The organism is Brevibacillus panacihumi W25 (assembly GCF_000503775.1).
Lineage (GTDB): Bacteria > Bacillota > Bacilli > Brevibacillales > Brevibacillaceae > Brevibacillus > Brevibacillus panacihumi_A.
Genome location: NZ_KI629787.1, coordinates 290,001 through 405,343, shown reverse-complemented (window position 1 = coordinate 405,343; position 115,343 = coordinate 290,001). Strand labels below are relative to the sequence as shown.

Below are 115,343 nucleotides of genomic sequence, written 5' to 3'. Positions count from 1 at the left end.
ACCGAGACAAAATTGTTTTTTCGTTACACGATCTGCTGGGCGATCAAGTCGAGTTTTTCGCACCAGATGGCGGGATACATCTCTGGTGCAAGGTGAAAAGCGAAATTGACGAGCAGCAATTATTGAACGAGTCTATTCGCCGAGGGGTTGTTTATGTACCCGGGAGTATTTTTGGGACAAAGAAGGGGTATGCACGTTTTACCTTCGGACGAGCTAGCGAGGATCATATCTATGATGCCATGACCCGTTTTTCAGAAGCCTTGCGCCATCACGTGTAGGAATCCTTCCGACCAAAAAACCACCCGAATCAAGGTGGTATTGTTGGAGACGGAGATCTCCGGCGTACCCAGCTAAAGCTATGCGCTAATCACGCCACATGGTCGATGGAATGGAGCGCGCCTCACTGGTTATTTGGATTTTCTTTGCAGGCTTCTGCAAGAAACTTCCAATCGGAAACAAAATGCATCCACAGGTTGGGGCGTCTGCGGACCGCCAATGGATGGTAAGAAACGGCTGTTTGTACCCCCCTTGGGGAATGCCACTCTTGCCGTAGGTTTTTCACCTCAACTTCATGATCTGCGAAAAAGACTTGCGCAGCTACATTGCCTAAACAAAAGACAAACCGGGGCGATTTGCTTTGCAGCTGATCGAACAGATGCTGCATGCACGCCTCTCTCGCTTTTGGCTTGTCGTATGCCCGAACAGGCCTCCGCTTCAACACATAAGTGGCGTATAAGTCCTGATCACGAAAGCCTGCCTCATAGGCTGCTTTTTGCATCGTCTCCCTCGTCCCGCACAGAAACGACGCCCCCTCCCGATTTTCCCTTGCCCCTGGATTATCGAGCAGAATCAGGATCGGCGCATTCGGGTTGCCCTCTCCCCAGATCATCCGAGAATGCTGGAAAAGTCCGCAATCCGTACAGTCCTCGGTACCTTCCGGAGGCATCTCCTCGGGCCAGATGGAAGGGCATATTTTGTCCATACAAGCTCACTCCCTTCCACTTTCATTTGTCCTCTTTGTATAGGATGACGTTAGTAGAAGATTTCAAACGGTTTTTGCTATATGAAGTCAACTCACCACATCTGTTGATCTCATACGATAAATAACCCCTGCACTAATCACCACAATGTAGAGCAGATTCATCACGTAAAAGAGAAAACTCGCCCCCAGCCCAAGCCCCTCTTGACTCAACACTCCCATTCCGGCGGTTAATAGCGAATGCGGAAAAAACAGGCCCATACCCATCACATACATTCCCAGACCCAAAAACGTCATGCTTAAACCGATGCCAACGGGAGCCGCAAAACTGCGGATACGAACGGACAGGGCCAGTTGCAAAACGCCGATGGCAACAGCTGCGATCCAGCCTCGAAACAACCACCCGGGCAATTCCGGAGGAAGATCAGCCTGTAACCCGATCAGCTTTCCCCCGCCAACATATAGAATGAAAAAGAAACCTTGCACGAAAAACAGCAGCACACTGATGACAACCACTTTCGCAATAAAAAGACTGCCTATGGACACCGGGGCGGTCATCATCATATTCCAGTTCCTATTCGCATGCTCCAGCCTGCACAAATACGCAGAGCAAATCGCGATCAGAATCGGAAAGAAAAACTCTCCATAGAACAAGCTCACCTGCGACCATAAGCTATACCACTCTTTTTTCAGTACACCTTGATTCATGGCAAAGTTCGCACAACCAATGCAAACACTCACGAGCGGCAAGCTCATCATCACGATCCATAGATACGAACGTCGCAGCTTTATCCATTCCGCTGAAATACACTGTTGCAGCATGATAGATCCTCCTATACTTCCTGTCTGGATGTAAAAAATCTTCCAGCAAGAAAAATAACCATTGCAACGACCATTAATCCTCCGATCTCAGGCAGTGACGCGCTAAGATACCGTACATAGAACTGCAATTCATTCCCTGTATAATTTTGTGCAATTGGACTTAACCCCGAATAGTAGGACCATACAAGAAGTTTCCTGACTGCAGCTGGAAACAAATCACCCACCAAACCGGCAAAACCGCCAAGCATGCCAAGACAGAGCGCAAAGGCCTGATTTTTCACGACGATGGACAACCATTGCTGCAAAGCAAGTATGGCCATACTGGTGACCATGGTACCTAGCATAAATCTGACAAGCAGAAAGCCAGGCACAGATTGTGTAATCCCCTGAACGGTTCCAAACGCAGCAATGGCCAGCCCTTGCATGACACAAACGCATAGCATGATGGCACATGCACTGATGTATTTCGCAGCATACAGTCTTTCTCTCTTCATCGAACAGGTCAGCAGCAGCTTCCACGTATTCCCTTTGTGTTCCATATCACAAATACGAGATACCACGATCGCGGAGAGAATCGGCAAAAACAGCCCGTTCAACGAAGCGAACATCGCGATGATCGGTTCCCATCCGACTCGATCGGGATTCCGGGCAAACGACATGCTCGCCGCCATAAACGCCCAACTGAGCTCAACACTTACAAACAGAACTGTCATCCCATATAGGAATCTTCGACGCAGTTTGTAAAATTCTAGCCGGATTGCGTGTATCACAAGCTGTTCCCCCCTCCGGTAAGGTCTAGGAAGATGCTCTCCAAATTTCTTGTTTGCTCTTCGATGCGAAGCACATCAATATTGGCAGCAACCAAGTCTCTATTTACCTGAGCTACTCGTGAGTCCGTGATATTCTCCAATACCAGAGAATCCTCTTGTACCTTCGCGAAAAATCCCCAGCTAGCGAGGAGTTCCCGTGCCATAGCATGATCCTGCACCTTTATCCGAATGCTTGGTCTGCTTCGGGCTTGCAGCTTCTCCATGCTTCCTTGAAACAGCATGGTTCCACCGTGGATAATCCCCACCGAAGTAGCCATCTGCTCGATTTCCGAAAGAAGATGACTGGAAAGGAGGATCGTCATGCCGTAACGCTGCGGCAACGATTTGATCAGTTCCCGCATCTCTCCGATCCCCGCTGGGTCCAGGCCATTTGTCGGTTCGTCCAGAATCAACAGCTTCGGAAAAGAGAGCATCGCCATCGCAATTCCCAATCGCTGCTTCATCCCCAAAGAATATTGCGCTACCTTTTTATCCTTTTGCTTTTCCAATCGAACCATTCTCAGCGCTTCTGTTACGTTTTTATCCGGTACCCCCCGCAGCCTCTGTACGACACGCATGTTCTCCAGCCCGGTAAGATGCTCATAATTCGACGGAGATTCAATCAGTGAACCAATGTTTTGCAAAATGTGGCGGCGGTTTGCCCCCAGTTCCTTTCCGAAGATATTCACCTTTCCATCCGTGGGCCGGACCAGTCCCAAGAGCATTTTCAAAGTAGTCGTTTTCCCTGCACCGTTTGGGCCCAAAAAGCCATAAATATCCCCTTCGCATACGGACAGGTTTATCTCCTTCACAGAGAAGACATTCCCGTAACGTTTGGAAAGGCTGTGGGTAGATACGATTTGATTCATCTTTCATGGCTCCCATCCATTGACATTGTGTTTCTTGTGTCAAGTATGGCAGCCCCATCTTGCTGCTACCTGAAAACGACCTTACGTCAACCTTAAATCATGGAAATGAGCGAGTATAAAGCTGAAATATTGTTATAGTGGTAATGGGTGATCGATGATGGATGAACTGCAATATAAAAAACTGCTCATCGTCGAGGATGAGCGGGAGATTCGAGATATGGTAGACAGATTTCTTCGCAAAGAAGGATTTACCCGCATCTATCAAGCGTCCAACTGTGCGGAGGCCATAGATCTGTGCCGTTCCGTGACTCCTGACATTGCTATCCTGGATGTGATGCTCCCGGATGGAGATGGCTTTTCCCTGCTGACTTCTTTGCGTCAAATTTCCAAAATGCCTGTGCTCTTTTTAACTGCCCGCGGGGAGGATGAAGACCGATTGCTCGGATTGGGACTCGGTGCGGATGATTACATCGTAAAACCGTTCTTGCCGCGAGAACTGGTGCTCCGACTGAAGGCAATCCTTCGCAGGGTCTATTCTCCCTATGTTCAGGAAAAGCGGCCGGTCTTTCCATTAGGTTCACGCGTCATCGATTTGGAAAGCGGCATTGTGAAGAGCCAAAACAGCGAGTCCTCTCTCACAGCCAAGGAGCTTATCCTGCTTTCCAAGTTATATGAAAATCAAAATCGCATCGTAACCAGCGACGCTCTTTGTCAGGCAGCATGGGGCGATGACTATGAAGGATATGAGAATACACTCATGGTACACATCCGCCGCATCCGCGAAAAGATAGAACCAGCCCCCTCCGATCCTCATTATCTTGTAACGGTACGAGGACTGGGCTATAAGCTTGTCGTGAAGGGGGAGTAAAGATGGAAAGCACTGTTCGCATCTTAAAGCGATTCATCCATGCTACTGTCCTTATCTCCCTGTTCCTCCTGCTCCTTAATTTCATGGTGCTGCTACTCTGGATTGGGAACGGAATTAGCGCGGATGAGTCCCCTTCCTTTGTTGTGCAAAAGGTCGCCAAGGGATTGGATGGCGGCCCCAACCATTACATCCTGGACCCTCTCTCGCAAAAACTGCTGGAGGAGCAGCAGATTTGGGCCATGCTCATTGCCAATACGGGGAAAGTTGCCTGGGAATTCAAGCTGCCAGACGAGATCGAACGAACGTATTCCCTGACAGATGTAGCCAAATTTTCCCGCAGCTACTTGATGGATTATCCGGTCTTTGTCTATGAGCATCAGGACGGACTGGTAGTGGTTGGCTATCCGAAAGGGAGCCTCGCCAAATACCAGCATATTCTTCAGGTCGGCTGGGTGGAAAGCTTGCCGCTGAGAGCTGTCCTTTTGCTGATCGGCAATATCGTACTTGCTTTGCTGTTATCGCTCTTGATCGGATCCAAGCTGATTCACTCGATCCGCCCGCTTACGCATGGCATACACGCACTCGCTGACGACAAAGAGGTAAAGATTGAGCCAAAAGGAATATTGGCTGACTTGGCGACGAGCATCAATCATGCCTCCTCGCTGTTGCAAAAGAAAACCCAGTCTTTGAACAGCAGAGATGAGGCTCGCTCCAATTGGATTGCAGGCATTTCACACGACATTCGCACCCCGCTTTCCATGGTGCTGGGCTACGCAAGCGAAATTGCAGAAAGCGACGATGCTCCTTCCGAGCACAGGCGGCTGGCAAGGATTATCCGAAAGCAAGCAGAGCATCTGCGCTCACTGGTCCATGATTTGAATCTTGTCTCTATGCTTGAATATGAGATGCAGCCCATAGGGATGAAACCGATTCGGCTTTCCGCATTGGCAAGACAAGTCGCGTCTGACTTCCTGAATAACGGTGTAGATGAACGCTATACACTCGAAGTGGATATTGCGGATGAAGGCTCCAAGATCAACGGGGATGAACGACTGCTGCTGCGGGCTATTACCAACCTGCTGCAAAACAGCATTCGTCACAACCCGGATGGCTGTCAGATACGCTTGCAAACCTCGTATGATCCGGGTAAACAGATTTGCCGGATTGTTGTCTCGGATAATGGGAAAGGAATTGCCCAAGAGGAACTGACTGATTTGCTAGAGTTGCCCTATTCGGTTAGGAGAAATCGTCCCCGACAGAACGGGCATGGGCTGGGGTTGCCGATGGCGGCACGAATCGCGAAAGCGCATGGTGGATGGTTGAGTTTGATTAGTGGTGTTGGGGAAGGGTTTTGTGCGGTTGTTGAGGTGCCAGCGGTACAATCGAATGGATAAAAGTAAAAAACCACCTTCTGTCAGGTGGTTTTACGTGATGAAGGCTGAGCGTGAATCAGCACCACATCGGGGCCTTCTCCTTCCAGTTCATAACGTAGGTCGATTCCCTGATTGGTCAACTCTGTTTTCCTCCCCAAGTTGCTTTTTATGGACAGCTTTGCAAAAAATGAAGCATTTTCTCATGTACTTCCAGAGCTTTTTCAATGTGGGGCGAATGACCAGCTTGCTCTACCACATATTCTTCATAACTTCCCCCGTTTCTTTTATAGCTTTCCAATACATATCTGGTTTGTTTCACCATTGGTTGAGGGGGATAAACATCTTCACCAGGCCATCCGGGTACGTATCCTTGTTGCCCCAAAAAGCCAAGATCAAAGAACGAGCGATCGGATACAATCGCATCCTCTGCTCCCCGAATCCATAAAATCGGCGGTTTCGGTTCAATTTCAGTAATACTGGACAGATGAAAATACTTCGGCGCGATGGCATTGTTACATCCTTTTGTTCCCGGGGCTACTCCAGGCCACTCTTCACAAGGTTCAAACGTACCGGGATAAAGAGCTTCGCCTACTTTTGTTAAAAGCATGGACGTGACAAACTTTTCTTCTCTTTCTGCCTCCACAGTAAAAGGGGCTTTGAAATAGTATTGATTCAACACATGTAGCGGGCTGTTTGGTTTTTCCGCAGAACGATCTCCCCTTTTTAGAAGATCAATAAACTCCGGATTGGCTGTACCTCCGCCCGACCCTGCGAAATTGGAGTAACAAGGCGTCCCCTCTTCTCCTTTCGTCCCTCCAAAGCCAAACGGAGAAACAGGATTAATCAGAGTTAACGAAGCAACTGACTCAGGATAGTCGATTGTGTATTGCATTGCTACTCCTCCACCGAGCGACCAACCAACCAGATGTATCGGGCTTTTTATTCGTAATGCTGTGAGAAGTGCACGCAGGTCGTCCGTCCAATCTCTCACCCCTCGCGTCGCATCTACTTCCTTCGCTTCTGATTCGCCATAACCCCGCAGATCTGGAGCCACCACCCAATAGGATGACGATAATTTTCCTGCCGTCTCTTCCCAGAATAGATTGGAAGAAACATTGCCATGGACGAGAAGGACAGGGGGATTTACAGAGTTTCCCGCTTCAAGATAAGAAGTCCGCAACCGACTTGTTACAACCGTTTTTTTCACGATTTCATGCACCGTCGCCTTCACTCCTCTTTTCAAAACCTCATTTCATTATTGATATATTCACAATAAAGGGATTATTTACCTTCCGTCACCGCTAATCGCAACTGGTTCATTTTCTTTTCCCCCCAAACTATTAGTGATCAATCAATTACTGATCATCTAAAAAAAGAGACGTTTGTGTTTTGCAACGCGTGAATCGTATCCGCGATTCCTTTTTCGAAGGCCGTTGCCCGCACAGGTCCAATCAACCGCTCGTATTTTTCCCCGCTCAAAACTAGCGGTTCTTCGGTCAAATAGAGCATTTCTACGACCTCCTTCATAACCGGCACACCCATTCCGAGCAATGACAATCCTACTCTGCCAAGCGGAATGACCGGTTTAGCCCTTCCACTTGCCTTCTGGGCGATTCTCACAATCTCCTTACCCGAAATCAGGCCTGCGCCTGGTATATGCCAGTTCTCTCCGTAGGCGTCGTCCCTGCCCGCAAGCTCCGCAATCATAAATGCTGCGTCCGGCAAATAAACGAACTCTCGAGGAACACGTTTGTTGCCGATAAAAAATGCCAGCTTGCCAGCTGCGATTGCCTCTAGTGTCGATCCCAGATAGGAAGCCTCGTTTGCCGTCGGACCGTAATAATCCGGCAAGCGGACAATCATGACCTCGGCCCGGCTCCACCGAGGGTCGAACAGCATGTTCTCGTAAGCAAGCCTTGTCTTTCCTTTTCTTGTATGCGGCTGCTTTGGATGATCCTCGGTCACCCGGTCCATCCGTCTTCTTCCATAAGGATAAATGCCGTCGATGACGACGACCTTCAAGCCCAGCTGGTCGGCCGCCGTCATCACTGATTCGCCTAGAGGAATCAACTTGTGCTCCATCTCATGATATGGCACGTTGGGGCAATGGAACAGGACGTCCGCATCTTCCGCCGCCTTGACGATGTCATTCGGACGGAACGCATCACCCGTTACAATCGTTACATTCTCAGGGTTTCCCAGCTTTTCCTTAAGCTGTTCCAACTTCTGAAAAGATCTCCCAAAGGCCATCGCGGGAATTCCTCGCTTGACGAGTTCTTCCATAATTGCAGCGCCTGTACCGCCAGTTGCTCCTACAACAATCGCTTTTTTCAATGAAATCACCTCAATTTCTGTGATTGATCAATCACTAACTTTTAAGAAAAGGGAATGTAATTGATCAATCACTAACATTAATAGCAATTTATCACGCTGTAATTGATTAGTCAATCACATTTTAAAAAAACATCCTTCCCTTTAAAACTCCTTCAATTCAGGCATGTTCAATGCAGTCGAAATGTTGCACAGCATCCCCCGCGCCAGAAAAAGCATCGTCCGTTCTTCAGGATTGGAAATGCCGGCTCCGTGAAAGGCGTCCAAAACCATGCGGCGAACTTCACTGAATCCATTGCGCATCGCTTCCCGAATCGAGTCTTCCTGAATCGTCTGCGCCTGCATTTGAAGCAGGATTTCATTCTGGTAGGAATTCAAAATATCCTCATAGGCCTGAATCAAATCGGTCTCCAACTGTCCAGGCTCCGCAGATTCCACCACTTTACGGAAGGAATCGATCACACGCGTCCATGATACCTCCAGCGCCGCAAGCAATAAGGCTTCTTTTGTTGAGAAAAACCGAAAAATATATGGCTGTGAGATTTCGGCTCGTGCCGCCACTTGTGCCGTAGTTGCCCTGTAGTAGCCGATCTCTGCAAATACTTCAATGGCCGCAGATATGATCTCCGTTTTGCGATTAACAGAGGTTGCTTCGGATTTTGCCATTGGATTGCCTCCCTCTTTCAAGTTAGTGATTCATCAATTATATATCAAGATTCACCACGAAACAATTCGGGTTACGTTATTTCAAAACAAAATGGGTGGAGGCGGGGGGATTTGCCCCCCCCTACTCCGTCGGCAGCATGATTTCGACAGTCGTTCCTCTATTCTTTTGGCTATTGATCTTCATGCTTCCCCGATGAGCCTGGACAATTTTATAACTGATCATCAGGCCCAATCCCGTGCCCTTTTCTTTCGTTGTATAAAATGGCTCACCCAATTTTTGTATGCGATCTTCATCAATCCCCTCTCCTTGGTCAATGAAGCGAATCGAGACTGCGTTTTGCTGCTGCTGGAGTTGAATTTTTATTTCCCCTCCGTTCGGCATTGCTTCAATCGCATTTTTCAGTATATTGATGAATACTTGTTTTAATTGATTTTCTTCACAGTTCACCATGAGGAATGTACGTTCAAACTCAACCTCAATTTGGACGTCATTCATGATGGCTTCTGTTTTTAGCAATTCGACGACCTGATTCAATAGAGAAGTGAGTTCTCGAGGTTGAAAGTTGATCGCCTGTGGTTTTGCCAGTACCAAAAATTCGTTTACAACCGATTGGATTCTGTCCAACTCCGATAAAATCATGTGAAAATACTCTTCTTTGTAGTTGCCTTCCTTGATAAACTGAATGAACCCTCTTATGGCGGTAAAAGGATTTCTGATCTCATGAGCAACGCCTGCTGCCAATTGCCCCACCACCGATAGCTTTTCGGATTTGCGCAACAGTTCTTCCGTCCTCTTCAGCTCTGTGATATCACGACTGATGACCACAATTCCTTTTCTCCGTCCATCCGAATCAAACAAGGGGACTTTACTGACATCAAATATTTTGCACTCTCCATTCGGCTGTGGGATGATTTCTTCCAAGCGGACAGTACTGCCCTTTTCCCAGACTTTATTATCGGACTCTTCACAAAGCAACAATGCCGTGGAGAAAAATGGGTCAATTGCTGCCAGTTCACTATCCCGTTTTCCTTGAAAAGGGATATTTTCCAGCTGAAAAGTGCGTAAACAGCAGTCATTTGCTTCTACCCATCGTCCTTCGCCATCCTTCAAGCAAACCGAATCAGGCATCGCATTAATCAAGGTACGCAATTGCTTTTCTTTTTCTTTTAGCGCTTTTTCCATCCGCTTGCGTTCTGAAATGTCTCGCAGGATCGCAACAAAAGCAATCACATTCCCTTCCGTATCCGAGAGCGGTGACACGAACGTACTGACATCCAGCAGACTTCCATCTCTGCGCTGTCTTACAGTCTCATACGAGGTGACGTGCCGGCTAATGACGATTTCCTGTTGAAGTCTGCTGAACTCATCGTGCAGAAAGTCAGGAATCGTGGGCAGCACCCCACCGATTACCTCCTGTTCCGTCCAGCCAAACATTCTCTCGAAGGCTTGATTCACTTTTATGACCTTGAAATGCATATCCAACACAACAATCGAATCAACAGTGTTTTTGAGGTACAATTCCAATTGCTCTTTTGTTGATTTCAGATCCTCCTCGATTTGTTTATGCTTGGTAATGTCTTTCGCAATTCCGTAAATCCCGATGATTTCGTGGTGATCAAACATCGGAAAATAATGAATTCTAACATCGATTGCATGCCCATTTTTGTGCCTGACCGCGATATCAATTTCCTGCGGTTTGCCCATTCTCACTTTTGCGAAGTGGTCTACTCTTTTATCTACATACTCCGGCAAAATAAGTGACTCAATGTTGATATTCCGTAGTTCTTCAATTGTATAGCCAACCAATCTCTCGACGGCCGGGTTAACCTCCAAAATATTTCCATTCAGGTCATAACAGATGATGGCGGAAGGATTATGTTCAAAAAGGGACTTGTAAAAGGCATCGCTCTTCATGCAAGGTTTGACAGCGGAGCACTCCATATCAATATCACCCACTGCTGATTCGACTTCTTTTTCAATAGGTGGGGATACCCGTGTTTTTTCGTTCAAAACGGGCTGCAGGACGTTCGGAGGAAAAACGTAAACGATCGCCCCTATTGCGTTCCCACCGTATATATAGGGACTTAGTTCAAATCGCCACAATCCTCTGCGGTGTTCAACTTCCCATTGCATTCTCGACGTCAAGGGGAAGGGGGTAGGAGGAGCGCCAACTAAAAAATCATTTGCATCTATCCAACCTTCGATATATAGCATAGGGGATGCATGGATTACCCTACACCCGCGATCCAAGATCAGGAAAGGAGTTTTCGCAAACGAAACAAGAAGGTTAGAATAGTATTCCGTAAGTCTGAACCGCTCTTGCTCCAATTGTTTGTACAGCTCTTGCTCTACCATCTGGGCCGCTGAAAGAACCGCCGATAAAGAATGCGGATGATATACTCTCCATAAGCCCGTCATATTGATGACCCCCAGTATGCTTTGGGTCGCCGGGTCTCGGATGGGAGCTGCAGAGCATGTCCATTTTTGTACTTCCTGACAAAAATGCTCTCCGGCAAATACTTGCATAGGTGAACCGGTAACGAGTGAAGTACCGATGGCATTGGTCCCGGCCTTATTTTCTGCCCAGGAAGAGCCGATGACAAAGTTCATGTCCTCAGCTTTTAACATGAGCGACACATCGCCATCCAAATCCACGATATCTCCGGAAGAATTGCTAAACGTTATCAAATGACCAGTATCGATTGACTGATTCTTCAATTGCAAAAGCAACGGCTTCAGAATGGGATAGTGCAGCTCGGTGTGCATATATTCCTCGATCTGATCCTTGGAGAGATTAATCTCAGACTTGTTGTGCAGCGGATCAATGTTTTGTTTCTGGCAACGCTGCCAGGACTCGTACATCAGCGAACGGATTAGCGGTTTTGAACTGACACCCGTGATAAAATGTTCCCACTCTTTTTCAAGCTTTATTCTTTCTAAAGAAAGACTAGCACAGCTATCCAGAGCTATCAGTCGATTCATGGTCTCATTCCTCCAGATAAGAAAGTGGATCGCTTTTTAATTGTGGTAATATTTCGACAACTAATTTTCAATTCCTTTTGGGGTAAGGCCATTATGATTGGCGACGAGCATCAATCACGCGGGGTACGGATTGCGAGGGTGAATGGCGGACAAAAAAACCACCTTCATCAGGTGGTTAGATTGTAAGTATATGGCTGGCCGTCTCATGGCTCACCTTTGCAGCCCCTACTGCGAGACTATCAAATAGCTCACCCTAGTATATTCCCCGCGTTTTTTTACTTTTTTCATTTTGACCTCGCCTACTTCATCGAGGGATTGTATGTGGGTACCACCACAGGGCATTTCAAATACCCCGGGAACACACATATATCGCAATATAGCGCCATCTTTCTCTTCCCATTTTATTTCAACTTTACTACCTCCGCGAATCATCTCATTCACGATACTCTCGATCATCGCTGCCGCATGTTCTATCTCGTCATCCAGCAGATGACCCTGAAAATCAATATAAGCGGAAGTGGGGTCATGATTCCCTTTTTGCGCATGGAGTTTTGGATAGAGCTTGTTTCCCGCATATGCGATTAAGTGACCCGCTGTGTGATAACGAGCATTGGAGACTCTTGACAACGCATGTATCCCCAAAGCAACCTCGTGTCCCATTCGCAGATTTCCGATCGTGCTGTTTCCGTAGTGAAAAACACGACCATCTCTTAGTACGACTGCGTTCACTTCAAATTCTGATGTCTTACTTTTTATTGTCCCTATATCAGAGGGCTGTCCTCCGCCTTTTGGATGAAAGATTGTTTTATCTACTACAATATATTTCCCCCGCTCATCCTCGCCCATATCAACAATGGATGCTTTACAAGTAAACCGATACGTATTATTGAGGTAACATAGCTCCGTCTTCATCTGTTTGGACCTCCAATATTCTACTAAATTGGCGCAGAGGAATTTCCCTATTTATTCCAGATATATTCGTACGATGGAGGTGCGTCAATGGATACATTCAATTCCTTTGCCGCCCTTTTTGGCCAGTAAGGATCTCGCAGCAATTCTTGTCCAATGAAAATCAAATCAGCGTGCCCTTCTACCAATATCTTTTCGGCCTGCAATCCACTTGTGATCAAACCAACCGCCCCTGTAGGAATCTGTACTTCTTTTTTCATCTGTGATGCAAAGGGAACTTGATACCCTGGACCAGGTCTTTCCGAGAAGTTGGGCGGAACAATCCAACCCGAACTGCAGTCAATGAAGTGAACCCCCTGTTCTTTCATCATGCTTCCATAAACGATATAGTCATCAATGGAACATCCTTCAGGGTGGTAATCGGTCGCAGAAATTCTTACAAATAGAGCCCCGTCCCATACTTTATGTATTTCATGAATCACTTCTTTTAAAAATTGATACCTGTTCTCAAGATTTCCACCATATTTATCTCCCCGTTTGTTCGATAAAGGAGATAAAAATTGATTGATTAAATACCCGTGTGCAGCATGGAGCTCCAAGACATCGAATCCAGCCTGTTTTGCTCGTCTAGCAGATTCTTTAAAAGCTGCAATCACTTCATACATTTCCTCTTCCGTCATCGCTTCAGGCACGATGCTGTTCTCATCGTAAGGGATTGCAGATGGAGCCATGATCTTTCCTGGTATTTTTGATTTTCTGCCTCCATGACAAAGCTGAATCCCTATTTTGGCTCCTTGTTCATGCACCATGTCTACAAGCTCTTTTAGGCCAGATATTTGTCCATCTTCCCAGATCCCTAGATCATCGGGATCGGTTCGCCCGTCAAGAGATACTGCTGTCGCCTCCACCATGATGAGCCCTACCTGTCCAACAGCCCTGCTTGGGTAATGGATTTTATGCCAATTCGTAACTTTTCCATCTTCTGCTTTGCAAGCATTCATGCCCATCGGTGACATGACAATGCGGTTTTTTAGAGATACACCGCCAATCGTTATTGGTGAAAAAAGGATACTCATTTTCGCCACCTCAATTTTGAACATAATTTTCCAGCATTAGCTTGACATCATCAAATACCCCTGTTCGAATTCCAAATTTATCTTGGTTTGAAAAAGGAACATGATGGATCGTGATTAAACCCGCTGTTCGCAACAAAGACAGATGATAATGCAAATTGCTTTTTGACAATTGCATTGCCTCAACCAAATCAGAAAAGCTCCTGTTTCCTGATGAAAGGATTTTCATAATACGAAGTCTTTTTTCGTCCGATAACGCCTTCACCATTCTCCTCAGGCTATTTGGAGGCATACCATCGTTTCCTGCAAGACCCTCAACTGGATATAGAATGATCATAAACCCTTTGTAATCATCAAATATGACGTTCGCTGGTTTTGTATGATAGACAGGAACCAAGACCACTTCTTTCAGTTCTTCGTGTCCTTCTATGATTAACCCATTGCATAGCATTTCTATCGTTTTTTGGGGCCCGTAATGACTCAAGTAGTTATCGAATCGCTTCCGTTCCTGTAAAAGAAGTTCCTGGATCCCCAGCTCCTGATCTTTGTAGTACTGTGTATACCATTGTGTAAAAACAGAGATGACATCGTTTTTCATTGCCCCAATTTCATTGGGAACGTTCTCAAGGCAAAATGGCGAAACCTGTTCAAATACCTCACCGGCTGTTAAGGTTTTGAGCCAATTTATAATCGCATCCACCTTTGAATTGTCTGGACATCTCCAGATGAATAAAGCAATCAGTGGAAATGGAAGTGACAGGCTGTCCAATTCCGCTACAAAATCTTGATCCAATTCCGTCTTCACTTTCTTTACCCATTGATCGTCCAAATCGAATGTTTTCGAACATTTATAATAGGCCATTAAGCTTGACAGAAGATCATAAACGGGGCTGATATGCAGTTTTACTTGATACGGCATCGCTTCTACTTCCACCTCATTTGTCTTGCTCAAACGAATGGTCTCCAAAATACGTAAGGAAGATTTCAGGATCACGTTTCTTTACGGTTCGCATTGTGCGATTGAATGCACTTTTTACGATTTTTCTCTGATCATTTGATAAAATCCTTAGTATATTTACAGAATCACCGATATATTTGATTCCCTCGGCAGACGAAAAGATGTTTATCATATTCGATCTGACATGTTCATTATCTGAAGCAATCCAACGATGTAATCTGTTCATAAGATGTTTCGGATAGTATTTTAATAAACCATCCCCGATTGCAAACGCTCCTACGTTCTTTTTGACATATTTGTCTTCATCCCATAACAAGGGCTCAATCAAATCGATAAGAAGCTCTGCATAGGCTTCATCCAATTTTTTGGCCGTATATTTTACGGCTACTGCTACAGCCCTTCTCACATTAGGTGAAGGATTTCTCGTCCAATTCATCAGCGTAGGGTAAAAGCTTTGAAAGTGATTTGTTAAAACAACGGAACAAGCACTTGCCACCCACTCTCTTACTTCCCAGTGAGGGCTATCAGCAAGTCTTGCTAAAACCACGTTTACTTCTGAAGGATTAACCTCATAGTGAGTGGCTGTTAGTATGGCCCCTAACTCTTGGCCTGTCGGACTTTCCGAATGTGCAAGCTGAATACCGACATGGTAGATTGTCGCGGGTTGTTGTAGCCCTCGGTAAATGATTTGCAAGGCCTTATCTTTTACCGATTGTTTGGGCGTTATTGCATGCGTTGTGGCTTGCCTATGCAAAATATCTAGCATTGCCGAAATATCTCTTCTTGCTACAGCCTCTTGAAACCGTTCTTGCCACAAATGAAATCACCCGCATGTTATTAGATGATGTCCGATTCCCATGGAATAATGATTACATCCTTCCACGTTCGGCTCCACCTCATTACCTTTTTATCAAAAATATCCTTCGTGATCTGAACCTTGTTTGCCCGGACGATCATTCCGAACAGATCATGTAAACCAAATGGGGCGTAGATCTTACAGGCATTCTTTTCCCATCTCATACCGATTGCTGTTGCTGTCGTAGGCCAGGTATCGATAGCATGTTCCACAGATGTATAGGGCTGAATCGGATAGCCAAAGCGCTCTTCGTACCAAATATGTACACGTGCCTGGTTCTTGATATCAGGCTTCAAGGAAAGATCAGCAAACAGTTCTTTTCCTTTTTGGATGACGAGAGCTTCCTCCTCGAAGCTTATCTTCTCCTGATCAAAATAAACCAGATCCATGTCATTGATTCCATAATCCAGCGGCAGTCCACATAAGTAGTTCCATACCGTTTGAGTCAGACAACCGCCGCCGATATAATAATTCGATACTCCCAAAAGGGGGGCTCTTCTCATAGCCTCGTATAGTTGCTCATGACGGGTAATAATTTCTTCTAAAAGCCGGGCTTGCGACATCAAATCGATATACCCCCGAAACCTCATTATTCTTCGTCTCTATGGAGAGCCCAAAGGATTTACAACCCTTGAACCATTTCGGAACTCACTTTATCTAGTGCCTCCCAAATTATTTCTACATCTTGTGCGCTTGTTCTCCAATTACTGAATGCTGCCCTGATTCCAGGCCTGCCTTGATACATGGTTGGCGTCATAAATACGCGACCATCATCCTTCAGGGTGTCTAAAAATCTATTAATTTCTTCATATGAAAGACTCTTATCCTTCAAAGACAGGGTAAAACATACTACATTCAGTCTGGTCGGAGCCAACAACTCAAACCTGTCACTAAGCTGAATTTTTCGCGTTAAAAGTTGTGCCAGTTCTATATTCGTATCAACGATCTTTTGGTATCCTGAACGTCCATATGCTTTCAAAGTAAACCACGCTGGCAGAGCTCGGAAACGCCTTGAATTTTCTGGCGTGAGATGAACAAATTCGGGCTGATTCATTGAATTCCCTAAATAGGCGGCATTGTTTTGAAAGACTTCGACCTGCAAAGATTTATGTCTAGTGAATTGCATAGCGGAATCATAAGGCACATTGAGCCATTTATGAGCGTCAATGGTAATGGAATCTGCTTTATCCATTCCATTGACGAAATGAGAATAATTCGTGGAACACGCTGCAAAGCCACCAAAAGCAGCGTCCACATGGAGCCAAAAGGAAAACTCTTTCTTCAACTCACCCAATGCTTGCAGGTCATCATAATCAACGGTGTTCACTGTACCTGCGTTTGCCACAACAATACATGGCACACCTTCTTGCTCCTCCAAAAATCCTCGCAATTTATTAATATCTATTGCCTCTCTGTTTTCGATACATGGAATGAGGGTAACGTTCTGTCTACCCATCCCCAATATCGCCAAAGATTTATAGATACTAGAATGCGGTGACCCACTCGCAATTTTTATTTTCGGCAAGCGATACAACCCTTCTTGGGAAATATCAACGCCTTGTTGATGAGCGATCCATTGCCTGGCCTGCGCTAGCCCAACGAGATTCGCCATCGTTGCTCCACTAACGAATGTTCCACTAAACTCCTTCGGCAGTGCGAAGAGTTCCCGGAGCATTCCAATCGTCTCCAATTCAAGCTGGCCCGCTACAGACTCCTCGATACTCGTCACGTTTTGATCATAAATACTAACAAGCCAATCTCCTGCAACCGAGGCAGGTGTTGCTCCCCCAGTTACAAATCCTAAAAATCGAGGTCCTACACTACCGCTTAGGCTTTTCGAGTATGCAGATAGAAAATGCTCCAATACTTGCATAGTCCCTAACCCTTCGATGGGTAGACTTTCTTGGAAGAGGGGTTGGGGATTTACAGCAGCCGGATGAGAATCTAGATTGTCATAGAATTGCATGGCCATATTCACTACAGAATCGAGAATTTCTTTTATTTCTTGCCGATCAACTTCGAACTTATCAGACATCAAATAATCATCTCCTTTATTGGATCAAAACAGTAAGCTTCATCCATGACACAGGAGTTCAAAAAAATTTGAACCATGTACTGCAGCAAATCGATCTCGATCTTTCCATAAAGGTTTCCTCGTTTGATTATCTGAACGAAGTTAAAAATGTGTATGACGATGCATTACGTTATTCTTGAATCGATTATTAGTTCAATTTATTTTGAACTCACTTATTGATACCATTTTTTTGATGCATTTTCAATATTATTTTGTAAATTTTCCCTTGAGCAATCCCATCATCACTGCCATATAAAAAATGCCCCGCTTTGTTCAAAGCGTGGGCATAATCTTCCTATTCAGTACCGAACCTCTTCCTTCTGCAAAGCCTCTTCCGTCCACTTTTCCAGCTCCGCAATACAAACCTTGGCCTTACGGATACTCTGCTCTACTTGCTTGCTGCCTGTTCCCCCCAGTACATCGCGCGCATCCACAACCGTACGGATGTCGATCGTCTGGTAGAGATCCTCCTCAAAGCTAGCACTGTGCTGCTTGTACTCCTCTAGCGTAAGATCAGCCAGGTATTTGCCATTGGAAATGCAATACAGCACCAGCTTTCCGATCACTTCATGCGCCTGACGGAACGGCATGCCTTTGCGCACCAGATAATCGGCCAGATCGGTGGCGTTGGAGAAATCCTCTTTCAGTGCCTGAGCTACACGTTCCTTGCGCACTTCCATCGTCCGGATCATTCCAGCAAACAGCTGCAAGGAGCCTTTTAGCGTATCCACCGTGTCAAACATGCCTTCCTTGTCTTCCTGCAGGTCTTTGTTGTAGGCGAGCGGCAATCCTTTCAATACGGTCAACAGACCAATCAGGTTGCCATAGACGCGTCCTGTTTTCCCACGCAGCAGTTCCGCCACATCCGGATTCTTTTTCTGCGGCATGATCGAGGAGCCTGTACAGTACGCATCATCCAGCTCCACAAAACCAAATTCTGTGGAGGACCAAAGCACCATCTCTTCACAAAAACGAGATAGATGCATCATCACAAGCGATGCGGCGCTCAGGAATTCCACAATAAAGTCCCGATCGCTGACGGCGTCCATCGAATTCTCATAAATTCGCGCAAACCCGAGTTCTGCTGCCACCAATTCGCGATCGATGGGGAACGTCGTACCAGCCAGGGCTCCGGCACCGAGCGGCAGTGAATCAATCCGCTTCAACCCATCCTGCAAACGCTCCACATCACGGGAGAACATCCCGAAGTATGCGAGCAGATGATGCGCCAGCAGCACTGGCTGAGCCCGCTGCAAATGGGTATAGCCCGGAATCATCACGTCGAAATTCTTCTCTGCAGTCTCAACCAGCGCATCCAGCAGGTCGACCAAGTGAGCAATAATTTGTTTTGTTTCCCGGCGCAAATAGAGATGCAGGTCGGTTGCCACCTGATCATTGCGAGATCGTCCCGTATGCAGCTTTCCGCCAACCGGTCCGATTTTCTCGATCAGAACTTTCTCGACGTTCATGTGAACATCTTCATTCTCTACTGAGAATTGAAAGCTGCCCGCTTTTACTTCCTGCAAAATGTTTCGCAAGCCTTCGCTGATCTTGTCCGCATCCTCCTGCGGGATAATGCCGCATGCACCCAGCATCTTCACGTGAGCCAGCGAGCCGCGGATATCGTCACTTGCCAGCTTTTGATCAAAACCAATAGAGGCCGTGAACTCTTCCACGAGCTTGTCCGTTTGTTTGGTAAAACGTCCGCCCCACAATTTCATCTATGTTCACTCCTGATTTTTCGTCTAGTGATTCAGCACCTTGCCCAAGAAATCCTGTGCCCGATCCGTCTTTGGATTGCTGAAAAACTCCGAGGGCGGTGCTACCTCGACAATCCTTCCCTCCGCCATAAAGACGATTTGATTGCAGATTTCCTTGGCAAAACCCATCTCGTGCGTGACAACTGCCATGGTCATCCCCGTACCTGCCAGCTTGCGGATCGCGTCCAATACTTCCTTTACCATTTCCGGGTCAAGGGCCGAGGTAGGCTCGTCAAAAAGCATGACCTTTGGATCCATCGCCAAAGCACGGGCAATCGCGACCCGTTGCTGCTGGCCACCCGATAGCTGGCCGGGATAGGAGGCGAATTTCTCCCCCAAACCAAGGCTGGAAAGAAGCTCTTTTCCTTTTTCCTCTGCTTCCTTTTTGCCAATCCCTTTTACATTGATAGGAGCTACGGTTACGTTTTCCAGTGCGGTCAGATGAGGGTACAGGTTAAACGACTGAAACACGAAGCCGATATCGGCTCTCAGCTTGTTGATATCTGTTTTTTTCTCGTGTACGGAGGTCCCATCTACGAGAATCTCGCCCGCCTGAATGTCCTCCAGCGCATTGATCGTCCGGATCAGCGTGCTTTTTCCCGCACCGCTCGGGCCGATCAAGGCAAACACCTGCGATTGCGGAATTTCCAGATTGATATCATGAAGTACTTTTAACGTTCCATAGCTTTTCGTCACATTCTTAATCGAAATCATGTCGGTATGATTCCTCCTTTCGTCACGATAAACTGCTATTCATGCACGCGGTATTTCCGTTCCAAATAACGTACGATTTGAGAGAGAGAAAAGGTGATGCAGAAATAGACAGCTGCGATGAAGGTCCAGATTTCAAGCACGCGGAAGGTGGTCGCCACCAGATTGTTCCCCACCAGACTCAAGTCCACGACGGAAATGACCGAGGCGAGCGAAGAATCCTTGATCAGGATGATAAACTGGGATGCGAGCGGAGGCAGCACCTTGCGGAAAGCCTGCGGAAGAATCACCAGGCGCATAGCTTGCACGTAGCTCATCCCCGACGAACGGGCTGCTTCCATTTGTCCACGCGGAACGGATTGAATACCGGCCCGAATAATTTCAGCCACAAATGCGCCCGAGAAGATAGCCAAGCCTAGTACAGCCGCCCAGAACGAATCGATGCGCAAGAATCTCCCCAGTACAAAGAAAATCCACAGCAGCAACACGAGAAGAGGAATCCCGCGAATCAATTCCACATATGCAGTGGCGATAAAGGAAAGAATCCGATTCCGGGAAATGCGGCACAAGCCTGCCACAATTCCGATTGGAAGACTAAAGATGAGCGCCATCGCTGAGATTTTCAGCGTTATCAGCAGCCCTTCCCAGAAAAGAGGAAGATTGTCCGCAATCACGCCCCATTCCATTTGGTAACCCATGAATGTACCCCCATTTCCTTGGTATTTTCCAAAACATACAATAAGAGAGGAAGAGCCATAATGGACCCTTCCCGCCCTGTAAGAGATGCTAGTTCATTTTTCCGCTACTCTTTCTTTTCTACTTCGCTTCTCCAATCACTGGAGTGGAACCATTTTTCAATGGAAGCTTGATCTTCCAGACTGCCTTTGTAGGAAGCGAGGAAGGAATTAATCCAGAGGACCGTTTCCACGTCGTTGAGCGGAACCGCAATTCCCAGATTGTCAGTAGAAATCAAGTCGTAAATCCCTCTTGTCTGGAAAGAAGGGTTTTGCTCATATTCACGAACAACCACTTCCTCTGTGACAACACCATCTGCTTGTCCCTGATTCATTGCCATTGCAGCCGCAGGGACGCCTTCGAAATCCAGTACTTTGGCTTGCTTGAAAATTTGCTTCGCTAACAGCGCACCTGTAGTCCCTTGGGAAACGGCGATCTTTTTATCAGGCTTGTCCAGATCTTGCCAGGACTGGGTAGTCGTGTCCGTTTTCGGCACCATGAATACCTGTCCTGTCGAATAGTACGGGTTGGAGAAGCTGACAGAAAGCGCGCGATCGCCGCGAATGGTCATCGCCGAAACCGCCATGTCGATATCGCCAGTTTGCAGGGCTGGAATCAACCCGCTGAATTTCATTTGCTTAAATTCCACTTCAACGCCAAGCGCTTTGCCCAATGCCGTCATCATGTCGATGTCATACCCGATAAAGTTGCCCTGCTTGTCCTTCATCTCAAACGGCATATAGGCTGAACCTGTACCCACCACAAGCTTCTTCTTGTCTTTTACCTTCTGAATGGTCGATGGCGCCTTTTGTTCCGGTCCGGCACCGGCTTGTTGCGAACAACCTGTTACGGCCATTAGAAGAAAGGATAACATCACGATTATTGCCTTTTTCATCAAACGCTTCCCCCTTAGTAATCTTGTGTATGTCCAACTTCTACACGCCAAAAATTGGCACTACGAAAGCTGTCACCGCTGTTGAACCCGAGATGTCCTATTTTCGGGTTAGTTAAGGGTAAATACCCTGTAAATGATTGTACTCGCATCACTCTGACATATCAACGGATTTTTTCAAAGAATCTAAAAAAAAATAATCATTCATTGAAACGAATGATTATACCAAGCGATATATTTTACTAGGACGGCCCCGTGTTGAGTTCGATTCCTCGCCGATGCATTCCGCCAGCTCCACTTCGCACAGCATAGCGACAATCCTGCGCGCATTCCGTTCGTCCAGATAGAGGTGGGTGGCTAGGTCTTTTATGGTGAAATCACTCCAGGCCATCCGGCGGATCAGTGCTTCGATCTTGTTATAGGTTTTCACGCTGATGTTTCCTTTTTTCAGCTTCTCCAATAAATCCTTATCATCCATGCGGAAGGAGTACGTAATCTCTTCCTTCCCGACCGATTCGCTGATCGTACCATTTTCTTGCACGATAATCATGCCTCGTTCTGCCTTTTCCTTCGAGTACTGGATCGCCTGTCGAGCATTGACCTCCGCCGTAAAAACCGTCTCTCCAAACCCGATGCCCACCGCTGCAGTCGTTTCCGATTCCAGTGATAGCTGGAAAACCGTGTTTTGCACCATTGTCAGCTCTCTCTCAATCGCCCCGCGGGAACTGAAGATCACATAGCGGCCATATCCTTTTTCCAGCAGCGAGCCATCCAGCTTTTCGCAGAGCCGCAGCAGGGCCTCTTTCCAGCGCAGCTCCTGATACTGGAGATGGTAGGGGCTTTTCGCCTTTTGGGCAATCTTGTCGAACTGCTCGATTTCCATGATCACCACGCCGATTTGCGTATCCTTGAAATAGATGGTCCTGACCTTTTCCGCAAGAATCCGAAGCGTCTTGCGAATCTCCATACGGGTCGGCGAAATCCAATAAGTTGGCACTCCCGCTTCACGCAACGACTGGTAGACAAATTGAAAGCAGGTAATCGCTCCGTCCGTCTTTCCAGCATTCCAGAGATCCAGATGGAATTGCAGCAATTCCTTCAGATCTGTCTCTTCGTCATATAGTTTCATATAAATCTGGCTCGGTACGTTCTCCAATTGCGAGATGGCTTCCTCCGGGTCCGAGGTGTCAATCTCATCGATGCTTACCCGATCCATATAGGTCCCCAGCTCACAGGCCATGTTGAGAAAGCATTTATACAGACTGGCCTCCGAGTGTTGAATATGCATCATGTTTTCATCCGATCCCAGCGTCTTTCGGGCAATTCTGTACGGAATCTGTGCCGAAAAGAGCCACACGTCCACATGATGGTCATGCTCCAGAACAATCTCGGGCGTATTTTTAAACGATTCGTACGGATAGGGAATAAACTCCATCATCTGCTCAAATTCTTTCGCCACATCCAGAATCCGACCCACCGAGAGATGCGGCCCGACAACACCGATTCTATACATTCCGTTTTCCTACTTTCCCCAAGATTCTTAATACATTGTATACATGTTGGAAGTAGGAAAGCTAGTGTGTCATCCTTTTTTTCCGGGATCTGTATATTGCGGGTTGTTCTATTTTTTTCAAGCTCTTTGTGATGGAAGACATATTGATAGAAAGTTTTCGGCACCTTTTAGGGAATTTACATGAAGTCTTTATCCGATCCATGGAGGTGGCAGTATTGGAGACTAGGGAAGGAATCAAAGTGATCAAGCTGGAGATGAAAGTCGATGACGGTTTGTTCGTGGTTCACACGGCGGTGCTGTGGGATGAGGAAGGAGCCATCCTGGTAGACACGGGCATCCCGGGACAGCTGGAGCTGATCAAGGCTGTTCTCGCAGAAGAAGGCATTCCCTTTTCACAACTGAAGAAAATCATTATTACCCATCAAGACCGGGATCATATCGGCAGTCTCCCGGAAATCGTCGATGCCTTTGAGGGGAACATCCAGGTGCTGGCACACGAAGCAGCCGTTCCTTACCTTGCTGGACAGATTCCATTGATCAAAAGCGGCAGTTTCGCTACACCTGTCAATGTCGACCATGCCCTGACCGATGGAGATCTGTTGCCCGACTGCGGCGGAATCCGTGTCGTCTATACCCCAGGCCACTCCCCGGATCATGTGTCCTTGTATCATCTTCCCAGCAAGACGTTGATCGCAGGTGATGCGCTCACGGCACAAGACGGACTGCTCATGACATTCAATCCCGCTTTTACCCCGGACAAAGCGTCTGCGCTGCAGTCGATCGCCAAGCTTGCGGATTTGGATATCGAGACGGTCGTCGCGTATCATGGGGGAGTTTGTACGGGGAATATAAAGGAGCGGCTCGCAGAGCTTGTAGCGAATACAGCTTTGTAAACGTGATGAAACCAGGCGGGCACATGATTTATGTGTATCGACTGGTTTTTTTATAGCGTTCCTACCTCCGTATAAAAACTGCTGTAGTAACCGATTGAGATGACGATAGCTGGTAGCAAATTCTCTCTATTTATCAAGGTCGCTTTGTTCAGTGGCTCTTTCAGTTCGGCATCCGTATCGTAAGTGGACACCGACACAAATAGCTCGCCAGCCGCACCTCGACAGGGTAAAAACCTTTTTTGTGACTAACTCTTTAAGGGATTCTTTTTCCAGTTTATCAACCTGTCACTTTAATTGCTTCAGTACTTCTAGGTTAGACTCGAGTCTTTATTCAGCTTGTAGAACTTATTTGCATTGAAAGCTATGCTCGAATATAAATAAATAAAAAACTTTAAAGCATATGTTCGCCTAAAGTTTTTTAAAGCATAACCTTGCCACTGTGGCAAAAATATGGTTAAAGTCATATGTTGTTAAGGTATAAAGTGACCATGAAATGGCACAGCATTTCTTTCTTCAAACTCGCTGAAAAAGATGACGGGACAAGGTCAAGCGTACTCCTGGACGCTAGACTTGTCCCGTCCTAGACTCCCCAAGAATTGAAGAAGGAGGCAAGTTGGATCGGCTACACTGAATTGGACAATTCTCTTAAGGTCTAGTAGATTGAAATCAAATCGACAAGGAACGGAGAGAATGTCATGCAGAAACGTGAGCGTCGGTCATTTACAGACGAGTTCAAGCAGCAGATGGTTCAACTTTACGAGAATGGGAAACCGCGTGCAGATATTTTGAGAGAATATGATCTGAGTGCATCTGCGTTTGACCGTTGGGTCAAACAGAGTAGAACAACAGGTTCTTTCAAAGAAAAAGACAACCGAACCGAGGAAGAAAAGGAACTCAGAGCGCTGCGTAAGGAAATCCAACGGTTGAAGATGGAAAACGATATTTTAAAGCAAGCAGCGCTGATCTTCGGACGAAATTAACGGTAATCCAGCAAAACGCTCATAAGTATCCCATATCGGCCATGTGCAAGATCCTTCAGGTCAATAGGAGTACCTACTACTACGAGAGTAATGAGCAATCATCTGTCAATGATGAAGTAGAACAAGCAATTATCCGTATTTTTGAAGAGAATCAGCGCGTGTATGGAGCAAGGAAAATCAAAGCAAAACTTCAAGAAGAGGGAATGACGGTTTCCAGACGGCGCATTGGACGTCTGATGAAGAAAAACGGCCTGGTCTCGGTCTACACAGTGGCGCAGTATAAACCGCATATGTCGTCATGTAACGAATCGCCGATCCAGAACGAACTGAATCGCGAGATTGCGAAAGAAGCACCACTGGAAGCCGTTGTGAGTGACTTGACATACGTTCGGGTCGCAAATAAATGGCACTATATTTGTTTGCTCGTGGACTTATTTAATCGGGAGATCATCGGTTACAGCTGCGGAAAATTTAAAGATGCCGCACTAGTCTATCAAGCATTTGCAAGCGTAAAAGGAGATCTACGCCAAATCCAGCTTTTTCACACAGATCGTGGCAGTGAGTTTAGAAATCTCACGATTGATGAAGTGATCAACACGTTCAAGATCAAGCGTTCATTGAGTATGAAAGGCTGTCCCTATGACAATGCAGTTGCGGAGGCAACCTTTAAGCTGATCAAAGCCGAGTTCGTGAGAAATCGCAAATTTGAATCGCTATCTCAGTTAAAGCAAGAGCTAGGAACATACGTCAAATGGTTTAACGAAGCAAGGATTCATTCCACACTAGGATATCTAAGCCCATTAGCGTACAAAGAGAAGGCACTTAAGAAATCTGTCTAGTCAGGTGTTGACAATCCAAGTATACAAAGCAGCGAGATTAAGGGAGAATAACTCAAATTTTGAGGGGTTAAACCGCTCATAGTTACAAGATTGAACAGAGATACGCGAATGTGCATCATGTTGTTGTCAGAGAAGAGTTTGAACAATTGAGCATGAAGGACAAGTTTTTCCCCATACAGGCTATGTTCAAAAAGTATTCCAGTATTCGCTATTAGCTATTTAAGAATTACGATCAAGAATGGGATTCCGCTACCTTGATTGTCATTGCTGGGGCAACCAGACGAATAAAATAAAACTCTCCGAACTTATCGGAGAGCTATATGGCAACAAAGATCAACTGGTGTCTGTAAGGTATTTCTACAAACTTAAAATATTTTGATTAGGGAATTAAAAGGCTACAGATTAATGGAGCATTAATAGTCTTTTCCTATCGTAAATTTGTTTCTCCAAGGATATACCCAGTTCGCGCCTTTAATTGTAATAGATATCGGCCCATAGCCTATACTAAAACCATCAACATATTTAGGTGCACTTGAGTGTACATATCTAGATACAAACGTCCCTGTTTCTCCTTTGTGAGATTTAGGTATACGCACCTTATCTTTCAGATAGCCATCATGTATTCCTTCATGATAGTCAATATCAATTTCTGCAAGTGAACCGTAGACATCCTGCTCAGTATCTGGATCATAATCAATACTTCCAAGTTTTCTACCGCTACTACTAAAATAAGTCACATCATAATCAGCGCTTGTTCTTATCGATGTTGTATGGTATTGCCAAGCATGCGCTACTCGATCAGTAAAATAAAGTGTAGGACGTGAACTCCATTCAAATTTAGTGTAGTAAGAATATTCATATTCACTATCCTCTATACCATGATAGATAATATAACCCCAGCCTCTAAAATCTCCATCCTCATAATCACCAATTTCAGTTCCAGCAATCGTTACATCTCCCGTAACATCTTCGTTTACCAATCCCATTTCTTGTAGTTTTTCAAAATCTTTCTTTGCAATTTTTTTAATTTTTTCTTTGTTTTTTTTCATTGACGACGTGTTGAACTCCATCTAGATCAGTATAGATAGTTGGTTCATACTCAACTTCCGAGTCCACTTTAACGCCACCTTCAGCTAACAATTCCTCTTGCATTTCCTCTGGTAAAGTATCAATCTCTTTTTCAGAAAAACCCATTATCTTAAGTATTTTTTTCGTTCGTTTTTTGAAATCCTTTGGGATTTCGATTTTCCGAGACCTTTCACCCTTCCGTCTTCATAAACTGTTACATCGAGATCGCCGACCTTAACCATGTCAAAACTAACCTCTTCTTCAATCTCTTTAAAGTCTTTGCTGGCCGCACTTACAGTAAATGGGATCAAGCTAGTCAGTGTAACAGTTGCAACTAGAATAGCTATGAATTTTTTCTTCAGAAAAGGAATCATTTTGAAAACCCACTAATATATGGTATATTGGAATCATAACCATGTCATAAAAAATTGTCAATACTTGGATAATAAAGGGGATTTGTAAATGAAAAAGAAAAAACTTATTGTTTTTTTGGGTACATTGTTTCTTGTAATGATGGTGCTTTTACTAATATGGAGTATTTATTTTAAGGAAAAGACAGTAGCAGTCGTAAAAGTAATAGAGGTTAGCAATGACTTCATGGTAATTAAGGATCAGCTCAACGTGAAAACAACTATTAATGTCCCGAGGGTTATTACGAAATTAATTAATGTGAACGAAGAATATTTTGTAGAGTATGAGTCTAGCTTTATAGGATCGCCGAAGCTTGTTTCTATAGAACCTCTAAATTAAAGGTGGACTATTCCAAAGTAACGCTAACAAGATGTTGCTTCCTATTATGCTCTGCCATTAATAAGGATGGAAATTGTATACAATTGGTACTAAGGAGTACATTGAATCTATCCTCAAAAAGATAGCCCCTGCACATGGGTAACGTGTGTTCTGGCTCTTAAGCCCCAAAATTGGATTTGAGTATACACCCCTTATCTTCTTAAGCTGATATCAGAAGAACAGAGGGGGATTTTTTATGCAACGAAAACGCCATCCAATCGAGTTTAAACAATAGCTGGTTCAAGGCTGACAAGTGGATACAGCTGGGGTATACAGCCAAATTGGTGCTACGTATTGTCGGCATCCTTGAAGCAACCTACTATCGGAAATATAAGGCCTTTCAAAAGCCACGGGTTTACCATGGGGGCGGCCGATCTGGTTTTTCAAGTAGAAAATGCTCAGTTTTGCAGTCAAAATTGCCTAAGCACTTGCCAGCCGTTTGAAACTATAGAGGAATTCTATCCATTGCCTGCTTGAAGTGGAAACTCTCACCCGTAAATGAGAGGATATGAGCGTGGTGCACCAGGCGATCAACTAACGCCGATAAACAATAACTCAGACCCGATTTGGCTAAACGGCACGTAGCCAACTTCATCAAGAATGAGTAAATCTATCTTTTTCAATTTCTAGCGAAATCGGCTGAGTGTTCCTGCCGCAAATTTTTCCTGAAGCACGGAAACTAAATCGGAAGCCCGGTAGAACTGTACCACACTCATTCGGTTCTGTTCAGTCTTTTACTCTCCCCGAACCAGTATTATTACTGTTTCAGTGAAATACGACGTACTGACATTGAGAGGTCTACTGGATAGCGAAACATCTAACCCGAAGAACATTTTGTCAACTGGTTGAGAAATACGTCAGCAGAGTTTTCATCCAGCTAGAATCCAAGATGATACACATGGTTATGCTGTTCAAATCAGTCGATGCTATATGTATGAAAAGACTTGAATACACTAACCGACTCGATTATTACATGGGGTTCCTCGCGATAACATTGACTGATCAATCGCGGTTACAACAGTGATGATGAAACCGCCAAATATAACGAGATTACCAAAAGCACAAAAAAGCCCCCCTCATCAGGAGAGCCCTGCAAAAGTCCACCTACTATCTGTAAACTGAATCCCCAGTGCTTTTAGGTACTGGGGATTCATGTGTCGTGAATGTAGCTGTAGTGGGGAGAAGCATGTTTCCGATCTGCGCTACGGTCTACGTCCCGCAAGGGAGTTAAACTGTCCGCTCCACAGCGATCCCGGGGGAAGCGCAAAACGGCGCGCAGCTCCGGAGTTTATTCATAGGTTGCGCTTTCGTTTCCCCGGGCTTCGCTGTTCCGCTAGGCTGGACTCCGCCAATCGCTCCGCCTGGAAACATGCTTCTCCTCCCCAACCGTAGAGTTTTCAACCAGTACCCCCTTTGGCACTGGGTTTTGTTGTACAATGAAAAGAAAACGAAAGAGTTGGAACCATTGCTACAGCCCTCTAAACAAATGACGGCATCTTTCCATGCCGAATTATACAAACTGATTCCCGAGGATCACCCATTACGAAAAATCAATGAAATCGTAGATTTCACGTTTATTCATGACTTAGTTCGTTCCTCTTATTGTGAGCATTACGGAAGACCTGCTAACGAACCAGAACTCCTGTTTCGTTTGCTGTTTTTACAAGTTCTCTACAATCTTTCGGATGAACGCATCATTCAGGAAACGCAGGTAAACCTCGCTTACAAGTGGTTTTTAGGTGTAAATCCGGAGGATAACCTTCCTGACCCCTCCCAACTGTCTCGCTTTCGTAATCATCGATTAGGAGCAGGAGCCGTGGATGAGGTGCTCATATCAGTTGTGCGTCAGTGCATTGAAAAAGGTCTTGTGAAGTCAAAGACGATCATCATGGACTCCACCCATACACTGGCAGCTTCGCAAAAACAAAAGCCACTTGAAGTACTTCGAGATGCGGCGAAGCGCCTGTTCCGTGTTGTGGTGAAAAAGCATCCCAAGCTTGAGAAGAAACTCCCGAAGTTACCGGGGTTGAGGAAAGAAGATCAAGAGGATGCCGAGAAGATCATGCTTCAGTACCTGGCTAATCTTGGGGAAACTGTTGAGTTGTTGTTGCCGGATCATGAAGGTTCCATCTCGGAGAAAGTTCGAATCGCCAAGGCCATCGTGGAAGACGAGCGTCTCCTTGCCAATAAAGGCATTATGTCGGCCATTGATCCGGATGCACGCTTTGGATGGAAGAGCAATACAAAATCCTTTTTTGGCTACAAAGAACATATCGCCATGACAGAAGAAGAGATCATTACGGCTGTGGAAGTTACTGAAGGAAGTTCGGATGACGGCAAACAATTCAAAGAACTTTTGAATCAAACCTTGGACGCAGGTATAGAAGTACATGAAGTGATTGCTGACACTGCATATTCGGGTAAAGATAATTTGGAAGAGATGAAAAGTAAGCAGATTCAACCCGTCGTACCACTTAACCCGATCGTACATAACGGAGGGCTTAGACAAGAAGGTTTTGAATACAACAAGGATGCAGACTTTGTTATTTGTCCGGCAGGACAACACAGTATTCGAAAAGCTGTCCAAGGAAGCAAGCAAAGTGGCAATAGTCGTTCTCTTGTTTTCTATTTCGATACCGAGAAATGCAAGGCGTGCCCGCTTAAGGAAGGATGCTTCAAGCCAGGAGCGAAGAGCAAAACCTATTCCATTCGGATTGTGGCGGAACATTACCAAGAGCAAATCGAGTTTGAGAAAAGCGATACGTTCAAGGAACGTATTTGTCGCAGACCGATTATTGAACATAAAAATGCGGAACTAAAAAGGTATCATGGGATGACCAAGGCTAAGTACCGTGGTCTCTTTCGCATGCGAATACAGGCAATACTTACGACTTTCGTCGTAAATGTAAAACGGATGATAAAATTAACAGAGAAAATGCAGTCCGCCTCCTGAGGGAGATTGAACTGCATTTTTTCGTTATTGCCCTCTTTTTTACACAATTCAATGGGGTTACTCGAGTTGCAAGCTCCAACAAGGGGATTTTGCAGGGCTCTCTCATCAGGCGGCTTCATTTGTTATGTATTTGGTGGAGGCGGGGGGATTCGAACCCCCGTCCGAAAACAGCGACACATGAGCATCTCCGAGCGCAGTCACTCATTTGAATTTCGGTGATGGATTCGCGGAGTGACGCGCTGACCCAGCACCTAGCCTGATTCATCTTCTTCCTTTGGCCCCAGGCGGAGACCTCCGGCGTATCCCACTAAAGTTGAGCGCTAGTCACGCCACATGGGCGATGGAGTGGTAGCGCCTCACTGGTTATTCTTCAACAAAGGAGAGGCTGAGTTCCTCTCCTAACTTGTTGAGATAAAAGTTCTCAAGAATCGCGCTTTTAACCCTTCAATAGTCATATTCTCTTGAACTTCATTATGTGGGATAAGAAGGTACGACCATTCCTTACCACCGTGCTGTCTTTCATGCTCAGAAGCATGCTTACACCAATTTACTACCGCTTTAGCTTTATCCTGAACAACCTTATCTTCCATTTCTGCTTCACTTTTGATTTCACAAATGTATTTATGAGAGGTTGTTTCTACAACAAAGTCCGGATTATACGTAGAACTATGACCATAATAAATCTTTAATTGACCGAGAGAAGGCTTAAACCACTTTAAAACATTTGCATCATTCTCACATATAACAGCAAAGCGACGCTCACTGTCTGAATCAAATTTCTGGGTAGGATAAAGGCACTTTAAGAAACCACCGAATACCAAGCTTTTGATTTTAGACTTGTCTTCGACTTGCTGGCGGAAATGACGAACACCTTCCTCTAGAATAGTGGTATAATGCACTTCTTTTGGCCGTTCAAATCCCTTACTAACCTTAACCTCATAATCAGTAGCTTGTTGATAAAAATGATCCTTCATTTGCGAATGTACAAGATCAGCTAAACGCAAGCGATTGTACATCAACACATTCTCTACAGCACGATCATCTGCCAAATAGCTTCTGAGGTGCTCAATTAATTGACTAGCTAACTTATAAAGTAGGTCAGCATGATCATCGTAAGATACATCAGGGAAGTCCATTAATGCAGACACAAGATAATCTTCTAATTTCTCTTCTTTATAAGATAAATCCTTACGCTTTATCGTATCCCGCTCATGTGTACGTAAATGTTGTATTAGAATATCGTCCTCAACTGGTGTAAGTTGGACGCCACTTGTATCAAGATCGAAGTCATGATACCCCCATGCAAGTTCACCTACTGGTTGAACAACAATACGAGGTATATCTATTGTGTGTTTGATTAACTGTTCTACATATACTTCCACCGTCTGCTTAACTAAATTGTCCTTTTCTTCTGGAAATAGGTCGAGTTCTTCAGATAGATAAGCCTCTTTTACCTCTTTTATTATTCTTTGCTTTACTTCCTCTTTACTCAACTCTTTAGAAGTTGGTAAGTGTTCTAATGATTCAACCCTTTTCTGAACTAATTCAACTACTTGACGTATTGTTGCTGTTGGTGTCTGATAAGTTGTTTCATTCTTCTTCTCAGTTAATAGCTCCTGAATTTGCTCCTCAATTTTCTGGGTTACTCTTTCTTCAAGAAATGGTACCACTGTTAACGCCTTTTTCTGTTCTTTTGCTACATCTCTACCAATCACAACCCCTTGACGGATAATTGAGTTTGGATTATTTGCTTCATCAATAATCTCTTGGAACTTATCGTGTGCTATTATGGTTAAGCGATCAACCGACTGCACTCCGGTTCTTTTGCCATAGGGCAATCGTAATCCTCTCCCAATGGATTGCTCCACCAAGGTTTTAGAGTTTGCCGCTCTTAAAGGAATAATTGTATAAAGGTTAGTAACGTCCCAACCCTCTTTAAGCATATTTACGTGTATAACGATCTCAGTTTCCGTAGAAGGATCTTCTACAGCCATTAACTGTTGAATTGTTTCATCCTTTTCCTCACCGCGTTGATTAGAATGCACTGTTATAACCTTATCTTTATAACGTCCATCAAAAAAATCTTCAGATTGTATGATCTTCACTAACTCGGTAGCATGAGCTGTATCCTGGGCTACAATTAGAACAAAAGGTTTTACAATGGGTTGCTTAAATTGTCTAGAATAAACCTCTAATTCAACCTTTGTTTCCTCATGAATGGTAATCCCATCTTCAAGCTTTATTCTTTCCAGCTGTTCTTCAGAGTAATGAGACGGATTAAAGTTTTCACGAGTAGCAACAGCGGGTTCTTTTACAAAGCCGTCTTCCATAGCTTTATGTAGTGGATAGCTATAGATAACATTTTTGAAGGGAACAGCCCTTGTTCCAGATTCAACTTGTGGTGTTGCTGTTAATTCTAGCCCTAGTACTGGTTTTAACTCGTTTAATACCCTGACCCCCGCAGATGCACGATAGCGATGTGACTCATCCATTAGAAGAACTAAATCAGGCAATGTAGACAAATACTCAAAGTAACTTTGTCCAATATATTCACTCAGTCTTTTAATACGAGGTAAATTGCCTCCTCGTACCTCTGAGTTTATTTTAGAGATGTTAAAAATATTAATATGAACTTCTTCACTCGTGTCTAGAAGGTTGTAACGTATACTTTTTGCTTCTTCATAATTTTCACCTGTAATAATAACAGGTGGGTTTGTTGCAAACTCGGATATTCCTTTAAAAACGTACTTTGGTGTATTTGGAGTAAAGTCCTTAATAAGCTTGTTATAGATCGTTAAGTTAGGAGCAAGGACAAAAAAGTTCCTCAACCCTTTAGCTAAAAATAGATAGGTAATAAATGCACCCATTAAGCGTGTTTTACCAACTCCTGTCGCCAAAGCAAAGCATAGAGAAGGAAACTCACGTTCAAAGTCTGAAACACTCGGGTAGAGAGCTCTCACCATATTCACTTCTTCTAATAATGAATTCGATGATTGTTTACCAATATTTATTACTTCTAGAATATCTGCAAGAATTTCCAGAGACTCACGTTGAGGTGGACGTAGGCTTAGTCTTGCTGAAATAGTTTTGACGTAGCGATTCATGCTTCATCTTCCTCTCCAAAGAAATCCAATTCAAATTGTTTTTCCTTGTATGGTATTTCTGCAATTTCTAAGCTGTAGTCATCACGTCCAAATTCACAACGGTTAAGAATTGAACCTGGAATTTTTTCAAAAGTGATATTAGGATAATCTCTTGGTTGAACATTAAATGCTTTACAACATATCAATAACGACTCATTCTCATTCAACTGTTCTTGGATTTGATCAGCAATCTCTCTTGTAATTAACTGAGTAGTAGTAAAGATAAAATCATTCTCGGTTGACTTCCCTTGCTTCCAGAAAACAGCTTCATCAGGACTGTACTGAAACCCTTTTATCTTACACATTGCTTCCGCTAACATCTCTGGGTTGTACTCTTTACTTATGATCCAGTTTCCGAATTTATCTTTCTGTAACAAACTAGCTCTTAAGCCCCAAAATTGGATTTGAGTCTACCCCCCTTATCTTGTTAAGCTGGTATCAGAAGAACAGAGGGGGATTTTTTATGCAACGAAAACGCTATCCAATCGAGTTTAAACAACAGCTGGTTCAAGAAGCCCAAGATGCAGGAAATGCAAGCCAAGTTGCCAGACGGCATGGGATCGATGCGAAAATGTTGTATCGTTGGATACGTGATTCGAAACATGCGGATTGGAAAAACACTCCTGCCGAAGCCAAAGCGGTAACGAGTTATACTCCGAGCCCGGGAGAATTTCGTGAATTGGAAACCGAGAATGATCAACTGAAGAAACTACTTGGAGAAAAGGATTTGGAAATCGCGATCCTCCGTGATCTTGTAAAAAAGGTGAACCCAGCTTATCGGACAAAGTGGAAATAGCCGACAAGTGGATACAGCTGGGGTATACAGCCAAATTGGTGCTACGTATTGTCGGCATCCTTGAAGCAACCTACTACTATCGGAAAAATAAGGCCTCTCAAAAGCCACGGGTTTACCATGGAGGGCGGCCGATCCCTGGTTATTCATTGTCAACGGACGGACAACCTGTCAGTGACGAGCAAATTAAAGAATGGATATCGGAACTGATTGCGGATGAAGAATCTGCTTATGGCTATCGAAAGCTTACGGTCTGCCTGCGGCGAGATCACCAGTTGATCATCAACAAGAAAAAAGTGTACCGCCTGCTGAAAGAAGAAGGACTTTTACAACCACAACGAAAAAAGAATAGTCATCATCCCCGGAGGCTTGCCAATAACCGAGAGATCACCGCTCCGAATCAATTGTGGGAGATGGACGTAAAATACGGATTTATCGCCGGGGAACATCGTTTCTTTTTCCTGATGAGTCTCATTGACGTCTATGATCGAGCGATCGTAGACTATCATTTTGGTTTGTCATGCGAAGGAAAACATGCATCTCAGATTCTTCAAAGAGCTTTGTGGAAACGGCAACAATTCGACAACGAGAATCCCCCTGTTATCCGTACGGATAACGGTCCGCAGTTTATTAGTCATGTATTCGAGGAGGCCTGTCAAAGCTTCCGAACCGTTCACGAACGAATTCCTCCAAAGACGCCAAACAAAAACGCTCACATTGAGTCCTTTCACAGCGTTTTGGAGAAAGAATGTTTGCAGCGGAATGAATTTCAGAGCTATCAAGAAGCCTATGAAACCGTGACAAACTATCTGCTCTTTTACAATCAGCGCCGGATTCACGGAAGCTTGTACGATTTATCACCTGTAGAATTTGGTAAAGCTTTTACCCTGCAACGCATTACACCATTTGTTGTGAAAGTGTAGTGTGGCAAAGGATTGCAGAACGATCCCTACTTCAACCTAGCTGACAAGCAGAAAGGAAACCGTCTGGGGTCAAGTGATCTCCTTGACGCTAGACGGTTTCCTTTCTAGACTCCGACTCCAAGGTGGTTGAAGTAGGGAAGAAGGAAGAATCATATGAAAATGCGAGAATAAGGGAGAAAGACTCTAATTTTGAGGGGTTAAACCGCTAGGTGCGACTCGGTAATAGCGGAAGCCTCCACCACCTTGCCAATTATATTCCTTACTAACACCTGTTTGATCGGTTCCATCTATGACCTTTTTCATCCGAGGGATAATATGGGTATGACAATGTTCACCAAGTTCAATCATTATCCATCTTCGACCCATTTTATGAGCAACAGCACCAGTTGTTCCTGAACCTGCGAATGAATCTAAAACTAAATCGCCTTTCTTACTAAAGTGTTTTAGTACTAGTTCAAGAAGAGCCTCAGGTTTTTTGCCACTCTTAAATTCTACTCCGCCCTCATGTCTACAATTTCCGAACTGGGCCGCTAAGTCATAGAAATTTGAAATGGGTAAAAAGGTTACATTATCTTCACTATCATCTTGTCTGTCTACAGGAACTCCTTGATAGTATTTTCCTCTTGTAGCACTTTCTTTTTTGGGCCCACTAAAATACCTGTACCCTTTTCCATCATCACCAATGTCAAAGACTTTGTATAAACAGCCTAATCCATCTATTTCTTTACGCTCTGCTAAATAGTCTCTAAAAAACCTTCCTGATGAATTCCCATCTAATATTGATCCTGATGCCCATATTTCCTTTAGTCCTTCAACAGAACCTTCCTTCTTTTTAATCTTATATTCATCAGAATTATAAATAGTTACTTTTTTACCGCCTAGTTTTACTTCTTTCCCTTGTCCTAACTCTTCAATATAGTAACAAAACTTGCCATAGTCATAATCCTTTTGCATTCGATTTGCTTGTGCTAGTGGAGACTTTCTATATACTAAGATGTGTTCAATTTGCTTATGAAAAATCATATCTTCTTTTAAAGTTTTATCAGGATAACGAACTTGTACATAAATTGAGCTAAGGTAATTATTTCGACCGAACAATTCATCCATTAGAACCTTTAAATATGCACCTTCAGATTCATCAATATGGACACAAATGAAACCATCGTCGGACAACAGTTTTCTTAATATCACAAGCCGATCTTTCATCATATTAAGCCATAGACTATGCTCCAACCCATCATCATAATGTTCAAAAGCGTTTCCTGTATTGTACGGAGGGTCGATATATATACAATTAACTTTACCTGTAAACTCCTGCTCCAATGCTTTCAAAGCTAGTAAGTTATCACCAAATATTAATCGATTATCAAATATGTCTTCATCACTTACTCGCTTATCTGCATGATAGGATTGAGACATATCTTCTAACAAGATACGTGGTTCCAACTTGGGTTCATCATATTTTCCGACCCACGTTAATTCTAATTTTGTTTTTCCGCTCATAATTACACCTCTGCCTTATACAATTCTCCATCTAATTGTAAAAATATGTCTTTGCTCAATGTCCTGCTTTATTTTCTTCTCTACTTCAACAAATAATTGCTCTTTCTGCCGATCAATCTCATCTTGCTCATCGTACAGACTACGTCTCATTTCATTTCTTTTCTTTTCTAGTTCCCGAACTTCTTTATTCATCTCAAGCTTCTGCGCTAATACTCTTGTTAACCTTGATTCTTTTTGCAACTGTGTAATTCTTTGATCAAGCTCTTTCAACTCAACTTCAAGCTTATTCTTTAAGTCCTGTGACCACTTATCCAGCTTCTCTAACTCACTTTCAAGGAACTCATTTGCACGCTCATTAATCTCATTCAAAATTGCCGATTTTTGATGTTCAAATAAGTCAACTAAGGTTTTGGTCGTTCCATTCGGACAAACTATTTCATTACCCTCATCGCCAGGCAGAATAAACATCTTTTCACAGATATCCTCCTCCAATTGATTACCCTCTTGATCGATGCATGAGAAAACAAGATACTCTTCTTTCTCTATAGAGTCAACTTGTAGTAGATCAAGCGAAAGCCAACCTTCTTTTCCTATTAAAGATGATAAGATGCTCACCCTGCCTTCGTAGTCAGAGTATCGGAAAATAACTTCCTTAGTGGTTAATGAACGAGATTTTGCCCGCTCAATCCACTTCTCAGCTAAAGGATGTCCTAAACGGTAATGATGTGCTCCATCTTCTTGGCTCTTCTTTTTGATCTGGGATATCATCTGATATCTTTCGTTGTTCCGGACAAGATTAAAACTTAGTGTCTCTGGGTCAAAGAGCGCTTCTCTTTGCCCTTCGAATATAGAAAGTCCCCAGAGATACCTTTCTAGCTTGTTCATTTGTAAGCTTGTCTGCTCATAATGAACCCTTAACTTCTCTCTGACTTCATCGTCAAAGTTCTCAAGGAGACTCTTTCTTGTTTCTTGCATTTTACATTGTATCTGTTCTTCTAACTCTGATTGTAATTGGTTGAAGGCATCTTGAATTTCATCTGAAGACCTACAAGTTTGATAGATTTGTTGAATCCTCTTCTCAAAATCTACGCCTGATTCAAGGGAACCCAAAACCTCATCTGAAGATCCAAAAACACCTTCAAACAAGCAAAATTTCTGTGATAACAACTCAAATACACGTTGGTCAGCTTGATTTTTACGATTCAGAAAGTTGATTACTACTACATCATGCTTTTGACCATACCTGTGGCATCTTCCAATTCTTTGCTCGATGCGTTGTGGGTTCCAAGGGAGATCATAGTTAACAACAAGGCTACAGAATTGAAGGTTTATCCCTTCAGCCGCTGATTCAGTGGCTATCATTATAGAAGCATTCTCACGAAAATGCTCCACGAGTGCCGCTCTTGTATCTGCTGTTTTTGACCCCGTAATTTGATCACCATCTTTATGTTTTTCAAGCCAATTATGATAAATCTCTGTTACTTCCGGGCTATTATTCATCCCATTAAACATAACAATTTGTCCAGCGTAACCGTTTTGTTCAAGCATTTCTTTAAGGTATTGTTGTGTTCTGCGAGACTCTGTAAAAATAACTGCCTTTTTATTAGCTCCAAGCTCGCTTAGCTTCTCAAAGCCCTTAGATAACGCAATCAACAGAGCTTTCCCTTTTTCATTTTCAGTTATTGATTGTGCCAGTCGGTAGTATGAGAATAGCTCTTCCTTCTCTTGAAGTAATTTTTGTAAATTTACTCCTTTAATTAGATCACTATTATTATCGGAATTTGTACTTTCATCTTCTTCCCACTCTTCCATAGTCTCATCAAACTCATCTACATCTCCACTAATGTCTAAAGTAACATCCTCTTCTGTAAAACCATCGTCTATCAGTTTCTCAAGGCGTTTGATCAGGGATAGTAATGTATCAGAGACTGCAAACGAGGACGATGCAAGTATCTTGCGCACCACTAGAGTCATCAATGACCGCTGACTCTTAGGTAAAGCCATGATATCATCTCGCTGAAGATAAGTTGATACTTTCTCATATAACTCCCATTCGAGGGCACTAGAGAAAAACTCCTGTACGATTGGGATGCGTTTGGTATATGGTACGTACTCTGTCACCTGTCGTCTTAATGTTCGATGACAGACTGGTTTGATTCTATGTTTCAAATCAAGAAAGTCGTATTTAGACAATTCTTTCGTACCATGCCCAAATTGCTTCCGAAACGTAGTTTCATCACCAAAAAGATGTGGATCAATAAAGCTAATCAAACCATATAACTCCATCAAGGAGTTTTGAAGAGGCGTAGCTGTAAGTAAAATCTTAGGCGCACCTTTAGTCGCTTCTCTTAAAATCCTTGCTATTTTATTTGATTTTTTATAAACATTCCTCATTCTATGAGCTTCATCGATAATAATTACATCCCATGGAGTTCCTTGGATGTCCCTTGCTTTGTTCCTAGCGAATTGATATGAACAGATTACAACATGATCTCTTTGAAAAAACGGATTTACATTTCCGTTGTTTACATATTCATTGTAGTTTTTATTTTCTAGAATGATGGAAGGGATATAGAACTTCTCAATCAACTCACGATTCCATTGTTTTCTTAACGGCGGTGGAACAATGATTAAGATATTTCTCTTTCTTTCTGCCCATAACTGACTGATAACTAGACCAGCCTCAATAGTTTTCCCAAGTCCTACCTCATCCGCAAGTATAGCTCCTCGTTCTAATGGAGAACGGAACGCAAAAAGAGCGGCCTCCACCTGATGTGGGTTAAGGTCTACTGTAGCATTAATTAACGATTGGCTTAAACGCCCAACGGAATTAGAAGAACTCTGTTTTGTAAGTTCATAAGCAAAATATTGACTGTGAAAGGAGGTACTCATCTTCATTACCACCCATTTATTAGTTTGCTTTTGATTCCAATATTCGACAAAAAAGCCGGTATTCCTATGCTCGTATAAGAAAGAAGCATACTTATTCCAGTATACAACTAACAGCTCATCTAAAGGTTACCTTTAACATAATTTGGAGAGGTAATTTACACCTCTCCTTTAACCAGGAGAAGGAAAGCACATCTTCCCCATAAATTTATAGCGAAAATATAATCAGCTAATCATATTAGCTCCATTAAACATATTGTTCTACGTTACTCCAACGGCTTAATATTCTACATTGGAACATAGACCTTTCTAAGTGGTAATAGAGCCTTTCTTTCAACTGCCATGTTCTCATACCACTCACTAACTAACTCAACCAGTTCAGTTAGATCTAGCATTTTCACTCCATTCTGCTGAGCCACGGATTTTGCCGACGGTGTAAAGCCCCCAGTAGAAACAAAAAGACTGCTTGCTCCAATTGGGTTAGCTCCTAATAGTTGTTGAATTTCAGGGCTACCTGCGGCAGATTTACGATGCTTTACTTGTACTTTAATAATAGGCTTTTCGAATCCGAAAGCATCACGATGAGCAATAATATCGACACTACCATCGGGGCCTTTAGGGCTAATCCGCACCTGGTAACCCATTGCCTCTAATAGTCCACCGACCAAGTCTTGCATCTGCCAGGCATCAAGTTTGTCAATTGCGTCTTCAAGCATAGTCATCGCTTGTTGGATAAACACTTCATTATCTGCACTGTCATCATTATCATCTTGCGTAGTAGTTGTCGTTGTAAATCCTTGCCCCTGCATTAAACTTTCAAACTCTTGTGCCCAACTATCAACACGGAATACTGTCGAAATTCCTCCAAGTGTGTTTTTAGCTCCTTGTGAAAGATCATCGCGTGAAATACGCTTTTGATTCCATTGAACTCCGATTACGTTTGGATAGTAATCACTAATAATAGAAGGGTTATGAGAAAATGATTTGGTTACTGTACCAACTATATATTCACGTGATTCCTTAGAGTATGTAATGATTTTATCTTCCTTCTGTATTTCCCGGCTAAACTTCCAAACCTGACTTGCCCATTGAATACGGGTTCCGGGCTTTTCATTTGTGAATACTGCATGAGCCTTCTCAACCAGTCTCTCTCTGGTTTGAAAAGATAGGGGGTTTCCTAATTTGCTCCACCCGATAGATACGACTTCTTTATCTAACCATTCTGGTATTAATTCGTTACTATCGCCAGCTCGTACCATCCACCACTTAACCATCAGTGAATCCCTCCCAGTATTAAAGCTATTATTATGATCACACTTCCGACAGAGCCTGCCACGAATTAAAATATTGAAAGCGAGTTCCTTCTTTTGCATGAACAACCGCGCTTAACTTTCCCTTGAAGTCATCCAATGGGACAGCCGCAAAACAATCCTCCTCGTGATTGTATCCTACGATTACATCCACTTCCATGCGGGTGTACCCTTTCTTCTGACCATTCACTGGGTTCAAAGAGTACGCTTCAAGAACATATACAGGATACGGTAATGGTGAGTTTTTGTATGTAGAATCACGTTTCAAACTCTTAACTTGAATTTTTATGAAACGCCCGTCCTTTTCTGCGATAAGATCGTACCGGCATGCTCCCGAAAGTGGACGACTTACAGTGTATCCTTGTAGGAGCAATTTCCCCGCAATGACCACTTCTCTAGCATCGGCCAAATATTGTTGTGAAATATCATTCACCGACCTCACCTCATTACATTCTTTCATTAGTCACCTAATACCCTTGACGTTTCAGAATCGCTTTACTCCCTTTTTCCATTGGAGCCTTGCATACCGGACAATTCTTAGACTTTAACTCCGCTTCCTCATATGACAATATTCGTTGCCACACATTACAGCTACCATTGGTACACAGCCAAGCATAAACGGTTTCTTGCTTCGCATACATAGGAGAAATGGTTCCTTCACTCTTAGTGATTCTATTATCAGCTTTTCTCTTATTCGCTTCATACCGTGGATAGGCAGACATAAAAAACCTTGATACTTCTACTTTCTTCCCCCGATAGTACATGGGGGAGCTTATGAACAGTTCTTCCTGAGCACGAGTAACTGCGACATAGGCTAAACGGCGTTCTTCCTCTAAAGCGCTGGATTCTTTCAAAATCTCTTTAAAATCGACATACAAGTCCTCCATCCGCTCTACATCAATCACTGAACTGTGAGGCATATTGCCTTCCGAAGCGCTGATTAGGAATACGACCGGAAACTCAAGTCCTTTTGACTTATGAATTGTCATTAATTGAACAGCATTCTTCCGCTTATCCTTTTGTTGCTGTTTCATTTCCTGCCTCTTCTCCATCACGATAGTAATAAAGGAGAGAAACTCTTCAATAGTGTTAAAGCGCTTAGCTGACGACTCCAGTTCATCAAGTGTCTCCCTGATTATCTCCTTATGATGGGTAAGCTTATGCCTCTTGTTTGTTTCAAGAAACTGATCATAGAACTCCCGACGAATGTGTTGGATCGCATCAATCGGTATCATTGATTCGAACGTTTTAATACACTTCAGCCGCTCCATGATCTTCTCTTTCTGAAAGTCCTTAATTTCCTGAAGAGACAGCATATGAATCAGAGGCCATTTTTTCTTCTGAACCGAATCCTGTTCGAGTATGTATTGCAATCCCTGCTCCCGATTGATGTATAGCGTTGGCAAAACACCTTCTATCGCTTCAAAGTCCCTACGATTTATCGCTAATCGCAGATGATCCAGTACAGGCTTGACTATCCAGTGATCATAAAAAGATTCGTCGCCGCCATATTCAATAAAAGGGATTTCGTTCCGGATCAATTGCTCCAAGATAGCCCGATTGTTGTTCGAACTGCGATAAAGTATTCCGATATCACTAAACCGTCGTTTTCCACTCTCCACTTCTCGTAGGATGTGACTAACAATTTTCTCTGCTTCATCATCCGAGTTTTTCGGACTCATATATCGCGGAGTTATTCCGTTCTTCCTGGTAGCCTTCAGTGTCTTCTTTTTACGCTTAATGTTATGTTTGATGATCTCGTTTCCAAGCCCAACTATGCTTGAAGTTGATCGATAGTTTATGTCGAGTGTAATAGTTTTGGCATTGGGAAACACCTTGGCAAAGTTCAAAATGAAATCGTTACGTGCACCATTAAACGAATAAATTGTTTGATCGTCGTCTCCTACTATCATGAGGTTTTGAAGGGGATTGACGATCATTTTTATTAGCTCATACTGCACCATATTCGTGTCCTGAAACTCATCTACTGACACATACAAAAATCGTTTTTGTAATGAATGTAGTAGAGATTGTTTTTGCTGAAGTAATTGATATGCACGTAATAGAACATCGTCGAAGTCAATTTTATTGTTCTTGTTCTTCCACTCCTCATACCGACTGATAATCTGTTTCAGTTCTATTTCTTCTTCTGTTTTTTCCGGTAATTGATCCACACCCACCATTTGCATTTTGTACGCTGACAGCAAAGAAAAAAGAGTTTCCGGCTGGTAAGTGTCCTGTAATCCCATCTCACGTAAAATCTTCTTCATTACTATGTGTTGATACCGAGTCTCCCCTATGATGTCTTGTAGAACACCGTGTTTACGGAGAATCGCAAGGAAAAAGGAATGAAATGTACGTGCCTGTATATTCTCGGTGATACTCTTGTCAATTCCGGGTAATTGTGCAATCCGTTCCTTCATTTCATCTGCCGCTTTTTTGGAGAACGTGACCAACAAAATGTTTCTCGGGTCAACTTTACGTACGGAAATCAGATACCCTGTCCGGCAAACGAGGACAGACGTTTTACCGGAACCTGCACCCGCAAGTGTGAGCAACGGCCCTTGAAAATGGCGGATGGCCTGAATTTGCGGTTCATTTAATAAGATGCCTAGTTTCTCCAATGAACGAAAGTAATAAGCATCCCGTTCTCGATTGGAAACTAGCTCTTTACTTGTTTTAGGTATGGTAATAACGGCATTCGGCACCTTTTGAAAGTCCGTACCAAGCGGAGCACTGAAATACGTTCGTTTGCTCACTTTATCACCTTCTTTATTTCACTCGCTGTTTTCTCCATCTGGTAATAATATCGTGTACGGCAACCCCATTGATTAATGTGATATTAAGCCGTTCTGCGGCTTCCTGTGCCGCCTTTGTAGAATGGTTAGTTGTGATAATCAAGGCATCATAACAACTATGTACTTGTTTACCTGCTTTGAGTCTAACAACAATATCCACTCATTAATCAATACCCATTGAATAATGCAACCAAATGAAAAAGAGGGAGCACCCCCCCCTCTCTTTCACTTTACTCCCGGTCGGGTTGAATTTGTACGGCGGGACGAATTCTGTTACGTACCTCATCGTACACTTCAACATCAACTCCTGGGGCTACTTCCAATGAGACGGCCAAACCATAAGGGACTTCAGAAGTCAATCCTCCAGCATCTTGCCGACAATTTACTTTTATCTCCAAGACATTACCATCTATGAATGGCGTAGCTTGATCTCCAATCAAAATCTCATGTTGAATAGTTCCTCTTTTTACTGATGTTGCATCGACTTCATAACGATCAACATTCAATTCCGACCTTGGTGGATCAAACCATAAATGAGCTTTTCGATACTTTTGAGAATTTGCATTTACGGGAGAAAACCATCCCAAAGTGATAGTCAGTCGTCTCCAAATCTTTTTACTGCTCAGAGATGGCGGTAAAGGAATAGTATAGATATGTGCATCGTCCATTCTTAAATAATTGCTACCAAACAAGGTTACCCTCTGAGCATTGCATTCTAACACTCTTGTTAAATCTGCCGCTCCGTAACCAATAAGTCTTGGTATAACCCTATCCCTGATTCGACTACTTTCAGACCCAAGTATTCGTTCAAATGTTTGATACATATCCCCCCAACTTGCGCCGTGCACAATTAACGCTTTTATCAGAACAGCTATCAAACCATCCGAGATAGTCTCACCATTAGGTTGGGATTGCTTGAGATAATCAATCATGTCATATATCTGTGTCGAAGCTCGGGTAGCCAATGCAGTTGCATTGCTTGTTCCACGCATATAAATTGTTGAAGATAATTCCCCTTGTTTACCTGGATGGGCAACTTTATGACCCGGGGCAAGAGTTGAAAAATTAACCGCAAAATGGTTATTCCCCCTAATGTCATCTATGTACAATTGTCTTCCGCCATCCATAACAATATCTGGCTTGATGGAACGTCGATACCCCAACCCGACTCTACTAGCAGGACTTAAAATAGGGCGGATGCTCAAAAGGTCTTTTCTGTGTCCCATGTGACTTATTGTAGAGGCGTCGTCGTGCAAAGCTCCCACTGTAACACAGTTGATTGCTTCAGAAGGAGTAAGAATTCTTCTATCATGAGCACTGTTAAAAACAGACTTCACTACCTTATCTGTCAACTCTTCCGGTGTCAAAGTTGCGATTTGATCTCTCGGTACATCAACATTTATCCCGTCAGAGAAATTTCCAGCACTGACAATAAACAATACCTTATATTTGTATGACAACCAGTCTAACAACTTTGCCCATGGACTTACTGTGTAATCAAAAGGCCTTGCTCCATCTCCAATTGAGAAGTTTATTACTTTGACTGTTGGAGCCGCCGGGGGCTGTCCATCGATGCTTTCAAACATCCTTCTCACGGCCCTATGAATCAGATCAACAGGTAATTCATTTAACGGAATGCATTCAACCCTAGTATCTCTCCAATCTCTATTATCCGGTGTCATTATTGGACGAACATACAATGGACGAGAGATTGGACTAGTTTCTTGATCTAACTCACCATGTATGATTAACGATGCCATAGCAGTTCCATGAACGCGCTCATGAGTACGATATTGACTTGCTAAATTATCAGGGTCATCTACTATTAGCCTGCCACGTAACAATTCATGATTTTCTAACGGCAAACCATCAAATAATGCGACAACTGGCTTATCATAAATCGGCTTAGCTTTTTCTACAGTTATTCTATCTGTTACTTCTTCCCCAGGAATAACCATCATAGCTTGCCCAATCGGTCGGAAAAACATGACGTGATCAGAGCGGATAAATTGAATATCTGTATTTTCACTGAGATTATTAAACAACGTAATTGGGGTTTCAGCCAATACCGCGTGATAGGAGATGTCAGGAATAACAGATTCAGTTATTACCCTTCCTTCGACTTGTTTTATAAGAGCTTTGATACTTTCTGACGATTCTTGTCGCTTCTCATCATTGGATCTATACCAAAGTTCTATTTCAAACTTAATAGTCTCTTGGGCCGCAGAAACGCGTTCCTGCCAATCTTCTAAAAAGCCTGTTCCTTGGAATCGATCACTTATACTCCAAGGACGAATATCTTTTAATTGTCCGAACAAATCTCTCCACTTGGTTTTACCGCGAGGGAATTTGTCACCTTGCTGAAACAATTGCCACAATGAGCGTAATTCTTTCATTGCTTGTTGGTCGGACATAACTAAAAAAAGACGGCCGCCGATTACCTTGTCCAAAAGGTTTCCTTCTTCATCCTTGAAAAAGAAATCTTCATCTGGAACAAAATCCTTTTCCCATTCGGATAGCCATTCTAGCCCTTCAACTTTTTCAACTGCCTTGATGAAATTTTCTATTGTGTCTACCGTCTCCAAAACCAACGCTTGCTCAGGCAAAGCCCCTGTTATATTTTTTTGAATTGTAGCCCTTTGCTTTTCAAAGGCCTGTTCAACTCTGAGAAACTTTGGCTCAAGTCGCTCCATCTGCCTCTCGACAGTTGGAACATTCGCTTTGTTAGGCGAAAACCTGTTGGTCCTCTTCTCCCTCTCTGCATTGCTTGCACGTGGGAAAATTAATAAGGGTCTTTCAGTCATTCAGTTATCACTCCGACTCATCTGAATTTAGCTTGTATTTTGCTTCCCACTGTCTCAGTCGATCTCGGATGATAGTTTTTAAATTAGAAGCAGGCATTGACAATACATAACGTCTCTGTATATCCAAACCGAATTCTTCAATCTCCGCAAAGCTAAGTCCTGCTAGTCTTTCACTTAATATTTTTGGTGAGTGACCCAGAGGTTGGTCAAACCTTTTCTGAAACCTCTTAATCCATTCCTCAATTTGCAGTCGCTCCGGTTTTGACAGCATCAGTCGTAATTGAAATCTTCTCCATACTGCTCTATCCAATAATTCTGGATGATTCGTTGCTACAATTACAACTACATGACTTGGAAGTTGATCGAATTGTAAAAGCAACGAGCTAACGACTCTCTTTATTTCACCTGTTTCATGCTCGTCTCCTCTTTCTTTACCGATTGCATCAAATTCATCAAAAAATAATACACATTTTCTTGAACGAATGTAATCGAACATTTTATTTAGCCTTGAAGCTGTTTCTCCCAAATAACTACCTATTACGCCCTCGTATCTAATAGAATACATAGGTACCATCAAAGATGTTGCAACCGCTTCAGCAAGAGAGGTTTTTCCGTTTCCTGGAGGACCTGTCAATAAAATTCGATTTCGTGGTTCCAGATTGTATGAACGTAATAACTCACTTCGATGCTGTTCTTCAATCAATTCATTACAGGCTTCAAGTATGGTATCAGATAAAATCAGATCATCGAGAAGTCTGTTCGGTAAAGTCTCATGAACAAAATTTCTTACTCCATCGTTTATAAATGAGGAAGACTGTTTGGTTGGAGTCGTCGCTCGCAAACTATCTGCTAACCGGTCAGCCAGTACATGATGCTGTTTACTTCTCTCTTCAGCAATCAATGCCTCCACGGTTTGCTGAAATAGCTTCGAGTCTCCACTTTTTCCAGCGATGACTAGCTTAATAAGCAAATCGGCACGTGCCATTCTTCTCACCCCTTTTTCCGACCTGCTACAAGTATAGGGATGCTGACTCTCATATATTCATGAGCCTTAAAGCAGGAACCTTAAACTTGCTCTGGAAATGTTTTGACATTATCATAACAGACAGAACGTACTTTCGTAAGTATGACTCTTTAATTTAGATAGAAGGCATTTTCCGACCTTTCCGAAGAGAAACAAAGAAAGGAAAAAGGAGAAGCCATATTAGACCTCTCCATCGAATTATCTAAGTAATTGCAGAACCGATTCAGGTGTCTGATTCGCTTGCACCAGCATCGCCTGCGCCGCCTGTGACAGAATATTACTCTTTGCCATCTTCATCATCTCTTTCGCCATATCCGCATCCCTGATCCTTGATTCTGCGGAAGTAAGGTTTTCAGAGTAGTTGGCTACATTACTATGAATGTGTTCCAATGCGTTCTGATAGGCACCATACTTGGAACGCTCGGACGATACCTTGCTGATAGCCTCATCTATCATTCCAATCGCTTCTGCCGCTTTGTCACGAGGATCGACACTGATTTGATCAATTCCCAGTGAGGATGTTCTGACATCCGACAGATCAACTTTAAATGTGTCTCCAGCATTCGCTCCCACCTGCAAAATTACATTTGGATCAATCGTCTCCTCGATGGTAATAAGCTCAGGAACAGTGACTGTTGTTGATGTCGTTACCTCGCGCATATATTCAAAGCGAAGCATCATGTTTGACGCCTGTGTATACTTGGGATAATCGGTCAGGTCATCCCCCAATATCGCATTCGGTGAATGGTCACCCTCTGCATCTGATGGTTCCCAGCCTGCTCCTGTATAGGCAATGAGTTTGTTCGCCCACACTTCTGTTGTCCCATCATATCCTGTCAGTCCATTCAGTCTTACACCAGTAATATTGTTACCCGGTATGTACCCTGATTCCGCCCCATAGGCTGTCGTTCTGAAATAGTACTGTCCAATCTCAAACAGATATTTTTCAGTCGGGGAATCAGGTGGACTCCATTCCATAGAGATAGGGAATGAAGTGATCGGAATCGTAAGCTCATTCAAGCCTGTGCTTCTTTCGTAGATGGTAATACTGGTGGCTTTTGAAATGTCTACGATTTCTGGCACATACGTCGTCTCTGTTTTGGTAACTGTCTTCATGACTTCAATCGTTTTTATGACCTTGCCGGAGTCAGGGACATTTAACAGCTTGATACCGTTAAACTCCGTGTTGTTTGTGATGTCATCTATCGCTTTTTTGATCTGCTCGATCTCTTCCTGAATCTTTTTCCTGTCATCATGCGTCAACGTATCGTTTGCGGACTGGATCGCCAACTCCCTCATCCGTTGCAGGTGTGGATCGTGTATGACAGCAAGGCCACCTTCAGCCGTTTGTACAAGGGAAATACCGTCCTGTATATTTCTTTGTGCTTGATCCAGTCCCCTGATCTGCGCTCTCATTCTCTCCGAGATCGACAATCCTGCCGCATCGTCTGCCGCACTGTTGATCCGAAGACCTGACGATAATCTCTCCAGTGTGCTGGCGGTGACTTTATTGTTCTTCTGTAACCGGTTCAACGTGTTCAGTGCAGGTATATTCGATTTAATGATCATCCCTTACACCCTTTGTTCTTTACTTGAAAACCAACTCTTCCTTCATGACCGCCTCCGGCGATATTCCAAAGTGACATCCCTGCTATCTTCCGGTTCCTTGCGCTAATATCTAGCACGGAGCGTATTTATCCTGCATCTATTGGGCTAAAGATCGTTTAGGAACAACTTTCTGGTGTTGTACCACCATCTGTAGCCGATTCAAGTGTTTCGATTGGTTTCGCTCATATTTATCCTGTCTTTCGCCGAATTGTAACATTGGACAAATTTGGGTGCGTCAAAGTTTTTACGCTGATTCAATACTCTTCGTTTTTCTCTACTAGTCAAACATGAAGTTACAATAACGGCAAATTCTTGCCTTTACCTTGATGAACTCGGCACATTGCGGACATTCTTTTGTTTCGCTATCAATAGAGCTTTTCGTCGTCTGAGAGGCGTTTTGTATTGCCATAATTTCCTGATTCAACAGTTCCTGCTGGTTGAGCATATGCCTGTTAATAAAGTCCTGTTGCTGTTTGATCTCAGCCCGCAAGTCTTCAATCTCTTTCTGGACTTGAACTTTTCTCTGCTCGACTGATCTGCGCTTCTCCTCTGCTTCACGATGTTTTTCCCGAGCCCCATTCTTCCATCTGTATCCGCCATAAAAGCAGATACCACCGAAGAAGATTGCCATGATAATATACGCACCAGCATCTTCCTTTATATTCATTGCCGCCAGTATACAGGTTGCGACAACCAACACGCCAACGGTATACGCGATAGTCCCCAAAAAGTTCTGGAAACTTCCGCTTGCTGATGTCAATAGACCTGTATCTTCCAGTCTGGCCAATTCTTTCTCCCGCTTTTGCAATTCTGCTTCAAGCTGTTGCATCTTCAGCCTGAATGCCTCAGTCGTATCTATCGTTCTGACAATGTTTTGCATGGTCTTTGCTCCTCAACCGTTTTAAATGGAATGAACCGATTGCCAATTACACAGTCTTTGCAGTCCCGATCATCAGGTGTAAATCTTGAACCCGTAACCAATGCCCTCATCCCGCAAATCATCGCCATTCGGGCTTTTGAAGGATAATAAGTCGTTCTGTTTTGGCGTAATCTTGAAGATTTTTTTGTAGTACTCCTTCATGTTCTGGAAGAGTTCCCGTATCTCAATGGAGCTGTTACCCATGTACCCGTCGGGATTGTAACAGTAGAACTCTTTTGGATTCATGATATCTGCGGGCATTTGATAGGGATAGCAGTGAAACCCTTTGTAATTGACTGGTTCATCGTCCGGGGACAATAATCTCTTCTTGCTATAAATGTGTAGCTGTTTGACAGCACCTTCCCTGCCCCATTCATATGTGATACCTTCCAGATACCCTTCTCCGGCACCCCCATTGGCAAATTTTTCTGACCGGAACGAAAGCTCGATGATTCCAGAGTATCCTTCCATCGTAGCAGTTACCGCATAGTATCTATTATGATGCGTACCATGTACCCCCATATCGTCATATCGTTCCTGATAGATGACGGACAAGGAGCTTTCCGGTTTGTAACCTGCATTTCCACTCGTTGAGCCAAGAGACGCAATATCTTTCGTCTTGATCCGATACATAAGCCAAACAGCATCTTTCACCACCAACATCTCAAAGACACCTTTGCCAAGCGGTAAATGATGATTTAGCCAATTGCCAATTTCCCGCAAAAAAGCCCTGCCGTACCCCTTGTACTGATCAGGCTTGTTGCGGATTTCCATCCTTCTCTTCTCCAGTGTTGCGATGAAACCAACCAGTTCTTCTGTAATTTGTTCTCCTTCAGTTACACCGCTCTTGCTGAAGTTGTACAGCTTCATCTGTGTAATATAGTAATGCTCGCCTTGCACTTCAAACGGCTTTTCGCTTTGGATTTGCGCCTCGATAATCATGCGAATCCGTTCTCTAAAATCATTAGAGAAATTCTTTTTGCAAAAGCTGTCCACTTCATCAAACTGTACGCCCGCTACCAACATGTCACCCAACATACTAGATCCCCCTTGATAGTTTGTAACGATTATCACAACTAAAAAACAGATGCAATTAATGCAGTTTTTGTCACCTTGTATAAGAAAAATGTTGAACTATGGTAAATCATGGCATCAATCTCATTATATTTACTTATAGGTTTATTTTCAAACGATAATATCTAATTTGATAGTAAAGATATGATGATCACCATTCTCTACTCTATAAACAGAGAGGTGATTTAGTATGTCCGATTTTCTCAAACTGGTTGGCGAGCAAATTCGATACATAAGAAAAACAAAAGGCTTAACACAACAGACACTAGCGGAAAAATCCAACCTCCAATTAAGCTATATTAGTGACGTTGAACGAGGCGAACGAAACATATCATTGGAGACATTGGAAAAGATTATTACCTCCCTTGAGATTGCTCCCATTGAGATTTTTAATTTCAACAGTACAGACATCGAAAATGATTCAATAGAAAAGCGAATGCTCATAGAATCACTTCGCGCATTGTTGCAAGAGCGACGAATCAATGAGGTTCGTTTTATTCGGAATGTCGCAAATGAGTTTATTAATACTGTCGATAAGGATCATTAAAAGCGTCTATTAGTGGGAAAAAACCGTACAAATTTTTCCCCGGTTCCACGAAATAGAATACAAGGGGGGTACCAACCGTTTCATGCCCCACCCGGTTCATATGGACTGTAATCTACTACTCACTAGTAGGTTGCAGTCCTTTTTTTGTTTGGTCGTCTGATGAGCATGACAGCGAACAGGGAAGATGAGAGGCTTCCAACACTGAAAGGAGGTGGTTTATTTCATCGCTGAACGAAAAACGAAGCTCAAGTTGTCATGTTTATCGCAGAAAACAAAATCTTGTTGAATGGAGGAAACAGGTATGAATGTAAAGCTCTATGTAGTCAATCTGGCGAAGTACAACGAAGGGAAACTGGTCGGTGAGTGGTTGACACTGCCGATGAGTCGTGAGGAACTGGAGGAATGGTTACAGGGCATTCTGGGGGAAGATGAAGAATACGCAATCCACGATTACGAAGCACCTTTTCATATCGGAGAATATGACCACGTATCCCGAATCAATGACACTGCCACTGTCATAGCCCGCTACGACTGCAGGGTTGTCGTTGCGCTCTCTGAATGCCTAGACAATGTGGATGAGGTTGTGAGGCTGTTGGAGAGCGGCGATTACAGCGTGTATTTTGACGTGGGCAATTTATGCGATGTCGCGGCGGATATGGTAGATGAAGGTTACTTTGGCTCGATTCCCCCATCCATATCCTGCTACATCGATTACGAAAAGATTGCTAGAGATTTGAAGATGGATGGATGGTACATCCATTATGAGCTGAAGGTCGCTGTTCGTCCTCACTCATGAATCTCTGAAGTGAATCCCTGCTCAACTCTATGCATTTACGATCAAGCCTGCTGTTTCAAAGCGGGTTATTTGTCGTTGTCACGGCAGTAACATCGCCGATCTCGCGGTTACCAACACTGAAAGGAGATGAGGCACCCATGAGAGACTTGTTAAAAAAGCTGGAATTGAAACATGCAGATTTCCTCATACGTGAAAGAATGCTACGAAACAGCGATACATGCCATCCCCTCATTGCTCGTAATCTTGAGCAGATTCGCAGTCAAATTAAGAGCCTGCAAATCCAGATCGATATGATTGATGTTCTGCGATCCATTGAGACTGAGTTCTACAGAGAAAGGAATGATTCAAGTGCAACAAAACAAACTGAAGCCGTCGGACGACAATCTTCCGGTCTTGTTGAACCCTTTGGCTCACAACGATGATATTCGTATGGCCGGACATGTCTTGCGGTCGTACATTATCCGCTACAGGAAGATTGATTGCGATTCTGTTATCAGCCCTATAAAGAAGTACCCTCACAAACACTTACAGCATCATTTGAAAAAGCGACAGCAAACCTAGATGGCTCATCTGCATGCAATTATCACGCAGATGGGTCATTTTTTCATTTCAGCCATTGAAGGGAGGTGAAGATCAATGCACAGGAAAGTGGACTTGTACGAACAACGAAACTGGCTGTTGGCGGCATTGCGCCATTTGAGAGGAATCAAGCAGATGCGTCCTGATTGGGGACGGTTATATGCGCGTACCCTTTCACGACTGGTTCTCGTAGAAATGCAGATTGAACAGATCGAAAAACAAAAAGAGGCGTGACCACAAAGGATCACACCCAAATAAAACAGCTAATTGCAGTTTATCGTGTTCCATCCATCGGCACAAGGAGGGTATTTCGCTCCTTATTTCATTTTATGGAGGTAATGTATGACCTATAAATATACCGCTCAACTAACTCTGGCGACCGTTCTTTCCCAGCTTATAAACGTGCAACAAGACAACAGAATCATTCAAGACCTGATGGCTCGCTTCCCTACCCTGCCCGCTCTGCTAGACGCCACAGAAGACGAACTGAGAGCCGTTTCTGGTATCGGGGTGGTCAAGGCCCGGCAAATCATTTCTGCATTGGATATGGCTCGCTCCATATGCTTACGAGCGACCTTCCCATCAATTGTCCGATCTGCAAGAGACATTTTCAATCATCTCAGGGTAGAAATGCAGTATCTCCCCAAAGAGCATTTTGTAGTCGTTGGACTGGATAACAAAATACGGACTCTTTTCTGGGAGGTAGTCGCAGTCGGATCGTTGGATGCGGCAATCATTCATCCACGAGAAGCGTTCCGTCCCGTGTTGAATAGGAACTCAGGTGCAGTAATTTTTGTTCACAATCATCCCTCTGGCGATCCAACCCCATCCAAAGAGGACATCGAAATAACCAAAAGACTACGACAGGCAGGAGAAATTCTGGATGTCCGGGTTATCGATCACATTATTGTCGGGTTCGAGACATATTGCTCTTTAGCCGAACAAGGACATCTATAACATACAGGAGGCCAAAGCTATGATAAATCAACCTTTCACGAGCAAACCGCATCATCAACATATCCTTAAAGAAGCACAGCTAGTCGATGCCTTTCACACACTGATGACGCAGGTTTCCCTTCCTCAACAGCTTACTACGCTTTCCGACGAGGATATCCAACGTATCGTAGGCAGTAACGCCACTGCGACGAAACAATTGCGGGCTACCCTACATCTGGCCCATCTCCTTGCCGTTCCGCAAAAACGACAGCATGTTACTGTTCGTCATCCTAGAGATATTGTCCAGTATTGCAGAGACAACATTGCGATTTGTGGTGAGAGAAACACGTTCCTCATCGGGTTAAATACCAAGAACATGATCACGACAACAGAGCATATCCCCGAAGAGACCATGCAGAGGCTTACCACCTATCAACGGGCCGTATTTCGCCATCTGATCATCCATAAATGTGCATCGGGTATATTGGTTCACATGCTTGGTGCTAACGACATCAATCCATCTCAGCAGGAAATCAGCTTGGTTAAGAAAGTTGTGGATGCCGGGGATACTGTTGGGATATCAATACTAGACCTAATCGAAGCAACCAAGACAGACTATTTAAGCTACAAGGAACGTGGATGGCTTTAGAATCGTCGTTTTAGGGGAGTCAACAATTCAAGCGTTGGCTCCTTTCTCTTTTAGAAAGGTTTCGAGAATCTTGTTATACCCATTAAACCGCTCTTGAATTAACATAGTCTTAGACAATTTTTCATGTCATTTGGAGGGCCTATGAAATACACCAGAAAACTAAGCAATCTCAATCAAACTATTGTGCAGATGAACCTCAACTCAGGAAAAAACTGCTTTGAGCTTTCAGCGCAAAACTTTTTCTTCCCGAGAAAAGTCATCAGCGATGTTTACCCTGATTTCCCCGACCATCCCCAACTTGCGAACACTACATTCAAGGTCTATCTATACCTATGCATGTACTGCGATGGTCTGTCCGGAAAAGTATATTTTTCCAGCAAACAAAAGATCGCCGAGACATTAAAACTGCCTCCATACTCATCATATATCGAATGGTCTCTCGATTGGTTAGAAACTCATCACTTTATCCGAGACATTAGAGAAGATGATAAATTGCGTTTCCAAGCACATGTATTGTCTGCACCAGACTATCTGCCAGAGCTTGATACATTTTACAGTTGTAAAGACATTAAACGAAATCCCTCTCCTTTGAAACAGCACAATTATGGCTATATCATGGTTCCTAAATTGGCTATGACAGAGAAGATGTTAGATCAATCTGTAACAAGAACAGGATGGGATGAGAGAAAACTTAAAATCTTCCTTCTAATGTATCAATATAACTGGCTTCGGTATTATGGCGGCATCGATCCAGACATTATGCATATCACACAGAACGGGGAGTTAGAGCTTGATACACGTTTCTGCTACGACGTAAAAAGCACACCCTACAATACATTCCAAACAATTCAATCTTTCATCAATGCTGACCTATTCAAACCTGTAAGATGTATCTTTAGACAAAAAGATGGAGAGAAAGTCTTTGTTAGAGACGCTAGAGTCGGGGTTTCACTACAGAAAAATGAGTATGAAATCATTGTCCTCCGCCCTCATGTTCTAATTAAGCGTCACGTTGATGAGCTTGTTAAATTACTCGGCAAAGGAAGCGTCATCTTATGAAAATGCATGGTAGTCTCTATACGGACATAGCAACAGTGGTTAACGCTTTTCGGAAAGACGAGAAGGTACCCCTGTCCTTTGATTCAGGTTCCTACTTTTGCGTCCATGAGGAGCCACGAGAGCTATCTCATGACACATATTATGAGTCTGACGATGGCACTGAAATTGAACGACAACAAAGCGTTCTTATGATGGCCTTTCAGGAAAAAGTGTCGATGCTACTTAGGGCCAAGTCAAAATCAATGGGAATCCCTCTTCCATTGCCCAAAGGAGAATACCGAGTAGACATCACCGTTACTACCCAACGGCAAGCAGATGATGTACCTCCCTTACTTGTAATGAAGGCGGTGCTGGATGGCATCAACAAGGAGATCATTGAGAACGACCGACAAATCTATGAATGTAACATCAGATACCATTACAAGACACGGTATGCTAACGCCTCTCAATACAGGCCAAATGAATCATTGAAGATTGAACTCTTTGACTTAAGATCATCCGGGGGGCCGATTATTGAAGTGAGCGGCGACCTTTATATCGTTCCAAAACAATCACCGATTCTGAGAGATGGCGGCGACAGACTCTTATCCGATGATACCGACCGCCATAATTATCTCGCGCGCCCCCTCAAACGTAAGATGAAGATAGCACCATGTAAGAGCTATTCAATCGATATGTGCTTTACAGGCGATACCGACGACAAGGATATCGACAACATGGCTCTTATCTACTACCCGATACTCGGACACCTTGGTATCAATGAAGCACAGGTTCATTATCTGCATCTTGAGAAACGCAAGAGCACAACTTCTCCTCCGAGTATAGAGACACAGATAAAATGCAAGACTCCGTAATTGCGCAATACCTTGGTATATCACTGTTTATACCGCTTATACGTGTTACTAGAAGCTAACATAATAGAGAGACCGTTCTTTCAAGGGTTCATAGACTCTTAGTCTATCTTCGCTAATGCTAGAATCATCATCCACCGTACTGATATTCTTCGCAGTACGGTTATTTTTATTGAAAGGAGCATCCACAATGAATGTCGTCGCCTATCTACGCGTATCATCCAAACAGCAAACCGAGCGTGAGCTATCTATCCCCGCTCAACGTGAAGCCATCCAAAGATATGCAGATCAGAAGGGATGGATCATCGTCGAAGAATTCGTCGACGAAAGCAAATCTGCAAAAACAGCAGATCGCCCCGCCTTCCAGCGGATGATCGCCAAAGCCAAACAGCCACAGAAAGACTTCAAAGCCATCGTCGTCCACAAGTTCGATAGATTCAGCCGCAGTCGAGAAGATCATGTCATCTACAAAGCCCTGCTCAAGAAGCAGGGTATTTTTGTGTACTCGGCGACAGAACAAACAGAACCCAACACACCACACGGCATGTTGCTGGAAGGCATGCTTGAGACGATCAGCGAGTATTATCGCCTGAACCTAAAGAATGAAACATTGAAGGGATTGAAGGAAAACGCATCGCGGGGATTTCACTGCGGCGGACGCATTCCATACGGATATCGCACCATCGTCGTCGATGGTCACGTTACGCTGATCCCCGGCCAACGGCATGAAGTGCAAGCAGTACAACTCATCTTCAAGCTGGCGGCAGAAGGAATGGGCGGCAAAAAGATCGCACGCATCCTGAATGAATACAATCTTGCAAATGCAGATGATCGTCGCTGGAGTCCATCGTCAGTCCTCTCCATCCTCGACAATCAAGTCTATCTTGGGCATCGTATCTGGAATAAACGCACAAAAGGCATGACGCAGTTCAAGGATCAAGATGAATGGATCATCACACCCAACAGTCATCCTCCACTCATCAGCCAACAACAATGGGATGCCGCGCAGACAGAACTGCAACAGCGAAAGAAAAAGTAAATAGTCCTACACGTAGCCCACAAGGCAGATATCGCTCACATCGAGCATACCTGCCTTTTTTGCGTTTTCAGGACTAAAAACACAACTACAAAGGAGATGTATCTACATGAAAGTTGTCATCTACGCTCGCGTTTCATCCGATAATCAGGCAGAAAAAGAACTGTCCATCCCCGCTCAACTGAAGGCAATCCACAAGTTCTGCCAAGAGAAGGGATGGCTGGTTGTCGGCGAGTATCTCGAAAAAGGCAAATCTGCAAAGTCGGACGACCGCCCTGAGTTCCAGAAGATGATTGCTACGGCGAAACGTCCGAATTGTCATTTCGATGCCATCGTCGTCCATAAGTTCGACCGCTTCTCGCGGAAACGCGAAGATCATATTATCTACAAGGCGTTACTGCAAAAACACGGCGTAAAGGTCATATCTGCAACGGAACAAACCGACCCGGATACTCCACATGGAATGTTGCTCGAAGGGATGTTGGAAGTCATCTCTGAGTTTTACAACGTCAATCTCGCCGCTGAAGTGAAAAAAGGCATGTCACAGAACGCAAAGCAAGGCTACAGCAACGGCGGCAATGCCCCCTACGGCTATCGTACGGAGCATATCGCACTCAGCGCCAACAAAACGAAATCCGTATGGGTACTCGGCCCTCGTGAGGAAGTAGATACGGTCAAATGGATTTTCAATCAGTACGCGCAGGAAGGTCTGGGATACAAAGCAATCGCCACCCTGCTTAATCAAAAAGGCGTACCTACCCTGAAAGGCGGCAAATGGTCGGCAAGTACGATCCGCGCCATCATCTTCAATGAATCCTACATCGGACGCCGAGTATGGAACAAGCAGGACTACCAGACAAAGGGCAAGAAGTGGAAAGATCGCTCTGAATGGATCATCACGGAGAACGCCCATCCGTCGATCATCACCAAGGAACTGTTCGACAGATGCCAAGAGATGGCGAAGAAGCGTCACAATGGTGGCGGACAAGTGCATAATCCGTTCCAGATCAAACCCCACTCCCCTTTCTGGTTGCGCGGCATCATGTACTGCGACAGATGCGGAAGCAAAATGGTCGGCAACTCCAATTCTTCTCGTCAGAAGGGTGGTGGACAGCGCTACTACACTTGCGGAGGTTATCAGCGCCATGGGAAGGATTATTGCACTTATGTCGGATGGCGAAAAGAACGTGTGGAAGAGATCGTATCGGCCAAACTGAGGAATGCACTGCTCCGTCTGTCCCTTGCAGACAATCATCTGGAGGAAGAACTCAGACGATACCATGCAGATCAAAACAAAAATGTCTTCATGCAGATATCTTCACTGGAAACGGAGATCAGCTTCTTGCAGAAGCGCATCGAGACGATGGAGCAAGACATCCGCTCAGGAAAAGGTAAACCATACTACGTCGATATGATAAGTGAGATGCAACATGAGCTTGCAGACAAACAGAATGAGTACTCTGCTCTTTCCGATTCCTTGCAAACCTTTATTCTTCCTGAGCATTACATCGATTCAGTGAAGTATGATGTGCAGACGCTGATCGCTCTGTTGGACAGCGAAACCTCCAACCCGGAGACGATTCATCAACTGGTTGCCAAATACGTCAGCAGAGTCTTCATCCAGCGAGAAACCAAGCTGATCCACATCATCATACAGTTCCAAGCAGGAGATGCCATCCTGTATGAAAAGACCGTCGTAGCTGAATACACGCCGTAACCATTGCGTTAAACGACTCGAATAGAACACGAGGTTCCTCGCTATACATCGACAGCTCATCGAAAAACCATTCATATCAAGACATCAAAAACCGTCCTGTATAGCGAGGACGCCAAAAGCACAAAAAAACCACCCTCATCAGGTGGTATCCTCGCATATGTATGGTGGAGGCGGGGGGATTCGAACCCCCGTCCGAAAACAGCGATACATGAGCATCTCCGAGCGCAGTCACTCATTTGAATTTCGGTGATGGATTCGCGGAGTGACGCGCTGACCCAGCACCTAGCCTGATTCATCTTCTTCCTTTGGCCCCAGGCGGAGACCTCCGGCGTATCCCACTAAAGTTGAGCGCTAGTCACGCCACATGGGCGATGGAGTGGTAGCGCCTCACTGGTTATTAAGCAGCGAGAGAAAGTTGTTTGTTGCCAGTTAATGGCGTTCCGCGTTGTTGACGAGGTCCGCAGCCCCCCGGCTCGCTTCTCATGCTCTACCATCCCCGTCGAATCCAAAACGCCCCCAGGGTATGAGAAGAAAAAGGTGACAAAAAGTCTAGGCGAAGAGAGGCAACGACCGTTCCACACCTAGACTGTGTTGTTAACAGTGTGTTTATTGCTCCTTCATAATAGCACAAAACCGGTGCACTTCTCAACGTTGATTGCTGCCAGGCCTGCCAGCACGAACCAACCGAGCTATGCTATACCTTCTGCCGCTCACGCAGCGCACGCTCGACTTCGCGTGCAGCGTCCTTCTTCTTAAGGTCCTCGCGCTTGTCGTAGTTCTTCTTCCCTTTGACCAGCGCCAGCTCTACTTTGGCCCAGCCGCCCTTCAAATAAATGCTGAGCGGGACGAGCGAGTAGCCTCTCTCCCGGATCATCCCGTTGAGCTTGAGAATCTCCAGGCGTTTCATCAGGAGCTTGCGTGTGCGCTCCGGCTCATGGTTATACCGGTTGCCTTGCTCATACGGGCTGATATGCACGTTGTACAGGAGCAATTCGCCGTCCTGCACGCGGGCAAAGCTGTCCTTGAGCTGTACACGGGAAGCGCGCACCGATTTGATCTCCGTACCAGTCAAGGCGATGCCCGCCTCAAATACTTGCTCGATATGGTAGTCGTGACGTGCTTTTCGGTTTTGGGCAATCGTTTTGGTACCTGCTTTATCCTTGGACATGGAGATCACCTCGCTTGCAGCATTTTTCCGCTGTTAGTATCAGTTAGTCTAGCAAATTTTGCCCGTCGTGGCAAGGCATTTTCCCGGTCATAACAGCCTTTTCCAGCCTTATACGCGCCCTAAACAACTGTTTAACGCCGTTTTCGTTTCACTTGGCTAGCCACATTTTTACGCTTCTTTTTCTTGGACTGGACGAGATCCTCCCAGAAGCCCTTCTGCTTCTGAACCGCGGTATCTGTGCCTTCTCCTGTCGTCAAAGCGACGACATCCTCACTGCCAGCAGCCCCTGCCTCACCAGTGCGTCGCTGCGGTTTCTTGCCTCCCGCTGTCACTTGGTTGGCACGGCGCTCCTTGTATTTTTGCCGGATCGCGGCAGGATGCGTCTTGTCTTTATCCCGGCCAGGACGATCTGTACGGGACCGATCTTGCTTGGAACGTGCCCCGGCTTTTCGCTCCTTGCCACGTCCGTCGATGACTTTCGGCGTCCGTTCCCGGCTGCCGCGAAATCCTGCTGCCTTAGTCATGCCGACGATTTCAAAATCGATGGTTCTCTCGTCCACGTTGACGTTGCTGACCCGCACCTGCACGACATCCCCGATGCGGTACTGCTTTCCAGTCCGCTCGCCCACCAACGCGTACATTCTTTCATGGTAGTGGTAGTAGTCGTCCGTCAGGTAGCTGACGTGCACCAGACCCTCGATGGTATTGGGCAGCTCGACGAATATCCCGAAGGACGTTACGCTCGAAATGACGCCCTCGAACTCCTCGCCGACGCGCTCCAGCATGAATTCTGCTTTTTTCAGATCGTCGGTCTCCCGCTCCGCATCTACTGCCAGACGCTCGCGCTGCGAAGCATGCTCGGCGATTAACGGCATATGCTCCTGCCAGTACGCCAAGCGCTTCTCCGGCAGCTGCTCGCCTTTTTCGATCCAATCGCGAATGCGGCGATGGACGATGAGGTCCGGATAGCGGCGGATGGGGGACGTGAAATGCGTGTAAAAATCCGTGGACAAGCCGTAGTGCCCCAGACTTTCCGCGTCATAGCGCGCTTGCTTCATCGAGCGAAGCATCACGGTGCTGATGATGATCTCCTCCGGCTTGCCCTTCACTTCCTCCAGCAGCTGCTGCAGGGCCCGCGGATGGACGGAATTGCCCTTGCCGCGAATCGAATAGCCGAAGTTGGTGACGAACTCCATGAATGCCATGAGCTTTTCCTGATTGGGATCTTCGTGAATCCGGTACATGAAAGGCTGTTTCATCCAGTGAAAATGCTCCGCGACCGTCTCATTGGCCGCCAGCATGAATTCCTCGATGATCTGCTCCGCGATGGAGCGCGTCCGAAACCCGATGTCGGTCGGGGCGCCCTCATCGTTGACGTAGATCTTGGCCTCGCGGAAGTCGAAGTCGATGGCTCCGCGCTGCATCCGCTTTTTGCGCAGCTTGAGCGCCAGCTTCTCCATCTCCTGGAACATCGGGACCAGCTCGCTGTACTTCTCGATCAGCGCTTCGTCCTTGTCCTCCAAAATGCTGCGAACATCCGCATAGGTCATCCGCTCATTGGTGCGGATCACGCTGAGAAAAATATCGTATTTGACGACCTTGGCATCCGGGCTCATCTCCATATCGCAGGAGATGGTCAGACGGTCTACCTTCGGATTGAGACTGCAAATGCCGTTGGACAAACGATGCGGCAGCATCGGGATGACCCGATCCACCAGATAGACGCTGGTGCCGCGGCGATACGCTTCCTGGTCCAACGCGGAATTTTCCCGGACGTAGTAGCTGACGTCCGCGATATGCACGCCGAGGCGCACGTTGCCATTCGGCAGTTTTTCCAGCGATACCGCGTCGTCCAGGTCTTTGGCATCCGCGCCGTCGATGGTGACCATCATGCGGTCGCGCAGATCGCGGCGTCCCTGGATCTCTTCTTCGGAGATCTTGTCCGGCGCTGCGTCCGCCTCTGCAAGTACTTCCTCAGGGAAAGACTCCGGCAGCCCAAACTTGCGGATGATCGACAAAATATCGACGCCCGGATCGTTTTTATGCCCCAAAATCTCTACGACTTCCCCTTCCGGATTGACGCGCCCTTCCGGATAGCGAACGATTTTGGCCACTACCTTGTGCCCGTCGACCGCTCCGTTATAGGCTTCCTTGGGGATGAAAATGTCCTTGCCAAGTCGTTTTTCATCTGGGATCACGAAAGCGTAGTAGGTCTCATCCTTGAATGTCCCCACCACTTCGGTAATTCCCCGCTCCACGACCCGAATGATGCGGCCCTCCAACCGATTGCCGCCTACTTCCTTCTCCACTCGGACGAGCACGGTATCGCCATGCAACGCTCCATTCATATCGTTGGCGTGCACGTAGATGTCATCCGACTCAGGTGTTTCTTGAATCACAAAGCCAAAGCCTTTCGGGTGGCTCTGCAAACGGCCGCGCACCAGATTCATTTTTTCCGGCACTCCGTAGCGATTGGCACGCGTGCGAACCACTTCGCCGCTTGCCTCCAGCCCGTTCAGCGTTTTGACCAGCTCTTTGAAGGCATCTGCATCCTCGATTCCGAATGCCGCCTCCAGCTCCTTCACGGTCATGGGGTGATATGCTTGCTCCCGCATGAACGCCAGGATATCTTCTTCTTTCATTCACAAACCTCCTAAAGTTAGCGCAGGCATCTGCCTGGCTTCGTTGCATCCTCTTGTACTATGTAGTATTCACCGCTCTGTTGCGACGCAATCCCAATAGCGAAAAAGACAGCAAGGCTAGCTTGCTGTCTCCTACCGTACGTCTATTACGCTCCCGTTTTTAAGAAATACCCGAGCACAATCGCGAAGATCATGAACAAAACCGCAAATACCACGGTCAGTTTTCCTAAAAGAGCATCAATTCCGCGGGCTTTTTGCTTGCCCATCAGTTGCTCCGCGCCCCCGCCAATCGCTCCAGACAGGCCGGCACTTTTTCCGGATTGCAACAATACGACGATAATTAAACCAATACTTGCGATCACAAGTATAATTTTCGCAGCTAATGCCATCTCATTTCACCTCAAAACGGATTTCAAGACGGTGCAAAACCAATGAAACTACTTTACCATATTTAGATAGGATCAGCAACCTGCTTTCCCTTCCATATATATTCAGTTCTTACTCTTTCATCAACTGGTCACGCGCAAAGCCACCACGCTCAAGACAAGAATCGCCAGAGAAGCCACCTGCCCCTTGCTTAGCTTTTCCTTAAACCATACATAACCCAAGGTCGTAATCCCTACCGAACCGATCCCGGTCCATACCGCATACGCGACGCTTGCCGGAATCTCTCGCATAGCTTGGGTCAGGCAGTATATGGAGAACGCCAGCCCGAGCGTCATGACGACCAAGGGCGTTTTCCGCTTCAAACCGTCTATATGCTTCATGGCAACGACAGCGACGACCTCTTCCAATCCCGCCAGGATCAATAAAATCCATGCCATTATGCCCGCTCCCCTTTCGTTGCTCTTTCATTGTCTTTGGTAAACACCTTCAACCCGATAATGCCAATCAGCACGCCAAGCATGGCAATCGCTTGCTTCAGCGAAAACGGGTCCCCCGTCAAAACGCCTGTCATATAGGTGCCGATCGTTCCAATCCCTACGAAGACAGCGTAGGCGATCGCAACCGGGATTTTTTTATACGATTGGATCAACAGGATAAAGCTGACAGCAATGAGCAGGACAATTCCCGTCCACTGCAACGGTGTCGAGGCAATTTTCAGGCTGGAAGCCCATACCACCTCCAGCATTCCTGCTGTAATCACTAAAAACCAACTCATGATGAATGTCTCCCTTCGTTTATGAATGAATGTCAGTCATTTTTTGTTTGAAAAAAAAGTATTGGATGATCTCCAATTACTTTAGGGCTTGAGCAACGCTCTTTTTAAAAAGCTGAATATCTCTTTCTTGAAACCATCCAAAGTATCGTCCTGCTCCATGCCGATATAAAATCGTTCTGACGCATTTTCAACCATATTGATAATGATTCTGGCCGTCCACTTCACATGGATGTCGGCAGCGATCTCGTTGTTCCTCTTTGCTTGCTCTAACAGCTCCTCCAGCCATTCATAATAAGGCTGATAAATCGCTTCCCATTTTTCCATGGAATGTTCGATGGCCAGCCCGGAATAGCAAAAGACGATGACATCCTTGTACGTCTTGGTGATGTGGAAGGTTTCGTCGATCACAACCTCCAGCACGTCCCACAGCTTTTCCCTCGTTTGCGTCTTCTCCTTGATGCGCTCCAGCGTGATCCCGAGAAGATTCTCCGCAATCGCGGGTATTAAAGCTTTTTTCGATGAGAAATATAAATAGAAGGTTCCCTGTGCCACTCCAGCCTTTTTTACGATATCTGAGATAGAAGTGTTGTCGAGCCCTTTTTCAGAAATAACGTCAATGGCTGCTTCTAAAATTTTTTGATGCTTTCCGTCTTTGCTTCCGGACATCGCGCTACTCCCCTATTCGCAAAAATGAATGACTATCATTCATTTTATCTAAAGACGGTGCATCTGTCAAATGTAAGCCTGGGGTATTCCTCATTCTTCCAAAATGACGTGTATAATATGGAAATTGTGTACTTTCTTTGTCCTTTTCCTAGTCTCCTTGCAACTGTCATGATTTTGCCGTAAAATTGCATGTGAACCTTTATACTTGCCTTGGGAGGTCTTTGTCAGATGGCTGGGTCCAACAAAAAAGACATGAATCAAAACGACGTAATTGATTCCGCGAAGGCCTTTTTCACTTCGTTCGGTATCTTGTTTCTTGTATTTCTCATTGCACTCGTAGGATCGATCTTTTTCCCGCCAAGTCACGGCAACGAAGCACAAGGCGGAGCACCTACTGCCAACATTGATGCAGAAGCTATCTTCAAACAAAATTGCTCATCCTGCCACGGCCAAAACCTGGAAGGAATCTCTGGGCCTGCTCTGACGAACGTAGGGTCCCACTTGAGCGCTGATGAGATCGCGAAAATTATCAAAGATGGTAGAGGCGGCATGCCACCAGGAATGCTGAAAAAGCAACCGGAAATCAAAGCGGTTGCGGAATGGCTGTCTGAACATAAGTAAGTACATAGATAGCCCGTACGTTATGGAAAACACCGGAGACTCGTCCTCTTCGGTGTTTTCCTTATTTAAGGAGGCAGCTATGACAACAATCCTTCAGCTGGAAGGTCTGGGCAAACAACTCCATCCTCCCGATGGTCCCTGGCTTTTTCGCGACTTCAGTGCATCTGTTGCAGAGCCTTTGATCATCAGTATTCTGGGCAAATCCGGTCAGGGAAAAAGCACCCTGCTGCGCATCCTTGGCCGTCTGACCGCTCCTGACAGGGGTTCGATGCGGCTGCAAGGCAGAGACGTAAGTCAATGGACACCTGAGGCGTGGCGAATGACCGTGAGCTATGTCGCCCAGCAGCCCGTGATGCTGCCCGGCAGCGTAGAGGATAATTTGCGGGCTGCAGCGTTTCTCCATCAGCGCAGCTTCGATCTTACACAAGCCCGCCAATGGATGGAACAGATCGGATTGGATCATCTCGATTGGAATTCAGGCGCCCAGCAGTTGTCTGGCGGGGAAAAGCAGCGGCTGGCCTTGATCCGTACGCTGCTTCTGCGGCCTGCTGTGCTGCTTTTGGACGAAGTGACATCTTCCCTCGACTCGATCAGCAAACAGGCTACAGAACGCCTCCTCGTCGATCTGCACGCCCATTCCGGCACGACGATCCTGTGGGTGACGCATGATTGGGAAGAAGCCAGGACGACCAGTCAGCAAATCTGGTTTATGGCAGATGGCAGGCTTTTGGAGGATGCGGACAGTCGGACCTTTTTTGACTCTCCTCGCACAGAAGAGGCAAGAGCGTTTCTTCGGTCGTCGCATCTGCTGGCAGAAAGCCTGGAGGGAATCCGATGACCTATCTCTCCATGTCGCTTGCTGCCGCTTTTGTTCTGATCGCCCTTATGCTCTCCACCTGGCAGAAGCTCGGGATGGGCAAAGACATCGTCATTGGCACTGTTCGCTGCACCGTCCAGCTGCTCGCGATCGGCTACGTCCTGCAGTTTGTGTTTCATTCCAATCACTTCGGCTTCATCGGAGCGCTTCTGCTCATGATGATATCCGTAGCTTCCTGGAACGCGTCCCGGCGTGGCGCTCGTCTGAAAGGAATCTACTGGCTCATTTTTGCCTCTTTGAGTGTGACGGAGATCGTGACGATGGGACTCATGATCTTGCTCGGCCTCGTCACTCCGATCCCGCAGTATTTGATTCCGATGAGCGGAATGATTATTGGGGCTTCCATGATTGTTTGCAGCCTTTTTATCACTCAGATGAATCAGGAGACCGCCAGTTCCCGCGGCGAGATCGAAGCGCTCTTGTCATTGGGCGCAACCCGCCGTCAAGCGATTCAGGATGTTATGAAGCGTTCGATAAAAGCCAGCATGATCCCTACCTTCGATACGATGAAAACAATCGGGCTGGTCCAGCTTCCCGGCATGATGACGGGGATGATTATCGCCGGAGCGAGCCCGATCGAAGCAGTCCGCTACCAGATCCTGATCATGTTGATTTTCTCGTCTGCCGCAGCGATTTCGGCTGTCATGATCAGCCTGTTGAGCTACAGGCTGTGGTTTACCAAGGATTCGATGCTGCGCGCGGAACAGGTTAACTAAGAGGAGGAGTACTCAATATGTCAGAGGACTTTTATTGCGAAGAGGTTCTTAGCGGCAAGACTCCCGTGGAAAAAGTGTATGAGACGGAGCGTGTCCTAGCTTACTACCATACCCGCCCCTTCTACGAGGTCCACATCGTCGTCATTCCGAAAAAACATATCTCCTCCCTCCTGACGCTTGCGGAAAGCGACTCTGATCTGCTTCTCGAACTGATCGATGTCGTCAAAATCGTCGCGGAGCAGGTCGTCTCCCAATACGGGGCCAGCCGGGTGCTGACCAATCTCGGTGCATACCAGGACTCCAAGCATCTGCATTGGCATGTTTTCTATGGAAAGCAAATTCGCAACTGAATCGCATCTCAGCAACAAAAAAACACTTGGCCCAATGAAAAGCCAAGTGTTTTTTCTATACCTCATTATTTGTTGCCCAGAATATACCCTTCCATCTCATCGACGACCTTGTTGGCCGCGATGACGCCACCGGAGGTATTCCAGATTGTATCATCTACTTTGTATGCTCTGTTGTTTTTCACGACGTTGAGGTTTTTCCAGAGAGATTCATTGGTCCATTCTTTCTCCAGCTTGGACCCTTCTCCATCCCCTGTCTCATAGGTGAAGTAGAACATAATGTCTCCATCCATTTCCGGGATGCGCTCTTTGGTCACTTCGTCAGCGAATTTCTCTTGGTTCTGAGCAGCTGGTCGGGAAAGTCCGAGATCCTTCATGATCGCTCCCAAGAACGTGTCATTATAGTAAATGCGCACGCGGCCCGGCATAAAGCGAACGACTGAAACCTCTGTGCTCAGCTTGTCGCCTACTTTTTCCTTGAATGCGGCTACCTTCTTATTCCAGTCTTCCAGCACTTTTTCGCCTTCTGCTTTTTTATTGACAGCTTCTGCAAAAAGCATGAAGTTGGCTTTCCAGTCACCACGCGGCTCTTCCACGAATACGGTAGGCGCGATAGCAGACAGTTGTTGGTATACTTTTTCTTGGCGGAATTTCATGCCGAGAATCAAATCAGGCTTCAGTGCAGCGATCGCTTCCAGGTTTGGCTGCGACTCGGACCCTACTACCTGCACGCCTTCCAATTGCGGTTTGACAAAATCGTAAAAGGTGGTCGGATCGGTAAAGGAACCAACTGCGCCGACCGGTTTTACACCGAGTGCAAGCAAGGTTTCCACACCTTGCGTCGTAAGCATGACGACACGCTGAGGCGTTCCTTTGATGGTCGTTTCTCCCATCGCATGCTTGATGGTATAGGACTGATCAGCAGCCGGAGTTGCCTCATTGCTTGGAGTTTGTGCATCAGGTTGGGACTCCGCAGGCTTTTGCTCGCCGGTCTGCCCGCCGCCGCAACCCGTCACCAGCATGACCAATGCCAGCAGAAAGGCTGCGAGTGCTTTGCCCCCTAATGTGCGATATGTACGAGAAAACATGATGAAAAGACCCCTTTCGAATCATCCAAAAAGTGAGAATGATACTCAATTACATTCATTATCCTACAACCTCAGTGAAAAGATGTCAACCATTAAATGATAATGACTCTCATCATCATTGACACCTTCCCTGCGTTCCATTTACAATGACGATAGGATCAACGGTTCGTGAACACCATTTCCCTTACAATGAAGGAAGTAACAGACATGTATCCATTGCTATCAAGTAACATTCGCAAGATTCTGGGGGTTGTCCTCTGTCTTGTTTTGCTCATCTACCTCTGCTATGCCAGCCTGGTCTTTGGCGTAATCGACACCAGTTGGCAGACAGCGATTGATGCTTATACGCATTTTAACGGCTCCAATGAACATATCGTCATCAAGGAAGTGCGTGTCCCGCGGGTTCTGAACGCTTTGAGCGTCGGGTTTTGTCTCGGCCTGGCCGGTACCTTGCTGCAATCTCTGACGCGAAATCCCGTAGCAGATGTTGAACTATTTGGGCTAAACGCTGGTGCCGCGCTGTTCGTTGTCTTCGCCGTGACGTTCATCGGGATCAGCTCCTTGACCCAGTTTACCTGGATTGCCTTTATCGGATCTGCTGTGGCGGGCATCATTGTCTACCTGCTCGGCTCGCTGGGCCGGGACGGCTTATCCCCCGTCAAGCTGATTTTGGCCGGGGCTGCAATCACTGCCTTGTCCGCATCGATTCGCCACGGCATGATGGTGCTCAACGAAAAAGCTGCGGACGAAGTACTATTTTGGCTGGCTGGTTCCGTTGGCGGCAGAAAGCTGGAGTACCTGGAAACGGTATTCCCCTACATGCTGGTCGCGTGGATTCTTGCCTTTCTCTTGGCACGGCCGATCCAAACCCTTTTGATGGGAGAGGATGTAGCCAAAGGACTGGGGCAGCGCACCTTGCTGGTCAAAATCATGACAGGACTAGTCCTCGTCCTGCTCGCAGGCTCTTCTGTCGCGGTGGCCGGACCGATCGGCTTCGTCGGGTTGGTCACGCCGCATCTGGCACGTTTTTTTGTTGGAATCGACACGCGCTGGGTCCTGCTGTACAGCGGAATGTTCGGCTCGGTCCTGCTGTTGGCCGCCGATATCGCCGCCCGCTTCGTCGCCATGCCTGCGGAAGTGCCGATTGGCGTCATGACGGCCCTGATTGGCATCCCGTTCTTCATCTATGTGGCGCGAAAGGGGCTGGATGAAAAGTGAAAGAATATCTTCCTCTTCGCCTCGGCAAGCGTTTTTCGTCTTTTCAGTTACATAAAAAGGCGCTTTGGTTCATCTTCCTGGCATTGGTGATGACCGTTTTGATGATGATCATCAGCCTCGGGATGGGCGAAATGAAAATCACGCCGCTGGAAGTGGTAAAAGTCCTGCTCGGCATCGGCTCTGAGCAACACGAGCTGATCGTCCAGCAGTTCCGGATGCCGCGCATCATCATTGCGGTTCTCGTAGGGGCGGCGCTCGCCTCCGCAGGCGCGATCATGCAGGGAATCGTCCGCAACCCGCTGGCATCTCCGGACATTTTGGGCGTATCAGGCGGTGCCTCCGTCGCGGCAGTGGGCTTTCTGTTGCTGTTCGAGACAGCCAGTATCCGCTGGCTCCCGCCCATTGCTTTTCTCGGAGCTACGCTGACGACCTTGCTGCTGTACGCCCTCGCCTGGAAAAAAGGGGTAACTCCCCTCCGTCTGGTGATGATTGGCGTCGGCATCAAGATCGCGTCGGGCGCCCTCGTGACGCTATTGATCATGTTCAGCCCGTTTTTGCTGCAAAATAAAGCTTTGCTTTGGCTGACAGGAAGCATTTACGGTGTATCCTGGGATGACGTCCAAATGATTCTGCCCTGGATAGTCGTACTGATCGCCTTGGCTGCCTTGCTGGCCAGAAGGGTAAACATCCAGCAGCTTGGCGACGAGATCGCCACTAGCGTAGGCAGCCGCTTGCAGCTGGATCGCTTCCTTCTCCTGATGATCTGTGCGGCATTGGTCGGCACGGCTGTCTCCGTCGGCGGGGACATCAGCTTCGTCGCCCTCCTGGCACCGCATATCGCCAAGCAGCTGATCGGGCCTTCCTTCGGCGGAGCACTGCCTCTGTCCGCTCTGATCGGCTCGCTGATCGTACTCATCGCCGATTTGATCGCCCGCATGGCTTTTTCACCGCTCGATGTGCCAGTCGGTGTCTTTACTTCAGCTGTGGGAGCGCCATTCTTTATCTATCTGCTCTATAAAAACCGCAATCACTGACAGAAAGGGGTCGGAATACCATGCATGCATTGGAGACACGTCAGCTCACCTTGTCGTACGGGGAGCGCAACATTATCGAAGGGCTTGATTTAACCATTCCACGCGGGAAAATTACCGTTTTGATCGGCAGCAACGGCTGCGGCAAATCTACCCTCCTGCGCTCTCTCGCACGTCTCTTGAAGCCCAAGGGAGGAGCGATTTTGCTCGATGGTGAAGCCATAGCCAAGCGCTCGACCAAAGAGGTAGCGAAGCGGCTCGCCATCCTGCCGCAAGGTCCCACGGCCCCTGAAGGTCTCTCTGTCCTGCAATTGGTCAAACAGGGGCGCTACCCCTACCAGACGTGGTTGCAGCAATGGTCCGAGGAAGACGAGAAAATGGTCAATCGGGCATTGGAGGCTACTCAGCTCACCAGCCTTGCAAACCGGGCTGTAGATTCCCTCTCCGGCGGCCAGCGACAACGCGCCTGGATCGCCATGACACTGGCGCAAGGCACCGAGACGATCCTCCTGGATGAGCCTACGACCTATCTGGACATGTCGCACCAGATTGAGATTCTCGATCTGCTGTTTGAATTGAATGAGACCGAGCAGCGCACCATCGTCATGGTCCTGCACGATCTCAATCTGGCTTGCCGCTATGCGCATCACATCGTCGCCGTCCACAATCAGACGGTCGTAGCGGAAGGAGCGCCGGAGGACGTCATGACACAGGAGTTGGTCCGTCAGGTTTTCCAGATGGAATGCGAGATTACTAGCGATCCCCTGTACGGCACTCCGATGTGCATCCCCTACAGCAAAAGCCGTCTGGCAGCCTCAGCGGCGAACAAGCAGGAAGCTGCCAAAGAACCGGTGATGGTGTAAATCAAACAAACGCGGGCATATGTTGATATGTCCGCGTTTGTTTATTATCTCCTCACTTGGGCAGAATCCCCAATCCTCTGGTTCCTCCGATACAAAACGATTGACAAATAATTATTTTTATGTTATTGTAAAAAATTACGAGTATTTACATTTAATCTTATACCTTTCATAATATTCTTTGAAAATAATCAGTCTTCTTCAAAGAATCTTGAGAGGAGTTGAGATACGGCATGGAGACATTACCTTGCCACGGGTGCAAAGGCTTGTGCTGCGGACCAGTGCCTGTCACAGAGAAGGAATTAAAGAAAATCCAGAAAAAAATCAAAACGATGCCGCGAAAAGTCCGCGTAGAACTGGAAAACCAGCCGCGTTTGTTCGGCACCTGCATCTTTTATGACATCAACCAAGACCGCTGCGGCATACATAGCGTTCGACCGGAAGTGTGCCAAGCCTTTGGGTATTATCAAGACCTGGTTTGTTTCCGCAAACCGGAACTGGCCACAAAAGAAAAGCTCATCTTCAAGGAAAGACCGATCGGTCATCTCAGCATTGACTTTACCTGGAAAAACTTTTGATACACCATCCCAGGGAAAATTTGGTATACTGGAGACATACCAGTTCGAGGAGGGATTTCCATGTGGTACATCCTCGGTATTGTCGCAGCCGTCGTCGGCGCTGGTTGGGGCCTGACCGGCTTGCTAAGTCTGAAAAGCAGAGACGCACATGCGATCAAAAATTACAGCGGCGAAATCTACGCCCATCAAAGCCAAATATATCATCAAGACAGCAACACGCCCTTTTAAGCCCCGCAAAAAAAGGACCGTATTCCGCAGCTTCTGCTGTGTGAATACAGTCCTTTTTCGTTTCCGGCCTCTACTTATTTCTTCAAGTTATAGAAAGCTGCACGTCCGCCAAAGCGAGCTGTGTCGCCCAGTTCGTCTTCAATGCGCAGCAATTGGTTGTACTTCGCTACGCGGTCTGTGCGGGATGGAGCACCGGTCTTGATTTGACCCGCATTGGTCGCTACCGCGATATCGGCAATCGTGGTGTCTTCGGTCTCGCCGGAGCGGTGGGAGATGACAGCTGTATAGCCAGCCACTTTCGCCATTTCGATCGCTTCGAAGGTCTCAGTCAGCGTACCGATTTGGTTTACTTTGACCAGGATGGAGTTTCCGGTGTCGCTTTCGATCCCGCGGGACAGACGCTCGGTGTTGGTTACGAACAGGTCGTCACCCACGAGCTGCACCTTGCTGCCCAATTTATCAGTGAGAGCTTTCCAGCCATCCCAATCATCCTCGGACAAGCCGTCTTCGATGGAGATGATCGGATATTTGCTGACCAGATCCTCGTAGAAGGCGATCATTTCTTCGGTCGTTTTCACGACACCTTCGCCCTCGAAGTGGTATTTGCCATCTTTGAACATCTCAGTTGCTGCTACGTCCAGTGCGATGAAGACGTCTTTACCAGCTTCGTAGCCCGCTGCCTTGATCGCCTCGAGAATGGTAGTGATTGCTTCTTCATTGGATTTCAGGTTCGGAGCAAAACCGCCCTCGTCACCAACTGCGGTGTTCATGCCTTTGTCGGAGAGAACTTTTTTCAGGGAGTGGAAAATCTCTGCTCCCATGCGCAGCGCTTCCTTGAAGGATTCTGCGCCAACTGGCATAACCATGAATTCCTGGATGTCGACGGTGTTGTCTGCGTGCTTCCCGCCGTTGAGGATGTTCATCATTGGCACTGGAAGAGTTTTCGCGTTGAAGCCGCCCAGGTAATTGTACAGGGAGACGCCGAGGGAATCTGCCGCTGCACGAGCAACTGCCATGGATACGCCAAGAATCGCATTCGCACCCAATTTTCCTTTGTTTGGCGTGCCGTCGAGCTGCAGCATGGCCATGTCTACTCCTACTTGATCCAGAGCGTCCATGCCGATCAGTTCAGGAGCGATGATCTCGTTTACGTTTTCTACAGCCTTCAATACGCCTTTGCCCAGGTAGCGGGACTTGTCGCCGTCACGCAGCTCTACGGCTTCATACGCGCCGGTAGAAGCGCCGGATGGCACCGCAGCGCGGCCCATTGTGCCGTCCTCGAGGTATACCTCTACTTCAACGGTCGGGTTTCCGCGGGAATCCATAATTTCACGTGCATAAATGTCTGTAATCATTGCCATCTCTCATCCATCTCCTTTACATGAAACTCGTAGTAAGCTGTCTATCCTTCTACAGTTTGTGATACCCAGGACTATTTTGCAAGCAAGGATTTTCCTGTCATCTCTGCAGGTTGTTGGACCTGCAGCAGATCGAGCAAGGTCGGCGAAAGATCTGCCAGGATTCCGTCCGTTCTCAGCTCTGCGCCTTCCTTCGTCACGATCACTGGGACCGGATAGGTGCTGTGGGACGTGATCGGGCGTCCTGCTTCATCGAGCATCAGGTCGGCATTGCCGTGGTCTGCTGTGATGATGGCGGCACCGCCCTTGGCGAGAATGGCATCGACTACTCTTCCGAGGCAGGCATCGACTGTCTCGACCGCCTTGATCGTCGGCTCCATCATGCCAGAGTGCCCGACCATGTCACAGTTGGCGAAGTTCAGGATGATCGCGTCGAAGTTCTCCGCCTCGATCTCCTTCACCACTGCATCTGTCAGCTCCAGCGCACTCATCTCGGGCTTCAAATCGTACGTCGCAACCTTCGGCGACGGAATCAGGATACGAGTCTCGCCCGGGAACTCCTGCTCGCGTCCGCCGCTGAAAAAGAACGTCACGTGCGGGTATTTCTCCGTCTCTGCGATGCGAAGCTGCTTCAAGCCGTTCTGGGAAAGCACTTCTCCCAGGGTATTGTCCAGATTGGAAGGCTTATAGGCGACATAGCCGTCTACCGATTCCGAGAAATGCGTCAGGCAGACAAAATGCAAGTCGCGCGGGCGGTTCTCGCCGCGGTCAAAGCCGCGAAAATCGTCGTTCGTAAAGGCTTGCGAGGTCTGGATCGCCCGGTCGGGACGGAAGTTGAAAAAGATGATCGCGTCCTTGTCCTGGATCGTAGTAACAGGCTTGCCCTGCTCGTCTGTGATGACCGTCGGCATGACGAATTCGTCCATGATCGACTTTTCATACGATTCCTTCACAGCCTGGAGCGGATCTGTATAGGAAGGGCCATCACCGTAGGCCATTGCCCGGTACGCCTTTTCTACCCGCTCCCAGCGCTTGTCGCGGTCCATCGCATAGTAGCGTCCCTGGACTGTCGCGATTTTGCCGACGCCGATCTCGGCGATTTTGGCCTGCAGCTGCTCGATGTAGTCCACTGCGCTGTCAGGCGATACATCCCGTCCGTCCAGAAAAGCGTGGATGTAGACGCGGTCGAAGTTCTGCCGCTTCGCCAGCTCCAGGATCGCGTACAAATGCTGAATATGGCTGTGTACGCCGCCGTCCGACAGCAGGCCGAAGAGATGAACCTTCGTACCGTTTTCACGCGCGTGGTTGAATGCTGCGACCAGGGTCTCGTTGTTGTAAAAATCGCCTTCTGCAATCGATTTGGTGATGCGCGTCAGATCCTGGTAGACGACGCGTCCGGCACCAATATTCAGATGACCGACTTCGGAGTTGCCCATCTGTCCCTCCGGCAGGCCGACAGCAAGTCCGCTCGCCTGCAGGGTGGCGTGCGGATAGGTATTCCAGTAACGATCAAAATTCGGTTTTTTTGCCTGTGCGACAGCATTGCCGTAGGTTTCGTCACGCAGCGCAAAACCGTCCAAAATCAGCAAAGCGACCGGTTTGGGCCGATGTGCCATCTGACTTCCCTCCCTATTCTTGCAGTGATCCCTTGACGAGTTGAAGGTAGCTTGCCGCGTCCAGACTGGCTCCCCCGACCAACGCTCCATCGATATCCGGCTGCGACAGATAGCTGGCGATATTCTCCGGCTTCACACTGCCGCCGTACTGGATGCGTACACGCGCACCGGCATCTTGTCCAAAGCGCTCTGCGATCACCTGGCGAATCACCGCGATGGTCTCGTTCGCCTCCTGTGCGCTGGAGGATTTGCCCGTGCCAATCGCCCAGATTGGTTCATAGGCAATGACCACATCAGCCACCTGTTCCGCTTCCAGTCCTGCCAATGCCGCCTCTGTCTGCGTGCGCACGACCTTGGCAGTCTCGCCTGCCTCGCGCTGCTCCAGGCTTTCCCCTACGCATAGAATTGGCACCAAGCCGTGCTTGAGGGCTGCCAGCACTTTTTTATTCACCGTCTCGTCTGTTTCATTGAAGTATTGACGACGCTCGGAATGACCGATGATTACGTATTCGACGCCGATCTCTTTTAGCATGGACGGGCTGATCTCCCCGGTAAAGGCTCCCTGCTCCTCAAAATGCATGTTCTGTGCGCCAAGCGCCAGGCCGCTTCCTTGCAGCGCTTCTGACAGAGCAGACAGAGCTGTATAGGGCGCACAAATCACCTTTTGCACACCCGCAATGTCGCTTCCCGCTTTGGCTTCCTCCGCGAATTTCTTCGCTTCGGCAATGGTCTTGAACATCTTCCAGTTTCCCGCGATGATTGGCGTTCTCACCTTGATTCCCCCTATTCGTTATCTGTCAGAACGGTCACTCCCGGCAGTTCCTTGCCTTCCATGAATTCCAGTGAAGCGCCGCCGCCAGTCGAGATATGCGTCATCTCTTCTGCGACTCCTGCCTTCTCCACTGCAGCTACCGAATCGCCGCCGCCGATGATCGTCGTTCCCGAACATTCTTTCATGGCGCGGGCCACCCCGATTGTCCCTTGTGCAAAGGCGTCCATCTCGAATACACCCATCGGCCCGTTCCACACCACGGTTTTGGACTCCACAATGACGCGGTGGTAGGCTTCTACAGTCTTCGGTCCGATATCGAGCGCCATCCAGCCCTCTGGAATCGCATCGATCGCGACCGTCTTTTTCTCCGCATCCGCCGCGAAGCGATCCGCGACGACGACATCGATCGGCATCATCAGGTTTACACCGCGTTCCTTCGCCTGTTCCATCAAGGAACGAGCCAGATCCAGCTTGTCATCCTCGCACAGCGATGCCCCGATCGCATAGCCCTGCGCTTTCAGGAAGGTATTCGCCATTCCGCCGCCGATGATCAGGTGATCCACTTTCGTCAGCAGATTTTCGATCACGGCGATCTTGTCCTTCACCTTGGCACCGCCGACGATGGCTGTGAAAGGCCGCTCGGGATTCGAGAGCGCACCGCCCATGAAGCGGATCTCCTTTTCCATCAAAAGTCCGCTTACAGCAGGTATGTACTGAGCGATGCCTGCTGTAGACGCATGCGCGCGATGGGCTGTGCCAAACGCATCGTTGACGAACAGATCCGCCAGCTCAGCGAAGCTTTTCGCAAGCTCTGGATCATTCTTCTCTTCGCCAGGGTGAAAACGGACATTCTCCAGCAAGAGGACGTCTCCATTCTTCATCCCTGCTACCGCCGCCTTCACTTCTTCCCCCACCGAGTCCCCCAGCTTGGTCACTTCTTTGCCGAGCAGAGCAGACAGATGAGCGGCAACTGGAGTGAGGCGCATCTCTTCTACGACCTGGCCTTTGGGACGGCCAAAATGACTCGCCAAAATCACCTTGGCCCCGGCGTCTGCCATGTAGCGAATGGTCGGGACGGCAGCCCGAATCCGCGTATCATCGGTAATCACACCGTCCTGCATCGGAACATTGAAGTCGACACGGCAAAACACGCGCTTCCCCGCCAGCTCAACATCGCGGATAGATTTCTTATTCATGAACGATCCTCCCAAATCAGTGGCTTATTCTTCGTAAAATCCATATGGGAAAAGGGAGATCTCTCTCCCTTTTTTCCAAACAAATCTATTTTACTTTTTACAAGCCACGCTGCGCAACATAATGGCACAAGTCTACGACGCGGTTGGAATAGCCCCACTCATTGTCGTACCAGGAGACAACTTTCACCATATTGCCTTCCAATACCATGGTCGACAGCGCATCGATCGTCGAAGAAGCCGGGTTGCCGTTGTAGTCCGAAGAAACCAAAGGCTCTTCCGAATAGCCTATGATGCCTTTCAGCTTGCCGTTTGCAGCTTCTTTCAAAGCCTGATTCACTTCATCTACGGTTACATCTTTTTTCAGTTCTGCTACCAGATCCACTACCGATACGTTCGGTGTAGGAACACGCATCGCAAAGCCGTTCAGCTTGCCTTTCAGCTCAGGCAGCACGAGCGCTACCGCTTTGGCAGCCCCGGTCGAGGTCGGGATGATGTTCTCTGCTGCTGCGCGGGCACGGCGCAGGTCCTTGTGCGGCAGGTCCAGGATTTGCTGGTCATTGGTATAAGAGTGAACGGTAGTCATCAGACCGCGCACGATGCCGAACTGATCGTTCAGTACCTTTGCGAACGGAGCCAGGCAGTTGGTGGTGCAGGAAGCGTTGGAGATGACGGTATGAGCCGCTGGATCGTAATTTTCTTCGTTAACGCCCATGACAACCGTGATGTCTTCATTCGTAGCAGGCGCCGAGATGATGACTTTTTTCGCTCCACCCTCCAGGTGTTTCGCCGCATCCTCGCGCTTCGTGAAGCGTCCGGTAGATTCCACGACGATTTCCACGCCGTAATCCGCCCATTTGAGTTGAGCCGGATCGCGCTCCGCCAATACCTTGATTTCTTTGCCGCCGACAAACAGCGTGTTGTCTCCCGCTTCTACGTCAGCATCCAGTACGCCGTGCACCGAATCGTATTTCAACAAATGCGCCAGTGTGCGCGCATCGGTCAAATCATTGACTGCGACGATCTCCACATTGGGATTGTTCAGCGCTGCACGAAACACATTGCGACCGATGCGTCCAAAACCGTTAATACCAACCTTTACCATATCCAAAACCTCCTGCTCATTTACATCGCTTTTTTTGTATCGAGAATCACCCCGGCTTTGCCGTCAAAACGACGAGCCGACCAGAGCGTAACCAATGGCAACAACAACGAGTACAGCACATACGGCAATGTTTCCAGTGTCGGGACGCCCAAGCTGATCGCGATCACCATCGCCAAGCCGTTCCAGGGTATCAGCACGGGCATGACCAGTGTCGAATCCAGCATCGTTTTCCCCAGGAATTCCTTGCCCCGGCTATACCGGGAAAATCGTCCGATCAGCGTCGAACCCATCACCAGGATGGGAATCGTCTGGTTGCAGCTGATCATGACGACCAAAAGCGAGAGCGCAATCGACTTCCCGACCAGAACCACGCTATTTTTCGTCTCTCCCATCATCCGCTCGACGAAGGGAGTCAACAGTTTTGCCTTGTTTAAAATACCGTTTAAAAATCCAGCCAGCACGATCAAGAGCAGCACGCTGAAAATGGAAAGCATCCCTCCGCCGTGAACCAGCTCATCGATCAGCGTCCCCGTCTTCGGCTCGTAGCCGTACACGATGGTTTCGATCAAAACGGGCAACGGAAGCGGTCCTTTCAGCATGACCAGCACGAGGCTGCTCACAACGCCGTAAAGCAGCGCCTTGATCGCCTTCACACGAAACGCGAAGACAGCAATCAGGACCACCAATGGCATCAGCGTCAGCCAATCAATCGAAAAATGGCTGGTCAACAGCTCCTGGTACATGCGGATTGATTCCCCGGAATCCACCGAAGCACGAAACAAATCGAGGATCAGGAACAGCACCGCGCACAGAACGGCTGTCAACCGCGCCGCGCCTTGTGTTGCCAGATCCTGCTTTTCGGTCATCCCGACATGAGCGAGGATCAGCATCCGGCTGCTGGAGATGGGAGAAAAGCGTTCGCCCACCATCGCTCCCGAAATCAACGCGCCTCCGACCATCCCTGCCGGTATCCCAGCCGCATGAGCAATCCCCATCAGGGAGAGCCCGATGGTACTCAAGGTGCCGACTGACGTCCCCAGCAGGTAGCTGACTGCTGAGGTCAAGAGAAAAGAGATTACCAGCAAGTACTGGACATTGACAATCGACAGGCCATAGTAGATGATCGCCGGAATCGTCCCGCCCATCATCAAGAGCGGAATCAACAGCCCGACCAGAAACAGAATGATCAGGACGGGCTTGGTCTGCCGTATGCCATCCCAGCCAAAGCCGAATTGTTTTTTCCAGCTATAGCCTTTTTGTTTCACACTTACCAGTGTGACCAAGATCGCAAAAAGAATCCCCAAAGAGAGAGGAAAATCAAGCGTTAAACTAAGTACAATTCCCAGAATCAGCGACGAAATCGAAAGCACCGCCGCACTGTTCATGCCAACCAACGTCCTTCCGGTTACAGTCGTGCGGACAATAAGGACCTGGCAGCTCCTTCATCCGTTACAAGTACATTCTGACACGACTGTTTGGCAAAGGAAAGGATCGCTTTTGCCTTGCTTTCTCCCCCTGCTATCGAGAGGACGCTCTCTGCTTTTTTCACATCTTCGAGCTGCAGCCCGATCGTCGGCATGTGATGGACCGTCTCGCCGGCTTCATTAAAGTAGTAGCCGAACGCCTCGGAGACTGCCCCTTTTTCCTGCAACTCCGCAATCTCCGCCTCGGAGTGGTTCCGCCTCTTTGCCATCGAGATGGCGTCCCCGATCCCGTGCAGGACGATGCGGGCCTGACGAAGCAGATTCAGCACTTCTTGCACCTGCTGCTCCTTCTTCAAGGTCTGCAACGCCTCTGGCTGCAAGCGGTCGGGCACATGCAGGAGATGATAGCTGGCCCCCGTTCTGGCTGCCATCTGCGAAGCCAAGGTATTGGCTTGCAGCTCTGCCCGCTCGGACAAACCGCCGCGCGCCGGAACGAACTGGACCGTTTTGAATACGGGCGCAGCGGACAGGTGATGGGCCAGACTGGCGACGGATGATCCGCCGGTGACCGCTACGATGTCGTTTTCCTGGACGATCTGCTTGAGGACTCGCGCTGCTACTCTCCCCAGTTCTTCCTTGACCCAAGGGGACTGGTCGGCATTGCCCTGAACCACGATCACTTCCGGAATCCCCAGGAGCCGCTGCAGCTGCTCCGCCAAATCGGTCAGTCCGAACAACTCCCCGACCAAAGGCTCCATTTCGTCCAGAACCTGCTGTCCCTCCACGCTTAAATTCATGCCGGCTGCAGACACATGCAGAAGTCCCGAGTCTTTTAACAGCTCTACTTCTGCGCGCAGGATGCGTTCTGTGGTCCCCATCGCCTGCGCGAGGCCGCGTCTGCCGATGGGCTGCAAATGATCGATGGAACGAAGCAGCATGTATCGCTCCCGCAGTACCTGGACCAGGTCTGGCAACAGCTTTTGTTGCAACTCCACTAGACGGCGCATGTACATTCTTCCTCATATGGTAAAATCGTCTTGATCGGGACTTAAAATGTCCCGGTGATACAAATTACGTCCCACTTCGAGCAAAAAAAAGAAATGTGCTACAAATCAAATGTAGCACACCTGGTAAAAAGGTTCAAGTTCCCCTGCGCTGAAATTCCTGATCCAGCTCCGCCAGTGTTACGACGTGCGTGATGGAGCGAAACACCACTTCTCCATCAATCGCTACCGCCGGAATCACCAGCATGAATTCCTCGTGCAGCGCGGGGTCTGACTCGATGTCGACAACTCGCAGATCCAAGGGATAGACCGCGCCAAGGATTCGTATCGACTCCTCCACCTCGTCGCACAGCTTGCAGTTTTTTCTCCCGTAGAGAACGATCTCCATACGATTCGACTCACTCAACGTTTAAAACCTCTTTCGTTTGGCTGAGGAAGGGATGAGCATTTCCTCCCGATACTTGGCTACCGTCCGGCGCGAGATCTCGATTCCTTCCGCAAGCAGCATTTCCGACAGCTTTTGATCGGACAGCGGCGCTTTCCGGTCCTCTTGCTCGATCAGCGCCTTGATTCGGCGTTTGACACTCTCCGAGGAGGCAGACTCCCCGCTCGCCGTAGCCAGCGCAGAGGTGAAAAAGTACTTCAATTCAAAGATCCCCCGCGGCGTCTGAACGTATTTATTGCTCGTCGCGCGGCTGATCGTCGATTCGTGCAAGCCGACCTTCTCCGCGATTTCCTTTTGCGTCATCGGCTTGAGGTAGTGAATCCCCCGCTCGAAAAAGTCCAGCTGCAGCTCGACGATGGCCTGTGTGACCCGCAGCAAGGTCAAGCGCCTCTGCTCCAGGCTTTTTGCCAGCCACATCGCGGCGTTCAGCTTGTCGTGGATGAACTGCTTTGCTTCCTCCTGGCTCTTTTGCTGATTCAGCATTTTTTCGTAAAAAGGGCTAATTTTCAAACGCGGTGTAGCGACGTCGTTTACGAGGACGACATACTCGCTCCCTACCTTTTCGACGGAGACATCCGGGATCACATATCGGGTGTCCGTAGATGAAAAGGCTGCTCCTGGACGCGGATTCAGCGTGCGCACGAGATCGGCCATCGCCTGCACGTCCAGGACCGTACAGCCTACTTTATCTGCGATCCGCTGATAGCGATTGTCCGCCAGATCCTGAAGATGATGGCGCACCACCTGAACGATCTTTTCGTCATCCAGCGCCAGATGCTCCAGCTGCAGCAGGAGGCATTCCTCCAGATTGCGTGCCGCCACTCCCACCGGATCGAAATGCTGCAGGATGGACAGAACGTCCTCGACCTCCTGCAAATCTGCCTGAAGGGCAGCCGCTGCTTCCTCTGTGCTTACCTCCAGATAGCCCTTTTCGTCCAGATTGCCGATCAAAAACAGGGCGATTTCCTTTTGCCCGGGCGTGAACCCTTTTACATAGCCGAGTTGCGTCTCCAGGTGCTGATAGAGCGTCAAAGAGCCCTGCGAGACGTGATCCAGCGGATTGTAAGTGCTGTCATTTTTCATCGGCGAAAAATCGCCTGTCGCTCGATTGCCTACGATCTCTTTCCAGTCCAATTCGTGAGTCGGCTTTTCCACTCGGGTCGAAGCTGTCTCCCCAGCCGCTTCCTGCAGTTCAATCACGGGATTTTCTATCGCTTGTTCATGCAAGTAAGAGATTAAATCAATCGTGGAATATTGCAAGATCGTAATCGCTTGACGCAGTTCCGGTGTCATGACCAATCTGAGTGTCTGCTCTTGATATAACCCCATTCCCATGTTCATGAAGCTGCCCTCCCCCCACTGCTTCTGACTGTACTCCCTGATCCCATTATATTCGTTCTCTCTTGCAATTTTCCTGCCAAAAGTTGATTATTCGTCAGCGGGGAGCGGACTTTCATACAGGAATGGTGTTATGCTTGTCGACTTTTGTATAGAAGAAACAGAAAAAACGGGGCCCCGACCGCCGCGGTAAAAACGCCTGCTGGGACATCGAGAGGAAGAAACAGCGTCCTGGCCGCCAAATCGGCGATCAAGACAAACAAGGCTCCCAAGCAAGCTGACGCAGGCAGCAAGCTGCCAAAGGACGAGCCGACCAGCTTTCGCGCCATATGCGGAGCCATCAGCCCGACAAAGCCGATTCCGCCGCCAATCCCGACCGCTGCAGCAGCCAGAGCTACACTCACAGCAATCATGAGCAGACGCTTGCGCTCGACTGATACTCCTACCCCGTGTGCTATATCCTCACCCAGCTCCTGTGCATTCAATGTTCTGGCGTTCATGAGCGCGATCAGGACAAATACGATAGTCCAGGGAAGCAAAGTGAACACATGATCCCACGAGCTTCCATACACCGTGCCCGACATCCAGCTCATCGCCTGAGCGGCCATATACAGCGGTCCGGAGATCAGGAAGAAGATCGTGAGGGCTGCCATTGCTGTCGAGATCGAGACGCCGATCAGCGCAAAGCGAAACGGAGACAGCCCCCGCTTCCAGGATGCCATATAGGTGAGGAATGCAGCGAAAAGCCCGCCGACCAACGCTACAAATGGCAGCCAATGAATGCTGTGGGCCCCGTTGGAATAGGCAATATAGGCTACTGCGGCAGCCGCTGCTCCATTCGTGGTTCCGATCAGATCCGGGGATGCCAACGGATTTCGAATCAAAGCCTGCAGAATCGCACCCGATACAGCCAGCGATGCCCCCACTAGGACTGCCACCGCAATGCGCGGCAGCCTCAGCTCCAGCACCACCAGTTGATGCGTATTTTCGCCCAGCCCGACCAGACTTTTCAAAACCTCCATGACAGGGATCTGAATGCTGCCCAGTCCGATGCTGACGATGCTGACCCCCGCCAACAAAACGAACAGCAGGCTCAGAATCACCAGGCAGCGCCTGTTTACTTGATACGAATACAGCGGCCGTTGACTGCGCAAGACGATAAATTTATTCATACGCCCTCCTCCTGACAATGGCTATGACGAACGGCACCCCGACCACAGCTGTCGCCACTCCAACCGGCACCTCTTCCGGCATCAGCAGAAAACGGGATATCAAATCCGCCAACACCAGAAAAATCGCGCCAAACACGATGCAATAAGGAATCAGCCAACGGTGATCAATCCCGATCAGATACCGGCAAATATGCGGAATCATAATGCCCACGAAGCCGATCGGACCTGTCAGGGCAACCGAGCCGCCAGCCAGCAGGACGACAACGATGACGACTGCGGATTTTACCCATACGGTTTTCTGTCCCAGGCTTTTGGCCACATCATCCCCTAGCGACATGATGTTGAGGGATTTGGCCAGCAGCACTGCCAGCAGCCATCCGCCGACCAGGTACGGAAGAATCATGAGCGCATGGCGCAGATCTCTTCCCGATACCGAGCCGACCAGCCAATACAGGGCTTCATCAAGCGTTACATTGTCGATCAGCATCAAGAGCGACGTAAGCGACGAAGCGAATGCAGCCACCGCTGCCCCGGCCAAGGTTACTTTTACCGGAGACATGCCTCCTCGCCCTGCTGAACCCAGAAGGTAAACGAACAGAGCCGTCAATCCTGCTCCGATAAAGCCTACCCACATCAGCTCGCGAAATGAAAAGATGGAACCAAACAGGTAGAGCGCAAGCACGATCAGCAGCGCCGCTCCCGAGTTGATTCCAAAGATGGAGGGAGAAGCGAGCGGGTTGCGCGTCAATGCTTGCAACAAGGCCCCGGCTACTGCCAGACTCCCTCCGACAAAGGCCGCCGTAATCGCCCGGGGAAACCTTGTATGCTGGATGATGAGATGCTCATTGCTGCCGTCAAAGCCGGTATAAGCCTGAATCGCTGTCGATATGGGAAAATTCTGCAAACCATACAGAATGCTCGCTCCCATCGCCACGAGCAGGATCACCATACCGGCGATGAGGACCGCAGTCTTTTGAAACCGAGTGGACAAGATGGATGCCACGCTATTCCCTTCTTTCCTCAACACATTACCTGTATTGTACGTACACCTAATCCGCCCGTCAATGATAATGATTATTGTTATCAAAAAATGATTGACAGACCCTCTTCCTGAATTATACAGTTAGTCTAGTGATAATGATAATTAATTTCAATGATTTTGGGGTGATTTTTTTCATGAAAGCATTTCGCATCTTCGGCCTGATCGGTTTATCGCTGCTCCTGTTCGTCAGCGGTTGCGGCAGCGGCAATCAAGCTGCTTCCAACCACCAACCGGCGGCAACTGCCCCAACCGAAACAGAAGCGCCCGCACCAGAAAATTCAGGAGACGTGCGCGTCGTTCCACATGCCATGGGTGAAACCAAGATCACAGGCACGCCCAATCGGGTCGTCATTCTCACCAATGAAGGTACAGAAGCCCTGCTTGCTCTCGGCATCAAGCCTGTCGGAGCTGTGAAGTCCTGGCAAGGAGAACCGTGGTATGCCCACATCCAAGACAAAATGCAGGACGTCGCGGTGTTGGGTGAGGAAACACAGCCGAACCTGGAGCTGATCGCCAGCCTGAAGCCCGATCTAATCATCGGGAACAAAATTCGTCAGGAAAAAGTCTTCAGCCAGCTGTCCGCAATCGCTCCCACCGTCTTTTCCGACGAGTTGTCCGGCAACTGGAAGACCAACTTCATGCTGTACGCCGAAGCGGTAAACAAGGCAGCAGAAGGGAAAGCCATCATGGCTGATTTCGACAAACGGGTAGAAGAGGCCAAAGCAAAGCTGGGAGACAAGACAAAAGCTCAGGTCTCGCTCGTCCGCTTCCTGAACGGAAAAGTCCGCCTGTATATGAAGGATACATTCGCAGGTGTCCTGTTCAATCAGCTGGGCTTCGCGCGACCTGCAGCCCAGGATAAAGACGAGTTCATGCAAGTGATCACCAAGGAACAGATGACATTGGCCGACGGTGACGTACTGTTTTACTGGGTATCCGATTACGAAGACAAAGATGCTGCTGCCTATAAAGAAGAATGGGTCAATGACCCGCTCTGGAAAAACCTCAATGTCGTAAAGAACAACCAGGTGTTCCAAGTAAACGAGGTGATCTGGAACACGAGCGGCGGGATTTTTGCTGCCAACATGCTGTTGGATGATATCGTGAAGCACTTCGATAAATAAGAAGTTCACACACATGAAAAAAATACGCTCAGACCAGCTTTATCCATTGCAACTCACTGGCGAATGTTTTATAATGGAAAGGCATCATTATTCTACGCCTGTAGCTCAGTGGATAGAGCAATGGTCTCCGGAACCATGTGCGGGGGTTCGATTCCCTTCAGGCGTACCATACTCGTTATCAACCGCGATATGACGGCATTTTGACGCTGATTTATCGAATGGGCAGACCGCGTTTGTGCGGAATCGTTCGGTAGGGACCGCGTTCTCGATTCGCCCGTTGTATTCGCTCGGTATACGTAAGCCTCCGTTAAATGAAACGGAGGTTTTTTCGTTGGTTTTGAAACGCAGGAACACGCTGAAATCGCACACGGAAAATGCTAGCGCGAGGTTAACGTTGGAAGAGGCGCTGCAAAAGGTACTCAACTCGGCCGCATCCGAAAGCTACCGCCCGCGAACACTCAGCGACTATCAGAAGGTATGGGCGTGGACGTTCGGCACGCTCAACGAGGATCTCGGCGCGAATATACGATACGTGGACGAAGTGACGCTCGATCACCTACGGAACTACGTGCGGGCTTGCTTGGATCGCGGAAACTCCGCCGGGACCGTCAACGTCAGGGTACGCGCGATTAAGGCGATGTTTAACCGGCTGGCAAAGGAAGGCCACATTACGGAGAATCCCGCGACACAACTACAGAAACTGCGCCAGGACGAGAAGACGCTCAACGTGTTCGGCACGGCGGAGATTAAGCGGTTGCTTTCGGTCATCGATAAGAGTACGTATGCAGGCTTCCGGGACTACTGCGCCATCCTGCTCGGCTATGACGCTGGCCTACGCGGGTGCGAGATTAACGCGCTCGAAATCAACGACATCGACTTCGACAACAACGTTATCATGCTGCCGGGCGCGAAGAATAAGAACAGACGGAGCCGCGCCGTCCCAATCTCGGAATCCCTGGCGAAACTCCTACGGCAGCTTATCGCAGAGTCGCGCGAGTTCTTCGGATCAAGCATCCGCTACGTCTTCTTAACGAACGATGGCGAGAGGATGGCGGAGGGACGGATTCGGAGCCGGATGCACGAGTACGGGAAGCGGGCGGGACTGAACGGTACGATCCGCGTCTCGCCGCACACACTGCGCCATTCGTTCGCCACTCGCTGGCTGAATAATGAAGGGGACCTAGTTACCCTGTCGCGCATCCTGGGGCATACGGACCTCTCTACCACCAAGCGGTATTTGAATATCAATCTCGACGACATCTCCCGCGCCCATAAAAAATACTCACCGCTTCGGGAGCTTTCGGTGAGTGATAGATAAGAGTCACATATCGAACAGGTCGGACATTTTCGCGTCTGGCCTTTTCTTTTTGATCGCGAAGTATATCGCCTGCTTCACGGACTCGTACGGCCCGGCCCGGTAATCCCGGCTTTCATCGTACGTACATAGTCGCGTCAGAGTATTCTTCGACAACTTCGTCTCTTTCTGCAGCCACTGTTGGCTGATTTTGTGGCGGTCAATAAATGCCCCGAGTCGCGTCCTCTTCTTTTTCCAGTTCTCATCCATTCCGGATCACCTCACTATCCAGCATGGTCAAGCCGTCGAAAATTTAATCCCAACCTTGGGAATATTGGACAAACCGTTCGACATTCTTTGTAACATAGCGCATCACAACGCTACACAACGGGAGGGATTCGCATGGCAATGGAACGGAAAGCGGTCTGCTTTAATCTGGATGTGCCGGACGAACGCGCAATGTACGAACTAGCGCACGAGATGAATTTTAGCGGGTGGGTGAAGTCGCAGCTCAAACCGCTCGCTCTCGCTCGTATCTCGCAAAGAGTAGCGAGGGGCGTCGGCGTCCCCGTACCAGTCCGAAAGGCGGTGACGCGCGATGGCAAATAAACGCGTGTACTATCGCCAGGAACGGAGAGCTCCGCTACCTTACGAAGTGGTCGTTCATGACGAACCGAACGCGAGTAAACCGATGACGGACGCCGACGTGCGCACCGGATTTTGGGCGGTACTGGGCGTGATTGCACTTGGCCTCGCATTGTCCGTCGCGCAAACGGTGTATACGCCGGCCTCGCTCGAAAGCGGAAGCTACCGGGTCGTATCCGTCAGCAACGGGCGTTTGCACACGGAGGATACCGTAACGGGGAAGCGCGTCAGCTTTCCGGACCAGGAGCTCGTAAAGGCGGCGTTGAGCGGTAAAATTAAGCGTGGGGACGTGATCCGTCGGTGATACGTTATGCAGCGCATCATATCCTCCGCTTATCGCGCCGGGGGCTCTCAGTGTGCAGAGTGCTGAATGATGTTTTCGTATCACGGAAATTTTCGGACCATTTCGAATCAAAAGCGGAAGGGGAGGAGCGTATGGACATCGGAGAAACATTCGTAGAGTTGCCGCGAGTAACTTCAACCCACTCGCGCGTCACGTACGGTAATTTGATTCAACTCGCGGATAACCTCGACTTTCGGAATCCGGTGTTTGCGGGAAGGGCCAAACGCAATCGGTCGGTGGGGAGCGCGCAGGCTTTCGTCGTAGAATTGGCGCTGGCGGATCGGGAGTTTCGGGAGCGGTTGAAGCGGTACATGATCGGGGGCGGACAGCAATTCGTGTATACGTCCGATTATATGGACCGGTATTGAACGAAAAAAAAACGGCCGCTAGGGATTTCTCCCCGGCGGCTCCTTCGTTACCTATACGTTACTGCACGGTCCAGGATTACGTATGTCTGGCCGTCGTTCATGCTCGCAACGATTACGCGATCACCCGGCTTTAGTACGTCCTCAAACGTCTGCTCGACGTAACTATGCGTGTACTCCGTTATCGGATTGCCAGGCACCATGTCGTCCGTATCGAGCCCGTCCTGCACGATCTTGTCGCCGAGGTCACGCTCCGCCATCTCTTCGTGCCGTATCGTTACAATGCGTGTATGGCGCGTTAGATGTTCGGCCACGATGATGTCCGTATGGTCGAGGTCGATCGGCCAGTTATCGACCCTGATACGGAGTTCCGGTGGCGGCGATGTGACCGTAGCAAGCTCGAACTTGTCGAAATCGTTGCGACCTACACGTTTAATTACTTGGTAAAGTTGGCTCACACCCGACCCTTCCAATCGTTCAGTCATTTCGTCACTCCTCTTTTATCGCTGAAATGCCATCATTTGGTGTACTAAAGTCAACGCGATTCTATCGACAACCTTCGGATCGGAGACGTCGCCACCCGCCGCATTGACCACGAACGTGTTCCCGGAGATAGACACGCCGCCACCTCCGCTACCACTTCGATACTCTGCTGCCTCTTCGCGCGGGAGTACCGTCTCACCCTTGTGGAGCCGCGTTGTATAGCCGTCGCGTGGTACGTACTCAATCCCGTGATACGCCGCACCGTCCACTTTCGGAGGCGCAGGAGGACCGTACATCGCCGGTTTAAGTTCTTCGGCGGGGTTCATCCAATCCATTACCTTGTCGTAGAGCCCTTTCGTATTCGCTGCCGAATCGATCGCGGGGAGCGCGTAAAGCATCGCCTGACCGGGTATACTCTTCTTCATCTCTTCGAGGTAGCCGGTGGTCATCGATATGGCGATACGGCTTCCGATACTGAGCGCGGACTTCGCGATCTCCGGCGCGGCCGTCTCTAGTCCGTCAAGAATCGTTTTTGTGACGCGGCCGGTCGCCATTTCTAGCTGTGCGCTCCCTGTCCGGTTGTACCAGTCCGTAAATGATTGCGTCAGGTCATCGATTACGAACGACACTTTGGCGGATAGGTCCGGCAGATTGTTGAACGCGGGATTTGAGAAGAATTTAGAGTCTACGTAGTTCCAGGCGTCCCTTGATGCACCGATTAAATCGTCGAACATTTCGGCCATCGCGCTTCCGGCCTTCCCGACGAAGTCATCGAATCGCGGTGAGGACAGGAAATCGTTAATATCGACGAGAACGGGTTTTAGCTTGGTCAGCGCGTCTTGTCCGATGATTCGAACGCTCTTTTGGAAGAGCTCCGACGTCCGATCCCATTGCTTCGCCGCCGTCTTGCCCGTCTTCTCTAGGAAGTCTTGGTTAAACCCGATGGAGTCCATGTACGCGTTGATTGCCTTGGCCTGCTCCTCGATCGGCAAGTTCTTCCAACTATTTACGACAGAGCGCGGCAACTCGAACCTCTCGACCATGCTCTGCACGTCTCCGCCGGATAGCTCGCGGATAGCCAGCACCGCGCCTTCGAGTCCTTGGGCCGGGTCCATCGCGTTCATCTTCTCCGCCGCTTTCCACAGGTCTTCAAGTACCGCCTGATTCTTCGTCAACGCGAGGAATGACTTGGAATTATCGAACACCTGCTGCTCGTTCAGAATCGGAGAGAGTGCGGCCGCCGCTGACATTCGCTCCATATACGTCTGCGCCTTCTCCGCGTCCTGGAACAATGCTTCGATTTGGACTTTCGCCATTTCGTAATTCGCAGCCCCGCCGAGAGATGCCGTCAGGAACGAGTCAGTCGCCCGGTATAATCCGTAGCCCGCCGCGATGCCCATTACTCCGCCAATGGCCGATTTCAGACCGAGAACGGCACCCTTCGCCGCCATAGCGCCATTTGCGATTCCGTTGAACGTTCCTCCTGCGTTCTTGCCCGAAGAGACGAACCTTCCGAACTCGTCCCGAAGTCTACCGGAAGAATCGCGGAAGGTATCTACCGTTCTTTTCGTAATTCCCATCATATTGTCAAACTTACCGATGGATCTCGTTAACAATGTTGCTGAGTTTCCCATCATCTCCTGTGCGCCGGAGGCTTTACCCAAAGTTCCGCTTAGCACGTCGACAATTTTGCTAGTCTTTGTGACTTGCTCAGTTGCTCGGCGTAGCGGAGAAGTCAGGTCGTCAATTATTCGTAGGCGTGCGGTAAGATCATACGCCATACTTTTCACCTGCTTTACGGTAAACGTCCGCCTCTAACCGTTCTCCAATTCGCTCCAACGTCGCAGCCGTCTTCATTGCCGCCTCGCTGACCTTCCGGACGGGTCGCGAGTGTGCCGGATAGCGTTCAAGGAGCTCCGCGTACTTTTCGATATGGCGATACAATTCGAACAGTTTACGCCCATAAAGCGATAGTTCGGCGTCCTCCTGGCGCTGTAGATCACGCGCTAATTCCCGTAGCCTCCCGTAGTCGACCGGATTAAACGCGGCTGTGCCGTTAATCACGTCAGAAAACCGTGCCATTTCCGCAGTCGCTTCAACGATTAGTGATGTCTTGTCCACCTTCATCCCTCCCCGTTCACCAGTTCCGCGAGTTTCTGAATCTCAGCCGCAACCTCTGCGTCAGATTTTCGTGGGATTCCCGTGCCACTTTCGTTCTCGACAACGTAGCGGTCCGTAATCTCGCCTTGGAGCTTGTACCATAGTTCGATCGCCTTTATACGGGGTTCCGGCATACGGACCAGTTTCAGCAGGGCCGCGTCCACCTCGCTACTGTACGCGTGTAGCTTGTCGCGCGAAACCATGCGGTGGTATTCGTTAAAGTCCGGGTTACGCATCCACTCGTACAGCGTTGATTTCGCGATTCCAATTTCGGCTGCTAGTTCCTCACGGTTCAGTTTCTTACCTTGCGACAATTCACAAAACTCGTTCGCTACGAGAAGTTGTGCCGCGCGCTTCTGTTGGTCGGTAAGCGTGCGCCCAATCTCACTCCTTCGTTTTGCCATGTGACCTCACTCCTTAAATTAAATGCTCGATCTCACGGTACTGGCGCCAAGCGGCGTCCAACTCCGCTCGATACGCGTCCGGATTGTTTTTCAATCGCTCAACTTCCGCTTTTATTTTGGCTTCTCGAAAATGATGAGGCTCGGTGCTTTTATAATCGTAGGTATCGGACCAAGGTGACTTGTTCAAGTGTTCCAAAAAGAAACTAAACCTGCGCATCTTGGAGGTTTTGTCAATCTCACTCTCTTTACCTTCGTCAATGGCTTCGTTAATCTCGTCCATCTCCCGCAGGCACCAATCTACGGTACTTCCGATGCCCCTTGCGTGGAACCCGACGCCCATTCGCAGCAGTTTCGCCGTCTCCCGGTACTTCTCCAGCTTCGAAGTATCTACGCGAACCAACGTCCCCGACGCGATAATGGCCGCAAAATTGACCGCGATCTTATAGAACGGCACCAATTCTTCGGTCAGGATGATGCCGAGTGGAACGGGTACGAAATTCTCCGGCGGTTCCGGCGGCTTGCCCTCCGCAATCCGTGCTGCCGCGATCCGTTGCCGTAGTTCCTCCGTCCTTGCTTTAATATCGAGCGTCATTTATCCGCCCTCCCTCATTCGATTCCACAACGTCACGCCCACGATACACGCCATAAGAAAACCGGCGAACATGCCCGCGAAGAACATAGCCGGTAAAAGTGCGATTTCCATTCGGTCGCCTCCCGTATAAAAGTAGAAGCGCCACCCTTTAGGGCAGCGCTCTTATGTCCGAAAACGTTGCGATTACGTCAGTGTGAACTCTCATTGTTTCTCCTCCGATTCTTTTTCTTGGCGCCATTGATCAATCTTCGCATTCAAAGAACGCCAACTCTCCGCAAACTCACGCTGCTCTTTTTCGCGTCGTTCCTCCGCTGCTCTGGCTGCCCTAGCCTGCGGTGTATCTTCCGGGTGAACGTAATCCTCCGGTTTCAACTCTGGCTTGTCCTCGAAAAATACTTCCGGCTTGTTCAAATAGCTAGCGTATTCACCTCCGAGAGTATCTGTCATGCTTTCGATCACCAATCCCGAGAACAGGGTACCACGCTCCATCATTGCGTCAGCAAGGTCTAAAATTTGTCTAGCTTCCTTCGCCTCGTCACTAAGCGAAATTTGATCTAGTCGCTCAAACATCTCGCCAAGGATTGACCTGTACTTCGCACTTTCTATACCCGCTGTCTCAAGGATAGGTGTGGCAATCGTCTGAAACTCATCACGAACGCGAAACGCGAAAAATCTATCGTCTGCTGTCTTTACATGCTTATGAATAAACGCTTCGACTTTCTGTTTTGCCGTATCTGCGCGAGTAGTCAGCATTAGTTCAGTTTTCAAGGCCTTTAACTCGTCTTCGAATCTCTCCAGCATTACGGCATTAGGTTTTTTGGGTTTAGCGTAAACGATTGAGTCGGCGCCTTCTTTGGCTTTTCTAAGCTCTGCCATGTAAATCTGTTTCAATTGGTACGCATCCTGTAGAAATTCGATTCCGTGTTTTTGTTTCAACGTACTTACGGCATTGGCGCGACCGATCTCAGACAGGTCGCGATTCCGCATAATTTCGCTCATCTCCGCCTGGACCTTTCTTTTTCGCTCCAATGCCTCTGAGGTTGTAATTGATTCGGCGATTCGAGCCTTGTCAATGTGTTCACGAACTTTCTGAATTGTTTTTGCCATATAGAATCTCCTCCAAGTTTTAATTTTTTGGTACTAAATCAACGACTCTACCGCCCGCATCTGCTCATCCGACTGCCCCGCCACGCCATCGCGAATAAGCCCGGAGAGTTTCCGGACCGCATCCCGTATTTCGGCGCGCTTAACCTCGATTGATCCCGCGTTCTCGTACCTGACCGCGCCGTTCAGTGTACGAGTTGCGTTCCGCAAGTCCTGCGCGATAGAGAGGTAACGAGCGCATAGTAGGCGTTCCCGGCTCCCGTAATCAACGGAATAAGCGCGCGGCATCATACCGGCGACGTCCGTCCTGCGCTCCGTCCTGGCCGGTTTGAGGCTATGCCAGCGCTTGCGGAACTCGTCCTCGTAGTCGCGAAAAGTGTTCGCGATAATACCGGACTGTCGAGGGAACTCGTTGCGTAACCGTTCGTCATCGGTAACGAGCGCGTGGAGACATTGTGCCTCCGCTAGTAGGGCGCGGGCCTGCTTCATTCGACCTGACCCTCTCCGTCCGGCCAAGGTGCGCCCGTCAGGATTGCGTAGCCATAATCGGAAAACTTCGAAACGATTGTAATCGCGGTTTCGCCGTAACCCAATTTTCCCAATACCTCACCCGTTTCCTCGAAACATGCAAGCGCGGTTTCTAGTTCGTCGGTTTCTCCTGATCGGTCGTACCCATTAAAACTAGTAACGTAACGGCCGTCCTCGTACACATAAACGTAGCCGTAGATGAGATCTCCTACTGGCCGGTTTGAGTGGTAGACGTTTATCATTCGATGCCTCCTTTTTATGTGTGTATTTGGTACGCAAAACGGCAATTTCGCCCTATTTCCGCCTCGTTTCCGGAGGCATCCGATAGACGGGAAGGGGTACATATCCCCGCGCCTCATAACCGCCAAAAATACCTATTTGCGTACAAGTTTCCGGCTATTCGCGTACAACATCCACGCCGAGTATCCGGCGCATCGACCGCTTCCTCCGGCTTGGTACACGGTACTGGACCGCGATCCGTTTTCCGGCGCGGTAGTAGCGGGCCATTGGCTCAACGTCCGGGTAGTAGCGGCGGATACGCGCCATGATTCCGGAATCCTCTGTGTAGGCAGCGAGATAGTCCGGGTCCAGGCGCCAAAGGGCGTTGTTCATCGGAAGTCCGCAACCACCGACAGTCGGCGGATTCGCTCCTGTAGGGCGGGATCACTCGCGTCGATTTTCCGCGTCAACTTCCACACGAAGTATGGCGACACCCTACGCCTTCCGTTCTCTATGTCCGACAAAAAACTTTGTGAAACTCCGATATGCTTCGCAAATTGCTGCTGGTTCATATCGGACGCCAAACGAATAGCAATGACGTCGCCCTTCGTGAGATTCACAACCACATTCGCTCATCCCCTTCTCTCGTTTTTTATCGCTAATTTTTTCAAGCAAAAAAGGACTACGCACGAATGCTAGTCCCTCTCACCTATACCTTTTTGTCGCCACTTAAAATCAGCCCCGTAGCTTGCGTATTGTCCACCGATTGAAGTCTCGCGCTGCCTTGTCATCTTCTTGCCCCGGCTTGTGTGCCTTTTTCCTCCGGTTGCCGTTGCCGTAGAGTTGTTGATTGCCGCGAATATATGCCATCCTTTCTGCGTCCATGGGCTTTTCAAATTTCCAGGATTGTTTCAACATTTCGTACTCACTGAGCCAAAAAGGATACTCCAACCACCAAATGTAGTTTTCCTCGCGTTTAGTTCGTTTCTTCGTTTTCCCTGTCAGCAGGGCCTTGTCCGCTCGTTGCTTCCGCCTTTGGAACGACTTGATCCCCGTTTTGCACTCTTCGCTGCATGTCCGTTTCGTATTCCGAAGGCTGTCGTCCCTCCACGGATATCCGCAATAGTCGCACCGCTTGACGCGCTTGTCATCCGGTAACTCTTTCAGTAGGCGCGGAGTATGGTCGGCCGCTTGCGCCCTCGTTAGTCCTGCGAGCTGTTCGCGGGCGTACTCGATTGCGCCCTCGCCGGGCCATCGGTAAAGGGTTGTTTGCATTGGGATACATCGCTCCATTCGAATTGGGATCGGCTACTGCTGTACTTAGTGACGGCGCGCTCTAATTCGTCAGATTTTCGGAATAGGAATACGTTCCGACCGTTTCCCCTTCGGTCCGGCTCCGTTCCTACGAGAACAAAACCGCGCGCCATCAGGTACCCGGCGAGTTTTTGCGAGTGGATGACCTTGTATGGCTGCTTGTCCGTCTTAAATTTCATAGTTCGCCCACGCTTTCAATAACGAGCGCATTCGGCTCGACGGCAAGTAAAGTTTGATCGGTTGCCCTTTCCGGATACGCGACCGCCATACCCATTGAAGCAGGTCAGAAACCGCGAGGAGGTCCTGGTTGACGGAAATACCGCGATCCTCGAAAAAGACACGCTCAAACGGGTGCGCGTACCGGTTGTATACGTAAGCCAGCGCCCACCGGTCGGCGTAATCGTTGGTCGCTCGCGCGTTAAGGTGCAGAAATGAGTCTGCGTAGCTTCTCACCCGGATTTTCGGACGTCGGGTCTTCTTGTCTTTTTTCGTAGTCCATAACGCATCGAACCCCTTCGCGCCGCACCTGTTGTATAGAAAGTTGTACGTGTTGTTTGCTAGCGTCTTCATTTGTTCCGGTTTCGCGTTGTCCAGCCACGTCGAGCTCAACGCGTTCTTCTGCTTAGCTACGTCATTGAGCGGGCCCTCGTACAGATCGATCAGCTTGAATATCTCGGTGCGCCCCTCCACCGACGGATCGTAATCTGCCAACTCGTAATTGTCACCGGACTTTCTAACGGATTTGACTGTGTACTCCAAACCGTGCAAATCGTAATAGTAGCGCTGGATTTGCGCCTCGAACAAATACGTCAAGTTGATTACCTCGTCAAAAGCAGCGAATATGCGCGGCGGGAACGTCCATATGAGAAACTTTCCGCGATGATAGAACAGTGTCCCGGCCTTGGCGAAGAGCTTGATGTCGTAGAACCGCCCGTCCACGTACTCATCGCTAACCCAAACGACGCGTCTGTCCTCGTTGACTCCGATCTTTTTGGCATCGAGTAGAATTTTTATGTCCTGCTGGCTGATATTCGCGACGTCAATTACGTCCATGACCTCATCGAGAATGAGCGTGTACCCTGCGTCAGTCAGAAGATCAATGAGCTCGTCATCTGCTTTCTGGAATAGCGCGTGAGTGGAAACAATGTCCCCCCCGTCCGCGATCCACGACTTGAGTACGTGCATCTTTTTACCGGCGTAATCCTCATTATGAGTGCTGCGGAATGTCCGCCCCGTCACCGATTCCTTGATTCGGGTTACTTCGTCATTGAACGGGGTAATGTAAATGAACTTCTTGGAAGCGGGCGCTTCGTTCATATGCTGGACCGCCCACGACGTTTTACCGCTACCCATGATCGCATCGACAACCGTAATTTTACTCACCCAACCGCCTCCATATCCGAGTAATAAAGTAGGATTAACGCGACATACTCCACAAAGGCCGACCGTATTTTTCCGGTTTCTTTCTTTAAGGAACAACGCGTAGAAACCGCGCCAATACTGGGTTTTTTCGATTTTTTACGCAGGTCAATTGCGTAACTAGGTACAGGCATCGTCGGGGAAAAGCGCCCCTCCTTGCTGCCGATCACTTCGCTACGCTACGTTCCGGCCCCCTTCCCTTTCTTCGCGAAGAAGTTACATATAAATGATTACGCGGTAAAAGATGATGATGGCGATGGTCGGGGCGGTTTTCCCCGGACAGCGCTCGGCGTTAGCCGATGTGTACCCGATATTTGCGGCTACATCCGATGGAGTATGCGCCGGTTTCCGCAGTCATCTCGCCAGGAACTCGTTATATGCCGCCTCGATCCGCGCCATCTTTTCCGGTGTGAGCCCGTAGGCCTCCGTTATCGCGTGCGCCGTCTTATCGGAAATACCGCGCTTGCCCGCCTCCATGAGCTGGACCATCCGGTGACTTACGCCAATGTCGAACGCCATCTTCCGATGGGATAGGCCGTGGGCGCGTCGGATCATCCGGATGGTTTCGGGTGTAATCGTCATTGGATCTCCTCCTTGTTCGCGTGAGTGGAGGAAACACTCCTCCCCTACAATAGGCTACGAAAAGCACAAAAAGTCGCCATCTGGCAACAAGATTTCTAGCGTTCCCCCTCGCTTTCTTGATTGGGTCTGGCTCGGCCTCTCCGCGCCTCTCGATGTTCTCCGCGACTTCCTGCGCTCGGCTTCCGCTAGTTTCCGCTTTGTCTCTTGGTACGCGCGGTGGATCGAGATTTCTTCCGCGTCAAGTTGCGCGATGATTTCGGGGGCGGCGTGGTCGGCGATGTATTTGGCCTTGCGATAGTTTTCGCCTGATCCCAGTCCGGATTGCTCTGCAACAATGTCCCTTGACCTACCCTCGGCAAAATTTTGCACAGGGTCTACTGCTTTACCAGCCTCCATTCGTTCCCGCGCCTTCTCTTTCTCTACCCTCTCTAGTCTTCGCGCCCAGTCCACTCTCTCACTGAATGTGAACTCTTTGCGGTTTTCGTTCTCGCTGATTTCCATACGGAGTTGGTGCTCATAGTCGCGGACGGTCATCTCGTCGACCGTTTTGGTTTCGCCGGTTGACGGGATTGTGTGCGTGGCGGATACAAACTCGTCTGTATCGTTCACGAGTAGGGCTAGTAAATCCAACGCCAAACCGAATGTCGACGTTCGTTTTCCAAACCTTTCATATACCCTAATAAATTTGTTAGCGTGCTGTGGAGTGAATCCCAAGTCCTGTCGACACCACTTTTCCCACTCCCCATGCGCCAAGTCATTCTCTTTTACGTGCTTTAGTCTCCGGCCGATCTCGAAGATAGATTCTCCCGCGATCCTCTTATAGGTGTTGATTTCTGCTGTGATTACCTGTAGGTCGTTGGAGAGCGCGGACTCCTGCTTGGCTTGTACATTCATCACCCTCACCCTTTCGCTGAGTTACATATTGTCACTCTGTATATTTCTTCGCGCCGAGGTTAGTGACTTGATGCATCTAATCTATTGATGACCTCGCGAACTAGAGTGAGCGATATCTTTTATCTAGTTTAAAGATGGTTATTGTTTAAAGATGGTTATTGTTAGTGTCAAGTAGAGCCATGTACGGATCGAGCCGTGTCGGGTGCGCTTGACATGACTCTATTTCAGTGATAAGATAAAAGAAAAACAAAATGGGGATACTATACTCTTTTGAATATTCTCCCCTATCCTATTTATTATCGCATTTCCCAAGATTACTCTACATAGGTCTTTGGGACTATTTTGTGTTTTCCTCGGCCTCTGGCGGACTCCCCGCTCAGGGGCTTTACTTATATTACCGACCGCCCTCGTCATCCTCGCGCAACTTTTCGAAAAAAAAACTTTCGAATCCACGAAACCAAACGTACGTTCCTGCGTATAACATATCAAGACAAGCGAAAAGGGGACGCGATTACCGCAGCCCCTCTCCGACGGACCTCCCGCCTTTGGCGCGACGGAAGTTCTCACGGCCGGACTATCTCGGTTGCCGCCGCGTAGTCCGATTTCCGCAGACGTCTGCGGTTTTGCTTCGCACATCCGGTGGCACTCGGTCAAAGTCGTTGGCGCGATCTCCGCCGGTCGGATGCGTAAGGTTTCACCGTTTGGTGAAAAGATCCCCGCCCCGGCGGAGCCGTTCCCTAGCGGTTGCCGCCGCAAAGGGATCGGGGCGCGGATTTGCGCACGTGCGCAACATTTGCCCTCCTCGCGGTCCTGTTGGCGCAAGACTTCTCCGGCATGTTGGCGCATGTCGGGCGAATCATCGGACGTTTCCCTCCGCTCTGCGACCGGTCCACCGCCGCAGAACATCATCGGACAAGTAAGGACTCGATTAGCGTGCGATTTTGGAGTGAACAGGCAGCGAATAGGCGATCCGCTTAAACTCCCGTGACATTTCTTCGATATGGTTCGTAGGTAGGCGTAGAGCCTTCGCAATCTTGATCTTGAGTTCAACCTTACGGAGCTCAAGACGCGTCAACCACTTTATTCGTTTATAGAGTGGTAGGCTTGAGATGCGTGCCGGAAACACTGTAGTAATCACTTGTTCGCGCATATCCATTCCGATGATAATGCCGTCTGTGGCGTATGTGCGTCCGAGATTCCCCTTGTCATCCTGCGTAACAGCTACGAAGGTGGCGCGGTTCAGTTGGTCGGCTAACCACTCAGCCGCATCCTTCTTCGGAATACGGAAGCGCTCGTTTGCGCGTTCGATGGCGTGAGTACTTACGTAGATGTCGCCGACTTTGACACGATGCTTCCGAAACCTCGTGATTGTTCCGTTTTTGACCGTTAATTGCCAACAGTCAAACGAGTAACCAAACTCTGACGTACGGATGGCCCGGCGAAAGCCTTCGTTAAGGTACTCGATGGCAGTAGCTTCATCGTAGCCAGTTAGCGCGATTGCTCGTGATAATGCGTCAGGGGAGATTCTTACTTTCATCTCGACACCTCCTCCCGCTTGTTGGCCGTCGTAACTAATGCGAGCAAGTGGCGTAAGTGGAGGCGCAACGATCGGCGGCGGCTCATGCGATAACCTCCTCGCGAACAAGCGTGAAGCCGAGTTCCTCCACCTGATCAGCGGAAAGGTAGACAACGCCCGATACCGCATCACTCATCGCTTCTGGCACGAAGTCAATGAAATGATGTGGCGCGAGGTTCACGACGGTCCTGTCGATCCCGTCGACAAGGCGCAGGTTCACCCAACCCAGGACCGTCTTTCTCCAACCAACTTCGAACGTCAGCGCATCTCGCACGGAAGTACCGCGCTTTCTACGGGGCTTTACTGGGATCTCCTCGGAAAAGTCATAAACGATAAATGGCATAGCTTGTCCTCTCCTTTTTTCGGAATGTTCCGTTTATTATTAGCGGTCATACGCTCCCCTCACGGTTCATCGCGCAACAACCATACGAAATCAAAATCGGCAGCGGCGCCCGTCCGCAGGAAGAACCGCTCCCAAAACGCCCAGGCGCTCATATTGCGGAGCATGTCCACCACGCGGGCGATGTCCTCCGGGTCCTCCGTCAGCCCTCCGTATGCATGGCCGGACGTGGCGATATAGAGGCCGGGCTCGTCCGTCGGGGCAACGGTTAGGAACGCGAGCTCCTCGCCGTCAACGAGGTAAGCCGCGATCCTCGGCTCGATCAGGTAGCCAGGAAAGCGCTCTGGCCCGAACTTGCGCTCGAAATCGTCGGACAGGCGGAGCTTGATTCGCGGGAACTGCGTCATAGGCCGGTCCCCCTCTCCGCTCGTTCGCGTTCAATCCGCTCGTGAAGGGCGCGCTTCCACTCGTACAGCTCCGCCAGCCGTTCGGTACGGCCGGGAGTTCCGGGGCGGATCGCGAATGTGTCCGATACCTGGCGCGTGTAATAGGCGATGGCGTCGACGGTGGTCAGCGTGGACAGGGCGCGAAGCGTCATACCTGCGTCACCCTTCCGACGAGCTCGATTATCGCGCCGATGGATACGAGTGCTTCCGCGAATAGCGTGACGTGGCTTGTCCATGTGCTTGCGGGTTTCATTAGATTACCTCCTTGTCACTTCGTTTTGCGTAGTACAACTTTAAACGTAGTGTACTACGCTATTCGTAGTGAAGTCAACCCCACATTTGATAAATTTTGTGCTATAATTTTAGAGAGGTGAGTTAAAGTGTCAATCCGCTTTCTATTACGGGAAATCCTTGCTGAACGTGGTATGTCCGAACGCCAATTTGCACAAGAGAACGAGATTCGCGAGGGCACACTTTACGACATCTGCAATAATGAGATCAAACGAGTTCCGGTTGACCTGATCGAAAAGATAAGTAACGCGCTGGACATCGAACCCGGCGACTGGATAAAACGAAAATAAGCGCTCCCATCCATGCGGGAAGCGCTTTTCTTATGCTCACATTACTTATACCTATCATCCGTTACAATCTTCACGTACCCGATATTCTCCGGGTTGCCTTCCTGATCCTTCACCACACGCACGTTGTAGAGCCCGCCCAGGCTCCCGTAATCGAGATAGAGCGGATTCTCCCTTTCCGGAGCCTTCCCGTCCTCTACCGCCAGCCCTACCGCCTGCATCGCCTTGATTGCGTCGTCCGGATATTTTAGCGCCGTCGTCGGCTTAACCTCGATCCTGGCCGCGATTCCTTCGATAAACATGACGGATACCGCACCGACCGGTGTTTCGTAATCGTTGCGCACAAATGGCGTCTTCTCTTCCGTAGACAATAGCGTCCACTCGCCGGTTTCTGTCGCGTAAGGCACGCGGAACATTGCCGTTACGTCAGCCTCCGACTTACCTGCGATCGATTTAACGGAGAACTCCGAAGTGGCGGGCGTTTCCGTAGGTGCTTCCGGAGCTACCGCAGGTGGTGACGGCTCTACCGTTTTTACTTCCGTACTAGTGACGGAGGATTCCGGCGGCTGATCGCTGCAGCCCGCCAGTAACGTGAGGATCGCGAGTATGAATAGTGACCGTTTCATAGCGTACACCTTCCGTTTTTACCTAATTATACCACGGGATAAACGCGGCCGGACCCCGAGGTAAAAATTGATTCGCGCGAGGTGTAACTACCAGGCGGAGGGGTTCGAGGGTACCCGCATGGGGGGTAAATCGGAATCGTTCCGTTATGCAATTGATAACCATTCCCAGTTTACGGAAGAGTTCTACTCGGACTCAGCTCGCGCTCCAAAACGTGATAACGGCGCGGTTCCTGCGTGGTGTGGATAATTATCGTTTATGCACCGTTTATACAAACGTGATAAGGACGCGGGTTAGCGCGATTTGACCGGATTTATTTCCCGACCGTTTATGCACCCGTTATGCAGCGGACCCCCCTGAGATTTCGGAGGCCTTCCGCGCCGGGAGCGTCCAGCGGATGAAATCGCGCTATTCGTGCGGAATCGTGCGGTCGCTCAACGTTAGACCGACTGCACTTTATCGCGTTAAATCGTAATAACAACGCGTGGTTCCGCACCCGGTCGCGGTGGCGTATGCTCGCGCGCTTTGTCGGACTAAAGCGTAGTCGAACGCTTGTTTATCGCTGCCATAACCGCTATAATATGGCTTGTCCGCGTTCCCTCTAACGGAGGCGACCACGTTCGCAAAACGCCATTTTGACGTTGATTTACCGTATAGGGCAACGGACGAATCCAGTAATGACGTGAGGTTTACGTTAGATTATAACGAGTACAATCCGCCGAATGGTCTCCGGAACCATGTGCGGGGGTTCGATTCCCTTCAGGCGTACCATCATAAAACACGTAATAGAAGCGATCTCTTGCGAAGCGAGGGGTCGCTTCTTTTCGTTATGAGCATCGGAGGTGAACAGTCCCCAACCCGCGGATTGAGGACGCCGCACCTTTCAGATTACGGCTGGACTTCGGATACAATCTTCTCGATGTCCTTCACCAGCAATTCAGCTGCGATGATTCCCCCTGCGGAGTTCCAAATCGCTTCGTTGACCTGGTAGACATGTCCATTTTTCTTCACCTTCAAATTCCGAGCGAGCGGATCGTCCAACCATTCCTGGGCGGTTTTCGTGGCTCCGTTGTCTCCTTCCCGGTCAGAAGCGAAGTAGAAGAAAATATCGCCATCCAGCTCAGCCATTTGTTCCTTGGCGAGATCCTTGGTGAATTCATCTTTGTTCTGCGCTTCAGGTCTGGCAAAGCCCATCTTCTCCAGGATGACCCCTGCGAAATTATTTTTGTAATACACTCTTACTTTGCCGGCTTGAAAACGGGCCAGAGAGATTTCAAGCTTCGTTTTGTCTCCCAATTTGTTTTTGGCTTCCGCGATGGTTTTCTCAAATTCCTCGAGCACCTTTTTGCCGTCTTCCTCACGATTCAATGCTTTTGCATACAAGGAAAAATTATCGATCATACTGTCGCCCAGATTTTCGGTGAACACCGTCGGCGCGATCGCGGAGAGCTGGCTGTAGATTTTCTCTTGGCGAACCTTCGTACCCAAGATCAGATCCGGCTTCAGACTCGCGATCAATTCCACATTGGGCTGGACCTCGTCCCCAATCACTTCTACGCCGTCCATCTGATCCTTGATGTGATCAAACCACGGATCGCCAATCCACGACTTGACGGCTCCCACCGGCTTGATGCCGAGCGCGAGCAAACTTTCCGTGCCCTGCGTAGTCAGGACGACGATTCGCTGCGGCGTTCCTGGAATGACGGTTTCACCCATCGCGTGCGGGACGATTCGCGTCTCCTCTCCCGTCGGCTGCGCAGCGCTTTCAGCCTGTGCGGTCTGTTGCTGTTGTACCGAAGGCTGCGAGCCGCCCCCGCAGCCTGTTGCCAATACGGTCATAATCAATGCGAGCGACATCCATATTTTCCCCTTGCGTATCATCCGATTCTCTCCTCCAAATACCGATCTAGATAACAATGAGTATCATTATCATTTAAAAAATGTGAAAAAAATAAGCCCCGTGCGCATGGGTCTACTCAAATGTTACAATTGTAACACTAAACCTTTTTTTGCGTCTTTTCAATTCCTTTCCCTTTATTTGCAGCCAAAATAGACAAAACCAAGGATGTGTCACGTTTGACAGTGTATGCAGGTTCACGATCGCAGCAATCAAAAGAATGGATTATCCTTGCCCTCTTGCAGCTGATGGAACATCAGGTGTACTCCGATATTTCCATTACCGATATCGCTCGCCGTGCGGGTCTCGCCAGACAGACGTTTTACCGCAATTATCAGGATAAGGATGACATTCTGTTTGATTTTCTCAGTAGGCAATTCGCCCAATTTCGCAGCCTGTGGGACGATCAGGACATTCTCAGTGAAAAGATGTTCGTCTCGCTATTCCATACCTGGCAGGATCAGGTCCCTGCGTCACTGGTCGCGAATATCTGCAGCTATGACCGGAAAATCAGGCAGATCATCTTTCGCAGCCTGGATCATTTTATCCAGGCGTTGTTCCGCGTGCACCTTCCTGATGAAGAGAAGCAGCAGCAGAGCAGTCTGCACTACTACGCCCAGCGCTCGTTCTCTTCTACTCTCCACGTCTTGCTGATCGAATGGACGCTGAACCGCTTCGCACAATCGCCGGAAGAGATGGGGCGTCTCACCTTTCAATTGACCAGTTCCATGCGCTCCCATTTGCAGTAAGGGGACAGGTGCAAAAACAAGCAAAACCTGCTTGGAGCCCTTTTCGGCTCTTGGCAGGTTTCGCTACGACTCTACATCATTTTTGGATTGGATCGGTTTGACGGGATCAATAGTGTCTGGTTTGCGGCTGTACGCTTTGTTCGTGACCCAAATGCTGACCCATATGATCAATAGGCATACAATGACCAATGCGGCAATAAATCCGGGTGTCATCATTCCTACCTCCATTTTCGTTCTACCTTGCTCCCCCTATTATAGCTGATTTCGACACTGTCCGACCGAGAGTGTTATTCCAAAATAGTGAATTCTTGACTGCCATTCGCCATCATTGGGCATCCTACTCTCCATATGCCGATTCCTTTGGAGGTGCAAAATGGATTTTACCAAAATGAGCACAAGCGAATTTGTCGCCAAAATTCATGAAGCCCAGGTCAAAAACCTGCGCAGCAGAAAACACCAAGGCTACGGCCATCCGGAAAAAAGACTCCCCAGCAAGCAAGGCATCTGACTTCCCTACTATGTGATCCAAGACAAAACCCTGGAGCATCCATCCCCAGGGTTTTGCTTTTTCAAATGTGATTCCTTGTTATTTCGCTTCGCCGATGTACACCTTTTGACCGTTCTCATATTTATAGACATAGACAGAAGCGAATTCGTTGTCCCCTTTTTCATTAAAGGTTACATTCACAAATTTGCCTTTGTAGTCCTTGATGTTGTGTACGGCTTCCAGTACTTGCTCACGTGTTGGCTTTTTGCCGCCATTGGCCTTGATCGCTTCTTCCAGACCATGCAGCATAACGCCCATGGAGTCATAACCGAAGGAAGTGAAGATACCGACCTTGTTTCCGGTCGCCGATTCAAAATCAGCAATCCACTTTTTGCCCTCTTCCGTAGCCCCTACGTCTCCTACAGTAGACGTAAAGACGACGTTGTTGGAATTTTCTGCACCTGCGATTTTCACCAGGTCCGCAGAGTCGTAGCCGTCCCCACCCATGAAGATGCCGGTGAAGCCTTTTTCACGAGCTTGCTTGACGATGATTCCAGCATCAGAGTAGTATCCGCCGAAGTAGATCATTTCCGGCTTGGTAGCGAGGATTTGGTTCAATACAGCGCCGTAATCCTTCTCCCCTGCTGTTACCCCTTCATAGCCCAGGATTTGTACGCCATCCTTCTCGAACTGCTTTTTCACCTCATCTGCCAAGCCCTGGCCGTACGCCTGCTTGTCATGCATGATAAAAGCGTTCTTGACGTTCAGCGAATTCTTCGCATAGATAGCTGCTTTGGAGCCTTGTTGGTCATCGCGCGCGCAGATACGGTGCACGATCTTCTTGCCTTGCTCGGTCAGGTCGGAACCAGTCGCAGATGGAGATACCATGACCAGCTTCTCCTGATCGTATTGCGCTGCTGCTGTGACAGAAGCACCTGTCGTAGCATGTCCAACTACACCGATAACATCAGGATTGGAGATCAGCATCTGTGCGACCGCTACCCCTTGTTTCGGGTCTGCCTGGTCATCCTGTGAGGACAATTGCACGTCGAATCCAAGCTGTTTGAAAGCTTCCTGCTTTTCCTTCAGGGCGTATTCTGCGCCCGCCTTGGCAGTGCTTCCATAATCAGAGTATTGTCCGGACATCGGCCCTACGACTGCAATGACCAGCTTCTCAGTAGCACCGCCTCCGCCGCCTCCGCCGCTGCCCGAATTTTGCGCTGGCGTTTCACCGCCCGATTGCTGCGTACCCGTGCCGCCGCCTCCTCCAGCACAACCTGCCAAAAGGGCACTGACTGTAAAGGCTGCTGCTAGAATTGACAATGTTTTCTGTTTTTTCATAGCCATTCTTCCCCCTTTTCCTTTGCAGACAAAGGATAAAAACGATCGAAACTGTAACCTATTGTAAGACAAATGAGAAAATTTGCAATAGAAAATATGGTTTTTCACCTAAATATTTTTTCCATTATTATATTGAACAAAAAATGAAACCACCGAGACAAAAATGACCACCTCTGCAATAGAAGTGGTCCTGAATCTAAGACGTCAAGTATTTACGAAATGATGGCGAAGCACCTATTTCACAATTTCAATCTGGAGGTTGTACGTGAGCGTTTTCTCGTCATAGGTAACCTCAGCACCCAATTCTTGCGCTACGTATACGAGTGGCACCAGAACAGCGCCGGTAGTCGTACGAGGCGGAGCAGGAACTCGGATTTCCTTGCCGTTCTTGTAGGCAAAAGTGCTGTTTTCATACATGCGCAAAGCGTAGTTATTGTCTTTGGCGATCAACACGGATTTGATCATGCTGTCCCATGCTGCAGTTCCGCCGAGTGCGATGGCGAGGGTACTCGCGTTTACATAAGCCACTCCGTTTTCCGTTACGACGTCTTGTGGGAAAGCTAGTGGTCTTTCATTCAGGGTTACATTGATTTTTTGCTGTTGCACTGGTGCTGTCTCGGCAAAAGCCGCTGTTGCTGACACGCTGCCTGTCAAAAGAGCAGCCGTCAGCAGCATTGCTGGAACTTTACGAAGCATTTGATACACTCCTTCTTATAATAGAAATACTATCCAATAATGTAACATACGCTTAAAGTTTGATTTTTCCTCCTTTATTTTCTAACATTTTACTCATGAAGGTTTTTCCCCGTCTATTCCGCGAACAAATGTTTTTGTGCACAAGCTGTGGATAATTTTGTGGATAACTTTACAAGGAGGTGTTGACCATCGCCGGAGAACGTTTTTATTTGATCTATCAGGAGGCAAGCGACGAGGAATGTCTGTTGACGATTCAGCCCTATCAGGATGAAACTGCTTTGGGTGAAGCCATCCAGCAGCTGCAGATGAACCAGATTGAGGAGTATACCATCATCAAAGGTAAAAAAATGGCCGCCACCCTGCGCCTGAGCGTCGAACTGAAGGAAGTGGATGAAACAAAGGAAAAGTAGACGCACACAGCGTTTTTCCCGCGCCAGGTTTAAGGTGATGACAACTGGCAATCATGGTAGAGAGGACCCATACATAAATGTTTGACCTTTACTGACCTTTTGCTGTATGATATTCTTACAAAGAGAGGAGGAGAACTAGATGCACATGAATTTGATTCCAACCGTCATTGAACAGACCAACCGTGGTGAACGTGCGTATGATATTTATTCGCGCCTGCTTAAAGATAGAATTATCTTTTTGGGAACTCCCATCAATGATACGGTAGCCAATATCGTAGTTGCCCAGTTGTTGTTCCTTCAGGCAGAAGACCCTGATAAAGACATTCACCTCTATATCAACAGCCCTGGCGGTTCCATTACAGCAGGCATGGCGATTTACGATACCATGAACTTTATCAAACCGGATGTATCGACGATTTGCATCGGTATGGCTGCTTCCATGGGAGCGTTCCTGCTTGCTGCAGGGGCGAAGGGTAAACGTTTTGCTCTGCCGAACAGCGAAGTCATGATTCACCAGCCGCTCGGTGGCGCTCAAGGTCAGGCGAGCGATATCGAGATTGCGGCCAAACGCATTCTGAAAATGCGTGACAAGCTGAACCAAATCCTGTCAGAGCGTACCGGTCAACCGCTGGAGCGCATCCAGAAGGACACTGACCGCGACAACTTCCTTTCAGCTGCTGAAGCACTGGAGTATGGCTTGATCGACAAGGTGATCTCTTCCGAAGCGGCAGCCAAAAAATAAAGCTATACGGAAATGAAAAGAACACCCGTGGCGAAGCGGGTGTTTTTTGATACATAAAAAGCCGAGCAGACGAGGGAATAGGTCCTCACTTCCCCCTGCTCGGCTTTATTCGGCTTGCATGCTGATGCCTACGTCATCTGTTCATCGTCATAAAGGGCCTGCTCTTCTGATGTCGCACCGGCCAATGTGTCCACAGATGTCTCCTCGATTAAGCCGTTCTGCTCGGTCACTTGGCCTCCTCCCAGCCCTTCGTTGACCATCCGATCGATATCCATGTCATAGGCGTCGCGGCCCTCATAGATTGAATCACGTTCAATCATGCGTTGCTCCCCCTTTCCTGATCGGTCGAGTTTTTTCCCTGCACGGTTTAGCAATGCCCTGATGAACGTAAAATCATGTAATGAAAAAACACCTTCCAGCGGGGAAAGTGTCTTTGTCCTTGCTTGTTGCCTATTCTTCTTTGCTAACCAGTTGGGTAAGGCTTGAAACAGCCTGACCTGCATCTGGCCCTTCTGCACTAATCGTAATATCCGTTCCAGAACTGATGGCGAGGCTCATGATTCCCATGATGCTTTTGGCGTTTACTTTCTTGTTGTCTTTTTCAACGAATACCTCGGCTGCAAAACGATTGGCCTCTTGTACGAAGAAAGCGGCCGGACGCGCTTGCAAACCGGTTTTCAACTTGACCGTTACTTGCTGCTGAACCATCTATAGACCTCCTTACGCGAAAGAATCATTATCCTATAGTATAGCACGGTTTTAGAGAGAAACATTTTGTTTTTCTCGTAATTTGTCAGCGATTTCGTTAATTTTTCGCAGGCGATGATTCACTCCCGACTTGCTGACAACTCCACTTGGGATCATTTCTCCCAACTCTTTTAAATTGATATCCGGGTGGATCAGTCGAAGCTCTGCCACTTCCCGCAGGCGCTTGGGCAAATTCTCCAACCCCATCTCCTGATCGATGAGCTGGATGTTCTCCATTTGGCGCGTTGCCGCGTTCACCGTCTTGTTGATGTTGGCGATTTCGCAGTTGTGCAGGCGGTTTACAGAGTTGCGCATGTCCTTGACGATGCGCACATCCTCGAAGTACAGCAAGGCCTGGTGCGCACCAATCAGACTGAGAAACTCGGTGATCTTCTCACCTTCTTTGATGTAGAGCACATAACCTTTTTTTCGTTCAATGCACTTTGCATTCAATTTATAGCGATTCGCCATCTTGGTCAAAGCTTCACAAAAATCCTGGTAGGAAGTGAAGATCTCCAAATGATAGCTGGAGGCCTCGGGATGATTGACAGATCCGCCGGCCAAAAATGCTCCGCGCAGATAGGCAGCACGGCAGCATGATTTCTTCACCACTTCCGGTGCAATCCCCGGAATAAACGACATGCTCTGATCCATGATGCCCAAATCCTGCAAGACCTCATTCGCCTTGTGTGGAATTCGTACGATGTAGACGTTGTTTTTTTTCAGGCGCATTTTTTTACGGACCAGAAGCTCAGCATGGATGCTAAAGAGCCGCTTGATCAATGTATAGATCCTTCTGGCAATCGCCGCATTTTCCGTCGTCACATCCAGTATGAGCCGACCTGAGCCGAACTGCAGGCTCCCGTTCATCCGAATCAATGCGGATAACTCTGCTTTGCTGCAGCAATCGCCGGCCTCCTGCATCGTCAATTCCTTTTTGGTATGCGCGGCGAATGACATGGACACCCACTCCTTCTACTCTCTTCAGCTCCTTCGCCTGCGCTTGAGAAGGGAAACGACCTGCCTGCTCACTGCATGAGCATCATGCCTCAGATAGCCATCCTCAAACGTAACCAATGGTTTCGCCACGATTTGCAAGCCCAGTTGGCGCAGCTGCTTCAGGTCGCAACGGACCGGTTTGGCTCCCTTTTCCGCATATTTCTCCAATACATGAAGAGGCAATTTCGCTGAATTCACAATTATTGTATCCAAAAAGGCTTCTCCCACGTGCTGATACATGGCTTGAACATGGTGGGAAGCCGCAAATCCATCCGTTTCACCAGGTTGTGTCATGACATTGCAAATATAGATCTTCGGGGCCGTCGAGCGGCTGACAGCAGAAAACAGTCCACGCACCAGCAGATTCGGTATAATGCTGGTGTAAAGACTGCCTGGACCAATCAGGATCGCATCCGCATCCGCAATCGCAAGCAGGGCTTCGTTCAACGGAGCAGCATCAGAAGGCTCCAGAAACACGCGCTTGATTTTTTTCCCCGCCAAGGGAATTTGCGATTCTCCCGCAACGAGCGCTCCATCTGTCATCTCTGCGACGAGCTGAATGGATTGCGTAGACGCAGGCAACACATCCCCGCGTACCGCCAAAACGCCGCTCAGGGCCTTGACAGCGGTAACAAAATCACCTGTAATCTCGTTCATTGCTGCAAGTAGTAGATTTCCCAAATTATGCCCGGCTAATCCGGTCCCTGCCGAAAAGCGGTATTGCATTACTTTCTCCATCAATGGCTCCGTATCCGCCAACGCCGTCAAGACGTTGCGGATATCCCCCGGCGGCGGCATATCCATCTCCGCACGCAAACGACCGGAGCTTCCACCGTCATCAGCGACAGTCACGATCGCGGTGATATGAACCGGCTCGTACTTTAAACCGCGCAGAAGTACGGACAACCCTGTTCCCCCGCCGATGACGACAATCCGCATTTCCTTTCGCTGCGGCCTCCCCATTCCCTTCGTCGGCATATGTCACCCCATTATCCCTCTTTTACAGCTGACCCTTTATCCGAACCAAATCCATGATTTCCTACCATTCATATGCTTACTTGCTCTTTTCGATGTCACGGTGGCTGGTCCGAACCGTGAAGTCCTGTCCAAAGGTTCTCGCCAAATGCTCCACGATGGCGACCGATCGATGCTTTCCTCCTGTACAGCCAATGCCGATCACCAATTGGCTCTTGCCTTCTCGCTGATAATGCGGCAAGGTGTATGCCAGAAAATCAGTCAGCTTTTCGATGAATTCTTTGGTGTCTTTTTGATTCATTACGTAGTCCGACACATCCTGATCCTTCCCGGTTTTGGGACGCAGTTCGTCCACGTAGTGCGGATTAGGCAGAAAACGCACGTCAAACATCAAGTCAGCATCAATTGGTGAACCGTACTTGAAGCCGAACGATTGCAAATTGATGGTCAGCGGCGATCCTTGCTGTCCGTACTGACTGATTATTTTCTCCCGAAGCTGTGCGGGTTTCATTTGACTGGTATCGATAATCTGATGCGCCCAGCCCTTCATCTCTTGCAACAGGCGGCGCTCAGCATGAATGCCTTCCAGAGGAGAACCGTTCGATGAGAGCGGATGGCGTCGGCGTGTTTCCTTATAGCGGGAAACGAGCGTCTGATCACTTGCATCCAGGTACAAGATATGGAAGGACAGTCTGTCCATTTCATTCAGCCGATCGATTGTTTGGGAGAGGTCTTCAAAAAACTCCCGACCGCGAAGATCGATGACCAGAGCAACCCTCTCGATGCTTCCGCCAGATTGCAGTACCATTTCGGCAAATTTGGGAATCAGCACTGGCGGCAGGTTGTCTACACAAAAGAAACCCAGGTCCTCCAGGCTTTGTACAGCTACTGTTTTCCCCGCCCCGGACATCCCTGTGATGATGAGCAAGTTAATAGCCTTGTCTTTTCCCATTTCAGTCACGCAACTCGCCTCCTACGATTCTGACAATAGCATACCATATCAATCGGCTTTTTCGCATCCTTTTGCGTTTCTCTCCTGATGATGCCGTTTTTGGAAAAAAAGAGACGTGGCTTACACTTCAGCCACGCCAATCAGGTTTATATAGATAAGGGGGTTAATTCATTGTCTTTATCTTACCCCTCAAATATTTCACTTATGTTACAACCAAGTTAAGAGATTGTGACATTTTGTTCCTGCAGCTTTTCGTTCAATTCTTCTACATAATGCTGAGCGGATTGAGCGGCAATCGATCCGTCGCCTGTTGCGGTAACGACTTGACGCAGCATTTTTTCACGAACGTCACCTGCGGCGAAAACGCCTTTTACTTTGGTTTTCATTTTTTCATCTGTCAAAATGTAACCAGCTTCATTGGTGATGCCCAGATTGCGGACGGCCTCTGTCAGCGGATCCATCCCGACGTAGATGAAGACACCGTCAGTAGCCAATTCGCTTTGCTCATTTGTTTTGACGTTTTCGAGCAGAACAGACTGCACTTTGCCTTCGCCGCGGATTTCTTTTACCTGGGTGTCCCAGATCACGGAGATTTTCTCGTTCTCCATCGCGCGTTTTTGCAGGATTTTCTGTGCGCGGAACTGATCGCGACGGTGTACGATCGTAACTTTGGAAGCAAAGCGGGTAAGGAACACAGCTTCTTCTACCGCGGAGTCTCCACCGCCTACGACAACCAGCTCTTTGCCGCGGAAAAAGGCGCCGTCACACACTGCACAATACGAGACACCACGGCCGGACAGTTCTTTTTCGCCTGGTGCTCCCAGGAGTCGGTGCTCAGCCCCTGTCGCGATAATCACGGACTTCGCCAGGTATTCCTTGTCGCCCGCAATCACACGCTTGTATGGTTCTTCATCACGAACTTCTTTGATTTCGCCATAAGCGTACTCGGCACCGAATTGTTGTGCATGCTCGAACATTTTTGTCGACAGATCAGGTCCCAGGATGGAACCAAAGCCAGGGTAGTTTTCGATTTCTTCGGTATTGGCCATTTGACCGCCCGGAATTCCACGCTCCAGCATCAAGGTGCTCATGTTGGCACGAGATGTATATACAGCAGCCGTCATTCCGGCTGGACCGGCTCCGGCGATGATGACGTCATAAATTTTTTGATCGCTCATGTGACTCGTCCTCCTTCTCAAACACAACAATGATTAGATCTACTTTAAACTAATTATAAAGTAATAATCTATTTAAAATCAAGTGCAGACATCAATTTGACGCACTTTGCCACAGTAGCTGCCGATACGCCGTATTTTTTTGCCAGAGAAGCCTGCGACACTTTTTGATTCGTAACAGTTGCGTATACATATTCCAGCGCAGCAACCCATGCTACCGTTTTACGCACTTGCCTTGCCTCAACGGTTGATTGCTGCTGGAACTGACGCCATGCGTTCAGGCACCATTTGGCCGCTTCCGGCTGGCCTGCCTCATGCAGCAGGCGGTGGATGACTTCTTCTACGGATTCCTCGGCCTGCTGGCTTTTGCGAGCCGCTGGACGCTTTTTCGTCGCAGGCGGGGCGGTGCAGGGCAAGGTGGCTCCCATATCCACTAGCGCCAGCAAAGCCAATTTTTGTAGCTGGGTATCAGTCGTCTGCTCGTAAAACTGACGAACCGCTTGTTCTGCCTCATCGTCAGCGATCAGGGACAGAGTTTGCAGAACCGCTACCTTCACTTCATCGCGCCCGTGCTGCAAAGCCCACAGCAGGGATGCCCGAATCATCGGGTCGGACTTAAAGTCCTCTACTCCGGTAAAAGAAGCATTTTCCCAGGATACCTCGCGTTGCGGCGGATTGTACTGGTAGGGGATAGGTTTTATAGTTTCCCCTTCCTGCTCGTTTTTTACCATCTGAATATACTGGTCCGCGATCCCCGCCTCCGGATCGAGCTGCTTGGCCTTTTGCCACCAGCGCAACGCCTGATCCTTACGTCCGCTCAAATAAGCCGAGATCGCCGCGTAGTGGTAGGTGCACGCTTCGTGGGGTTTTCCCGATCTCAGCATGCGATAGTAGTGCATGAAGGCCTCTTCGTGCTGTCCGAGAACTCCCATGGTGGTCGCCAGCTTGTACGTATTTTCCGGATGAAACGGAACGACTTTTTTTAGCATGTCCATCAGCTTGAGCAGTTCACCTGTATGGTTCTGGTGGGAGAGCAGCACTGCCAGGTTGCAAAGGGCATGCAAATTGCCATTTTCCATCTCCAGGGTCTTCTGGATGGTATCCAATGCCAGTTCAAAATCGCCTACATAGTAATATGCCAGGGACAGGTTGTTCCAAGCCGGTAAAAAGGATGGGTCTGTCTCAACAATCTCCTTCAGCGTATCCAACGCTTCAAGAAAACGCCCTTCTTCCAAACTGCGACGGGCTCTCTCATGCTTGCTGTAGATGTCCTCGTTTTCACTGGGGAGAAAATGGCGCGGCGGCATATCCAATTCAAAATAAATATAATCAAGCAATTCCTCTGCATCTTCCCGATAAGGTCCGTTGGCGTCTTCTTGCAGATAGCGAATTGCCATTTCCTCTGCCATCTCGAAATCTTCCAGATTCGCGTAGTTGTTGGCCATATAAAAATATACTTCTACTAAACTAGGATCCCACTTTTCAATCACTTCAGCCAGCACTTCATTCGACATCTCGAATTTGCCGGTCTCCGCCAATGCACTAGCCAGATGACAATGGCATTCGGCATTCGTTGGCTCAAGCTCTATCGCTCGGCGAAAAGAACGCAACGCTTTTTCATAGTCATATCGATGTAAACATTTCATCCCGCGTTCCACAAAAAACGCAGCGTCTTGCTGAAAGGTAACGACAGTTTTTTTGACACTACTTTTATTTTCTTTCATAAAACCTCCAACATCGTAGGAGCAGCACTCCAAGTATCGTACCAGAAGCGCAGCCATGCCACAAGCCGACTCGTCTTGTAAAC

Annotated in this window: 122 protein-coding genes, 2 tRNA genes and 2 other RNA genes (1 of these 126 only partly in view); 40 read left to right on the top strand and 86 right to left on the bottom strand. The window is 48.0% G+C overall.

Annotated elements, in window-relative coordinates; translation table 11 throughout:
• On the top strand, positions 1–278 hold the end of the coding sequence (locus tag T458_RS55390; RefSeq protein ID WP_023555499.1) for a MocR-like pyridoxine biosynthesis transcription factor PdxR. 1,156 nt of this gene lie to the left of the window's left edge; the window shows 278 of its 1,434 coding nt (coding positions 1,157–1,434); its start codon lies off the left edge, out of view; it ends in the stop codon at positions 276–278.
• Positions 279–400: 122 nt separating this feature from the next.
• Here T458_RS55390 and T458_RS55385 read toward each other — a convergent pair whose 3' ends face one another.
• The 4 genes from T458_RS55385 to T458_RS55370 all read right to left on the bottom strand — a co-directional run bounded on the left by T458_RS55385 (position 401) and on the right by T458_RS55370 (position 3,479).
• Positions 401–982 carry a uracil-DNA glycosylase gene (locus T458_RS55385; RefSeq protein WP_023555498.1) on the bottom strand — a complete coding sequence of 194 codons (582 nt, stop codon included), beginning with the start codon at positions 980–982 and terminating at the stop codon, positions 401–403.
• An 87-nt stretch (positions 983–1,069) separates the two neighbouring features.
• Entirely contained in the window at positions 1,070–1,801 is a 732-nt protein-coding gene (locus T458_RS55380) for an ABC transporter permease (RefSeq protein ID WP_023555497.1), read from the bottom strand.
• Between the two features lie 11 nt (positions 1,802–1,812).
• The gene (locus tag T458_RS55375) at positions 1,813–2,571 is read right to left on the bottom strand and encodes an ABC transporter permease (RefSeq protein WP_023555496.1); all 759 of its coding nucleotides are present in this window, start codon (positions 2,569–2,571) and stop codon (positions 1,813–1,815) included.
• Positions 2,568–3,479: an ABC transporter ATP-binding protein gene (locus T458_RS55370; protein WP_023555495.1), complete on the bottom strand. Its 912-nt coding sequence runs from the start codon at positions 3,477–3,479 to the stop codon at positions 2,568–2,570. Before T458_RS55370 ends, T458_RS55375 begins: the two co-directional genes overlap by 4 nt.
• A 157-nt stretch (positions 3,480–3,636) precedes the next feature.
• Here T458_RS55370 and T458_RS55365 point away from each other — a divergent pair, with 157 nt between their 5' ends.
• Together T458_RS55365 and T458_RS55360 are read left to right on the top strand one after the other, a co-directional pair.
• Positions 3,637–4,347: a response regulator transcription factor gene (locus tag T458_RS55365; protein ID WP_023555494.1), complete on the top strand. Its 711-nt coding sequence runs from the start codon at positions 3,637–3,639 to the stop codon at positions 4,345–4,347.
• Positions 4,348–4,349: 2 nt separating this feature from the next.
• Positions 4,350–5,741, top strand: a complete 1,392-nt coding sequence (locus tag T458_RS55360; RefSeq protein WP_023555493.1) for a sensor histidine kinase — start codon at positions 4,350–4,352, stop codon at positions 5,739–5,741.
• 145 nt (positions 5,742–5,886) lie between these two features.
• On the opposite strand, the gene T458_RS55355 is transcribed toward T458_RS55360, so the two are convergent.
• The 15 genes from T458_RS55355 to T458_RS55290 all read right to left on the bottom strand — a co-directional run bounded on the left by T458_RS55355 (position 5,887) and on the right by T458_RS55290 (position 23,181).
• Complete coding sequence (locus T458_RS55355; RefSeq protein ID WP_023555492.1) at positions 5,887–6,939, bottom strand: alpha/beta hydrolase; 1,053 nt, start codon at positions 6,937–6,939, stop codon at positions 5,887–5,889.
• 143 nt (positions 6,940–7,082) lie between these two features.
• Positions 7,083–8,054, bottom strand: coding sequence for an SDR family NAD(P)-dependent oxidoreductase (locus T458_RS55350; protein WP_023555491.1), 972 nt, complete (start codon positions 8,052–8,054; stop codon positions 7,083–7,085).
• Between the two features lie 141 nt (positions 8,055–8,195).
• A complete protein-coding gene (locus tag T458_RS55345) occupies positions 8,196–8,717 on the bottom strand; it encodes a TetR/AcrR family transcriptional regulator (RefSeq protein WP_023555490.1) in 522 nt (173 codons plus the stop codon).
• A 121-nt stretch (positions 8,718–8,838) separates the two neighbouring features.
• Complete coding sequence (locus tag T458_RS56215) at positions 8,839–11,700, bottom strand: PAS domain S-box protein (RefSeq protein ID WP_023555489.1); 2,862 nt, start codon at positions 11,698–11,700, stop codon at positions 8,839–8,841.
• A gap of 225 nt (positions 11,701–11,925) precedes the next feature.
• Positions 11,926–12,612: an alanine--tRNA ligase-related protein gene (locus T458_RS55340; RefSeq protein ID WP_023555488.1), complete on the bottom strand. Its 687-nt coding sequence runs from the start codon at positions 12,610–12,612 to the stop codon at positions 11,926–11,928.
• A gap of 47 nt (positions 12,613–12,659) precedes the next feature.
• Complete coding sequence (namA, locus tag T458_RS55335; protein WP_031306347.1) at positions 12,660–13,685, bottom strand: NADPH dehydrogenase NamA; 1,026 nt, start codon at positions 13,683–13,685, stop codon at positions 12,660–12,662.
• A gap of 10 nt (positions 13,686–13,695) precedes the next feature.
• Positions 13,696–14,634, bottom strand: coding sequence for a winged helix-turn-helix domain-containing protein (locus T458_RS55330; protein ID WP_023555486.1), 939 nt, complete (start codon positions 14,632–14,634; stop codon positions 13,696–13,698).
• Positions 14,618–15,457 (bottom strand): DNA alkylation repair protein, encoded by an 840-nt coding sequence (locus T458_RS55325; RefSeq protein WP_144083928.1) that lies wholly within the window; start codon positions 15,455–15,457, stop codon positions 14,618–14,620. Before T458_RS55325 ends, T458_RS55330 begins: the two co-directional genes overlap by 17 nt.
• 20 nt (positions 15,458–15,477) lie before the next feature.
• On the bottom strand, positions 15,478–16,059 hold the full coding sequence (locus T458_RS55320; RefSeq protein WP_031306345.1) for a nucleotidyltransferase family protein: 582 nt from the start codon (positions 16,057–16,059) through the stop codon (positions 15,478–15,480).
• Positions 16,060–16,118: 59 nt separating this feature from the next.
• Positions 16,119–17,531: a pyridoxal phosphate-dependent decarboxylase family protein gene (locus T458_RS55315; RefSeq protein WP_023555483.1), complete on the bottom strand. Its 1,413-nt coding sequence runs from the start codon at positions 17,529–17,531 to the stop codon at positions 16,119–16,121.
• Positions 17,532–17,869: 338 nt separating this feature from the next.
• The gene (argH, locus tag T458_RS55310) at positions 17,870–19,291 is read right to left on the bottom strand and encodes an argininosuccinate lyase (protein WP_023555482.1); all 1,422 of its coding nucleotides are present in this window, start codon (positions 19,289–19,291) and stop codon (positions 17,870–17,872) included.
• Positions 19,292–19,315: 24 nt separating this feature from the next.
• Positions 19,316–20,044, bottom strand: a complete 729-nt coding sequence (locus tag T458_RS55305; RefSeq protein ID WP_023555481.1) for an amino acid ABC transporter ATP-binding protein — start codon at positions 20,042–20,044, stop codon at positions 19,316–19,318.
• Between the two features lie 35 nt (positions 20,045–20,079).
• A complete protein-coding gene (locus T458_RS55300) occupies positions 20,080–20,739 on the bottom strand; it encodes an amino acid ABC transporter permease (RefSeq protein ID WP_023555480.1) in 660 nt (219 codons plus the stop codon).
• Positions 20,740–20,843: 104 nt separating this feature from the next.
• The gene (locus T458_RS55295; RefSeq protein ID WP_023555479.1) at positions 20,844–21,671 is read right to left on the bottom strand and encodes a transporter substrate-binding domain-containing protein; all 828 of its coding nucleotides are present in this window, start codon (positions 21,669–21,671) and stop codon (positions 20,844–20,846) included.
• Positions 21,672–21,888: 217 nt separating this feature from the next.
• Entirely contained in the window at positions 21,889–23,181 is a 1,293-nt protein-coding gene (locus T458_RS55290; RefSeq protein WP_023555478.1) for a hypothetical protein, read from the bottom strand.
• Positions 23,182–23,387: 206 nt separating this feature from the next.
• Between T458_RS55290 and T458_RS55285 the strand changes: the two genes are divergently transcribed.
• Both T458_RS55285 and T458_RS55275 read left to right on the top strand, forming a co-directional pair.
• Positions 23,388–24,074 carry an MBL fold metallo-hydrolase gene (locus tag T458_RS55285; protein ID WP_252989898.1) on the top strand — a complete coding sequence of 229 codons (687 nt, stop codon included), beginning with the start codon at positions 23,388–23,390 and terminating at the stop codon, positions 24,072–24,074.
• A gap of 695 nt (positions 24,075–24,769) precedes the next feature.
• A protein-coding gene (locus tag T458_RS55275; protein WP_144083927.1) for an IS3 family transposase occupies positions 24,770–25,893 on the top strand; the annotation gives its coding sequence in 2 pieces (ribosomal slippage) (positions 24,770–25,019 and positions 25,019–25,893; 1,125 coding nt in all).
• 413 nt (positions 25,894–26,306) lie between these two features.
• Here T458_RS55275 and T458_RS55270 read toward each other — a convergent pair.
• Positions 26,307–26,942: a hypothetical protein gene (locus tag T458_RS55270; protein WP_023555474.1), complete on the bottom strand. Its 636-nt coding sequence runs from the start codon at positions 26,940–26,942 to the stop codon at positions 26,307–26,309.
• A gap of 144 nt (positions 26,943–27,086) precedes the next feature.
• On the bottom strand, positions 27,087–27,335 hold the full coding sequence (locus T458_RS55265) for a hypothetical protein (RefSeq protein ID WP_023555472.1): 249 nt from the start codon (positions 27,333–27,335) through the stop codon (positions 27,087–27,089).
• Between the two features lie 88 nt (positions 27,336–27,423).
• Here T458_RS55265 and T458_RS55260 point away from each other — a divergent pair, with 88 nt between their 5' ends.
• Both T458_RS55260 and T458_RS55255 read left to right on the top strand, forming a co-directional pair.
• Complete coding sequence (locus T458_RS55260) at positions 27,424–27,711, top strand: hypothetical protein (RefSeq protein WP_023555471.1); 288 nt, start codon at positions 27,424–27,426, stop codon at positions 27,709–27,711.
• A 1,504-nt stretch (positions 27,712–29,215) separates the two neighbouring features.
• Positions 29,216–30,703 (top strand): IS1182 family transposase, encoded by a 1,488-nt coding sequence (locus tag T458_RS55255; protein ID WP_031305284.1) that lies wholly within the window; start codon positions 29,216–29,218, stop codon positions 30,701–30,703.
• Between the two features lie 142 nt (positions 30,704–30,845).
• Here the strand turns inward: T458_RS55255 and ssrA (T458_RS56815) are convergent.
• The 3 genes from ssrA (T458_RS56815) to T458_RS55245 form a co-directional block, all read right to left on the bottom strand.
• Positions 30,846–31,126: a transfer-messenger RNA gene (gene ssrA, locus T458_RS56815) on the bottom strand.
• Positions 31,102–33,807 (bottom strand): DEAD/DEAH box helicase family protein, encoded by a 2,706-nt coding sequence (locus T458_RS58080; protein WP_023555470.1) that lies wholly within the window; start codon positions 33,805–33,807, stop codon positions 31,102–31,104. The genes ssrA (T458_RS56815) and T458_RS58080 overlap by 25 nt, the downstream gene beginning before the upstream one ends.
• Complete coding sequence (locus T458_RS55245; protein WP_144083926.1) at positions 33,804–34,166, bottom strand: hypothetical protein; 363 nt, start codon at positions 34,164–34,166, stop codon at positions 33,804–33,806. The genes T458_RS58080 and T458_RS55245 overlap by 4 nt, the downstream gene beginning before the upstream one ends.
• A 143-nt stretch (positions 34,167–34,309) precedes the next feature.
• On the opposite strand from T458_RS55245, the gene T458_RS55240 reads away from it, so the two are divergent.
• Both T458_RS55240 and T458_RS55235 read left to right on the top strand, forming a co-directional pair.
• Positions 34,310–34,642, top strand: coding sequence for a transposase (locus tag T458_RS55240; protein WP_023555126.1), 333 nt, complete (start codon positions 34,310–34,312; stop codon positions 34,640–34,642).
• Positions 34,633–35,562, top strand: a complete 930-nt coding sequence (locus T458_RS55235; RefSeq protein ID WP_023555125.1) for an IS3 family transposase — start codon at positions 34,633–34,635, stop codon at positions 35,560–35,562. The genes T458_RS55240 and T458_RS55235 overlap by 10 nt, the downstream gene beginning before the upstream one ends.
• A gap of 183 nt (positions 35,563–35,745) precedes the next feature.
• On the opposite strand, the gene T458_RS0129590 is transcribed toward T458_RS55235, so the two are convergent.
• The 11 genes from T458_RS0129590 to T458_RS55190 all read right to left on the bottom strand — a co-directional run bounded on the left by T458_RS0129590 (position 35,746) and on the right by T458_RS55190 (position 51,455).
• Positions 35,746–37,065: a site-specific DNA-methyltransferase gene (locus T458_RS0129590; protein WP_051410150.1), complete on the bottom strand. Its 1,320-nt coding sequence runs from the start codon at positions 37,063–37,065 to the stop codon at positions 35,746–35,748.
• Between the two features lie 15 nt (positions 37,066–37,080).
• Positions 37,081–39,957 (bottom strand): SNF2-related protein, encoded by a 2,877-nt coding sequence (locus T458_RS55230; RefSeq protein WP_023555468.1) that lies wholly within the window; start codon positions 39,955–39,957, stop codon positions 37,081–37,083.
• A gap of 284 nt (positions 39,958–40,241) precedes the next feature.
• On the bottom strand, positions 40,242–41,228 hold the full coding sequence (locus T458_RS55225) for a restriction endonuclease (protein WP_023555467.1): 987 nt from the start codon (positions 41,226–41,228) through the stop codon (positions 40,242–40,244).
• 37 nt (positions 41,229–41,265) lie between these two features.
• Positions 41,266–41,697 carry a group I intron-associated PD-(D/E)XK endonuclease gene (locus tag T458_RS55220; protein ID WP_023555466.1) on the bottom strand — a complete coding sequence of 144 codons (432 nt, stop codon included), beginning with the start codon at positions 41,695–41,697 and terminating at the stop codon, positions 41,266–41,268.
• Positions 41,698–41,731: 34 nt separating this feature from the next.
• Positions 41,732–44,023, bottom strand: a complete 2,292-nt coding sequence (locus tag T458_RS55215) for a UvrD-helicase domain-containing protein (RefSeq protein WP_023555465.1) — start codon at positions 44,021–44,023, stop codon at positions 41,732–41,734.
• Between the two features lie 13 nt (positions 44,024–44,036).
• A complete protein-coding gene (locus T458_RS56810; protein ID WP_252989888.1) occupies positions 44,037–44,222 on the bottom strand; it encodes a restriction endonuclease in 186 nt (61 codons plus the stop codon).
• 70 nt (positions 44,223–44,292) lie between these two features.
• Positions 44,293–46,866, bottom strand: coding sequence for a S8 family peptidase (locus tag T458_RS55210; RefSeq protein ID WP_023555464.1), 2,574 nt, complete (start codon positions 46,864–46,866; stop codon positions 44,293–44,295).
• Between the two features lie 7 nt (positions 46,867–46,873).
• Positions 46,874–47,851, bottom strand: coding sequence for an AAA family ATPase (locus T458_RS55205; protein WP_023555463.1), 978 nt, complete (start codon positions 47,849–47,851; stop codon positions 46,874–46,876).
• Positions 47,852–48,088: 237 nt separating this feature from the next.
• Positions 48,089–49,459: a flagellin N-terminal helical domain-containing protein gene (locus T458_RS57845; RefSeq protein ID WP_023555462.1), complete on the bottom strand. Its 1,371-nt coding sequence runs from the start codon at positions 49,457–49,459 to the stop codon at positions 48,089–48,091.
• A 316-nt stretch (positions 49,460–49,775) separates the two neighbouring features.
• On the bottom strand, positions 49,776–50,378 hold the full coding sequence (locus T458_RS55195; protein ID WP_023555461.1) for a zinc ribbon domain-containing protein: 603 nt from the start codon (positions 50,376–50,378) through the stop codon (positions 49,776–49,778).
• A gap of 72 nt (positions 50,379–50,450) precedes the next feature.
• A complete protein-coding gene (locus tag T458_RS55190; protein WP_023555460.1) occupies positions 50,451–51,455 on the bottom strand; it encodes a hypothetical protein in 1,005 nt (334 codons plus the stop codon).
• Positions 51,456–51,681: 226 nt separating this feature from the next.
• Here T458_RS55190 and T458_RS55185 point away from each other — a divergent pair, with 226 nt between their 5' ends.
• The 10 genes from T458_RS55185 to T458_RS55145 all read left to right on the top strand — a co-directional run bounded on the left by T458_RS55185 (position 51,682) and on the right by T458_RS55145 (position 59,661).
• Positions 51,682–52,038 (top strand): helix-turn-helix domain-containing protein, encoded by a 357-nt coding sequence (locus T458_RS55185; protein WP_023555459.1) that lies wholly within the window; start codon positions 51,682–51,684, stop codon positions 52,036–52,038.
• A gap of 301 nt (positions 52,039–52,339) precedes the next feature.
• The gene (locus T458_RS55180) at positions 52,340–52,834 is read left to right on the top strand and encodes an antirestriction protein ArdA (protein WP_031306341.1); all 495 of its coding nucleotides are present in this window, start codon (positions 52,340–52,342) and stop codon (positions 52,832–52,834) included.
• Positions 52,835–52,971: 137 nt separating this feature from the next.
• The gene (locus T458_RS55175; protein ID WP_023555457.1) at positions 52,972–53,256 is read left to right on the top strand and encodes a hypothetical protein; all 285 of its coding nucleotides are present in this window, start codon (positions 52,972–52,974) and stop codon (positions 53,254–53,256) included.
• Between the two features lie 214 nt (positions 53,257–53,470).
• On the top strand, positions 53,471–53,647 hold the full coding sequence (locus T458_RS57425; RefSeq protein WP_023555456.1) for a hypothetical protein: 177 nt from the start codon (positions 53,471–53,473) through the stop codon (positions 53,645–53,647).
• A 108-nt stretch (positions 53,648–53,755) separates the two neighbouring features.
• The gene (radC, locus tag T458_RS55170; RefSeq protein ID WP_023555455.1) at positions 53,756–54,370 is read left to right on the top strand and encodes a RadC family protein; all 615 of its coding nucleotides are present in this window, start codon (positions 53,756–53,758) and stop codon (positions 54,368–54,370) included.
• Between the two features lie 19 nt (positions 54,371–54,389).
• Positions 54,390–54,998 (top strand): JAB domain-containing protein, encoded by a 609-nt coding sequence (locus tag T458_RS55165; protein ID WP_023555454.1) that lies wholly within the window; start codon positions 54,390–54,392, stop codon positions 54,996–54,998.
• A 141-nt stretch (positions 54,999–55,139) separates the two neighbouring features.
• Positions 55,140–56,057: a hypothetical protein gene (locus T458_RS55160; protein ID WP_023555453.1), complete on the top strand. Its 918-nt coding sequence runs from the start codon at positions 55,140–55,142 to the stop codon at positions 56,055–56,057.
• On the top strand, positions 56,054–56,911 hold the full coding sequence (locus T458_RS55155) for a hypothetical protein (protein WP_023555452.1): 858 nt from the start codon (positions 56,054–56,056) through the stop codon (positions 56,909–56,911). The genes T458_RS55160 and T458_RS55155 overlap by 4 nt, the downstream gene beginning before the upstream one ends.
• A gap of 187 nt (positions 56,912–57,098) precedes the next feature.
• Complete coding sequence (locus T458_RS55150; RefSeq protein WP_023555451.1) at positions 57,099–57,947, top strand: recombinase family protein; 849 nt, start codon at positions 57,099–57,101, stop codon at positions 57,945–57,947.
• 106 nt (positions 57,948–58,053) lie between these two features.
• A complete protein-coding gene (locus T458_RS55145; protein ID WP_023555450.1) occupies positions 58,054–59,661 on the top strand; it encodes a recombinase family protein in 1,608 nt (535 codons plus the stop codon).
• Between the two features lie 162 nt (positions 59,662–59,823).
• Here T458_RS55145 and ssrA (T458_RS56800) read toward each other — a convergent pair.
• The 7 genes from ssrA (T458_RS56800) to T458_RS55115 form a co-directional block, all read right to left on the bottom strand.
• Positions 59,824–60,179, bottom strand: a transfer-messenger RNA (tmRNA) gene (ssrA, locus tag T458_RS56800).
• A gap of 176 nt (positions 60,180–60,355) precedes the next feature.
• The gene (gene smpB, locus T458_RS55140; RefSeq protein ID WP_023555449.1) at positions 60,356–60,829 is read right to left on the bottom strand and encodes an SsrA-binding protein SmpB; all 474 of its coding nucleotides are present in this window, start codon (positions 60,827–60,829) and stop codon (positions 60,356–60,358) included.
• 131 nt (positions 60,830–60,960) lie between these two features.
• Complete coding sequence (gene rnr, locus T458_RS55135) at positions 60,961–63,471, bottom strand: ribonuclease R (RefSeq protein ID WP_023555448.1); 2,511 nt, start codon at positions 63,469–63,471, stop codon at positions 60,961–60,963.
• 146 nt (positions 63,472–63,617) lie between these two features.
• A complete protein-coding gene (gene secG / locus T458_RS55130; protein ID WP_023555447.1) occupies positions 63,618–63,860 on the bottom strand; it encodes a preprotein translocase subunit SecG in 243 nt (80 codons plus the stop codon).
• A gap of 120 nt (positions 63,861–63,980) precedes the next feature.
• Positions 63,981–64,295, bottom strand: coding sequence for a DMT family transporter (locus T458_RS55125; protein ID WP_023555446.1), 315 nt, complete (start codon positions 64,293–64,295; stop codon positions 63,981–63,983).
• The gene (locus T458_RS55120; RefSeq protein ID WP_023555445.1) at positions 64,295–64,633 is read right to left on the bottom strand and encodes a DMT family transporter; all 339 of its coding nucleotides are present in this window, start codon (positions 64,631–64,633) and stop codon (positions 64,295–64,297) included. The genes T458_RS55125 and T458_RS55120 overlap by 1 nt, the downstream gene beginning before the upstream one ends.
• A gap of 81 nt (positions 64,634–64,714) precedes the next feature.
• A complete protein-coding gene (locus T458_RS55115) occupies positions 64,715–65,299 on the bottom strand; it encodes a TetR/AcrR family transcriptional regulator (RefSeq protein ID WP_023555444.1) in 585 nt (194 codons plus the stop codon).
• A gap of 228 nt (positions 65,300–65,527) precedes the next feature.
• Between T458_RS55115 and T458_RS55110 the strand changes: the two genes are divergently transcribed.
• From T458_RS55110 to T458_RS55095, 4 genes are all read left to right on the top strand, one after another.
• On the top strand, positions 65,528–65,920 hold the full coding sequence (locus T458_RS55110) for a YqzM family protein (protein ID WP_023555443.1): 393 nt from the start codon (positions 65,528–65,530) through the stop codon (positions 65,918–65,920).
• Between the two features lie 79 nt (positions 65,921–65,999).
• On the top strand, positions 66,000–66,758 hold the full coding sequence (locus tag T458_RS55105; RefSeq protein WP_023555442.1) for an ABC transporter ATP-binding protein: 759 nt from the start codon (positions 66,000–66,002) through the stop codon (positions 66,756–66,758).
• The gene (locus tag T458_RS55100) at positions 66,755–67,513 is read left to right on the top strand and encodes an ABC transporter permease (RefSeq protein WP_023555441.1); all 759 of its coding nucleotides are present in this window, start codon (positions 66,755–66,757) and stop codon (positions 67,511–67,513) included. Before T458_RS55105 ends, T458_RS55100 begins: the two co-directional genes overlap by 4 nt.
• A gap of 17 nt (positions 67,514–67,530) precedes the next feature.
• Entirely contained in the window at positions 67,531–67,863 is a 333-nt protein-coding gene (locus tag T458_RS55095; protein WP_023555440.1) for an HIT family protein, read from the top strand.
• A 65-nt stretch (positions 67,864–67,928) separates the two neighbouring features.
• Here T458_RS55095 and T458_RS55090 read toward each other — a convergent pair whose 3' ends face one another.
• Positions 67,929–68,948, bottom strand: a complete 1,020-nt coding sequence (locus T458_RS55090) for an ABC transporter substrate-binding protein (RefSeq protein ID WP_023555439.1) — start codon at positions 68,946–68,948, stop codon at positions 67,929–67,931.
• A 207-nt stretch (positions 68,949–69,155) separates the two neighbouring features.
• On the opposite strand from T458_RS55090, the gene T458_RS55085 reads away from it, so the two are divergent.
• The 5 genes from T458_RS55085 (at position 69,156) to T458_RS57420 (ending at position 72,863) form a co-directional block, all read left to right on the top strand.
• Positions 69,156–70,166, top strand: a complete 1,011-nt coding sequence (locus T458_RS55085) for a FecCD family ABC transporter permease (protein ID WP_023555438.1) — start codon at positions 69,156–69,158, stop codon at positions 70,164–70,166.
• Entirely contained in the window at positions 70,163–71,200 is a 1,038-nt protein-coding gene (locus T458_RS55080; protein ID WP_023555437.1) for a FecCD family ABC transporter permease, read from the top strand. The genes T458_RS55085 and T458_RS55080 overlap by 4 nt, the downstream gene beginning before the upstream one ends.
• Before the next feature lie 20 nt (positions 71,201–71,220).
• Entirely contained in the window at positions 71,221–72,060 is an 840-nt protein-coding gene (locus tag T458_RS55075) for an ABC transporter ATP-binding protein (RefSeq protein ID WP_023555436.1), read from the top strand.
• Between the two features lie 230 nt (positions 72,061–72,290).
• Positions 72,291–72,635: a YkgJ family cysteine cluster protein gene (locus tag T458_RS55070; protein WP_023555435.1), complete on the top strand. Its 345-nt coding sequence runs from the start codon at positions 72,291–72,293 to the stop codon at positions 72,633–72,635.
• Between the two features lie 60 nt (positions 72,636–72,695).
• Positions 72,696–72,863, top strand: a complete 168-nt coding sequence (locus T458_RS57420) for a hypothetical protein (protein WP_023555434.1) — start codon at positions 72,696–72,698, stop codon at positions 72,861–72,863.
• Positions 72,864–72,937: 74 nt separating this feature from the next.
• Here T458_RS57420 and eno read toward each other — a convergent pair whose 3' ends face one another.
• From eno to T458_RS55015, 11 genes are all read right to left on the bottom strand, one after another.
• Positions 72,938–74,224: a phosphopyruvate hydratase gene (gene eno, locus T458_RS55065; RefSeq protein WP_023555433.1), complete on the bottom strand. Its 1,287-nt coding sequence runs from the start codon at positions 74,222–74,224 to the stop codon at positions 72,938–72,940.
• Positions 74,225–74,295: 71 nt separating this feature from the next.
• Positions 74,296–75,837 (bottom strand): 2,3-bisphosphoglycerate-independent phosphoglycerate mutase, encoded by a 1,542-nt coding sequence (gene gpmI, locus T458_RS55060; RefSeq protein ID WP_023555432.1) that lies wholly within the window; start codon positions 75,835–75,837, stop codon positions 74,296–74,298.
• Between the two features lie 13 nt (positions 75,838–75,850).
• On the bottom strand, positions 75,851–76,609 hold the full coding sequence (gene tpiA / locus T458_RS55055; RefSeq protein WP_023555431.1) for a triose-phosphate isomerase: 759 nt from the start codon (positions 76,607–76,609) through the stop codon (positions 75,851–75,853).
• Positions 76,610–76,620: 11 nt separating this feature from the next.
• Positions 76,621–77,805, bottom strand: coding sequence for a phosphoglycerate kinase (locus T458_RS55050; protein WP_023555430.1), 1,185 nt, complete (start codon positions 77,803–77,805; stop codon positions 76,621–76,623).
• Between the two features lie 97 nt (positions 77,806–77,902).
• A complete protein-coding gene (gene gap / locus T458_RS55045) occupies positions 77,903–78,907 on the bottom strand; it encodes a type I glyceraldehyde-3-phosphate dehydrogenase (RefSeq protein ID WP_023555429.1) in 1,005 nt (334 codons plus the stop codon).
• Between the two features lie 20 nt (positions 78,908–78,927).
• Positions 78,928–80,292, bottom strand: a complete 1,365-nt coding sequence (locus tag T458_RS55040) for a Na+/H+ antiporter NhaC family protein (RefSeq protein WP_023555428.1) — start codon at positions 80,290–80,292, stop codon at positions 78,928–78,930.
• A 20-nt stretch (positions 80,293–80,312) separates the two neighbouring features.
• The gene (locus T458_RS55035; RefSeq protein ID WP_023555427.1) at positions 80,313–81,338 is read right to left on the bottom strand and encodes a sugar-binding transcriptional regulator; all 1,026 of its coding nucleotides are present in this window, start codon (positions 81,336–81,338) and stop codon (positions 80,313–80,315) included.
• 133 nt (positions 81,339–81,471) lie between these two features.
• Positions 81,472–81,741 carry a glutaredoxin family protein gene (locus T458_RS55030; RefSeq protein WP_354702702.1) on the bottom strand — a complete coding sequence of 90 codons (270 nt, stop codon included), beginning with the start codon at positions 81,739–81,741 and terminating at the stop codon, positions 81,472–81,474.
• Positions 81,742–81,744: 3 nt separating this feature from the next.
• Positions 81,745–83,121: an RNA polymerase factor sigma-54 gene (gene rpoN, locus T458_RS55025; RefSeq protein ID WP_023555425.1), complete on the bottom strand. Its 1,377-nt coding sequence runs from the start codon at positions 83,119–83,121 to the stop codon at positions 81,745–81,747.
• A gap of 128 nt (positions 83,122–83,249) precedes the next feature.
• A complete protein-coding gene (locus T458_RS55020) occupies positions 83,250–84,290 on the bottom strand; it encodes a FecCD family ABC transporter permease (protein WP_023555424.1) in 1,041 nt (346 codons plus the stop codon).
• Positions 84,283–85,239, bottom strand: coding sequence for a FecCD family ABC transporter permease (locus tag T458_RS55015; RefSeq protein WP_051410155.1), 957 nt, complete (start codon positions 85,237–85,239; stop codon positions 84,283–84,285). The genes T458_RS55020 and T458_RS55015 overlap by 8 nt, the downstream gene beginning before the upstream one ends.
• A 227-nt stretch (positions 85,240–85,466) precedes the next feature.
• Between T458_RS55015 and T458_RS55010 the strand changes: the two genes are divergently transcribed.
• The 3 genes from T458_RS55010 (at position 85,467) to T458_RS55000 (ending at position 87,774) form a co-directional block, all read left to right on the top strand.
• Positions 85,467–86,456, top strand: a complete 990-nt coding sequence (locus T458_RS55010) for an ABC transporter substrate-binding protein (protein WP_023555422.1) — start codon at positions 85,467–85,469, stop codon at positions 86,454–86,456.
• 94 nt (positions 86,457–86,550) lie between these two features.
• Positions 86,551–86,625: transfer RNA gene (locus T458_RS55005), tRNA-Arg, on the top strand.
• 225 nt (positions 86,626–86,850) lie between these two features.
• Positions 86,851–87,774 (top strand): tyrosine-type recombinase/integrase, encoded by a 924-nt coding sequence (locus T458_RS55000; protein WP_144083924.1) that lies wholly within the window; start codon positions 86,851–86,853, stop codon positions 87,772–87,774.
• Positions 87,775–87,777: 3 nt separating this feature from the next.
• Here T458_RS55000 and T458_RS54995 read toward each other — a convergent pair whose 3' ends face one another.
• Positions 87,778–88,020, bottom strand: a complete 243-nt coding sequence (locus T458_RS54995) for a hypothetical protein (protein ID WP_023555420.1) — start codon at positions 88,018–88,020, stop codon at positions 87,778–87,780.
• A 132-nt stretch (positions 88,021–88,152) separates the two neighbouring features.
• Between T458_RS54995 and T458_RS54990 the strand changes: the two genes are divergently transcribed.
• The 3 genes from T458_RS54990 to T458_RS54980 all read left to right on the top strand — a co-directional run bounded on the left by T458_RS54990 (position 88,153) and on the right by T458_RS54980 (position 89,106).
• Positions 88,153–88,359, top strand: a complete 207-nt coding sequence (locus tag T458_RS54990; protein WP_023555419.1) for a hypothetical protein — start codon at positions 88,153–88,155, stop codon at positions 88,357–88,359.
• A gap of 127 nt (positions 88,360–88,486) precedes the next feature.
• On the top strand, positions 88,487–88,699 hold the full coding sequence (locus T458_RS57050) for a hypothetical protein (protein WP_144083923.1): 213 nt from the start codon (positions 88,487–88,489) through the stop codon (positions 88,697–88,699).
• A gap of 131 nt (positions 88,700–88,830) precedes the next feature.
• The gene (locus T458_RS54980) at positions 88,831–89,106 is read left to right on the top strand and encodes a hypothetical protein (protein ID WP_144083922.1); all 276 of its coding nucleotides are present in this window, start codon (positions 88,831–88,833) and stop codon (positions 89,104–89,106) included.
• Between the two features lie 47 nt (positions 89,107–89,153).
• On the opposite strand, the gene T458_RS54975 is transcribed toward T458_RS54980, so the two are convergent.
• The 19 genes from T458_RS54975 to T458_RS54890 all read right to left on the bottom strand — a co-directional run bounded on the left by T458_RS54975 (position 89,154) and on the right by T458_RS54890 (position 101,316).
• Positions 89,154–89,588, bottom strand: coding sequence for a DUF2577 domain-containing protein (locus tag T458_RS54975; RefSeq protein ID WP_023555416.1), 435 nt, complete (start codon positions 89,586–89,588; stop codon positions 89,154–89,156).
• A 15-nt stretch (positions 89,589–89,603) separates the two neighbouring features.
• Complete coding sequence (locus tag T458_RS54970) at positions 89,604–91,202, bottom strand: hypothetical protein (protein WP_144083921.1); 1,599 nt, start codon at positions 91,200–91,202, stop codon at positions 89,604–89,606.
• Between the two features lie 154 nt (positions 91,203–91,356).
• Entirely contained in the window at positions 91,357–91,707 is a 351-nt protein-coding gene (locus T458_RS54965; RefSeq protein ID WP_031306339.1) for a hypothetical protein, read from the bottom strand.
• 2 nt (positions 91,708–91,709) lie between these two features.
• The gene (locus T458_RS54960) at positions 91,710–92,150 is read right to left on the bottom strand and encodes a phBC6A51 family helix-turn-helix protein (protein WP_023555413.1); all 441 of its coding nucleotides are present in this window, start codon (positions 92,148–92,150) and stop codon (positions 91,710–91,712) included.
• A 13-nt stretch (positions 92,151–92,163) separates the two neighbouring features.
• Positions 92,164–92,742 carry a hypothetical protein gene (locus T458_RS54955; protein ID WP_023555412.1) on the bottom strand — a complete coding sequence of 193 codons (579 nt, stop codon included), beginning with the start codon at positions 92,740–92,742 and terminating at the stop codon, positions 92,164–92,166.
• A 201-nt stretch (positions 92,743–92,943) separates the two neighbouring features.
• A complete protein-coding gene (locus tag T458_RS54950) occupies positions 92,944–93,849 on the bottom strand; it encodes a hypothetical protein (RefSeq protein WP_023555410.1) in 906 nt (301 codons plus the stop codon).
• A gap of 33 nt (positions 93,850–93,882) precedes the next feature.
• A complete protein-coding gene (locus T458_RS54945; protein ID WP_023555409.1) occupies positions 93,883–94,335 on the bottom strand; it encodes a hypothetical protein in 453 nt (150 codons plus the stop codon).
• Complete coding sequence (locus tag T458_RS54940; protein ID WP_023555408.1) at positions 94,332–94,616, bottom strand: hypothetical protein; 285 nt, start codon at positions 94,614–94,616, stop codon at positions 94,332–94,334. Before T458_RS54940 ends, T458_RS54945 begins: the two co-directional genes overlap by 4 nt.
• Positions 94,617–94,770: 154 nt before the next feature.
• Positions 94,771–94,986 (bottom strand): hypothetical protein, encoded by a 216-nt coding sequence (locus T458_RS54935; RefSeq protein ID WP_023555407.1) that lies wholly within the window; start codon positions 94,984–94,986, stop codon positions 94,771–94,773.
• On the bottom strand, positions 94,983–95,213 hold the full coding sequence (locus T458_RS57995; RefSeq protein ID WP_354702706.1) for a helix-turn-helix domain-containing protein: 231 nt from the start codon (positions 95,211–95,213) through the stop codon (positions 94,983–94,985). The genes T458_RS54935 and T458_RS57995 overlap by 4 nt, the downstream gene beginning before the upstream one ends.
• A gap of 115 nt (positions 95,214–95,328) precedes the next feature.
• The gene (locus tag T458_RS57045; RefSeq protein WP_023555405.1) at positions 95,329–95,868 is read right to left on the bottom strand and encodes a hypothetical protein; all 540 of its coding nucleotides are present in this window, start codon (positions 95,866–95,868) and stop codon (positions 95,329–95,331) included.
• Positions 95,796–96,086 (bottom strand): DUF5659 domain-containing protein, encoded by a 291-nt coding sequence (locus T458_RS57990; protein ID WP_354702701.1) that lies wholly within the window; start codon positions 96,084–96,086, stop codon positions 95,796–95,798. The genes T458_RS57045 and T458_RS57990 overlap by 73 nt, the downstream gene beginning before the upstream one ends.
• Positions 96,076–97,290 (bottom strand): hypothetical protein, encoded by a 1,215-nt coding sequence (locus tag T458_RS54925; RefSeq protein ID WP_023555404.1) that lies wholly within the window; start codon positions 97,288–97,290, stop codon positions 96,076–96,078. The genes T458_RS57990 and T458_RS54925 overlap by 11 nt, the downstream gene beginning before the upstream one ends.
• A gap of 390 nt (positions 97,291–97,680) precedes the next feature.
• Positions 97,681–97,908 (bottom strand): helix-turn-helix domain-containing protein, encoded by a 228-nt coding sequence (locus tag T458_RS54920; protein WP_023555402.1) that lies wholly within the window; start codon positions 97,906–97,908, stop codon positions 97,681–97,683.
• A 54-nt stretch (positions 97,909–97,962) separates the two neighbouring features.
• Positions 97,963–98,802, bottom strand: coding sequence for a DUF3102 domain-containing protein (locus tag T458_RS56210; protein ID WP_051410149.1), 840 nt, complete (start codon positions 98,800–98,802; stop codon positions 97,963–97,965).
• Between the two features lie 928 nt (positions 98,803–99,730).
• The gene (locus T458_RS54905; protein WP_144083920.1) at positions 99,731–100,447 is read right to left on the bottom strand and encodes a hypothetical protein; all 717 of its coding nucleotides are present in this window, start codon (positions 100,445–100,447) and stop codon (positions 99,731–99,733) included.
• Positions 100,422–100,721, bottom strand: coding sequence for a hypothetical protein (locus T458_RS54900; protein ID WP_023555398.1), 300 nt, complete (start codon positions 100,719–100,721; stop codon positions 100,422–100,424). The genes T458_RS54905 and T458_RS54900 overlap by 26 nt, the downstream gene beginning before the upstream one ends.
• A gap of 59 nt (positions 100,722–100,780) precedes the next feature.
• Complete coding sequence (locus T458_RS54895; RefSeq protein ID WP_023555397.1) at positions 100,781–101,125, bottom strand: hypothetical protein; 345 nt, start codon at positions 101,123–101,125, stop codon at positions 100,781–100,783.
• Positions 101,122–101,316 (bottom strand): hypothetical protein, encoded by a 195-nt coding sequence (locus T458_RS54890; RefSeq protein WP_023555396.1) that lies wholly within the window; start codon positions 101,314–101,316, stop codon positions 101,122–101,124. The genes T458_RS54895 and T458_RS54890 overlap by 4 nt, the downstream gene beginning before the upstream one ends.
• A gap of 228 nt (positions 101,317–101,544) precedes the next feature.
• On the opposite strand from T458_RS54890, the gene T458_RS54885 reads away from it, so the two are divergent.
• Positions 101,545–101,745: a helix-turn-helix domain-containing protein gene (locus tag T458_RS54885; protein ID WP_023555394.1), complete on the top strand. Its 201-nt coding sequence runs from the start codon at positions 101,545–101,547 to the stop codon at positions 101,743–101,745.
• Between the two features lie 41 nt (positions 101,746–101,786).
• On the opposite strand, the gene T458_RS54880 is transcribed toward T458_RS54885, so the two are convergent.
• Complete coding sequence (locus T458_RS54880) at positions 101,787–102,368, bottom strand: membrane lipoprotein lipid attachment site-containing protein (protein WP_023555393.1); 582 nt, start codon at positions 102,366–102,368, stop codon at positions 101,787–101,789.
• Between the two features lie 702 nt (positions 102,369–103,070).
• Between T458_RS54880 and T458_RS57415 the strand changes: the two genes are divergently transcribed.
• A tRNA-Arg gene (locus T458_RS57415) sits at positions 103,071–103,137 on the top strand.
• A 117-nt stretch (positions 103,138–103,254) separates the two neighbouring features.
• On the opposite strand, the gene T458_RS54875 is transcribed toward T458_RS57415, so the two are convergent.
• Positions 103,255–104,247: an ABC transporter substrate-binding protein gene (locus T458_RS54875; RefSeq protein WP_023555392.1), complete on the bottom strand. Its 993-nt coding sequence runs from the start codon at positions 104,245–104,247 to the stop codon at positions 103,255–103,257.
• A 201-nt stretch (positions 104,248–104,448) separates the two neighbouring features.
• Here T458_RS54875 and T458_RS54870 point away from each other — a divergent pair, with 201 nt between their 5' ends.
• Positions 104,449–105,012: a TetR/AcrR family transcriptional regulator gene (locus T458_RS54870; RefSeq protein ID WP_252989896.1), complete on the top strand. Its 564-nt coding sequence runs from the start codon at positions 104,449–104,451 to the stop codon at positions 105,010–105,012.
• 63 nt (positions 105,013–105,075) lie between these two features.
• Here T458_RS54870 and T458_RS57410 read toward each other — a convergent pair whose 3' ends face one another.
• The gene (locus T458_RS57410) at positions 105,076–105,228 is read right to left on the bottom strand and encodes a hypothetical protein (RefSeq protein ID WP_171819425.1); all 153 of its coding nucleotides are present in this window, start codon (positions 105,226–105,228) and stop codon (positions 105,076–105,078) included.
• Positions 105,229–105,385: 157 nt separating this feature from the next.
• Between T458_RS57410 and T458_RS56785 the strand changes: the two genes are divergently transcribed.
• Positions 105,386–105,520, top strand: a complete 135-nt coding sequence (locus T458_RS56785) for a DUF4023 domain-containing protein (protein ID WP_023555389.1) — start codon at positions 105,386–105,388, stop codon at positions 105,518–105,520.
• 78 nt (positions 105,521–105,598) lie between these two features.
• On the opposite strand, the gene T458_RS54865 is transcribed toward T458_RS56785, so the two are convergent.
• Together T458_RS54865 and T458_RS54860 are read right to left on the bottom strand one after the other, a co-directional pair.
• Positions 105,599–106,840 (bottom strand): branched-chain amino acid ABC transporter substrate-binding protein, encoded by a 1,242-nt coding sequence (locus tag T458_RS54865; RefSeq protein ID WP_023555388.1) that lies wholly within the window; start codon positions 106,838–106,840, stop codon positions 105,599–105,601.
• A gap of 234 nt (positions 106,841–107,074) precedes the next feature.
• Positions 107,075–107,536 (bottom strand): copper amine oxidase N-terminal domain-containing protein, encoded by a 462-nt coding sequence (locus T458_RS54860; RefSeq protein WP_023555387.1) that lies wholly within the window; start codon positions 107,534–107,536, stop codon positions 107,075–107,077.
• Between the two features lie 182 nt (positions 107,537–107,718).
• On the opposite strand from T458_RS54860, the gene T458_RS54855 reads away from it, so the two are divergent.
• Both T458_RS54855 and clpP read left to right on the top strand, forming a co-directional pair.
• The gene (locus T458_RS54855; RefSeq protein ID WP_023555386.1) at positions 107,719–107,946 is read left to right on the top strand and encodes a hypothetical protein; all 228 of its coding nucleotides are present in this window, start codon (positions 107,719–107,721) and stop codon (positions 107,944–107,946) included.
• Positions 107,947–108,085: 139 nt separating this feature from the next.
• Positions 108,086–108,688 (top strand): ATP-dependent Clp endopeptidase proteolytic subunit ClpP, encoded by a 603-nt coding sequence (clpP, locus tag T458_RS54850; RefSeq protein WP_023555385.1) that lies wholly within the window; start codon positions 108,086–108,088, stop codon positions 108,686–108,688.
• Positions 108,689–108,816: 128 nt separating this feature from the next.
• Here the strand turns inward: clpP and T458_RS0129570 are convergent, their stop codons facing one another.
• The 7 genes from T458_RS0129570 to T458_RS54820 all read right to left on the bottom strand — a co-directional run bounded on the left by T458_RS0129570 (position 108,817) and on the right by T458_RS54820 (position 115,260).
• Complete coding sequence (locus tag T458_RS0129570; RefSeq protein WP_031306333.1) at positions 108,817–109,008, bottom strand: hypothetical protein; 192 nt, start codon at positions 109,006–109,008, stop codon at positions 108,817–108,819.
• A 130-nt stretch (positions 109,009–109,138) separates the two neighbouring features.
• Positions 109,139–109,396 carry an HPr family phosphocarrier protein gene (locus T458_RS54845; RefSeq protein ID WP_023555383.1) on the bottom strand — a complete coding sequence of 86 codons (258 nt, stop codon included), beginning with the start codon at positions 109,394–109,396 and terminating at the stop codon, positions 109,139–109,141.
• A gap of 51 nt (positions 109,397–109,447) precedes the next feature.
• Positions 109,448–110,395, bottom strand: coding sequence for a DNA-binding protein WhiA (gene whiA / locus T458_RS54840; RefSeq protein WP_023555382.1), 948 nt, complete (start codon positions 110,393–110,395; stop codon positions 109,448–109,450).
• Positions 110,396–110,419: 24 nt separating this feature from the next.
• Entirely contained in the window at positions 110,420–111,412 is a 993-nt protein-coding gene (locus T458_RS54835) for a gluconeogenesis factor YvcK family protein (RefSeq protein WP_023555381.1), read from the bottom strand.
• Positions 111,413–111,488: 76 nt separating this feature from the next.
• Positions 111,489–112,370, bottom strand: coding sequence for an RNase adapter RapZ (gene rapZ, locus T458_RS54830; RefSeq protein WP_023555380.1), 882 nt, complete (start codon positions 112,368–112,370; stop codon positions 111,489–111,491).
• Positions 112,371–112,579: 209 nt separating this feature from the next.
• A complete protein-coding gene (trxB, locus tag T458_RS54825; RefSeq protein ID WP_023555379.1) occupies positions 112,580–113,539 on the bottom strand; it encodes a thioredoxin-disulfide reductase in 960 nt (319 codons plus the stop codon).
• Between the two features lie 68 nt (positions 113,540–113,607).
• Positions 113,608–115,260 (bottom strand): tetratricopeptide repeat protein, encoded by a 1,653-nt coding sequence (locus T458_RS54820; RefSeq protein ID WP_023555378.1) that lies wholly within the window; start codon positions 115,258–115,260, stop codon positions 113,608–113,610.
• Between the last annotated feature and the right edge of the window lie 83 nt (positions 115,261–115,343).

Bases quoted from the DNA above. Each gene is read 5' to 3' on its own strand.
- T458_RS55385 (WP_023555498.1), bottom strand. From the start codon at position 982: ATGGACAAAATATGCCCTTCCATCTGGCCCGAGGAGATGCCTCCGGAA.
- T458_RS55380 (WP_023555497.1), bottom strand. From the start codon at position 1,801: ATGCTGCAACAGTGTATTTCAGCGGAATGGATAAAGCTGCGACGTTCG.
- T458_RS55370 (WP_023555495.1), bottom strand. From the start codon at position 3,479: ATGAATCAAATCGTATCTACCCACAGCCTTTCCAAACGTTACGGGAAT.
- T458_RS55365 (WP_023555494.1), top strand. From the start codon at position 3,637: ATGGATGAACTGCAATATAAAAAACTGCTCATCGTCGAGGATGAGCGG.
- T458_RS55360 (WP_023555493.1), top strand. From the start codon at position 4,350: ATGGAAAGCACTGTTCGCATCTTAAAGCGATTCATCCATGCTACTGTC.
- T458_RS55345 (WP_023555490.1), bottom strand. From the start codon at position 8,717: ATGGCAAAATCCGAAGCAACCTCTGTTAATCGCAAAACGGAGATCATA.
- T458_RS56215 (WP_023555489.1), bottom strand. From the start codon at position 11,700: ATGAATCGACTGATAGCTCTGGATAGCTGTGCTAGTCTTTCTTTAGAA.
- T458_RS55340 (WP_023555488.1), bottom strand. From the start codon at position 12,612: ATGAAGACGGAGCTATGTTACCTCAATAATACGTATCGGTTTACTTGT.
- namA (WP_031306347.1), bottom strand. From the start codon at position 13,685: ATGAGTATCCTTTTTTCACCAATAACGATTGGCGGTGTATCTCTAAAA.
- T458_RS55320 (WP_031306345.1), bottom strand. From the start codon at position 16,059: ATGTCGCAAGCCCGGCTTTTAGAAGAAATTATTACCCGTCATGAGCAA.
- T458_RS55315 (WP_023555483.1), bottom strand. From the start codon at position 17,531: ATGTCTGATAAGTTCGAAGTTGATCGGCAAGAAATAAAAGAAATTCTC.
- argH (WP_023555482.1), bottom strand. From the start codon at position 19,291: ATGAAATTGTGGGGCGGACGTTTTACCAAACAAACGGACAAGCTCGTG.
- T458_RS55305 (WP_023555481.1), bottom strand. From the start codon at position 20,044: ATGATTTCGATTAAGAATGTGACGAAAAGCTATGGAACGTTAAAAGTA.
- T458_RS55300 (WP_023555480.1), bottom strand. From the start codon at position 20,739: ATGGGTTACCAAATGGAATGGGGCGTGATTGCGGACAATCTTCCTCTT.
- T458_RS55295 (WP_023555479.1), bottom strand. From the start codon at position 21,671: ATGAAAAAGGCAATAATCGTGATGTTATCCTTTCTTCTAATGGCCGTA.
- T458_RS55290 (WP_023555478.1), bottom strand. From the start codon at position 23,181: ATGTATAGAATCGGTGTTGTCGGGCCGCATCTCTCGGTGGGTCGGATT.
- T458_RS55270 (WP_023555474.1), bottom strand. From the start codon at position 26,942: ATGAAAAAAAACAAAGAAAAAATTAAAAAAATTGCAAAGAAAGATTTT.
- T458_RS55265 (WP_023555472.1), bottom strand. From the start codon at position 27,335: ATGATTCCTTTTCTGAAGAAAAAATTCATAGCTATTCTAGTTGCAACT.
- T458_RS55260 (WP_023555471.1), top strand. From the start codon at position 27,424: ATGAAAAAGAAAAAACTTATTGTTTTTTTGGGTACATTGTTTCTTGTA.
- T458_RS58080 (WP_023555470.1), bottom strand. From the start codon at position 33,807: ATGAATCGCTACGTCAAAACTATTTCAGCAAGACTAAGCCTACGTCCA.
- T458_RS55245 (WP_144083926.1), bottom strand. From the start codon at position 34,166: ATGTTAGCGGAAGCAATGTGTAAGATAAAAGGGTTTCAGTACAGTCCT.
- T458_RS55240 (WP_023555126.1), top strand. From the start codon at position 34,310: ATGCAACGAAAACGCTATCCAATCGAGTTTAAACAACAGCTGGTTCAA.
- T458_RS0129590 (WP_051410150.1), bottom strand. From the start codon at position 37,065: ATGAGCGGAAAAACAAAATTAGAATTAACGTGGGTCGGAAAATATGAT.
- T458_RS55230 (WP_023555468.1), bottom strand. From the start codon at position 39,957: ATGAGTACCTCCTTTCACAGTCAATATTTTGCTTATGAACTTACAAAA.
- T458_RS55225 (WP_023555467.1), bottom strand. From the start codon at position 41,228: ATGGTTAAGTGGTGGATGGTACGAGCTGGCGATAGTAACGAATTAATA.
- T458_RS55210 (WP_023555464.1), bottom strand. From the start codon at position 46,866: ATGACTGAAAGACCCTTATTAATTTTCCCACGTGCAAGCAATGCAGAG.
- T458_RS55205 (WP_023555463.1), bottom strand. From the start codon at position 47,851: ATGGCACGTGCCGATTTGCTTATTAAGCTAGTCATCGCTGGAAAAAGT.
- T458_RS57845 (WP_023555462.1), bottom strand. From the start codon at position 49,459: ATGATCATTAAATCGAATATACCTGCACTGAACACGTTGAACCGGTTA.
- T458_RS55195 (WP_023555461.1), bottom strand. From the start codon at position 50,378: ATGCAAAACATTGTCAGAACGATAGATACGACTGAGGCATTCAGGCTG.
- T458_RS55190 (WP_023555460.1), bottom strand. From the start codon at position 51,455: ATGTTGGGTGACATGTTGGTAGCGGGCGTACAGTTTGATGAAGTGGAC.
- T458_RS55185 (WP_023555459.1), top strand. From the start codon at position 51,682: ATGTCCGATTTTCTCAAACTGGTTGGCGAGCAAATTCGATACATAAGA.
- T458_RS55180 (WP_031306341.1), top strand. From the start codon at position 52,340: ATGAATGTAAAGCTCTATGTAGTCAATCTGGCGAAGTACAACGAAGGG.
- T458_RS55175 (WP_023555457.1), top strand. From the start codon at position 52,972: ATGAGAGACTTGTTAAAAAAGCTGGAATTGAAACATGCAGATTTCCTC.
- T458_RS57425 (WP_023555456.1), top strand. From the start codon at position 53,471: ATGCACAGGAAAGTGGACTTGTACGAACAACGAAACTGGCTGTTGGCG.
- radC (WP_023555455.1), top strand. From the start codon at position 53,756: ATGACCTATAAATATACCGCTCAACTAACTCTGGCGACCGTTCTTTCC.
- T458_RS55165 (WP_023555454.1), top strand. From the start codon at position 54,390: ATGATAAATCAACCTTTCACGAGCAAACCGCATCATCAACATATCCTT.
- T458_RS55160 (WP_023555453.1), top strand. From the start codon at position 55,140: ATGAAATACACCAGAAAACTAAGCAATCTCAATCAAACTATTGTGCAG.
- T458_RS55155 (WP_023555452.1), top strand. From the start codon at position 56,054: ATGAAAATGCATGGTAGTCTCTATACGGACATAGCAACAGTGGTTAAC.
- T458_RS55150 (WP_023555451.1), top strand. From the start codon at position 57,099: ATGAATGTCGTCGCCTATCTACGCGTATCATCCAAACAGCAAACCGAG.
- T458_RS55145 (WP_023555450.1), top strand. From the start codon at position 58,054: ATGAAAGTTGTCATCTACGCTCGCGTTTCATCCGATAATCAGGCAGAA.
- smpB (WP_023555449.1), bottom strand. From the start codon at position 60,829: ATGTCCAAGGATAAAGCAGGTACCAAAACGATTGCCCAAAACCGAAAA.
- rnr (WP_023555448.1), bottom strand. From the start codon at position 63,471: ATGAAAGAAGAAGATATCCTGGCGTTCATGCGGGAGCAAGCATATCAC.
- secG (WP_023555447.1), bottom strand. From the start codon at position 63,860: ATGGCATTAGCTGCGAAAATTATACTTGTGATCGCAAGTATTGGTTTA.
- T458_RS55125 (WP_023555446.1), bottom strand. From the start codon at position 64,295: ATGGCATGGATTTTATTGATCCTGGCGGGATTGGAAGAGGTCGTCGCT.
- T458_RS55120 (WP_023555445.1), bottom strand. From the start codon at position 64,633: ATGAGTTGGTTTTTAGTGATTACAGCAGGAATGCTGGAGGTGGTATGG.
- T458_RS55115 (WP_023555444.1), bottom strand. From the start codon at position 65,299: ATGTCCGGAAGCAAAGACGGAAAGCATCAAAAAATTTTAGAAGCAGCC.
- T458_RS55110 (WP_023555443.1), top strand. From the start codon at position 65,528: ATGGCTGGGTCCAACAAAAAAGACATGAATCAAAACGACGTAATTGAT.
- T458_RS55105 (WP_023555442.1), top strand. From the start codon at position 66,000: ATGACAACAATCCTTCAGCTGGAAGGTCTGGGCAAACAACTCCATCCT.
- T458_RS55100 (WP_023555441.1), top strand. From the start codon at position 66,755: ATGACCTATCTCTCCATGTCGCTTGCTGCCGCTTTTGTTCTGATCGCC.
- T458_RS55095 (WP_023555440.1), top strand. From the start codon at position 67,531: ATGTCAGAGGACTTTTATTGCGAAGAGGTTCTTAGCGGCAAGACTCCC.
- T458_RS55090 (WP_023555439.1), bottom strand. From the start codon at position 68,948: ATGTTTTCTCGTACATATCGCACATTAGGGGGCAAAGCACTCGCAGCC.
- T458_RS55085 (WP_023555438.1), top strand. From the start codon at position 69,156: ATGTATCCATTGCTATCAAGTAACATTCGCAAGATTCTGGGGGTTGTC.
- T458_RS55075 (WP_023555436.1), top strand. From the start codon at position 71,221: ATGCATGCATTGGAGACACGTCAGCTCACCTTGTCGTACGGGGAGCGC.
- T458_RS55070 (WP_023555435.1), top strand. From the start codon at position 72,291: ATGGAGACATTACCTTGCCACGGGTGCAAAGGCTTGTGCTGCGGACCA.
- T458_RS57420 (WP_023555434.1), top strand. From the start codon at position 72,696: ATGTGGTACATCCTCGGTATTGTCGCAGCCGTCGTCGGCGCTGGTTGG.
- eno (WP_023555433.1), bottom strand. From the start codon at position 74,224: ATGGCAATGATTACAGACATTTATGCACGTGAAATTATGGATTCCCGC.
- gpmI (WP_023555432.1), bottom strand. From the start codon at position 75,837: ATGGCACATCGGCCCAAACCGGTCGCTTTGCTGATTTTGGACGGTTTT.
- T458_RS55050 (WP_023555430.1), bottom strand. From the start codon at position 77,805: ATGAATAAGAAATCTATCCGCGATGTTGAGCTGGCGGGGAAGCGCGTG.
- gap (WP_023555429.1), bottom strand. From the start codon at position 78,907: ATGGTAAAGGTTGGTATTAACGGTTTTGGACGCATCGGTCGCAATGTG.
- T458_RS55040 (WP_023555428.1), bottom strand. From the start codon at position 80,292: ATGAACAGTGCGGCGGTGCTTTCGATTTCGTCGCTGATTCTGGGAATT.
- T458_RS55035 (WP_023555427.1), bottom strand. From the start codon at position 81,338: ATGCGCCGTCTAGTGGAGTTGCAACAAAAGCTGTTGCCAGACCTGGTC.
- rpoN (WP_023555425.1), bottom strand. From the start codon at position 83,121: ATGAACATGGGAATGGGGTTATATCAAGAGCAGACACTCAGATTGGTC.
- T458_RS55020 (WP_023555424.1), bottom strand. From the start codon at position 84,290: ATGAATAAATTTATCGTCTTGCGCAGTCAACGGCCGCTGTATTCGTAT.
- T458_RS55015 (WP_051410155.1), bottom strand. From the start codon at position 85,239: ATGGTGATCCTGCTCGTGGCGATGGGAGCGAGCATTCTGTATGGTTTG.
- T458_RS55010 (WP_023555422.1), top strand. From the start codon at position 85,467: ATGAAAGCATTTCGCATCTTCGGCCTGATCGGTTTATCGCTGCTCCTG.
- T458_RS54995 (WP_023555420.1), bottom strand. From the start codon at position 88,020: ATGGATGAGAACTGGAAAAAGAAGAGGACGCGACTCGGGGCATTTATT.
- T458_RS54990 (WP_023555419.1), top strand. From the start codon at position 88,153: ATGGCAATGGAACGGAAAGCGGTCTGCTTTAATCTGGATGTGCCGGAC.
- T458_RS54980 (WP_144083922.1), top strand. From the start codon at position 88,831: ATGGACATCGGAGAAACATTCGTAGAGTTGCCGCGAGTAACTTCAACC.
- T458_RS54975 (WP_023555416.1), bottom strand. From the start codon at position 89,588: ATGACTGAACGATTGGAAGGGTCGGGTGTGAGCCAACTTTACCAAGTA.
- T458_RS54960 (WP_023555413.1), bottom strand. From the start codon at position 92,150: ATGGCAAAACGAAGGAGTGAGATTGGGCGCACGCTTACCGACCAACAG.
- T458_RS54955 (WP_023555412.1), bottom strand. From the start codon at position 92,742: ATGACGCTCGATATTAAAGCAAGGACGGAGGAACTACGGCAACGGATC.
- T458_RS54950 (WP_023555410.1), bottom strand. From the start codon at position 93,849: ATGGCAAAAACAATTCAGAAAGTTCGTGAACACATTGACAAGGCTCGA.
- T458_RS54945 (WP_023555409.1), bottom strand. From the start codon at position 94,335: ATGAAGCAGGCCCGCGCCCTACTAGCGGAGGCACAATGTCTCCACGCG.
- T458_RS54940 (WP_023555408.1), bottom strand. From the start codon at position 94,616: ATGATAAACGTCTACCACTCAAACCGGCCAGTAGGAGATCTCATCTAC.
- T458_RS54935 (WP_023555407.1), bottom strand. From the start codon at position 94,986: ATGAACAACGCCCTTTGGCGCCTGGACCCGGACTATCTCGCTGCCTAC.
- T458_RS57045 (WP_023555405.1), bottom strand. From the start codon at position 95,868: ATGCAAACAACCCTTTACCGATGGCCCGGCGAGGGCGCAATCGAGTAC.
- T458_RS57990 (WP_354702701.1), bottom strand. From the start codon at position 96,086: ATGAAATTTAAGACGGACAAGCAGCCATACAAGGTCATCCACTCGCAA.
- T458_RS54920 (WP_023555402.1), bottom strand. From the start codon at position 97,908: ATGACGATTACACCCGAAACCATCCGGATGATCCGACGCGCCCACGGC.
- T458_RS56210 (WP_051410149.1), bottom strand. From the start codon at position 98,802: ATGAATGTACAAGCCAAGCAGGAGTCCGCGCTCTCCAACGACCTACAG.
- T458_RS54900 (WP_023555398.1), bottom strand. From the start codon at position 100,721: ATGCCATTTATCGTTTATGACTTTTCCGAGGAGATCCCAGTAAAGCCC.
- T458_RS54895 (WP_023555397.1), bottom strand. From the start codon at position 101,125: ATGACGCAGTTCCCGCGAATCAAGCTCCGCCTGTCCGACGATTTCGAG.
- T458_RS54890 (WP_023555396.1), bottom strand. From the start codon at position 101,316: ATGACGCTTCGCGCCCTGTCCACGCTGACCACCGTCGACGCCATCGCC.
- T458_RS54880 (WP_023555393.1), bottom strand. From the start codon at position 102,368: ATGAAACGGTCACTATTCATACTCGCGATCCTCACGTTACTGGCGGGC.
- T458_RS54875 (WP_023555392.1), bottom strand. From the start codon at position 104,247: ATGATACGCAAGGGGAAAATATGGATGTCGCTCGCATTGATTATGACC.
- T458_RS57410 (WP_171819425.1), bottom strand. From the start codon at position 105,228: ATGATGACACCCGGATTTATTGCCGCATTGGTCATTGTATGCCTATTG.
- T458_RS56785 (WP_023555389.1), top strand. From the start codon at position 105,386: ATGGATTTTACCAAAATGAGCACAAGCGAATTTGTCGCCAAAATTCAT.
- T458_RS54865 (WP_023555388.1), bottom strand. From the start codon at position 106,840: ATGAAAAAACAGAAAACATTGTCAATTCTAGCAGCAGCCTTTACAGTC.
- T458_RS54860 (WP_023555387.1), bottom strand. From the start codon at position 107,536: ATGCTTCGTAAAGTTCCAGCAATGCTGCTGACGGCTGCTCTTTTGACA.
- clpP (WP_023555385.1), top strand. From the start codon at position 108,086: ATGCACATGAATTTGATTCCAACCGTCATTGAACAGACCAACCGTGGT.
- T458_RS0129570 (WP_031306333.1), bottom strand. From the start codon at position 109,008: ATGATTGAACGTGATTCAATCTATGAGGGCCGCGACGCCTATGACATG.
- T458_RS54845 (WP_023555383.1), bottom strand. From the start codon at position 109,396: ATGGTTCAGCAGCAAGTAACGGTCAAGTTGAAAACCGGTTTGCAAGCG.
- whiA (WP_023555382.1), bottom strand. From the start codon at position 110,395: ATGTCATTCGCCGCGCATACCAAAAAGGAATTGACGATGCAGGAGGCC.
- T458_RS54835 (WP_023555381.1), bottom strand. From the start codon at position 111,412: ATGCCGACGAAGGGAATGGGGAGGCCGCAGCGAAAGGAAATGCGGATT.
- trxB (WP_023555379.1), bottom strand. From the start codon at position 113,539: ATGAGCGATCAAAAAATTTATGACGTCATCATCGCCGGAGCCGGTCCA.
- T458_RS54820 (WP_023555378.1), bottom strand. From the start codon at position 115,260: ATGAAAGAAAATAAAAGTAGTGTCAAAAAAACTGTCGTTACCTTTCAG.